This is a genomic window from Mesorhizobium erdmanii USDA 3471, from assembly GCF_000472705.1.
In the GTDB taxonomy this organism is placed as follows: Bacteria; Pseudomonadota; Alphaproteobacteria; order Rhizobiales; family Rhizobiaceae; genus Mesorhizobium; species Mesorhizobium erdmanii.
Genome location: NZ_KI421454.1, coordinates 275381 through 390723 on the forward strand (window position 1 = coordinate 275381; position 115343 = coordinate 390723).

Below are 115343 nucleotides of genomic sequence, written 5' to 3' on the forward strand. Positions count from 1 at the left end.
CTCGCGCTTTCCAGCGCTCAGGCTGAGGTGCGTGACTACATCCGGTCCTTTCTGGTCCTTTCGACCGCAGACTTGGGACCCTCATGCCCGCTGTCGATTGCCCTTGCACGAAGTACTGGGGAGCTGTGGCCGCTCAAGGATCAGTAAACTTGACCTTCGATCGGAGCTCCCTCACCGCGGAATTCAATGCCGCTCCGAAGCCCACGCCGGCCCTGGAGGCATGTCAAGCAGAAGCGTCGCGATCGCGTAAGGAAGCTGAATTGCCTGGCTACAAAGGTTCATGATTCCGCATTGAAAGATTTCGCAGGAAGTCGTGCAGTGTTGACGCCTGCCACGGAGTCTCCCCGATATACCAATTTCGCGCTCGTGGCCGCGCGCAAGAGTGACGATGGAACCGGCAGCTCGGCCACGGCTTGTAGAAATGTTGGCAAGTGACCGCCTCGCTTCTTCCGATGGCCCCATCGAGATCGACGTATCGTGCATCGACCATCGTAAAATACTCGGGCTACCATCGAAATCGAGGCAAGCTTCCGACCCGCGCTCGATCCACTTCGCCGCGAAACCGGCAGCCATCGCGGCCCCCCGTTCTCGAAACGTTGTAGGAGTACGATCTGCCTAGACCAAAGCGGCCCGATCGGAATCGCGACATTTGAACTCGCCACACCGAACATTTGTTCAAGTGCAGCGGCATCTTGACCTGGCAATCGACCTGCTGGTCGCTTCGAGCACCTGGGATCGCGCTGCCCAAGCTGTCCAGAACAAAGCGTCGCGCCTCGCCAGTGGTGCCGTAATCTCCACGATTTGCGGCTCCATTTTTTTGGGAAGGAAAATTAACTGGATTTAGGTTACGGAAGCCATCGCCATCCGGCAGAGGGTTGTAACGTCGTAGACCGGCAGCCCTGTCGTGCGGCGGATCACCGGGGCTACGCACGGGAATACGGTGCATTCGAACAAGATCGTCGCGATGTCCGGATGCGCGGTGCGGACCCTCGTGACACAGTTGACGACATCTACCTCGATATCGGCGAGTTCGGTAGGCGGCGGAGGTCGCATTAATTCATTGCGGACCAATGTGCCGCCTTCGACACCCCCGATTACCACTCTAGCCCGCTCGCGCGGGTTATCTATCCCGAGCATGTCTTCGCTGAAGCTGGTCGAATCTGCCACCAAGACGGCGATCTTCGCGGGCGGCGGGAACTGACGCAGCAAAGCCGGCAGCAGGAGCAAACTTGATGTCGCCACAGGAACGTTGACGGAGGCGGCCACCGCCGCATGGTACCGGATAAAATAGCCGCAGGACGAACTGATTGCGACGGCACCTCGCTCGACCAGGCGCTGTGCAGCCGCCACAAGCGCCGGCTCGAGCGCCGGGTCGCCGCGGTAGACCCGGTCCACCCAACCACCCTCCACGGTTTCCTCGATCACCGGGAAGTCGAATGTCGCCGGATTCACCAAATACCCGGGGGGAAGCATCCACGGCGGCGAGCCTGGCGGCAACCCGCGTTCTGTTCGCAGGACTCCGAGTGGACGTGGCGTTTTCAATGTCATGGAAGGCATCTGATCAAAGCTCGAACAGCTTGCGTGGTGTTTGCGTCAATACCTCGGCGCCGGTCTCGGTCACACGGAACGTCTCGCTGATGATATAGCCGAAATCCTCATCGACCCAGTTGCCCAGCATCAGGTGAAACGTCATGTTCGGCTTCAGCTCTGTCGTGTCAGTATTTTGAAGGCTCGCCGTCTGCTCGACCCAATCGATGCCAATAGCGTAGCCACAGCGCGACTCCTTTTTGAAACCCATTGTCTCGATCGCGCGATAGAAGGCGCTGGAAACGTCGCCGCAGGTACGTCCGGGTCGCACTGTCCCAAGCGCGACCTCGAGACCGGCCACCTCGGCTTCATGTAAACGGCGTAAGCGGTCGGAGGCCGCCCCAATCGTGAAAGTTCGCATGATGGCAGCAACGTAGCCATGGCGGTTGCCGCTCAGTTCTATGTTGATCTGCGAACCATCGCGCAAAACATCCTGGCTCCACAGGATGTGACAAGTGCCCGTGCGGGGTGACGAACAGATCAGGGGGGCCAATACTCCTGACGCAGGCTTGCCGTTCGGGCCACCGCGAACCTGCGCCGCCACGATCTCGGCCGCCAACTCGGCTTCGTGCACTCCGGGACGGATCACTTCAGTCGCGCGCATGATGGCCGCATCTGCGATGGCAGCGGCTTCGCGCATAATCTCGATCTCAAGGTCGGACTTTACGAGGCGCACCCAGTCCACGACCTTGCTGCAATCCACGATTCTAGCCTTCGACAGCCGCGCCCTGAACTTCTCCGCCGCGTGTGAGGAGAGGGACCCCCCTCCTCCCATCCCGCCGCCGGCAAGTTCCATTCCAATACCGCCACCTGCGAGATCGGCGTCATGAAGGAAATCGATCACTGCGTCGAAGCCGTTCTTGTCAACCTTACCGATGTAGTCATCGGAATAGCCGATCACCCTATTGCGCTCCAGAAACGTCTGATGGAGGCAGCCCGGCACATCCATGCGCCGTACGATAAGCGTTGGCTCCTCTTCCTGCATAGAAACGACAAGCGCGTGCAGGGAAAACATCCGGGTCAGATTACCGGTAAGATATGTGATGTTAGGCCAGCTGGTGACGACAAGCGCATCGACCCCGCGTCGTGCCATTTCGGATTTCACTGCGGCAAGCCTACCTAGGTATTCGATCCTCGGGAAGGCTTGAGGCCCTTTGCTGATGCTCATTTTATTCTTCCGTTCGGTTTTCGTGGCAGTTCGAGTTCGTCTGGCAGTCGGTTGAACAAGTTTCGCATGCCGTTCAGGCCCGTGCTACGTTAGTCCGACCTCGTTCTCTACGATCCCGCGAGTCGACCTAGTCCGTCCAGCAGCGCAGCTCCGGTGCGGATACCCTTGAGAAAGCAGTCGATCGTAATATTCTCGTTGGGCGCGTGATTAGCTTCATCGTAATTAGCGTAAGGAATTACGAAGGATGGCGCACCAAGAAGCTTCGTGAAGACGTAATCTGGCAGGGTAGCAGGGAGTGTTGGGTAGATAAGCGGCTCGACACCGTGTGCCGCGTACACGGCGTGCTGAACAACATCGGAAAATGGTGAATCGAGTGGCGTCTTCGACGGCAGCGTGGACTCCGTGCGAACAAACTCGACGCCGGGAGCATTTTTTTTGACATGAGCCTCCATCTTCGCGAGGATATCTTCAGGATTTTGCCGTTCTACGAGACGAGCGTCACACTTAACGAGAGCCTCATGCGGCAGAACTGTTTTCGAGCCAGCTCCACCGTAACCGCCATGGAATCCGTTAATGGTGAATGTAGGATGAAACATAAGCCTGTCCGCAACCGGACGATCAGTTGGCGCATCCAGCTCTATGAGGCCGAATTCTTGCTTAATGTGATCTGCTTCTAGTCGCAAACTTGTTGCCGCCACACGCTCAATGTCGGTTGGTGGCACAACGTCGTCATAAAAGCCGTCAATTGTAATCTCGCCATCTCGATTTTTCATAGTCGCCAGCAGATGCACCAACGTCCAAATAGGATTTGGCACGACACCGCCGAAGTTACCGGAATGGACGTCGCGATTGGCAGCACGAGCTCTCAGTTCGAATGAGGCGATACCTCTTACACCATAGGTTATAATCGGCTGCCCTGATTCGTGCCCAGGGCCATCCGCTGTTACAACCAAATCTGACTTGAGCCGATCGACGTGAGCCCGAACGAAGCCAGCGAGGTTCGGACTTCCAACCTCCTCTTCTCCCTCCAGTAGAAACAACACATTGCATGGCAAGCGGCCGTGCACAGCTAAATGCGATTCCAAGGCGAGGATCTGAGCAAAGTGCTGGCCCTTGTTATCTCCAGCGCCACGTGCGTAAACGCGCCCGTCTCGGATTCTCGGTTCGAATGGCGGACTGACCCAAGCCTCCAACGGGTCTGGAGGTTGGACGTCATAATGGCCATAGAGCAACACCGTTGGCGCTCCAGGGACGCGCTCCCAGCGCGCCATCACGACAGGGCATCCGGGCGTCTGTATCATTTGCGCTTCAAACCCCAAGTCGCTCAGCATTCTAACCAGGAGTTCGGCAACCACTTCCATCCCGATGTTTTCGACGCTGATGCTGGGATGTCGCAGATATTCTAGCAAGCGATCGACAAACAAGTCCTTATTAGAGTCAATGTGCGCAAATACCTGTGATAACTCCTTCGCACAGGGAGACTGATCGAAACTCTTGTTCATGTGTGAAATATTCTCTTTCCGTAATTACGTGCTGCAGCGTGCTTACATGTGGGATGATTAACCGTAATTTCGATCGACCTATTCTCTTTAAACTGCGGATCTTGGAGAAACACCTCGACGATGTTTGTGGCCAGCAACTCAAGTACCGGATTCGGCAGTGCTTGTCATCGCACTCGGCACCGACCGCCACGTGACCTACAGGGCAATCAACCAACTCACATCGCCCTAGCTTCTTCAGGACGAACGGCTGCCATTCCCTTTTGATCATCAGTTGTCGGGCTGCCATGCGTCAAATACAGTTTGCATATCATTGGCATCTGACAGCGAGATGGACCGCAGGGTCCCTGTCCCCAAGGCGCTAGAAGAGGAACGCAAGGTTGGCACCTTGTGTGTAAACTGTTGCATTGGGCAGCGCGCCAGTTTGGTCATCCATGACCATTATCCAAGTCGAAGGGTCGCGCTCACGCCATCATCGGAAGCCCACTTCTGAACGACACGTTGAGGCGGTCCCGCCTCCCAGCGTTTCACAGGGCAGGAGCTCGGCTTGATCCCGAACTTCTCAAACACCGAGATTTCTTTTTTTGGGGCTGCGTGCTGCTTCCAGGTCATCGTTGCGATGCTCGCGACCAGATCGCTGAACCTTTCGCCCTGCAAGCTGACATGCGTCCGCGAAAGAACTGCATTTTCAATCTCGTCCCGGAGCCACCGGCCAACATTCTCGGGCATTGGGTGCGCTATCTCCTTGCCCGTCGGGGGGGCTTGCCAGGACGCAGGATCACGGCGACCGGACGTCCGGTCGCGGCGTCATAGATGTGATCGGCAGGAAACAGCGCTCGTCATATGGGCGTTGAAGAACGAAAGCTGCTGATGGCCGTGAACGACATCAACCGTGTCATCGATCTCGAGCGTCACGCTTTTGGGCGCGGCATAGCTCGACAGCCATAGAAAGCACCAGCCGAGTCGGATGACGGTGCGCAGGTCGGCTGGGAGTACAGATCAATCCCGCTGTCGGGCAGCCGCTGCAGGCGAGCTTGAAGGCCAGGTCGGTGCGCTGTCGGTCGAGATAGTCGGCATCCTCGTAGCCGCATGCGATCGCAAAGATGCGGGGGCGCGCGAATGTCGGCCATGGCGTGTGTCACCCGCAGTGGGTCGCGCGAATCGTGGATCGCAGCGGCCAACCTGTCGGCCAATTGCAGGTGTAGCTCGCCGCGGCCAAAAGCATGACGCCACCATCCGTGGTGATGCATCCGGCCTCAAACGCAGCTGTGATCTTCTTGCGCCCAACGGCTGGAAATGAGAGCGGCAGCAACGTATCGTCGGTAATCGCGGGTGTGGCTCGCGAGATGTGGTGGCAGGGCTGGCTTAGACAACCGAAAGCTCTCGGTGCATAAGACGGGCAAGAGTGCCCTGGATGAAAAACGATCCCAAGCGCTCTAAGCATCGGCTCGAGCGCTACGAGCAGCCCAAGCGCATCATCTTCGCAGAGGACTTGCCGCGCAACACAATGGGCAAGGTCCAGAAGAATGTCTTGCGCCAACAGCACGCCGATCTATACGCGGGGGTGAAGCAGTGTTCAATTAATCGAGCCTCGATCGTCAAACAGCGCCCTAAGCCGCGCAATGCCACGGCCCTTAGAGGGAAAATTTGTCTGACGGCCCGGACGTCGAAAGCGGTGCAGGTAGTGCTGTGACGGGGCGTCAATAAGAGGTTGCCGGCGACTCAGCCGCAAATACACCTGAAGTTCGGTTGCCGCTTCGGGCAGCAGGCTTCGCTACGACGGCGTCCATGGGTTGGATATCTGTGTTCGCACAGTTTCCTCAGCCGTCAGTTAACTTTACGGTGCCTTCGCCGTCGTGTCGCGCACTTTGAGCATCGAGATCTCTGCCACCCGCAGGCCTGCGCCATAGTTACCGACAGCGCGGCCTGGTGCTTGAGGCAGGTGGTCGCGTCCAGCAAGCCGGCCACCTCGTCACGGCTCAGAATGACGGGCAGCTTGCGGGGACGGCCCACGCCAACAGCCTACATGCGAGTCCGGCCGGTCGAGCGTCTGGGTGAAGAAGAACCGTAGCGCCGACACAATGCTGTTCATGGTCGACACGGGCTCTCCGGCCTCACGCTGTTCGACCTTGAACCGACGCAGGTCGTCTGCGGACGCCTCGTCAGGTGAACGCCTCAGCCCCCGACGTCGCGGATTTAGATGCGCTGTGTCTCCGCGCGAGAAGCGCCGCTTATAGAACGCCACTCACTTGCGTTCGTACGTGAGAGCCCAACGCTGCGATCGCGTCTCGAGCTGCGCTTGTTGCATTCGCGACAATACGGCTTCGCTGACGCGAGCATGAGCTATTAAATGAGCGGCTCGACGCTCAGTTTTCGCGATTGGCACGCTGCTTGCTTGGGACATGGGTGCTAGCGAGCTCAATGGCCGCAGTTGCACGGCTTTGGTCTGGCGAAGGAACCGCGAACTTGGAGGATACCACCATGAGTGAAACGGCTTTGATCGATGGTGTCATTCCGCGTGCGGCTGTTGTTAAACGCGCGCCGCGCATTGGCGCTGAAATCAGGGATATCAAGCTGTCGGGCGATCTGCCAGACGAGATCATCGCCGCGATTAAAGGCCTGCTGCTTGACCACAAAGTTATCTTCTTCCGTGACCAGGGTCATCTCGACGACGCCGAGCACGAGCGCTTTGCTCTTCGTTTCGGGAAGCCTATGCTGTCTCCGACGTTAGATCCTGCGAAGGGAACGATGTCGATCCTCGAGATTGCGAGCGGAGGTTTTCGGACTGACGCTTGGCACATCGACTTCTCCTACCTGGATGCTTATCCTAAGACTTTGTTGCTGCGAGGCGCTATTATCCCTCCAGTCGGCGGCGACACGGTGTGGTCAAACACCGCAGCGGCATATCTCGACTTGCCGGCGCCGCTGCAACGGCTTGCCGATGATCTCTGGGCAGTTCACAGCAACGCGCACGACTTCGCCGTATTTGCCCGCCCTACCGAAGCCGAAAAAAGGGTTTATGATGAGGCCCTTACTAGAGCGAGTTTCGAGACCGAGCATCCCGTTGTACGTGTCCACGCCGAAACAGGCGAGCGGACGTTGGTGCTTGGCCTTTACGTGAAACGTTTTGTTGAAGTGCCTAAACATGACGGCCAGAGGCTATTCGATTTGTTCGAGGCTCATATCACCTCTCCTGAAAACACTGTGCGCTGGAACTGGAAGCAGGGCGATGTCGCTATCTGGGACAACCGCGCCACGATGCATTACGCGGTTAGGGATTATTGCGACCAGCCTCGCGTCGTCCGTCGCGTTGCCATCGACGGGGAGGTCCCCGTCGGTGTTAACGGCCGGTGCAGTGTAGCGCGTATCAAGATCATCAGGCAGCCGCCCGCGCCCTCATCCACGAGCTGAGTCCGTTAAAAAAAGCCCACCAAAACAACGGGGCCGCATCGGCGCACCGACGAGAGAAGATTTTAACCTGTGCTTGGCAGACCTGGCAGCGACTTACTCTCCTGCAGGCATCGTAAGGTTATCGGTCAGCGGGCACAGAGATGATTAGGGTGGTGAGACATCAAGCTGCCACGGTATGCGCGATTTCAGGGCAGGTTTCCATCTCGCGGCGCTGCGCAGACCACGATGGTCGGAAGATGATAGCGCGTGGCGGGGAAAGTGAAACACATTGGCGATCGGATCGTGGATAGAGACGAAGCGTTGAAGCTGGCGTGATGACTTGAATCGCTTCATGATCTGTTCTCGTCGTCGGATCGGCTGGCTCGACGCCGGGCATAACATTCTGCGTGGCGTGCCCATAAGTTTATCCGCGATCATGGCCCGAGGTGCACGGCCCTGCTCCTCCAGCAGCTTGCGCATCAGCCGCTTGGCAGCTCTGGCATTTCGGCCTCTGTATAAGCACGTCGAGCACGAAACCATTCTGGTCGACGGCGCGTCAGAGCCACTGCTTCTTGTCATTGATGGTGGCCCCGCATTCGTCCACATGCGACTTGTCACCAATCGCCCCGCTGATCGGCATTTTATGCCCCCAGCAAACTGTCGGTTGAATTTCTCTGCCCAGTTTCGGATGGTCTGAAGGGAGCGATGATGCCGCGTGCGGCAGCATATCTTCGAGCATGCGCAGGCTGCGCGGGAAGCGGAAATAGAGCCAGAACCACGTCGTTAGTCACTTCGGCGCGGGAAAGCGGTGGCAACGATAAGTAGATCACGGACAGACTTGCAATGCCGAAGCTGACTGACCACCTTAGTCACGTGTTGGGCGGTGCTTGTTTCGCAGTCGACCTCGACCGCCACCACGTGACGTAGAGCGCGACCAGCCACAGCACGGGTAGAAGCATCAGTAGCGACGCCACCGCGGCAATCGTAGGATCCAACTCATTTCGCATGCTCTCCCACATTCTCAATGGGAGGGTTCGAACCGCCCCACCGACGAGGGACGAAAGGACCACCTCGTCGAAGGAGTGGATGAACGCGAACAACGCGCCGCCGATGACGCCGGGGCGGATCAACGGAAGCGTGACCTTCATGAATGTCTGTAGCGGCCCGGCCGTCATGCTCTGCGCCGCCTGCTCCAGCCGCCGGTCGAAGTTCGCCAAAGTCGCCGAAACGATGACGACAACAAAGGCGATGGAACCGATGCTGTGAGCTAAGATCAAACCGGTTTTCGTGCCGATCAGCCCGAGTTTGACCAGTCCTAAATAGGTCGCAACGCCGACAACGATAGCCGGAAAGGTAATCGGCGTCAGGATCACCATGGTCAGGAGACCCCGCAGTCGCGGTACGGTGTTGCTGAGGCCGTAGGCCGCGAGCGTCCCAACGAAAGTGGACAGGATGGCGACCGCAACACCAATCTGAATGCTGGTCCAGGCGGTGCCAGACCAAGATGGATTGCTGAAGAAGGAGCGGTACCACTGTAGCGAAAGGCCCGACGGTGGGAACTCCAAAGCCGTCCCGGCACCGAATGACATGATCATGACTACGAGGCCCGGAAATAATAGGAAGAACATGACAACCGTGACGAACGCCGCGCCGACGATCTGCCACCAGCCGCCATCGTTCGCGGGCTGGTAGAGTTCTGCTATCCAGCGCTTCGATCGATAAGGAGCGAAAAGCTCCTTGATATGTTGTGCCAGTTTGCCGAGACAGGGTAGCCGGCTGGGACGTGACCCCCTCGTTGGTTGCGCCGCGAGGCCCTGCTTACCGGAAATGTCCAGTCCGAATATTGAGAGGACGACTGCGGCAATGCCTAAGAGGATGAAGGCTGAAGCAGCGATAGACTCTAGATTGAGGGCACTCTGGACCTGAGCCGCGATGACGGTCGACAGCAAGGCATCGCGCAACCCGCCCAGTGCTTGCGGAGTGATGTAGAAGCCGAGGCAAATCACAAAAACCAGCAGGACGCCACTGCGTATACCAGGAAGAGTGAGCGGAAGGAAGACGCGCCAAAAAGCGGCAAGGGGCCGCGCACCCATGCTGCGGGCCGCTGCTATCAACGAGTTGTCGATGCCAAGCATGACGCTGATCAGCGGCAGTATCATGATCGGAAGCATGATGTGAACCATGCCAATATAGAGGGCCACGCCACTGTAGATTATCGGCACAGAAGTGGATATCAACCCGAGGTCGAGCAGAAGATTGTTGATCAGGCCGCGGTCACCGAGGATAACGATCCATGCATAGGTGCGCGCCAGTAGGCTGGTCAGATAGGGAATGAAGACGAGCACGAGGAGCACGGTGCGCAGACGCTTCGAAGCGGCCACGATCAGATAGGCCGTAGGATAGCCGATAACGAGGCAGATGGCCGTGGCCACCACACTTATCTCAATGGTCTGGAAGAGCACGCGAACATTCGCCGGCCTTTCGAAAAACGCGTGGTAGTTGACAACCGAAAAGGCCGGTGCATTGAGGCTGGTCAGGAGGAGCTGAATGACCGGTACGCCGAACGCCACTAGCAGAATGGCGAAGGCCGGCACGGTCAGCGCAATGGGCATACGCCCAAGCTTCTGAAGCGTTCTCATACAGGTTCCCTCTTCCTGTCTCAAGCCGGGACGAGGCGGATGTCGGACCGCAGCCAGTCGAGCTGCACTTCATCGCCGGGTTCGAAGATCTGCTGCCCCGAGGGGACATGCTCGCGCACGATGAGTACGCTGCTTTCGACGCGCACATGATATTTCCGCAACGGACCGGCGTAGATCATGTCCTCGACCATCCCGGTGACAGATTGGCGCTGACCCGCCTGGGCGCCCTTCGGCGCCGTTTGAGCGGCGATGCAGATGCACTCCGGCCGGATCATCACTACAGTGCCTGAAGGTTGCGCTACATCGGTTTCGATCTTGAAACCGGGATTTTCGAGGATGTTTGCCTCGCCCAGAAAGGTCGCCACGAAGCTCGTGGCCGGCCGGTCGTAGAGAGCTTCCGGTGTGTCGATCTGCTCGATCCTGCCATCGCGCATGACGACGATGCGGTCTGACAGGGTGAGCGCTTCCTCCTGATCGTGAGTGACGCATATGGTGGTCTTGCCGAACTCCTTGTGCAGGCTCTTGATCTCGCCCTGCATCTGCTCTCGAAGATTGCGGTCGAGCGCGCCGAGCGGCTCGTCGAGCAGGAGGATCGGCGGATCGGCGATCAGCGCGCGGGCAAGCGCCACACGCTGCTGCTGGCCGCCACTCAGTTGCGACGGCATACGGCCGCCCAATTCCGAGAGATGCACGCGCTCGAGCATTCGGTCGACCTTCGCTGCTCTCCCTGCGGCTTTCATGCCACGCATTTCGAGCGGAAATTCCAGGTTTCGGCGCACCGTAAGATGCGGAAACAGAGCATAACTCTGAAAGACGATGCCTTGGTCGCGCCGGTAGGACGGAACTGCGGCGACTGATTTTCCGGCGATTAGGATATCGCCCTCACTGGGCGCCGCGAACCCGGCAAGTAGCATGAGCGCTGTGGTCTTACCCGAACCGCTCGGACCGAGAATGGTCAGGAATTCCCCGCGACTAACTGACAGCGACAACTCTTTAACCGCAGCGACCGTCCCATACATTTTGGTAACGCTGCAGAATTCGATCTGCGGAGGAACCGGGCTTTTCTCCAATGCGATCTCCTCTATGGGTGGCAAGAAACGGCCGGCATGTACTTTCATTGTTGAGCCTCCAGTCGAATTGAGCACCAGTCGACCATCAGCGGTGGATAGGGCTGCCGACGGCTTCGTGGTTGCCTTGCCGCACAGTCTACGGTGTTACGGACCTAAAGAAGAACCCACTCGTTCCAGCGCTGAGTTAACCGCTGAACGTTCGATAGACCGTCCGAGCCGATCTCACTATACCACTCGAAATTGAGGGGAATGCTGGTCGCCAAAAAGTCCGGTTGGCTGGCAAGTTTGCGGGCAACGTTCTCAGGAATCAGCTCATAAGCAATGCGGTTGGTCGGGCCGATAGGAAACATTTGGACGAAGGCCGCCTGGCGCTCGGCGCGTGTGGCAAATTCGATGAATTTTTGCGCATTCTGCGCATTCGGGGCACCTTTCGGGATCGCCCAATAGTCCCAGAGCAGCTTGGATTGGTTCCGATTGATCTCAAGTGGCAAGCCTTGATCGACGGACAAAACTGACCGACTATCATATGAATTGTAAAGGGCAGCCGTATTTTGTTGCATTAATTGCTGGATTTCGGCGCCGGTCGTCCACCATTTGCGGACATGCGGCTTGATCTTGTCCAGGCTAGCAAAAATGCGATCGATGTCCATCGGATAGAGCTTATCCGCAGACACACCGTCCGCCAGCAACGCTTCCTCCCAAGGACCTAGCTGTCCTGTCTGACCTGACGAGAGCACTCTGCTCCCAGGAAACTTCTCGACATTCCAGAACTCAGCCCACGAGGTCGGACGCGGCTTGTCAGGCGGAAACTTTGCGGTGTTGTAAACCATGGCAACTGAATAGATAACAGACGCGACACCGAAAGACTGCTTCCCATGGTCTACGATGGCGTCTAGCTCCTGCCTCTTATAGATTGAGTAGTCGATCTGCTCAAGATAGCCTTTCTCAAAAGCAGAAAGCGCCGCGGGTCCGACCACGCCTATCACGTCGACATAAACACTGTTCGTGGTCACCATCAGCTCAAGCTGTGCCGTGGTAGTCAAGTCGGTGATGGCCGTCACCTTGATCCCGGTTTCGGCCTCGAACGGCTTCACATAGGCCTCAATAATTGAGTTACCGTATGAACCTCCGCTACCTGTCCGAATGACCAGTTCACCTTGGGATTGCGCCAACACTCGTCCAGCAAATGGGGGCATTGCCGACGCGGCAACGGCACAAGATGTAGTCCGGAGAAAGCTTCTGCGGTTCATTCGAAAAGTCATTGATCGTTCACCTCTGGTGTTTGGACCGCCACCCGCGCAAGAACCTATTTGGCAAACCCATTTTGGGGGCCCCAAACTTCACGCTACCACCGCTGTGTCGATCAGATCAGCCCGATAGCCGATGCCATGGGGGCTGGCTTGTTTGTTCCTTCAAGGTTCGGTTACCGGCCTGCACGCATAGCACATCGTTGTCATCTGAAAGCGAGAAGGGCGACAGGGTCCCGGCCCACCGCGCGAAGAGCATCAAGGAGCGTAGCGTTTCGTGTCGGTGAGGTTCTCCTTCACCTTAGACACCGCCGACGAAGGCCGACGCCCTATGCGAGCGGTCGTTCCCCCAGATGCTTACAGCGGGGACGCGCTGACGTCGGCAGAGCGGATCGCGGACATGACGCACGGTTACGGTACAAAGGCCACCTGAACGACGATAGAGGCTCACACTAGAAGCTGGTCAAAAAGCAAAATATCGTGATGCTTTTCGCTGTCTGAAAATACTTCCAAAAGGCATCCGGCTACCGAAAATCCACATTTCTTTTCCGCGAAAGAAATAACCTCCGGCTTATCTTTGAAGACGAGCGCAAAAATGCAGTGCAGATTGAGGATAATTGCTCGATCTAGAAGAGCGTGCGCGAGAGCGGATCCGATCCCTTTACGACGACATGAATTTTGAACATAAAGAGACATTTCCGCTGTGTGCTTAACATCTTCCCTGACGCGCAACCGAGTGAGTGCTGTCCAGCCGACCACGGCGCCCTTATGCACGCACGTGTAGGACTCAAATGACGGGCGCGATTCGAACAGAAATTCCTTCATCTCCTTGACACTCCAGGGGCGCGTTCCTTGTGTTGATTCCCTTGCACGACATGCGGCGTTGTAGATCTCTGTCACGCTTGGCAGGTCACCTGTTCGCAACGGACGCACTTGGTACGACATTAAGTCCTCCAATCCCGTTTTGCATAGCGGATGGCTCGACTAGAGCTATCTCACAGTGGCGGTCTCCGGAGTTCGCGGCAACCTACCAAAGCTGGTAGCTTGTTTGGGCAGATTTGACTGTGGTTGTTCGGCATGGTTGAACGCAGGGTAACTGATATCCGCACCCAAAGTAATAAACGGCTGACTTGTCCGGAGGAAAAGCAGACGGCGAGTTGCCGGGTCACGTCGGCAGAACTCGGTGGGCGCTGAGAGCGGATGGCACCGCGTTCACGCGTTTTGAACAAGAAAGAAGCGAGGTATACCCATGTTTCGACGTGCAACTTATGCCGATGCTGACGACATGGCAAAGATCTACAATCAAGCGATGAAGCCCGATACGTTTGCCCTTAGTCAAATCGCTCCTGACACTCCCAACGAACGCGTCGCATGGCTTAGGGAACATCAAGATCCCTTTCCTGCGTTCGTCTACGAGATTGAAAATAGCAAAGTGATAGGCTGGTGCTCACTGAGTCGATTTTCCGTGCGCCCTGAATATACGGACGTCGCCGAGACATCACGCTATATTGATGAGAACCATCGAGGGAAGGGACTTGGCAAGCTGATGCTCTCGCACTTGGTTGAAGCCGCCACCAACCTTGGATTTCGACTACTAGTGTTGCGCTCATATGAAAGAAATACTCGCAGTTTAAGAAGCGCTAATCCTTTCTTCCGGCGGGTAGCGGTTCTACACGAAGCGGCATGCATTCAGGGTGAATGGCACAACGACGTATGGCTCTGGAAGAAATTGCGATGAGTCGGAATTTGCGTACGAGTGAGCCACTCCCCAATGTTTGGAGGCTTTCGGGATTTAAGCTACTCTACCCATGCCGGTCCGTTTTGGTCTTGTTCAAGTAGACCACGGCGGCGTGAGGCCGCTGATCGTTGTACGACTCAGCTACGGAGCGCCCACCGGCCAATGCGAGCTTCTTTATCCATGGCATACTTGGACAGTTTGCCAGGTCCACATTCATCAGGTGATTAGTAGAGTGACCTAGCGGTCTTCCGCTGCAGCATCTCCGGCAAGGCATCGGATCGGTGGTTGGAGGTTCCGGCGTGGCGTTCGATCGGGGCCGCCGCGCGAGCTCGATACAGCTCCGCACGTCGGCCTTCCCGCTCTTGGCGCCCTGTCGACAATGCTCTGGGAAAATGGTGGCCCATCGCAATCGCAGAAGACGGGCGCAAGCATTGGGCTCTCACGATGCAAATCGGGGAGATGTGCATGCCGCGTCAGCCCACGACAGTTCCGTTCTCGAAGCTGAACGACGCCATCGCAGTGCAGACGCCGCAATGGCAGGCGCTGGCCGCCGAGACGCGTCGACGAATGACGAACTGAGGTCAGTCAGATTCTCGATCACATCGAGGGCAACCGCTCTCCGGAACAGGAGGCGGTGCGTTATGCGCCCCCGATCGAGGCAAGCTCAGGTAAGGAACCAAGCCGCTCGTGAAAAAGACGCTAGCGCAGAAAACTCTAAATTCTGAGCAGTCCAGTTGTCTAGGGATCAGGGCACAGCCTGTCGCCGCGACACCGTCAGAACGCATAAGCTCCCACACGTTCGCGCAGCGCTCTCCGCCCCAATCCGGGCCTTCTCTTCGACCGACCACGCGCGCTGCCGACGACGGCCCATAATCACCTCTACTCGTCCGACAATCCCCGGCTTCATTCCTGGCTTCAAGCCAGCCATCAGGCCTGGCATTTTCATCTCTCCACCTTGTATCTACAGGAGAGAGATTTCGTGGGATTAAAGCGATTGAAGCCGGGCGGCCACCCTAAGGCGGTGCCCACCATCATCCACCTCTGCCGTCGGCGGCGAGTTTCACGTCGCCGGATCCGGCTCGCCGAACCTCCTTAGGTGTGGTGACTCCAGCAACATCATCGTCAAATGCCGCTCTCAGCGAAATCCTAAGTAGCTCCAGACGTCGGAAACAAGACTGTCACAGAAATTTAACTCAGCGAATGCGCGTTTTTAGGAGATCATGCATCCACTTCGTTAGGGTGCCGCTCGTGACAATTGCGGCACTCGGCGCCTTCCATTTGACCCTACTTCAATCACGAAGCGGGCATTGAGCGGTCTGTTCTTCCCGGCCTTACGTGGTTGCAGGCTCCCCACCGAGAGAGTTCGTCCCTATGAGCAAGGAGATTGCTGCTATGAACAAGAAATTCACCGATACTAACAATTCGGGCCTCGCCGTTTTTGAGCGCCTTGAATCCGAGGTGCGTGGCTACATCCGCTCGTTTCCGATCCTATTTGATCGCGCGGTTGGCACTACCCTCATAGACGCAGACGGTCGAGAATATCTTGACTTCTTCGCAGGGTCAGGGGCCCTCAATTACGGTCACAACAACCCATCCTTTAGGCAACCGTTGCTGGATTACATCGAGCGCGACGGAATCGTGCACGGGCTCGACCTTGCCACCACCGCCAAGAAGGCATTTATCGAGGCCTTTGAGCGGTATATCCTGAAGCCGCGTGGTCTGACTTACAAATTGCAGTTCACAGGTCCCACTGGTACGAATGCGGTCGAGGCGGCGCTGAAGTTGGCGCGCCTAGTAACCGGCAGGGCGAATATCGTCGCATTTACCAATGCGTTCCATGGCGTTAGCGCTGGATCGTTGGCTGCGACTGGAAACAAGAAGTACCGGAGTGCCGCAGGCCACCCCCTCGCGCACGTGACGTCGTTGCCATATGATGGTTATCTCGGCCCTTCGGTGGACACGATTGATTACTTTCAGAAGCTGCTCAACGATCCTAGTAGTGGCGTCGATAAACCTTGCGCAGTGATTCTGGAGGCAGTCCAAGGCGAAGGGGGCATCAATCCTGCCAGTTTCCAATGGCTGCAACGGCTGCGTGAGCTGACCGCAAGACACGAGATCCTGATGATCGTCGATGACATTAAGGCGGGCGTGGGTCGCACGGGAAAGTTTTTCAGTTTTGAAGAGGCTAAGATCGTACCGGACATCGTCACTCTGTCGAAGTCCTTGTCGGCGATCGGAACGCCGATGTCCCTCGTTCTTCTGAAGCCTGAACTGGATGTTTGGTCGCCTGGCGCGCACAGTGGTACGTTCAGGGGCAACAACCTTGCTTTCGTTACTGCTCGGGCCGCTCTAAAGACCTACTGGGCAGATACCAAGTTTGAGGACGAAATCGCTGGCAAGTCCACGATCTTGGCTGAAGAACTCAAGTCAATCGCAAGCGATTTCCCCAACCTCGGCCTGAGTGTACGGGGCCGCGGATTGATGTACGGGCTTGTATCACAAAAACACCATTCATTGGCGGTCCAAGTCTCTCGGGAGGCCCTGCATCGCGGCTTGGTGATCGAGACCTGTGGCGGGCGGAGCGAGGTCCTCAAGTTCCTCGTCGCACTTACCATTACCGAGGCTGACCTGCGCCGTGGTTTATCAATCGTGCGCGAGAGCATTAGTGCGGTGCAGAGCAGTATGGAAGAAGCCCGCCATGAGGGTGACAAGAACGTGTAAGAAGTCGGAAAGCGCCAGCAGCGAGCGCGCTCCCCGGAAGATCCCATGCGCGGTACAGGCAGGCTCGATCCGAACCTCGCGTGCCTGCCCCGTGAGGGGGGTGGGCGGCAGAAAGCGATGCCCGCTGAACGAGGCACCCGTAGGGCCGGAACAGAGTGGAGGATGCGAGCGAAGCGAGCGTTGCGGCACGCCGCGGCGGGCCTAGAAAGGAGCGTCGCCCACGTGGGCGCTGGAGGGCTCCGCTGGAGCTCTGCTGGCTCATCGCAGCAGCGGGCGTTCTGTTTCCTCTGGCGAGCGCCGCGAATCCGAGCCCATCCTTTGGAGGAACGCTCCAGCTGTCGCTCTCAATTTGAAGTCGAGAAGCGGCCCGATCATGGTCAAGGTCAAATATCTGATAGTGAGAAAAACGTTGAGACCTTCCTCGGCTTATGAGGTAGCGCAGGCCATGTCCACAGCCGCGTCGGGGCTTGTAATTGGACGCTCCAGCGGCTTGTTCTCCCGTGTGGCCGATACGCTCGTCCAGTTCCTTGTCTACTCCCATGAGGTGATGGTTGAGGCGAAGATAGTCGGTCCAGGTCGGCGTGCGGAATGTGCCCGTACGCATGGGCTTCTGAAGGTTGCGGCCTCAGTTGACGCTTTCGATTGAGCGGCCGACAAGCTCGGCCCGCAAACCCGATCAGTCAATCCTCCGCCATCCCCATCACTGAAGCCTGACCACCTCACATCTGGGGCAGCTCCGGCCGCGGGCCCGAATCGCGGGTGATTGTGGAAACAAACGAGGACCGTACCCGAAAGCCTGCGGCATTGGCCTGGCTGTGGCTGCGCAATCAACCGGGTTCGTCGCATACCCGCTGGTTCCACGAACGCGTAATGCGCAATCAGGGGCGGCGCCTCAAAAAGACAACCATCGTCGCCCTTGCAAGGAAGCTGCTCGTGGCGCTGTGGAAATACATGACCGCGGGTGTCCTCATCGAAGGTGCCGTCATGAAGGCTGTCTGGCGAGACCACACCGACACACTCATCCCTTGAGGTCCGATGAGCCTCGGCGGATCCGGGAGGCGAACCGAGATCGTCAGGTCGGCAGGGCAATGAGTCCAGGTTAACGTGGTTGGAGAGCTGCCATCGTCGGTATCCCAGGTTGCGAGTTTCGCGTCCCTTGACGGATTGTTTTCCGGGCATAGCGGGTGTCCTTGATAGACGAAAAACGCTCCAAGAGGCTCTTGCGGCGCGGCGTACCAACTTCGCTTGGCTTCCTCCGAATCTGCGGAAGCCTCTTTGAACCACGCTAACTAGCGACAGACCACAAATTACACGCCGTCGTTAACCTGAACTCGTCCCTAGTCAGTTCGGTCTGGATTTGTCGAAACATTCTTTCAAGCGATCTTGCTGTGACGATTCATCCTGATCGCCGCGCGGCAAGACCGCTACACGTTTGTGGCAGGCCGCCAACGGGATGACCTGCGGTCGGTTGAGTTCAATCACGGAAAGCCAAACAAGAGGGTCGCCAGCGCATAGGTGTGGGGAGACGATTCAGCATCCACTCGGGGTTCACCACGGCGCATCGCGGTGCTACCGAACGTCTCTGCGATCCCTATCGAGTTTAGCCAGTCTGCGAGCCCGGTGTGCGGACGGAGGTCGACGCAGAGAAATGCGCCGGCGTGATGCGAAAAGAGAAAGGACAACAGGGACCTCGCTTCAACGGTGCTGCGAGCGACGACCGGTCCTGCAACTTGTTGGCGCCCGTACGGTAACAGTGCCGCATAGCCCATGACTCTTCCGGAACTGCGCACTATGGCGAATCGCGCCTTGCTCCAAAGTGCGGAGATGAGTGCACGGCGATCAATCCCCGTCGCGCTGCGGTCAATTTCGGAGATCTGATGCAAATCGTCATCAGTCGCCCATTCGACGTCGTGCGGCGCCTGCACGGTCGCTACTACCCCCCGATGGGAATATATCGTCTCGATCTCCTGAAATCCAAGCTTGCGGTAGAGCGGCTGGCCAAGCGGCGAGGCGATCAGGCGGCATTCGCGTTGCCCCACCTTTTCAAGTGCGAGTTCCATGAGCTGAGCCCCGAGCCCCCGACCACGCATCTTTTCATCGACGATCAGGAGTGCGATAGTCGCGACTCCATCGAAGAGTTTCATGCACACCGCTCCGATAGCGTGACCCTCTTTAATGGCAACAAAGCCAAACCCTAAGCCCAGAAGCATTGCCCACTCGTCTCTGGAATGAGTCCATCCGGCCTGAATCGTTAGCCTCAGGGCGTCGTCGAGATACTCGGTTCCAAATTCGGCAAACTGGACTTCGGCTTTCGGCATAATCAATCCGTTCGTTGGCATGATGTAACGAGTCTTCCTTCGCATGCTCGGCGGCCCACGGGATCGGCTAGTCAGTTGGTGCGGCCCCGATCGCATCGGCTTTGCTCAAAACGATCGTTGTTGCTAGCCTTTGCACCCACAAACTCAGCCCGTTGGTGGTAACAAAGCCTTTGATCTTCGGGCATGCGGCTTTGGCGATGATAAGCGTTACTTGCCTTCTGTTGACTCGAGGCTGGCCGCTGTACCGGGGCCGAGCGTAAATCTGCATCACCTCCAGGGATGCCTTGACCTCAGGCTTGCGGTGAACATACCTTTGTCGACGACTTGCGGTTGCAAAGATTTTGTAAATGTTTTGCTGCCGAGCGAGGTTGTAGGTCAGCCTATGGCGCCGTGGCGGGCCTGTGAACGACTGGCCTCAAGCGTGCTTTATGAAGTAAGCGTCACGAGCACCGCACGACTGTTTTTGCTTGACAGAGACAGGCGTCAGATGCCGGCCGCTTTGACTCGCTTGGGCATTAAGTACGAGCCGATGGCGACGATCGCCTTTGCAACGGCGGCGACGTCCGCGTCGTCGAGACGGGAGTTCACCCCCGTCGTGTTCCGGATCGGAGCGGATGTCGCCGGTTGCGGCATGACCGCGGAGAACGGGGCGCCAGAGTCTATTGCGTAGCCGGTACCGGGAAGCACGGGGCCAACTGGAGCGTGTGGCGGCATGATCGCTCGTCGGTTAAGGGGGCCTGTCGCCGCTCGCCCGCCGCGGCGTCTTCGCCTTCGCGCCAGATGTTGGACGATGCGCTGTGTGCGCCTGGTGATCTGTCTTCGAGCCCAAGGGTCGCTGGATCCGGAACCCAGACCTCCGGTAGAAAGCCCGAGGCGTAGAGCTTCGCAAGGACAGTGGCGTCGATCGTGTCAGTCTTCACGTTCGCTTGCGCGATCATATGCACCTCTGCTTGGGATTGGCGATCACGATCCGATCCACGTAGGGTGACAGCACTTCAGCGACCGTCGCGGCATTGCCGGTCGCCTCGATCACCACATGATCATCGTGGGTGAATTCCTTCCTGGCGAACTCTTCAAGCTTGTCGCGCAGCATTTGAACGCGGGCGAGCTTAACGATTTCGCCATTAAGCAACGCCACAACCTCGGCGGCTACGCGGTGTATGTCCATGCCGATAATACGCACGGTTCCCTGCATCGTTGGTCACCAACAGGGAGCCTGCGGGCAACACGACAGATGCGGATCCGCGAGCGGCGATCGCCCAAGCTCCGACCACGAGGAGAAGCGTGTGACGCGCGGAAGATACGATCCGGAAAAGAACCGGAGCAGTTTGAGCTCAACGAATCCGATCCAAAAGGACCTAAAAGGTCTTGTAATTGAGGCCTGCGCTGAACAGCCGCCCGAAACTAATTGATCGCCCCCCGAGATCAAGCCGCAGGCCCCGCCATGCCGGCTGTATGCGTCCCAGACCAGCGATAAGGGCTTTGATGGGAGCAAGTTCCGCGATGGGCGCGCGTCCTGCCAGCTGCTACCACGCCGGGCCTCCGCTATGGGCTGCCTGGTCGACAAGGCGAGGCGACCCGCCCGTCTAAGAGGCGAAAGCGAATGGCTGAGCTACTCGACCACCACCTTGTCGATTGTCGGAAGACACAAACAAATTGTGCCATTACAAACGGACAGGATGGGAGGGGAACAGCCAATACATTGAAATAAAAGCGCTTTCAAATTGGCATACGGCTTGCACATACGGCTTGCACTTGAATCCGCACTTTACGAAAACGCTCACATGTCAAATCTGGTCTTTTCACTGGCGAGGCCTGACCATTAATCGTCTTCCGCCAACTTGATTGATTGGTCGACTTACAGATCGCGCCCCGCACCTGTCGAATGGCGCCAGGTACGACGGTGCGGTGCCGAAACAGGAGAGAGATTTCTGGAATGGGAAATGTCGATCGAATTGACCGGAAGATACTCAATGCCGTTCAGCGCAACAACCGCCTTACCACAAAAGAATTGGGCAAACTTGCTGGCCTATCAGGCACCGCTTGTCAGCGGCGCTTACAACGACTTCGTGATGTCGGAATCATCGAAGCTGACGTAGCTATAGTTTCGCCCGAAGCCGTCGGCCGGCCAATGCTCATGCTGGTATATATCAATCTCGAACGCGATCGCACAGATATCCTTGATCGTTTCAAGCAAGCCGTTCGACGAACACCCGAGATTACGTGCGCATATAACGTGACGGGTGAAACCGATTTCGTTCTTGTAATCTCCGTAAGCGGTATGGTGGAGTACGAGGCGTTGACCCGCCGCTTTTTTTTCGAGAATGCCGATATAAAGAAATTTAGCACGATGGTCGTTATGGAACGCACCAAGGTATCCTTTGCTGTGCCAATTGGCGAATAGGAGTCATGCCAATCACGCAGTTGTCTCGGATGCCAGGAGATTGTCTTCCCATTAGGCGGCATCAAATCCGGTTTGCATATTGGTCCAGTAGTGGAAGACCCGAATCAGGCAGCATTGGCGGTGCTCGTCAAGGAAGTAGCCATGGCGCTGCCGTTTGCCGACACCGCGGCCATGCAGCTTCACCTCCACGAGATCAGCCGCCATGTGCGCGAGGCGCACGCCGTGCTGCAGCTTACAAAAGCCGAGAAGGCACGCGCGAAGTATGAGCGCCAAACCAAGCTCGTTTGAAGTCCTCAACCGATAACGCTGATCAGAAAAAATCGCCGCTGCCGGCCCTAATGTTTTATACGATACGTGATGGTTGAGCCACCCTGAAAGTATCTTCGCCCAGTATTTTTTCGACAAGGCTTAACCAGTAGGACGTCCCGTAAGCAGCCGACTCGTCATTGAAGTCAAACGACGGATGATGAAGTGCAGCGCTGTCTCCGTTACCACAGAACACGAAAGTGCCGGGCCGTACCTGTGACATTGTCGCAAAGTCCTCACCCAGGAGGGTCGGAGGGGTCTCCTCGATATTGTTGCCGACGATTTCCTGGGCAGCTGTGAGTGCAACTGCCGTCTGAGCCGGGCTATTGTAGACACATCCGTGGTCTGGCTCGAATTTCACGTCAATCCTTGCTCCGCTAGCCAGGGCGACGCCGGATGCCACTTCCCGCACCCGATTCTTGATCAGTTGATGTACATCCGGGGATAAGGTGCGCAAGCTACCACGCAGCTCCACTTTTTCAGCAATGACCCTGTGGGTACCGCCGCCGTGTATTTCCTGAAACGTCATATTGGCGGCTTCGAGAGCATTTACATTCTGTGAGGTGATCTGCTGTAGCGAATTGAGAAGCTGAGCCGTCACCATAATGGCATCAATAGCCAGATGCGCCCTGCCCGGATGACCGCTGCGGCCTTCAATCCGTATTTCGATGCTGTCCGTTGCGGCCATTACAGCACCGGCCCTAATGCCGATCGTGCCAATCGGCAGTCCGGGCAATGTATGCATGCCGTAAATCTGCTCGATCTCAAACCGATCCATCAGGCGATCCTCGAGCATCGCGATAGCCCCTGCCCCAATCTCCTCAGCCGGTTGGAAGATCAACACAACAGTGCCCGCGAAATCTCTGTCCTGCGAGAGGCACTTTGCGGCGCCAAGCAACATAGCAGTATGCCCGTCATGACCACAGGCGTGCATTACGCCTTCATGCTTCGACGCGTAGGGCAGGTTGGTCGTTTCGTGGATAGGTAATGCATCCATATCCGCACGCAGACCTATGACCTTGGTCCTACCGTCGGGTACCGCGTGGTTGCCTCTGATAACAGCCACAACGCCGGTCTTGCCAACTCCGGTTGTCACTTCGTCGCAACCGAACGCGCGTAGCTGCTCTGCCACGAAAGTCGCGGTGCGGTTCTCCTCAAAGCCGAGTTCCGGATGGGCATGGAGGTCTCGGCGCCACTCCACGATGTCTTTTTGTATGGCGGCAACTCGGTCGAGAACTGGCATATTGGTCTAACCTTCTAATAGCGATCAGCTCATGTTCCCTCGACCGGCCTGGAGCGTGCCGACCAAGGGAGATGGCGGGACCTTACAAAGCTTCATACCTTTTCGCGCGCAAGCTCGTCCATGACAGAGCGGGCAGCCATTTCTGCGATCGCGACAATCTCTTCCACTTCGGCCTTCGTCGCGACCAACGGTGGTGCGAAGCCCAGAATGTCACCGTGAGGCATGGCACGCGCAATCAATCCCATCTCCCGGGCGGCTTTCGAGATCCGCGCGCCAATTTTCAGTGATGGGTCAAACCGCTTGCGGTTGTCACGGTCAGCAACGAACTCGACTGCGCCCATAAGCCCGACGCCCCTAACTTCTCCCACAATCGGAAGCTGCGCGAACCTTTCCTGCAACTGAGCCTGGAAGAAAGCGCCGACATCGCGGGCGTTGCCGGGCAAGTCTTCCTGCTCGACGATGTCGAGGACTGCATTGGCCGCGGCCGCGCCGATCGGATGTCCAGAGTAGGTATAACCATGGGAGAATGCTCCGACGCGGTCGGCGCCCTCTTCGAGCACCTTATAGACCTTTTCGCTGATGATCGCCGCGGAGAGCGGGAAGTAAGCTGAGGTTAAGCCCTTCGCTACCGTGATGAGGTCCGGCTTGATCCCGTAATGGAGGCACCCGAACATCGAGCCGGTACGGCCGAACCCGGTAATAACCTCATCGGCGATCAGCAACACATCATGCTTGCTGAGTACCGGCTGAATCGCCTGCCAGTAACCTTCTGGCGGCGGCGTAATGCCGCCGGTCCCAAGCACTGGCTCAGCAATAAAACCGCCGACGTTGTCGGGTCCGAGCCGTTCGATCAGCTGGTCAAGTTCCTCTGCACGCCGCGCAGAGAATTCAAGTTCGGTTTCGCCAGGCTGGCCGCCCCAATAGTGATGCGGTACACCCGTATGGACGATTTGAGGCAACGGAAGGTCCATGTGGTCGTGGTAGAAGCTCATGCCAGTCATCGAGCCGGAAACCACGCTGCAGCCATGGTATCCGCGCTCACGCGATATGATCTTCTTTTTGGTCGGCTTGCCTCGAAGATTGTTGTAGTACCAGACAAGCTTTGCCTGAGTTTCGTTCGCGTCCGAACCCGACATGCCATAGAAGACCTTGCTCATTTTGCCGGGCGCCATTTTAACGAGCCTGTCGGACAGGATCGCAAGCTCGTCAGTGGTATGGGCGGCGTAGGAATGATAGTACGCGAGACGGTGAGCCTGGCGTGAAATTGCATCCGCCACTTCCGTTCGGCCATAGCCGACATTGACGCAATAGAGGCCGGCAAACCCGTCGATGAGCTCGTTTCCGTGGGCGTCTTGGATCCTGATCCCCTTGCCGGTCTCCACGATTGTGGGCTCGCCCAGCTTGCCGCTCGCGAAATCCTTGAGCTGTGTAAAAGGATGCAGAACGGCGTTTCTGTCCTTGCGACCAATTTCGAGGATATCCATCTCAATTCCTTTAAATGCTACCGACGATAGACTCCCCGGATCAATTTCTCGGTAGCTATCAAGTTCTTAGAGGCTAAACTGCAGCGGCGAAGGGCGGTAGAGGTATTCTGTCGGGCTCAAGCATAATTCCTGCAAGTTTCGGCGTGTTTACGCATACCAAAGGTCCGAATGTCCGAATTTAGTCTCATGCGCGGCGTGGGGCGCAGGTGCTAGATCAGTGCGGAATTTGGTTTCCGTAGGGCCGAGGCAGCGCGCGACTTCCTGGGCTCTCCCTGATCCCTGACCTCTTGTGCCTTCAAGAGCTTGTGGTTGCCGCGGCACCGTTCGCATCGCAGCATGGGAGGCGCTGACCAGGCCGCATGCGGTCCGGCACGGTCGCCGCTCACACCATAGAAGCGTTTCTGGGAGCGAGCGTGGGCTTCGCCACCACATGTTGTCGAGCCCGAAAGCTGCTCGGGCTAAGGCCCCTCCGATGGCGCTCCCTAGCTTCTCAATGGCCGGAACCGAGGGGCCAGTCCACTCCAACGTGCTCGCCTAGGGGAGCAGTGCCTGGTATCGACCGCGATGTTGTTGAGTTCGCTGAACCCGTTTCTTCGCGGACTGGCAGCTGATGATCCGGTGAGTTCAGTCGGACGGTGATACCTATCAGAACGTAGGCTAAAACGATGACTCCCATCGCGGTTAGTCCGCTGATGTATTGCTTTGCAGAAGGTTTGGCCATAATTAGCAGTCCTTCGCGAGTTCAAGGTAAGCCCGCTGTCAAGCCGACAACAACTTTGCGCGCGCCGATTTTACCCGGCTGATGCGCCGGCCTCCCGGCCGGAATTGCAATCCTTTGGTACGGCGATAGTGTGGCCGCCTTCCTACTGCATTGTGTTTCTGGGGGCGTGGGCGTAACGCATATGGGAGTTTTTCTCTTCATCGAGCAGTTGCAATTTGCTGCCGCGAGGTTGAAGCAGATTACCGCGTCTGTCGGCTGAGCACTGCTTCCAAGCTATCAGATCCCGCCTATGCGGAGGTATTGCATCTCGAGGTAGCCCACTAGGCTTGGACCTCGCGAGGAGCATCCTGCCGGTGGAGAGGGAACTCTCCGGTAGGCGCGCCGTCGCGGTTTCCTTTACCACGAGCACTTTACGCTGCAGCCGCCGGTGCGTTTGTGTCAGATTCCTAGACGCCGAACACAAGCTGTGCATGATCAGTGGCGTGGAAAATAAGGCGTCGATTGCTCGGGCTTGCGAGTATGGCCTGTGGAACGCTCGATCAAAAGCGTCTTCTGAGGTGGAAATTCGCCAATGTGCAAGTCCAGAAAACGCTTGTCCAATTCCTGATCCGCTGTCGTGAGGCGATGGTTCAGACGAAGGTAGTCTGTCCAGGTCGGCGTGCTAAATGTTTCTGTCCATTGCACGGGTCTCTGGAGGTTGCGTTGCAGAGTCCAATGCCTTGCGCCGACGCGGGTCTGCACGTGCCGACGCTCGCGCATGAGCTCCAGGAAGGCCCCGACGTTCTCTTCAGGGATCAAGTATTCTACCTTGACGACGATGGGACCGCTTCTCGGCTTAAGATGATGCGAGATTGCCGGTGCGTCGAATTCATTCAGTGGATCGGGCTCGGGCCCGCCGCGTTCGCGTAAAGGAAACAGGACGCCCGATGCAGCGACGAGCAACAGAGCACCTGCGGAACCCTCCAGCCCCAAGGTGAGGGAATGGTTCTGCGCCACCATACCCCACACCCAGCTGCCGGCGGCCATGCCACCATCTGCCAAGGCATAGTAGATCGAGATGGTGCGCCCCACGACCCAGCGCGGGCTCGCCAGTTGCACACTCACGTCAAGCCCGGACCAAGCAGTGACCCAACCCGCGCCGCCCAAGGCGAGCGCAATTCCGGCCGCTGCACTCGAAGAGGTCAACGCAAGGGAAAGGGAGCACGCCGCGCAGGCGACGCACGACATTCCCATCAGGCGTTCATGTGACAAGTTCCGTCTCAACAGGCTATTTGAGATGCCCGCTATGACGGCGCCCGTCCCGAAGCCGGCCATTAGAGTGCCATAGGCGAGCGGTCCGCCTCCAAGCTGATCGCGGACAACCAGGGGCAGCAGTGCGAGTATGGCGACGCTCGCCAGGCCAAAGAGGGTTCCGCGGGCGATCGCCGCCTTGATCTCCGACGACATGGCCGTGAAGCGGAGCCCGTCATAGATCGCCGTCCTCATCGACTCACGCGGTAGAGGCGAAGAGCTAACCTTCCACTTGCAGTGCCATACCGTGCCTAGAGGTACCAGGTAGCTAAGTGTGGTTACGGCGAAAGCTGTCAGGAGGCCAAAAGAGGCAACCACGACGCCGCCGAGTGCCGGGCCAACGGTCCGGACAGCGTTAAAACCTACGGAGAGGAGGGTAACGGCAGCGGGAACCTCGCGTCGGCTCACAATATCGCCAACCGAGGCTAGCCAGGCGGGATCATTGAGAGCACCGCCGCACGCGATCAAGAAGGTCAAGCCGAGGATCATCCACGGACTGACAAAGCCCAGCGCCACAGCAGCGGTCAGCATCGCAGAGGCTATTACCATCAGGCAGCGGCCAGCGAACATCACCCGGCGACGGCTGAAATTGTCGGCGATGGCCCCGGCGAATACGGACAGAACGAAGGCTGGCAACGTCGATGACGCCGTAACCAGCGCTACCATCAAATCGGAAGTCGAGACCGTTGCCATCAGCCAGCTGATGGCAAGAATCTGCATCAACCAGCCGAGACTAGAAACCTGGGTGGCGAGCCAGATAGAACGAAAGGTTCGATTTTTGAGCGGCGCAAGGGTCGTTGGATCCGCGTCTCGGCCCGCGAAACTGCTCATTCAATCTGCCCTTTGCTCATGTCACATTTGTCACATCGCTCTACAGCGAGGAGTTGCCGCCACTGCATCAAACCAGCCCGACAGGAGACCAAGCTCGCTGCCGGGCTGGCACGCCTTGGGAGGTGGCGTAAGTCGCGTCCTTTTGCACATAAAGTCCCGGTTGCTTCTTGATCCTTGTCCCCCGCAACTACTCGTGCGAAACATCATTTTCGCCCCAACCGAATTTCGGGCGTACGGTCGTGACGGTTCCATAATCAGACCTTGGATCGCAACTTGCCGACATCTGCGACGCCTCAAATCCGCTTGCAATGCTCAACACGGTGGGTTCCAGCGCGCGTAGCCGCGCATGACTATCAGTCCACCTGGGTGTGCGGGCGCCCGCTTGGCGAAGATAGCAGCGTCGAACGAGCAGTTCGCGCGAATCTTTCGGGATAGGCGCGGATATTCGGCGTTCGCCAGCTGTCTACGCAGAAAATCGGCATCTTCTTCGCCAAGCTTAAATTAGAGCAACCGAACACGTGGTTCAGCCCTCTACTGCGCGAACCTAACCAATGTTGCTCCTTTAGGGTGAGGCCACGCAAGCTCGTATAAGGCGGTGCGGGTCGTACTCGATCCTCCATTCTTCGACGATACGGCCTGCGGTGGCCGCGGAACAGATATCGAGGCATCCCCTCACGAAGCGGCCGTCAGGTCTCCACGAGGCGTTCTGGGCGAATTGCCTCGCACGATGTACTCCCGGTTTTCGCCGCGATTGCACGATAGCTTAGGACTGTAGCTCTGTGTCCGCCATCAGCAGCCTGGTCTTCCGGTCGGCGAGGCATCGGGCTCCCGCGCTACCCGCATGCTGATCGCGATGTGTCCCAGCACCAGGCGCTCGCAAGTGAAGTCAATCTGCTGCTGCTAAAAAACGGAACCGGCGGCCAGCACTTCCGACACGAACTCCACCCAGCGCCGGTTCGGTTTCTGCAGAGAGCCATTGGAGCCGCATGGTGTTTGTCATGTCTGGCGCAAGATCGCATCCGCCATCTTTTCCGCGACCATGATTGTGGGAATGTTCGTGTTCGCTCGCGGACAGAAGGGCATGACGGAAGCGTCGGCGACGCGGAGGGAATCAATGGAGTGGACACGGCCATCGGGGCTCGTGACGCTGCTCGGATCATCGCTGGCGCCCATGCGGCAGGTGGATGTTGGGTGCCAGTTGCCGGTTACGTTACTTAGGATGTAGTTCTCCAGCGCACGATCGTCCGCGACCAAGTCGACAAGCCGCTGTCCCTGCGTGATGAAACTGTCAATCAGGCCGCGGCGCAGAAAGGCGGGGCCGTCAATCAAGGCTGCAGCTGCGGCGGTGATACAATAGTTCAGGCGCGAAATCTTGCTGATTTGCTTGGTGCGTGCATTCCAGCCTGAAGGGAAAGGGTCGATAGCAACATCACGCAGCGGTTCTGAAGCAAGGATGCGCACCAGAAAATGCATGCCACTCTTCAGCCGCGCCATATCCCGCTCATCGCTGAACCAGTTGAAAGACACTTCCGGCTCGATCTCAGGTCGGTGATCCTTTAGCCTGACCGAGCCCGAAGAGTAGCTCCGATTGACCCAAAGCCAAAGAGAACCCAGGCGCTTGCCTAAAGGATGCCAAGCGGACTTCGCCACTGCCGAAATAGCCATGTCAGTCGAGGGGCAACCAGGATGACCCGAAGAATAACGCGCATGAACCTGGATGTGACCAGAAACCTTAGGTGACATTCGGTTTTCCGGCCTAAGATAGGCCGAAACTGCAACGGCGGGATGCTCCTGCAAGCCGCTGCCGATCCCCTTCACGTCCGCCACGACGGCGATGCCGAGGTCGCGCAGACGCTGCGCTGGACCGACCCCCGAGCGCATCAGGATCGAGGGGGAGTGAATGGCTCCAGCACAGAGGATGATCTCCCTTCCGATAAAATGCGATTGGCCGCCGGCATTGCGGGTGCGGACTCCGGTGGCCTTCCGCCCATCGAATACAATGCTCAGAACGCTGGTATCCGGCAAAACCGTCAGATTTGGTCGTGTACGCACTTGAGCAGTCAGATAGGCCATGGCAGCCGAGACACGCTGGCCGCTCCTGTTGGTCAAGGGGACAGTAGAAAAGCCGTCGCCGTATGCTCCGTTGAAATCCGGCCTAAACTCAAGCCCCGCATTCTCGTACGATCGGCATAGGGAACGAATGAAACCGGACCACTCGGCTCGCTTTACGCGGTTGATTGGCAACGGTCCTTCGTTCCCATGGAGCTTCCCGCCAAAGTCGCCATCGCTCTCGAGCTTGCGGAAGTAGGGCAGCACATCCTGCCATGACCAGCCGGCCGCTCCGGCCGCGTCCCATTCATCGTAGTCTGCTGGAGCGCCTCGGTTGGCGACCTGGGCATTGATGCTCGACCCGCCGCCTATTACCCGCGCCTGCTCATAGTGAGCCGGTGCGGCTCCCGCCACAGGCACGGCGTTCAGGCCTGCCCATTGATATCTGGGATTGAAGTAGGCTCTGGTCGGATTACCATCAAGAATATCGTCTGGAATTGCGCCTGGGGGCGTGTCTGGTCCGGCTTCGATGACCAATACCCGCGCGTCACCGGCAGAAAGGCGATTCGCGAGGACACAGCCGGACGAACCCCCGCCAACAATGATGTAGTCGTAGTGCAAAATTCGCTCTGCGGATCTCATTTGAACCCTAGATCGGGAGAAGTAGAAGGGCTATCTAGATGGGAAGTTCGGTGCGCAGAGCACGCTTGGAGAAGCAGGGAAGCAGCATTGCTTAGCGGCTCAGTCCTCCCGACAAGCTGTCGCGACACCATTAACCGATATGCGGTATTCAGTGATCATTATTCTTCAACCGGACTAGCCGCGTCATGTCGGCTTCGATTTCTGGGGGTCGGACGGTGAGACCCCATTTCGTGAATGTAGCAAACATGACTGGGGCGCTTTGCGCGAATTATTCGGACTGGACGCAGGAAATCAGCGTCTTCTTAAAGTCTACGCAGGTCGTCGACCGACGCGGTTAACAAGAAAAAACGGACGCGCTCTAAGACCACGGCTATCGTGACCTCGGCGCGTGAATAACGCAACTCCAGCTCATGCGTCGAATGAAACGCCCAAGCGTGCGATTGTGGCGGAGGATTTGGCGCCGTCATCCTTGCCGTCCGTCATCGATCGCCATGACCCAAAGCAACCGAAACAGCAATACTGACGTAGTCGAGCTGCCCCATTCCGACCAAGGATTCCTTGCTGTGTGGGTGATGCGTTCAAAATGACTATTGTGGAGCGAGGAATCTGCTACCCACCCGTAAAACGTCGGCCTATATGCGAAAGAGCGATACAACGCCTGTTTCCTGCGTTCAGACGGAATAATTCGCGCAGACCAGTCCATTTAAGCTGCTACCATGCCGTGTCTCACTTAGTGGGCCAAGAAGGCAGCATCGAGGGCATTTTCGAAACCACCTGGTCCGACCTACAAAATGCAATTCACTGGTCCACAGTTACGAACACTTGAAGTTAGAAGCCGTCCTGTTGCCGATCCCGGTCTCGGAGGCCGGAACGCGTCCTGCCATTTCTTGGGCTCGACTTTCCGCAGCTGCTTTATGACCGGGTCGAATACATGCCAGCCTAGCCTGTGGTCAGAGCGTTGCGATTTGGCTCACCGACAGCGTCAACCCTGTCACGATCCACGACTGAGGGATGACGCAATGCTCAGGGTCACGTTTAGTGCCACGGGCTCATCGGAAATGGCGAGACAGCACCAAAGCTATACCAACCGCAAGAAAGGGAAACTCCATGCCCATCGTCAGTCGCATCGCCGACCTTCTCCCGGAGATCGTGGCCTGGCGTCGCGACATCCACGCACATCCCGAAATGGGCTTTGACGTGTACCGCACTTCGGCCTTCGTAGCCGAGCGCCTGCGCGAATTTGGCTGCGATGAGATCGTGACCCGAGTTGGCAAGACCGGCGTCGTCGGCGTGATCAGGGGCAAGGGGTCCCTGAGCAACGGCAACCTCAAGGTCATCGGTTTGCGCGCTGACATGGATGCGCTGCCGATCGAGGAATCAACCGATCTGCCCTATGCCTCCAAGAATAAGGGCATCATGCATGCCTGCGGTCATGACGGCCACACCGCGATGCTGTTGGGCGCTGCGCGCTACCTTGCCGAAACCCGGAATATCGCCGGCGCGGCAGTCCTGATCTTCCAACCTGCGGAAGAGGTCGGTACGGGCGCGGTTGCGATGATCGAGGACGGCCTGATGGAGCGCTTCGGAATCGAACAGGTCTATGGCATGCACACTCTTCCCGGCTTGCCAGTTGGTACATTTGGTATACGACAAGGGCCCGTGATGGCTGCAACGGATGGCATCGAGATTAGAATCGAAGGCCGGGGCGGCCATCCCGGGACGCCTCATAAATGCGTGGACTCGATCTTAGTTGCCTCGCAACTTATCATGGCTCTGCAACAAATTTTGGCTCAGAACGTCGATCCCTTGGAATCGGCGGGGATTTCGTTCCACGAATTCCATTCCGGCACCACGCAGAGAGTAATTGCGCAGACAGCAGAACTGCGAGGCAGCATTCGCACGCTGAGTCCGGAGGTGCGTCAGCTTGTTAAAAAGCGGATGCGCGAGGTAGTCGCCGGCATCGCCCAGGTAACCGGCGCCAAGATCGACCTTACTATCCAGACCAGCGATGCCGTCGTGTTCAATCATGCTATGCAGACCGCACTTGCGATCAGAGCGGCGAAGGACGTGGCCGGTGAAGACAGCGTGCTTGAGACCCCGCCCATTTTGGGTGGGGAAGACTTCTCTTACATGGCGGAGGCGCGACCCGGTGCCTTCGTCTGGTGCGGAAACGGCGACAGCGCAGGCTTGCATCACGCCGCCTATGATTTTAATGACCAAGCGATTCTGTACGGGTCATCATTCTGGATCAAGCTCGTAGAGAACACTCTCGTGGCTTAGGTGTGCCAGGCAGGTAGTTCACAATTTGCGTTGATCAGCGCAGAATGCAACCCCTCGCCCGTTAATCGTCGGTTTGATTCGAATGCAGCCAGAATACGCCGATTTCCTGCGTTCAGAGGTATTGGTTCGCGCAAAGCGGCCGATTTGGGCTGCTACCTTTATAAAGCGGCCACCTGAAAGGTCGGCATCAAAAATGAGCTGGCAGGCCCAAGGATAGAGGTGCCTTTGAACCCCGCTGGGACTGCTGCATCGTGATTCATGTGAACGCGTAGATAACCTGAACGCAGCCTCGCAGATTTTTGGTGGGACTAGTGTGAAACAAAAGTGAGCCGGGAGGAACTTTAGATGGATAAGTGGAAACATGGGCCGCAGAGACGCGCAATCCAGAGTGGAATTGCCGCGCTCGTAGTCGCAGTGATGGTGCTCGCCTCATTAGCCGGTTCGGCTTCGGCGCAGTCGCTGCTGGAGAAGATCAAGAACGGAGAGACGATCCGAGTCGGCTTCTCCAACGAGGTTCCCTGGGCCTATCCCGGCGAGAACAACCAGCCGCTCGGCTTCGTCAATGCGATGACGACCGACATGCTGAAGAAGCTGGGCACGACCAAGGTCGAGCCGGTGGTGACCGAATGGGGCTCGCTCATTCCGGGCCTGCAGGCGGGTCGCTTCGACATCATCACGGGCGGCATGTACATCCTGCCGGAGCGCTGCCGCAACGTGCTGTTCACGGACCCGATCGTCAAGGCCACTGACGCGCTTATTGTTCCGGCTGGCAATCCGGAAAACCTTCACTCCTATCAGGATGTACACGACAAGAGCCTCACCTTCGCCACCGGCGCGGGCTACAGCGAAATCGCGCTCATGCGCAAGCTCGGCGTCCCCGACGACAAGATCATGCAGGTCGCCGGCCCGGCGGAAATCCTCCAAGCGGTGAAGTCCGGCCGTGCCGCCGCCGGTTCGGGCGCCTACTTCACCATGAAGGAGTTCACTGACAAAGACGATAGTGTCGCGCTGGTCCCGGTTGGTAACAACTATTATTCGGGCCTCGCGTTCCTGCCGAACCAGCAGGCGGAGGTAGATGCCTTCAACGCCGTACTGAAAGACTATATCGGTTCGGACGAGATGATGGTGTCAGTCGGCAAATACGGCTATACTAAAGCCAACCTGCCGGATGGCAAGACGACTGCCGAGCTCTGCGAGCATTGATGCCAGGCCAGGAATTGCCATCCATACGCCACACCGCCTTCCCGGGCCTGGCCGGGGGCGCTCAGCGAGGGGAAGGACATGATGAACGAGTTAGCGCTCGGCTTCAGCGTTGCAGCGCTCGCCAAGGGCGTCATAATCACCCTCGTAGTGACCCTCGCGTCATCGCTGGTGGCGATCGTCCTTGGGCTGATCGTTGGCCTGATCCGGATCTCGCTCCTTTGGCCGCTGCGCTGGTTTGGCGTCGCCTATATCGAATTCTTCCGTGGGACATCGATGCTGGTGCAGGTCTACTGGTGGTTCTTTGTGTTGCCTATCTTCGGGGTCGCGTTATCACCCTGGACCGTCGCGATCTTCGGTATCGGCATGAACGTGTCCGGTTACGGTGCCGAGCTGGTCCGCGCTGCCATCCAGGGTGTCGACCGCGGCCAGTATGAAGCCAGCATCGCGCTCAACTTGCCGCGGCTCACCGCGATGCGGCGTATCTTCTTGCCCCAGGCGATCCGCGCCATGCTGCCTGCCTGGGGCAACCTGCTCATCGATCTGCTCAAGAGTACCTCGCTTATCTTCTTCATCACCATTACAGAGCTCACCACCGCCTCCAAGCTTGCTGCCGACGCCACCGGTAACTACCTGCTGTTCTTCGCGGTGGCCCTGTTCGGCTATTACGTCATCGCGCGCGCGCTCATCACGCCCTTGGTGCGTTGGCTGGAACGCCGCTTCTCGCGGGGCTTTGTGCGGGAGGCACAGGCGTGAGCCTTTGGGACTGGTCCTATGTCTGGCAGGCGTTCCCATATCTCTATCGGGGCGCGATTGTCACAGTTGAGGCCACGCTGCTCGGCTTCGCGATCGCGCTGGTGCTGGGCTTGGTCTTCGCGCTGATCCGCCAGTCGCCGAACCGCTACATCTCCACAGCGATGGCGGAGATCGTGGAGTTCATCCGCTCCACGCCGCTGCTGTTGCAGGTGTTCTTCGTTTATTTCGTTGGACCTCAGTTCGGCATCGTCATCCCTGCCTGGACAGTTGGCATCGGCGTGCTCGGTATACATTATGCCGCCTATTGCTCGGAGTGCTACCGCGGCGGGATAGAGAATGTGGAAGGGGGCCAATGGGAGGCCTGCACAGCGCTCAACCTGTCGCCGGCGCGGAGCTGGCGCGCCATCATCCTTCCGCAGGCGATCCCGCCCATCGTGCCGGGCCTCGGCAACTACTTCATCGGCATGTTCAAGGACACACCGATCCTGGCCGCCATCGCAATCCTCGAGATGCTGCAACAGGCGAAGAATTTCGGAAGTGACAATTATCGCTACGTCGAGGCGATCACCATGGCCGGCTTGTTCTACCTCGTGTTCAGTTTGGCCGCTTCCGCAATCATCCAGTCGGTGAGCTTCTGGCTCAACCGTCGCTACCATCTCCAGTAGGAGGTCCGCCATGAGCGAAACCATAGTCGGCTTGGAGAACCTCACTAAGCGCTGTAGCGTGCTGGAGGAACTCAAATTAGGCATCGCGCGCACCGAGAAAGTCATGAGCGAACCTATGGTCCGTTTTGAGAACGTCGCAAAGCGCTACGGCACGCTTAGCGTGCTGGATGAACTCAATCTCGACATTGCCCGCAACGAGAAGGTGTGCATCATCGGTCCCTCCGGTTCGGGCAAAACCACCGTGCTGCGGATGCTGATGACGCTGGAGCGCATTAATGAGGGGGTGATTTGGGTAGACGGGGAGCCGCTCACGCACATGCGGAAGAACGGCCAGATGGTGCCGGCGAATGAGCGTCATTTGCGGCGTGTGCGCGGCAAAATTGGCATGGTGTTCCAGCACTTCAACCTGTTCCCGCACATGACCGCCCTGCAGAACTGCGTGGAGGCGCCGATCTCGGTGCTCGGGCTGTCCAGACAGGAGGCTGAGACCCGAGCGGCGGAGCTGCTCGATATGGTCGGGCTCAGCGACAAGAAGAACCATTTCCCGATCCAGCTCTCCGGCGGCCAAAAGCAGCGCGTGGCGATCGCTCGGGCGCTGGCAATGCGACCCAAGGTGATGCTGTTCGACGAGGTTACATCGGCGCTTGATCCAGAGCTCGTCGGAGAGGTGCTCAACGTCATCCGTAAGCTCGGCACAGAGCATGACCTCACAATGCTGATGGTCACGCACCAGATGGCCTTTGCCAAGGAGTTCTCCGACCGCGTCTGCTTCTTTTACGGCGGCAAGATTGCCGAACAAGGCCCGCCCGACCAGCTCTTCGGCGATCCGCAGCACGAGCGGACCCGACAATTTCTCAGCGCTGTGCTTGAGGCCAGGTAGGAAAGGATGCGTGGTTGAAGGTAGCCGCGATCTGGCAGGACTTGCGCATGTTCTCAATTGGCTCGCTGCAAGAGCCACCTACCAAAAGGATATCGCCGGATCCTCGGCGCATACTGGCAGAGATTGCCTCCGCCAGGTGCGGCGGTCGTCGTGATGCTATCGAACGTAGAGCTTCCGTTCGTAGTTGGTGATCATCTCGCAGCCTGTCTCGGTAACGCGCACCGTTTCGCTGGTGCCGACATCGGCGAAGCCGAACGCCTTGACCATCGACGGAATGTGGAAGGTCATATTGGCTTGCAACAGCCGGGTCTCTCCGCGCTTGAAGGACAGAATGTGTCCTTCGCCCCAATCCGGTGGATAGTTGATACCTATCGAATATCCGGTACGCTTGAAGCGACCTTCGTACCCCCCCGCGTTGACCGTGTCAGACCAAATGCTCCAGACCTCGCCGAGCGGACGATCCGGTCGGATGCCATCGATCATGTTTTCCAGCGCGCGGCGGGAAACATCTTCCATTTTTTCCAGTTCACGGTTTGACGGACTGACTACCGAGGCGCGCATGAGCGCCGCGCTGTAGCGCCTCACGGTTCCGGACAGCTCGAGGAACACCGGGTCGCCTTCTCGGAGAACGCGCCCCGACCAGGTGCCGTGCGCATAGCTTGTTCGAACACCCGAAGTCACGAACGGCGGATAGCCGGGGTATTCACTACCTTTCAGCGTGACTTCTCGCTGGATCTCAGCGGCGATATCATTTTCATTGGCTCCTGCACGGATCTGACCGATGCCAGCTTTCATGCCAGCCTCCGCGATCCTCGCTGCTTGGCGGATGTACTGCAGCTCGGCGTCTGATTTGACTACACGGATCGCTTCGACGATCATTGATCCGTCTTCGAACTGGGCGTCTGGAAGTAGCGACTTGAGATTTTCATAATCCGCGATGGTGAAGAACCACGACTTTTTTTCGAACCCGATCCGTGATTTCGCATAACCCAGGTCACGGAGCGTCTGTGCAAGTAGTTCGAGCGGGACTTCGTGGTCCATGTAGCTCGCGCTTCTGTCGATCCAGGAAAAGGCACGGACGTTAACCTCTTCGATGCCTCGGGTCAGGTGAAGCGGCTCATCGTCAATCGGGATGAGCAGGTATTGCGCCGAAGCGTAACCCAGCGTGGTGTATCCGCTCAAGTACAGCATATTTTCGGGGACCGTCACCACGAGCAGGTCAAGGTTTCGGCTCAAAATACCTTCACGAACTGCCTTCAGGCGAGTTTGGTACTCAGTTACCGCGAACGCGAGGTCCTTCTCGACCCTAACGCTGTCAATGCCGGAGACTTTCATGGATGCCTTTGTGGGATCAATTGTTGAATTTGTAGTCAGAACAGTACCATCGGCGCCGACGCCGTCTTCAGTAAGATCGCCATATTCTCGCAGAAAAGCTGCGTTTCAGGCTATTTTTACGCATCAATGCTTAACTCTTGCCGCGATATACCGGGAACGCATGGTGGCCGGCAGCTCTCTCCATTACTTCCCAGGCGTGCGATCCGCTGAGAAAGACGATGATCAATCTTGTATTCCGCTGGATTAATCCGGCTGACTGGCCCGCGTTGGCCAACGGGCTAAGTTCTGTAGAGTGGTCGGTCGCGGCCAATGCTTCAGGGAGGGGCAGAGCTGCTGAGGTGCGAAATGGGCGCGGCCCCGCGCTTTTCAGGCTGCAGCCCCTGCTCTCCTTGATAGCAAGACATCACTAAAGACGCGCGACCTCCACGGCGCATATCGACTATGACCTAACGAACAACCGCACATCGAATCAAGGCATATTCCAAAGAGGCCCGCGCTCGCCCGCGGTCGCGAGGAAGCACCGGCGTCACCTCGCTTCGCCGCAAGGCGTTAGGTAAGGTGACCTATTCTCGAGAAAAGGCCCCGCTTGATAGCTGCTACGGTAACTCTAGCCATCTATCGGAATGGCCAGAGAGGTCTTAGTTCGGTCCATGACCACCATCGTGCTGAAACCTTTCACATCGCTGTTCTCGTAGAAAAACCGACGCGAGAAGGACTCGTACTCTGCTAAGTCGCGGACGGAAACGAGCAACACAAAGTCCGCGTTTCCAGTGACGAAATAGGCACTGACAATCTCAGGTGTCCTTCGTATCGCCTGCTTGAACCGGTCGATAATATCGTAGCGGTCGCGCTCGAGGTCGATCGACACCAGCAACATTAGTGGCCGGCCTACAGCATCTGGAGATATCACTGAGACGTCCGCCTGGATCACTCCTTCGTCACGAAGGCGCTTCAACCGCCTTTGGCAGGCGGTTGCCGACACCCCTGCGAGACTGCCTAACTCTTCTGTCGTGAGCCGATTATTTTGCTGAACAGCGACGAGGAGTTTACGATCAATCCGGTCCAGTTCCACCCCGAAACCTCACTTATCACGACTGACACGCAGGTTTACTGCATGAGGGGAATTCTTACCGCTAGCTGTCTATTGGCGAAAGCCGAATCTGGGATGCGCCGCGGATTTCTTCTGAAAATATCAAAGGTGGCATTTTAGTCACCGTCAACCGGAAAGGCATGGCTTTAATTCTATTAGCCGGCGCTCCAACTCATCGTATCGAGCTAAAGACTCGCCAACCACATTCTCCAAAAGCCTTGAGATGTCGTTATCGTACTCATTGAATGGGAGACTTCCGCAGAACAGGATCGAGCCCGTCGAAAAGACAAAATTCCCCAGCGGCTTGGGAACGATGCACAGATCTGCTCGTACCTGGGCCGACTGCCACTCCGCCGTATGGATTTCCGGCCAGAACGCCTTCTCCGGTGCGCAGAAATATTCCCCCGGAATACCTTCAGTGGTAGCAAGCACTACCGTCTCGGGGGGCGTGCCGAGGCTTGCGTCGACGACATCTACCTCAAAACCTGCAGCGCCACCTCCCGAGTACCCGAAGCCGCCGAATTCTTTGCTTTGGATGCCTTCAAAAAACCTTGCGAACCGCTCATCGTACGACGCCGGGGTCCGGACGAAGTGCGTACCAAGGAAGTCGCCATGCGCCGACATTCCTATTCCGAATATCCTTTGCGGAGGTCTGTCGTTCTTCAACCACAGCCCACCATTCTGGCCGTCAAATGCGTGGAAATACTCCCCCGGCTCACACTCCCAGCCCCTTGCTCCAGCCTCTGCCCGTCGGATTTCAATGGCACCAGGAAACAGCTCGTTGGTTGCGATGCGCCAGTAAAAGCCATTACCTCCCAAATATCCGAAGCCTCCACCGCTGGAGATATAACTTTCGATAGCGTCGAGAGTCCTCTTCGTGTGGTATTCCGGATGCGTAACCGTGAGTACCAGCGAGTAGCCCGCTAACGCGGCCGTCCCTTCATCCTGCAAATCATGGTCCGTGACAATATCAACAGAAATGCCCTTGGCGCGGCACCAAGAAACTAGGTGCATATCAGCCGGGAAATGCCGAAGCCCAGAGCCATAATGGTCTACATAGGCGAAATATCCGGGACGCATGTTGAGTTGCGGTCGAAGTATAGAACTGAACATAATACCAGTGCCATCGGCATGCAGATCATAAAGGGACCGACCGTATTGAGGATATTCCGCTGGATGGTAGGGGTATGATTTCCATTCGTCTCGGCGTTTGACATATTCGGCGCCGAAATTCGAACGGGGGTGATTTGCATAGGCAACATAGGTGAAAGTCGAAAAAAGTATGGCAATCCTTGCCCTGCAAGACTGTTTGGACGGCCGCACAAAGAATGGAATGATATCCTCGGCACCGCCGCATCTCAGTCGGATGCCGTAAACACCACTGGGCAGGTCTGGCGCTGTATCAAAGGTGAAATCTGTGTCCCACTTCGCATCATAGAGATCGGTTTCATGGAAATGGACCGCCGCATACTCGTCGGGCGCGTGGCGCCAGCACATCTCCGTGCCCGACCAGTGCGAGCCGCGTACGGCTCTAGTGGGCAAGTTGAAAAGTTGTCCATCAAGCCTCAACGGGCCAGTGTCACGGATTGTCGACGTCGACATTTCCAGACCAAAATTCCAACACGCGAGCATCGTGTCAGGCATTGGCTGTGTGCCGTCGAGTCTTTGCGGCAATTGAGTCCCACGAAGGAGAGTAGGTGCTTCAAGCCGACCGTTGAAAAAAAATTCGAGCATCGAGCAGTCAGCATCGCGCGGCGTCGCAGCCAGTACCACCTTTTCATTTGCGCTTTTCTGATTGTATCCGAAGACTTGGTGTCCGACGATTTGTAATCCGTCAGCTACATTGTACCCGACGACATCCAACGCATGGCCATGCACTGCAATGCGCAGTTCGTACCACTGGCCAATTCTTAAGCTGAGTTCCTTGAAACTCACTTGGGCTGGCGTGCGACAGACGAGCTGGGTATCTGTGATGGCGATGGAAACAGATATGCCCTCCAAGTCGGCGAAGGAGAACAAGGTCTGCGGAGACGAACGTAGCAGCCGAGGCTGAAACCGGATGGAGAACGTATTTTCCCTCAGATCTGCGCCTTGCAGAGGGATGACTCCATAAGAACCCAGCTGTATTTGCTTGGAGACCGAAGGATATGCCCCCTCAAAAGGCGAGGCAACCGGCCTTAGGTCCAAACCGGGTCCCTTTGGGTTAGGGTCTGCTGAGAAAATCCTCACTAGGTCTGCAGCGTAGTCCTGCGTAAAGCTGCTGGAAACTTTGACCTCGATGCTTTCACCCGCACGGACCGAGAGGCGGTTGGTATATCCAATCAGACAAGCGGTTTGGATATCTCCCGCGCGAGGTGAAATCGACGCATTCATCGAATGGGTACCTGAGCCTTGCTGTGTCAACCGTACGTGCATGACAAGCGTTCTGAGTACGGTGTCTCTTCGTTCTTCAGATGTCACATTACCCAGAAATGGGTAGAACTTCGTCGGCTCTCCCGCTTTTCCAATCGGACCGCTCGAAGGCCATGATCAGCTCGTCGCAAAGCTTTCCGCGAAAAATAGAGCACCCGCGCGCCACGCTTTCAAGCTTGAAACCGATCGCCTCGTAACTTCTCCTCGCGTTCAGATTTTCGGGAAAACAACCAAGCCGAAGGCGGTCCACCAAAGATTCGGCAAATACAGTTTCGATTAGCGCAGACATCATGGCGCGACCGTACCCCCCCCCTTGTTTCGTCACGGCGAGCCGCTTAACGAAAATCGAAGTTTCCGCTGCTCGCCAACCATTCGAGATCGCGAAGCCCACAGGGATGCCGTCAGATTCCGCCAGAAAATATCGATAGTCCGGATCAGCGATGGCGGTCAGATGCTGAGACTCGTTCCATTGGTCGATAAAATCCCTATACGCTGGGATCTGCTCTGTTCGGATAATGAACGAAATGTCGGTGGGCAAAGCCCGCCTGAGAAAAACGCACGGCCGCCTGTCCGCCATAGTACCCAAAGTTCCTCACCAATAGGCATCTGCGGGGTACGCAGGCTGCACCAGACGCAAGTTAGCGCCCGGTGCAACCCGCCCCTATTGAGCTGTTACAACAATGGAGCGATTTCCTGTTCCCACCGCTTTTGCCAAACGGCTTCCTGTTCAGACAGGTAGGCCCAGTCAGGGATGTAAGCATGAAGATTCATTTCCTCGCTATTGAGCGAGAATGGTTTTAACTCTTCAGAGACCACCGATTTGACGTTGGCGGGCAACCCAGCTCCTGAGATCTGGTTGAAGGTGGCGTCATTCTCCGGACTGATCGCAAAGTTGGCGAAATCGAAAGCAGCCTTCGTGTTGCCACCCTTAAGCACCGTCCATCCTTCCTGGTAGATGAACGTTCGGAAACCTGACGCCGTGTCCATCTTGTTCAAATAGTGGAGTTGGAAGTTCCTGGCGAGATCCTTAATGACAAACGCGGCTGCGAAGGCCATACTTGTTTCGCCGGTGCTTATCGAACTTGTCATGTCCTGATCGGAATTGGCGACGCGGCCGATATTACCGCTGCGCGCGAGCTCTTTCACGAAATCCCATGCGGGCTCCAAGTTTCGTTCGTCGCCGCCTTTGTGAAGGGCCAGCATGACCATCTGAAGGTTTGAGCCGAGCGAGGGCACATTCCAGCAGATTTTGCCCTTCAGCCGCGGGTCTAGAAGATCTTCGACCTTCGTAATCTCAAAAGGGATGGTGTCCTTGCGGTAAATCCAGAACGTGGACGCAACGGTTCGCGGGATGTTGACGATATTGCCACCCCCATCCTTCACGAGCAACTTAGGCGGGATGTCGGCGAGGTTGGGAACTTGTTCCAGCGTAACTGGTTCAGCCCATCCTTCTTTCGCGACCATCTGCCAAGATGGGTCCCATCCTGAAAGCAGATCGATTCCTGGCTTTGGCCATGTGGATTTGATCTTTGACATAATGACCATGGCGCCGCCCGCGTGACGCTGCCAGTTAACGTCCACATGCGTCTGCTTAGCTGCTATCGCTTGGCTGGCATCAAGATAGGCCCCCCCCCACTCTACAGCAGTGATCTTTTCTGCAGCCAAGGCTCGGCCCAGAGACAGCGGTCCTGCTGTAGACAATACAGCCGCCGATGAAGCCAGTTTGGTGAATTGACGCCGTGTCATTCTATTCATTTCAGGTTCCCTTTTTTATAGTTGATACATATTCGTAAGCGTCGATATGCTCGTCGCCTCAATGTCTTTAGGCGTATTACTGCCTCTCCTCTGCAACGAAGCAAAGTTTACGCTATCGTGTTTTAGACACGCGATCTGTCCTCCCTGCATCAATTTACTTACCGATTGCCGCTAGCATCATTCTGCAGAGCAAAGTGAGGTCGTATACCGGGAGGTTTGTGAGGCGGCGAATAGCCGGAGAAACAGCGGGGAAAACCGCACATTCGAACAAAATAGCCGCAATTTCCGGGTGCTCTTCCCGCAACTTCATCACACGCTCAGAGACGACTTTCTCCAGACCCACGACGTCAAACGGAGGCGCCGGCATCTTCAGCTCGTCGTGCCAAAACTGGCTACCCTCAATACCGCCGACAACAACCCTCGCCCGGTCTTGCGGGTCGCTCAAGCCGATCATATCTTCGCTTACGTAGTTTGAGTCGTACGTGAGAACGGCAATCTTCGCCGGCGCCGGCAGCTGCTTCAATAGCATCGGCAGCAGAAGCATGCTGGACATCGCCACCGGAACTTGGACTGAAGAGGCCACCGCACCTTGCAATCGTATTGTGAAACCACAATTTGAACTGATGGCCACAGCGCCTTGCTCCACCAAGCGTCGCGCCGCTGCGATGTAGGAGGGCTCCAAAGCTGGGTCACCGCGCAAAACGCGCTCTCCAAAAGAACCTTCAGGCACCTCGGTGATCGTGGGGAAATCGATCGAGGCCGGGTTTTGGATAGAGCCGACTTCGTTTTCCCTGGCGGGATCGCGCGGTCCCTGGTCAAGCGCCAATACGCCAAGCGAAGGTGTGAGCTTAGATTCCATTGGTGATTAGATCCTAATCGTCGCAGTCGCCTGCCGCGATGGAGCAGCGGGGTACTGAGTATTCACGTTGGAACGATAGCAGTGGCAGTTTACGGGCAATAGACAATTTTGACCGCTTTCTGCAGGAAACCTGCATTCTCAAGCCAGCCATGAGCGTTTTCATGCATCGAAAAGCCTACACGCAGTTTCGGGCATTATGAGCCGGAGGGTCGTCCAGCCCCAGTTGCGATAAGTGCTGAGCAAGACAACCTTGCGCGATCCCGTCACAACGGCTTTTGGCTAGGAAGTCTCCTGCGGGTTTCGACCAGCGCGTGCCAGATTGATTGTGCAAAGCTGCGTGGTGTCAAAACACTGATTCCGCCTGGTCGGCACCATAGAACCACACCGATCCCATGCAGTGGCGTCAATGCGACGCTGTCGACCGGAAAATGCTGCGGCACGAGATTCACACTCACAAACTGGTTCAGCAGTTGGGAGGCTATAGAGCTGTCGACCTGTATCGTGTGCCAGGCATGGGATAAATCCTGGACGCAGCCAATATCAGGCGGAAGGTCGGGTTTGACGTCCGGTGCGAGATCTCCGCCAACCAACCAAAGGCGTTGTGGGTGGACGCGCAGCAGGGATGCGTAGGCACCGCATACGGCCTTTCCCGGTGTTGGCGAAGTGGAAAGCTTGTACTGGGCCGCCAAAGTCCCAGCCATCTCAACATAACGTTGCGGCCAAGCATGGTATTGGACCACAGTTGTTGAAGGCTGGTAGGTGACCTCGGAAACTGTCGCCAAGCCCTCTGTTGGGTAAATGCGCTTAGCCATGGAGCCGTTTTCCTTCAGGGTCTATGAAGTGAGGCGAAACGACCTTCACGAGATAACGGACGCCGCGGATCGGATTGTCAGCCAGGAGCGTTCTACCTTCCCATTTGGAGAGGCCGCCATTCAGCATACCAATCCCGATCCAATGACCGAGAGAGGGACTTTCGATTGCAGAAGTCACCCAACCCAATCCATGGCCACTGAGGTCCTGCTGCTGGCAGAGGATGGAGCCCACTTCAAACGTTTCACCATCCGTCACAGGCACCAATCCCACCAATTGAGCCCGGTTATCGTTGCATAGTTCGGGTCTGCGGCGCATGACGGATCCGACAAAGGGCTTTTTGCCGGATGCCATGCGCCCCAAGCCCAAGTCGTCCAGTGTTGAACGACCGTCCAGTTCGCCACCTACTATATGACCTTTTTCAATTGCCAGTGCGTCCAGAGTCTCAGTTCCGTACGGGCCTCCACCAAGACCTTTCACGCCAGTAAGCAGCAGGTTCCAGGTATTTTCCCCAAAATCCGCTGGCACGTAGACCTCATACCCGAGCTCACCCGAAAAGCTTATCCGAGCAACACGGCAGTCGACACCGTCGATTTTTCCTTCGCGGACCCCCATGAAAGGAAAGGCGTCGTTATCCAATTTCATGCCGGTGATTATCGGTTCCAACAATTCGCGCGATCGTGGCCCGGCGATAGATATGGCCGCCCACTGCTCGGTGACCGAAGTTGCGGAGGCTCGCAGGTCCGGCCATCGCGTCTCCAACAATTCTTCTAACCAAGACAAGACCTTGCCCGCGCAGGCGGTTGTGGTTGTCACAAGGTAGTCGAACTCACCAACGCGCCAGCAGGTCCCGTCGTCCATTGCCAAGCCGTCGTCTCGCAGCATGACACCATAACGTGCCTTGCCCACCGGCAATGATTTGAAGGCGTTGACATACACCCGGTTCAGAAATTCTCCCGCATCCGGGCCTTGGACCGATATTTTGCCGAAAGATGACACGTCGCAGATGCCAACGGACCTTCGGACCATTCGCATCTCCCGCTGGTAACCCGCCTCAAGGCTTTCGGCGCCTTGTGGAAAGTATTGTGAGCGCAGCCAGAAACCTGACTCTATCATGTTCGCGCCCTGGCTTATCGACGCATTGTGCACGGGAGAACGACGCGTGGGATAAAGACGTTGACCTGGGTCAGAACCCGCTAATACACCGATTGAAACCGGCGCAAACGGCGGCCTGAATGTCGTCGTTCCCACTTCACTGATCTGCCGCCCCCGCATTTTTGCGATCAGGGCTAAGGCATTGACGGCAGACGTTCGTCCTTGGTCTGTTCCCATACCCAGTGTCGTATAGCGCTTCAGCAGCTCCGGAGCGTCGTAACCCTCCGATGTGCTTAGGATAATGTCGCCCAGCGTTACGTCATTTTGGACGTCGACAAATGCTTTCCCCTTAATCGAATTCAACACATGTTGGCGAATGGGGTTATCCCATCCGCCTGCTGGCGGGAAACCTGGCTTTACGATCGTTTTGCCTAGCGCAATCGCCGCCTCCGCTCCGCCAGCGCGCCCAGAATCGCGGCATTCGTCATTTCCCCATACACCAGAAGCCGCGCCGACGCACCGGATAGGCTCTCGGGTCTCGCCGGGCAGAAAAGCAGCAAGCTCATCGCTCCACACGGGCCGGACGCCTCGCTGGCTAAGCAGATGTTGGGTAGGCGACCATCCGCCGGACATCCCGATAGCATCACAGCGAATGATCTCTGCATGGCCTCCGTTGGGGTCACCTATCTGTAACCCTGTGACGCCATTACGGCCTTTAGCCCTCAGCGGTACACGTCCAAAACGGACCTCGACGTCCGCGGCCAAGGCCGCATCGACCATGGAGCCGGACGCTTTCTCGCGAGCATCAACGAGGATAGTGAAAATGCCCGCCTTGGCCAGATCGCGCGCTGCAATGTATGCGCTGTCATTATTCGTGACGATGACGGCGCTTTTGCCCGCAGCCACTGCCCACCGATTTGCATAGCTTCGCATCGACGAGGCCAGCATGACGCCGGGCCGGTCGTTGTTGCCGAAGATGAGGGGACGCTCGATGGCACCGGCTGCCACGACGACTCGCTTGGCCCGAATGGTCCACAGCCGTTCCCTGGCGGTATTGTCCAATTCTCCGGGGGAACGCTGCAGACGTTCAACTAAGCCGACGACCCCATGGTCATAAATACCAAAAGCAGTCGTACGCGTGAGGATACGAATATTGGGGGACGCTCGCAGATCTCGTTCTCTTGACGCCAGCCAAGCCGACGCAGTCACATCTTCAATCGGGACGGTCTCCTGCAAGAGGTTTCCGCCCAGTTGAAAGTCGCGCTCCACCAATATCACATTGAGTCCGGCCCCAGACGCGACGCGTGCCGCTTCAAGACCCGCAGGACCAGCTCCGACAACGAGAAGGTCGCAAAAGCCTTCAACATTTTCATATCTGTCCGGATCAGGTTCGCGAGAGGCGCGTCCCAACCCGGCGGCCCTGCGAATGAAACGCTCGTAAAACATCCAGCTTCGCGACGTTTTGCCGGGGCCCATAAAGGTCTTATAATAAAATCCCGCGCCGAGAAACGGCGTGAACAGCTGGTTGAGGACGCCGATGTCGAAGCGAAGCGAGGGCCAGCAATGCTGGCTGTAGGCTTCCAAGCCTTGGCAAAGCTCCTCCGTGGTAGCGAGAGTGTTCGGGGTAGCGCTTGCCCCCCTTCCTACAGTCAGCAGCGCAGACGTTTCCTCAAGGCCTGCACTCATGATTCCACGTGGCCGATGATACTTGAAGCTACGGCCTACCAAGCACTCACCGTTTGCCAACAGAGCCGACGCCAATGTGTCACCCGTATAACCCTGGAGGCGGCGCCCATTGAACGAGAATTCGACCGGGCGATCCCGATCCAGCGCACCCCCAACTTCAAAGCGGAAGGCGGTCATTTCACGAGCTCCGAAATGGTGAGGCGCACCGGCTCGACCTGGGAAATGGAGTGGGTCAAGGTATCGCGTTCGAGGACCAGCCAAATCCGGCAGCCACCAGAGTGCTGCCACTTTTCGCGAAGCACACCTTTGGGATTTGACCTTATATAGACCGCGTCATTCCACTCCTCGAGTGACGCATCAAGTTCGGGAAACGTCACGCTAGCGTCGCCACCATACGTGAATTCACTGTGGTCGCGTTCGCCACAGAAAGGACAGCTGATGCGCATTAGTGAAGCCTTGGAATGGGGCCGGTGCCGGCCTCGTCGATAGTTGCGCCTCGCGCGAATCTATCGAGTGAAAATGGTGCTGACAGGCGATCATTCTCACCTCGAGCAATTAGGTGAGAAAAACACCAGCCTGACGCCGGCGTTGCCTTGAATCCGCTATAACCCCATCCACCGCTAAGATAGAGACCTTCGAGCGGTGTCTTTGAAATGATGGGCGAGCCATCCATGGTCATATCATTGATGCCACCCCAGTGCCGCACCAGACGGACCCTGCCTAGGCACGGCATTAGTGAAACCGCTAGAGAAGCTACGTCACGAACAGCCGGCAAATTGCCTCGTTGAGCGTATGAGTTGTACATGTCGAGATCGCCGCCGAATACCATCCCACCCTTATCTGATTGGCTGATGTAGAATTGACCGTGTGACACGAAGTCGATCACGTGGTCGAGAAGTGGCTTCAATGGTTCAGATACAAAGGCTTGCAGGAGATGGCTCTCTATAGGAAGCCGCAGACCGGCCATTTCGCCAAGCTGCGAGGTATGACCCGCCACCGCCATTGCCGTTTTCTTGGACAGGACGCGACCCCTGGTTGTTTCCACACCGGTAATGCGGCCGCCATCTCGGAGGAAACCGGTAACCTCACAGTTCTGAATTATGTCGACTCCGAGCTGTGATGCAGCGCGGGCGTATCCCCAGACGACCGCATCATGGCGGGCAGTCCCCCCGCTCGGTTGAAGCAACCCTCCCCAGATCGGAAAGCGTGCTGTCGGCCGATAATCCAGGTGCGGTACTAATTTCTGCATTGCCGCGCGGTCTAGCAAACGCGCCTCAATGCCGTGGCGAAGCATTATGTTGCTACGCCTCACTGCCCCATCCACGTCCTCTGATGAATTCAGCAGAAGGATCTGCCCGCGCGGACTGAACATGACGTTGAAGTTCAGTTCGCTCGAAAGCGTATCCCAGAGCTTTTGAGAATGCCCATAAAACTCGGTCGAACCCGCCAGCAGGTAATTTGCCAGAATGATAGTTGTGTTCCGACCGGCATTGCCGGACCCGATGTGAGATTTTTCGAGAACTGCAACGTTACGAATACCGAATTCCTTGGCCAGGTAGTAGGCGGTGGCAAGTCCATGTCCGCCGCCGCCCACTATCACCACGTCATACTGCGACTTTGGTTCAGGATTGCGCCAAGCGCGGGACCATGGCCGACCCGAGACAGCGTGCCTTAATAATTCAAACGCAGAATAGTTTGTCATACAGCCTCAACTTGCCGCGAGCCAGCAGGCCACATACCAAGCGCACAATTGCGATGTTGTTGTCCCTGCCATCCTAACAAGGCTTAGGACGTAAAACTCGGGATTTCACCGTCTATTATGTTGAAGTCCGGCATATTTCGAGCGCTCTGCGCATGAAAGCCGCGAAGCCAAAGATTTTTCGGGTTCTTTTGCACCGAAACGGTTATGTTGGGCGGGGGCGGAGAGGACGGCGAGCTTACAACACAACTTGGTGGCGCCTAGCTGCGTCTGTGAACACCGCCGGGCGATGATTACAAAAGATCAGCAGCGTCCCTTCGCTACATTGGCCTACGGCGCAGAAATTATGCGGCTCGCCGGCTCTCAAAGCTGCAAGACGGACAGGTGGGACGTGTAACCTGCTGGGGCCGCCCACGATGGCGTCTGGTTTGCTCAACTTTGGATTACGATCTTGAATCAAACAGTTGCGACTGAAAGCCCCCCCTCGTTTCTTGACGCCATCCGCAAAGATTTCCCGGCGACCAGTGAGTTTATCTACATGGATGTTGCGAACCAGGGCCTCATATCGCGGGCAGTCCGCGATTCCATCAATGAGCACCTTAACAACCGGCTCGTCGGCATCAATGACGAACTGCACCAGTTGGCTAAGGTAGAGGAGACCCGCGAGCTTTTCGCCCGCTTTATCGGCGCTCAGACAAATGAGATCGCCCTGACGAAAAACGCTTCGGAGGGGATTAACATCATTGCCAATGCATTCGCTTGGAAAGAGGGCGACAACATAATTCTCTGCCCGAAACTCGAACACGCCAACAACATTCTCCCATGGCTGCAATTAAAGGCTCGTCAGGGGGTTGAAGTCCGGACGATCGAGCCACTCAACGGACAGATTGACGTCGAAGCTTTGGGTAAAGCCATCGACAGCCGAACCCGCGTTGTTACGATCGCCACGGTGACGATGGTGCCCGGCTTCCGGACCGAGGTCTCGGCAATTGCCAGGCTTTGCAACCAAAAGGGGGTCTTCCTCCTAGCAGACGCCACGCAATCAGTAGGCATTCTTGCCACGGATGTGCGCGATCTGGGCATCGATGGGCTGGCTGTCTCGACAGTCAAGGGCCTTATGGGTCTTTACGGATCCGGCTTTTTGTATTGCCGGCGGCAATGGGCCGACCGGCTTCTGCCGGCCTATCTTGCGAGATTCAGCGTAGATCTCGGCGAGGCTTTGGAATCTGCTCCGGTATCCGACACGTTTACTCTCCGCCCTGGCGCAACCCGCTTTGACATCGGGCACTATAACTTCCCGGGTCTAATCGCGGTAACAGCATCCATCCGGCAGCTGAGTGCCGTCGGAATGGAAAGGATCGAGCGCCACGTAACCGGTCTGGCGGCCCGTCTCGCAACCGGTCTTCATGGTCTGGGCATGCCTGTATGCGGGGGACTGCTTCGACCAGGCTCCAGCAGTATTGTGGCGGTAGGCGACATGTCACTGCTCGGCGGTCAATCATCACACCAGTTAGATGTGGCATCGTTGCGGGATCATCTGGCGCAGCACAAGATCATCGCATCCGCCCGCCGTGGGGTGCTGCGGTTTTCACTTCATCTCTACAATACGGCCGATGAGGTCGATCAAGTTATTGACATAGCCAAGGGCTGGTTGACCCGCCCCGCCTGATCGCATTCTACCCCAGAAGAGGTCCATCATGCCTTCGCCCGATCCACAGCTGGTATCGCTCCTACAGGACTTGACGCGCATTGAGAGCGTCAACCCCTCTCTGTCCAAGACCGGGAGCGGTGAACGGGCTATGGCTCTTTACCTGCAGAAATATTGCGAGGAACGCGGGTTAGCTTGTGAGCTTCAGGAAGTGAAGGACGGGCGCCCGAATTTGGTGGTTTTGGTGCCTGGAACGGATCCCGACCGGCGCATCCTATTCATTGCCCACACGGATACCGTGCCGGTCGACAAATGGGAGGATAATCCGTTTTCGGGAGATATCCGAGACGGGCTTCTCCACGGCCGGGGCAGCTGTGATACCAAAGGCTCCCTCGCAGCAATGCTAAGGGCACTGTGCACGCTTGGAGCACGAAAACCGAAAGCCACGGTAGTCCTGGTGGCCAGTATTGACGAGGAATACCGCAAAATCGGCGCTCGCGCCGTAGCAGATTCCGGTGTTGCCTACGAAGCCGCCGTCGTCGGCGAGCCAACAAGCTTGGAATTGGTAGTAGCCCACAAAGGGTCAGTCCGCTGGCAGGTCGAAGTCGAAGGTATACCGGTTCATTCTTCGAGACCGCACCTGGGCGTCAACGCGATCACCGGGATGGCTCGGATCATATTAGCGCTCGAGGAGCTGAACAGGAACCTAAGCTTGCGCGAAAATGCGCTCGTCGGCCCCCCTGCCCTGACCGTAAGCCTGATTGAAGGTGGGATAGAACTGACAACCGTTCCCCCGGCCTGCCGGATCTGGATCGACCGTCGACTAACTCCTGGAGAGTCTCCACAGGGAGCCATTCAAGAGGTCGAGGATATTCTCAAACACTTCCGTGAAAGCGAATACAAGATTGTCGCCCGCTCACTCCTTCCGGCGCTGGAGGACCCCGCCCCCTTGAGTGCCGAAGGCAGCAGAATTGCGGAGGTGGCGTCCCAGATATGCAAGGATGTGGCAGGAACCGGCACGTTTACGGGTGCGCCTTGGGGAACGGATGCTAGCCAGCTCACCGGGATCCCCTGTGTAGTGATTGGCCCCGGTAGCATGGCTCAAGCCCATACCAGCAACGAGTACATTACTTTGGATCAGCTCGATTATGCCGTCCAAATCTACCAACGCATAATGTTGGAATATTGAGCTTCCGCCGGCAAAGGCGATATCGGTGGTTTTTTTCGCAGGATCCCAATTTTCGCACGAGAATAAATAGGACAAGCCGATTTTTGCAGAATTTCGGCGGGGAAGACCGGAATTTAGCGACGATCGGTGATGCTGCCTTGTTAGGTTCAACCAAGGGCAGCGCCTGACGTTAAGCGCCAGCGCCCTGTGTCCCCGGCCTTCCTTGTCTTGGGCCGGCCGTCAAAACGAGGATTCGCTATGAACAAGCCACTTACTCCCCCCAGTGACACTAGCATCGAGATATTTAATCGGCTCGAATCTGAAGTCCGCAGCTATGTCCGATCCTTTCCCGTTTTGTTCGACCACGCGTCCAACACAAAGCTGGTGGGCGCAGACGGTCGTGAGTTCATCGATTTCTTCGGTGGTGCGGGCGCTCTCAATTACGGGCATAACAATCCCGCGTTCAAACAGGCTCTGCTGGATTACATCGAGCGCGACGGCATCGTCCACAGTCTGGATCTCGCAACGACGGCGAAAAGGGCTTTCATGGAGGCCTTTGAGAAGCATATCCTCCTGCCCCGTGGGCTTAACTACAAGCTGCAGTTCCCGGGACCCACGGGCACAAATGCCGTTGAAGCAGCCCTGAAGCTCGCTCGCCTTGCGACAGGTAGATCAAACGTAGTGGCTTTCACCAACGGGTTTCACGGCGTCAGTGTCGGCGCCCTTGCGGCGACCGGTTACAAGGAGTTCCGCACGGCGGCCGGTATCTCACTCGCGAACGTCACGATGCTGCCGTACGATGGATACCTCGGCGAAGGTATCGACACCCTAGATTATTTCGAAAAGCTTCTCCTTGATCCGAACAGCGGCTTAGACAAACCCGCTGCTGTCATTCTGGAAGCAGTTCAGGGCGAAGGTGGCATTAACATCGCCAGCACGCCTTGGCTGAAGCGGCTGCGCGAACTGACAACCCAGCATGGCATCTTGCTCATCTGCGATGAAATTCAGGCCGGTATAGGCCGCACGGGCAAGTTCTTCGCCTTTGAGACCTCCGGGATCATCCCCGACATTGTAACTCTGTCAAAGTCGCTGTCGGCTTATGGCACACCAATGTCTCTTATCCTGATGAAGCCGGAGGTCGACGTGTGGGCCCCGGCGGCACACACCGGCACGTTCCGGGGCAACAATCTGGCCTTCATCACCGCGCGCAGGGCAATTGAAGTTTACTGGTCAGACAACAAGTTTGAAAAGCAAATTGCCGAGAAATCAGCCGTATTGGCTGAATCTCTCAAAGCGATCGCCGAAGAATTTTCGGCCCTCGGACTCACCGTCCGCGGTCGTGGACTGATGTTTGGTCTTGTTTGCCAAAAACATCGCCACTTCGCATCCGCAGTGTCGAAGGAAGCTCTAAGCCGTGGCTTGGTGATTGAAACGGCGGGATCGTACGGAGAAGTGGTAAAGTTCATGACAGCGCTCACGATCACTGAAGAAGATCTCCGCCGCGGCCTTTCGGTCATTCGCGATAGTGTCGAAACCGTGAGCAAAACCCTCAACTAGGTCTTGCGTGAGGAAAACCCGTCATTTGGGCGCAAAAACGCGTTGGGGGCACGGTATGGCGTGCTCCCAATCGCAATCCCGCCGGACCTGACGGCCAACCATTAATGCGCATCGGCGACTGCCGAGACAATCCAAACATACAACGAAGGGATCGGATACATGGCCGGCAGCGAGGTTCTTAAGAACTACATCGATGGAGAATGGCGAGACTCCTCCACCGGAGGCCGCATCGAGGTCGACGACCCCTCCACTGGGGAAGTTTTTGCAGTCGTTGCCGATGCAGGCCGTGACGAGGTCGAACTCGCCGTGAAAGCGGCCCAGCGTGTGTTCCGCGAACGGATTCTGATCGATATGCACCCCTATGATCGGGGAAGGATGCTTTTCCGCATCGCTGAACAGATTGAAAGCCGAAGTGCACAACTGGCGGAAATGCTCTGCGACGATACGGGGAAGGCCCTGAACGTAGCCGTATCGGAAGTCCAGACCACTGTAAGATATCTTCGCTATTACGGCGGCCTGGCGGACAAGCATGAAGGCCGGTCGATCCCGCGTGGCGCTAATCTTGTCGATTACACAATTCCCAGCCCGTTTGGGGTTTCAGGCCATATTGTTCCGTGGAACTTTCCACTGGAACTGACCGCAAGGTCCCTTGCCTGCGCCTTGGCTACGGGCAACTCGGTGGTCGTGAAATCGCCGGAACTTGCCCCCCTCTCGGGTGTCGCCATGGCTGTGGCCTGTGAGGCTGCGGGTGTGCCGGCCGGGGCGGTAAATGTTCTGAGCGGCTATGGGCACACTGCGGGCCAGTCATTGATCGATCATCCAGAAGTTCGGCACCTGGTCTTTACAGGTTCGATGGCCACTGGACAGAGGGTCTTGCGCGCTGCAGCAGAGCGTATCGTACCATGCATCATGGAGCTAGGCGGCAAATCAGCGGCGATTGTCCACGCCGATGCTGACCTCAATGCAGTATTGGCATCCATCCGGATCGGCACCTTCATGAACGCTGGACAGAATTGCAACGGCCTTACCCGACTATTGGTTGATCGCTCCATTGCCCAGGAACTCATCGAAAGGCTCAAGGATCGCGTTGAATCCTTGTCGGTCGGCCGAGGCCGCGACGATTGCGACATCACACCGCTGATCTCACGGAAACAACAGACTAGTGTTGCGCGAGCCTGCCAGACTGCCCAGCAACAGGGTGCTCGCACGGTTACCGGCGGAGCTGCCCTGTCGGACCGCAGCGGGTATTACGTGGGAGCCACAGTGTTCGCCGACGTCCGACCTGAAAGCGACCTCTTCCAAAAGGAGACCTTCGGTCCTGTGCTGGCGATCACAACTTTCGACGGTGCCGAAGAGGCAGTTAATTTGTCCAACGGGACTGACCAGGGACTGGCAGCAGGCGTTTTCACGCGAGATTTAGACAAGGCTCTCTGGACTGCAGAGCGGCTGTGGGCAGGGCACGTCTACGTTAATGGCTGGTACGTAAGCGGTGTGGAAACGCCCTTTGGCGGGATCAACAAATCAGGCTACGGCCGGGAAAAGGGCGTGGAAGCACTCGACGGTTACGTGCAGACCCGGAATGTGGGGATACAGGTTTCGAACCCCAATATCGTCGCCTGAGTTATCACCGGTATGAGAGGGCAGCGATCCCAGGAGCCAAATCCTCGGTCCGCTGCCCCCAATTTAACCGTCTTGAGCTCAACGTCCAACGGGTTATCGGGTGGTCAGAAGATCGCCGTCCAATTTTGACGCCCCTTATGTAATGCGCGGCGGTCAGCGTTCGCTCGGGTGGAGCTTAGGCTGAGCCGATCTGGACCGAGGACCCGTCGTTGCCTGCGCGGCGTCAAGCTCGTCGTCTCCGATGCGCACGAAAGCCTCAAGGCCGCCGCCACCAAGCTGCTGTCGACGACATGGACTGCCAGCAAGAGCGGCCGCAGGGTCGTCTCAGCCTTCATCGCCACCGCTCTCGCCCAGGAGACGCGCGAGGCCGCGTCCGTACAATGGCGCGCCGTCGCCGACCAGCTCCGGCCGAAGGTGCCGAAGCTGGCGACAATCACGGACGACGCCATGCCCGACGTGCTGGCCTATATGACCTTCCCGAAGGAAGATTGCGCTAAGCTTCACTCGACGAATCCGAACCGACCACCGCGATGGGAACCTCCATGCAAATTTTGCAGGGCCGTTAGATGCGGAGAGTATATACCGTTCCTTTGCCGGCACCAGCTGGTCACGTTTTCGCATGTGTGTGAGAGGTTCGCCCTCGACCCAGATTCACACCGCCAGGGTTTCCAAAGTCATCAACGTGCGAAGGACGGTAGTCTTGTCTGAGCCGGAGGGACCGATAACCGAGACCTTCTCGCCGCGCACCATTTAGGCGTCCTGCTTGGAGATAACCCCGGCGAGGCCGACAATCAGATGCAGCAACCTGCTTGAGACAAACTGAACAGTCCCGCCTTTAGCGCGGTGGCCATTGTCCAACTGACTAGGGCCACCGCCTTAGTCTACGATTTGCACAGATCCGCTGTTTTTGTGCCATCTGGCAGATTGATTTTGGTGTAGCCGTACTTGCTGACCGCCTTCATCATCTGTTCCGTGCCCATATAGGCTTTCAGCGCGGCATTGAAAGCGTCCACGTCAGCCTGCTGGCTGGGGAGCAACGCCAGACCCGGATAGGCCCGACCGCCCGGTGCTTCGAAAGGTTCGGCGAGCTCGAGTGCAGGATCCATGTCGACTGACTCCTTGAGCGTAAAGTAGGAGCCGCTACCGGCTGAAGCGCGGCCCGACTTGACGGCCTGGACGACCTCGGGATTGCCGGCTACCTGCATCGTCCTGTCATCGGGTATGCCAGCATCTATCGCCTGCTTAACGAAGACTGATCCCGTGGCTATGACCAAGGTCAGACCCTTGTCGAGAATGTCCTTATAGGAGTGCAAGCCCTCAGGATTGCCCTTTGGCACCACCAGTGCATCAGAGAAGGTCCCGAGTGGTTCGGTGAACAGAACGTTGCGGCATCGCTCCGGGGTGATGTACATGCCGCCCGTAATCACATCAAAACGTCCGGCTTGGAGACCAGGAACGAGGGAGCCCCACTCAGTCAGGATGGGCTCCACCTTGGCCGTACCGAGCTTCTTCAGAACATCGATCGTAATGGCGTTCATAAAGCCGAGCGGCTCACCATTCTTCCCCGGGTACGCCCAAGGCAACTCGTTGGAAAATCCTATCCTGACCGGCTCGCCTTTCTTGATCTTTTCCAAAAGCGACTGCGCAGACGCCGGAAAAGCGTTTGCGACGACAGCCGCAGCCGCAATACCGGCCGCGACAAGAGTTTTGAAAAAGATGCCAGCAGCCGAGCGGGGCGACGATGTTCGCGAGCATTTTGCAGATTCCATTAATACCTCCTATTGAGTGAGCCATGAACCAAAGCGATTTAGCCTCCACACCGATGGTATGGGCCGTTCCCCTCATTGCAGCGCCTACACTGGGCAGGGAGGAGTATCTGTGTGCCGGGGACCAGAATGCCACCCCTATCGGTCCTTTAGCAGCGAACCTCAACGTTCAAACGCATGTTTCCTGCGTACTTTCTTGCAAATGGCCGGAAATCCGATTTTGCGGAATTCCTCTCGTCTGGGCGAGGGAAATTAAGTCATTGCATTTGACAGGCAAGATGTCAGGGTGTCCGAGGCCTGCCGTGTTGCTGCGGGGGAAATTTCATTAGAAGCTTGCCTATCGCCAGCTTTCGCAGGCATTTTTCCCGAAATTCGCCGCAAACCTGCATGGATGTGCAAATTACGAGCTTTTTCCTCAGTCGCTCCCTGTTACCATCTCTAGAATTAGCGAGCCATTCCGAATGCGGGCCCAGGCTTCATCGGCCGGCACGTACCAACTTCAATCTGAAAGGTAGAAGGGCTAGGCTTACGTAAAAAAACCGTCGTTTGCTGCGAATGGGGCAGCAAGCAACCTTACGTCATTGTCATAAAAACAAACGGGAACCAAAAATGATCAACGCCGCATTCTTTTTTTGGCGAAGGCCGCAGGCTACCTGCTTACTGGCCGCCGGTGACGGGACAGACACAGCCGCGATGCCGTAAGCAAGGTTGCCGTAAGCAAGTTCTTGATCTTGCTCGCACCTTTGTCTCTGATGACATAGCGTCTACGCGCAGTCTTTTTCACAACCTGATTGAGTCCTATGAAAGCCGACAAAAACCAAGGTATATTGCTTCTGCCAGCAGGGGCCCTGTTCATCTTCCTACTCGCGCTGCCCCTGGTTCTGGCAGGTGTCGAAAGCTTTCGTGAATTTACGCCTGGCCGCATCGGTTCGGTGGGTGGTGCGCCGTTGACACTTGCGAGCTATGCCGAGCTTTTGCATCCGGTTTACATCCAATATTTTGCGTTGACGTATGCACTCTCCTTTATTTCCTCCATTGTCGCCATTCTCGTCGCGTTTCCCATTGCCTACTACATAAGCCGCCGCAGCACGCCGACAGTCAGAAAAGGCGTAATCTTCATCACTGTGGGCCTGCTGTTCCTCAGTCATCTCGTTCGAATCTATGCGATTGAGCTGACGTTCGGATCGACCGGAATGTTCGCGCCACTTCTCACCGCCTTGGGAATTAGCATGAATAGCCGCGAGTACATCTACTTTATGATTGTAGCCGGTCTGCTGCAGTACTCCATACCTATGTCAATGCTCATCCTGATCGGTACCATTCAGAATCTCAATCCGCGCCTACTGGAGGCATCTCAGTCCCTAGGCACTTCCGCCTTTCGATCCCATGTCAACATCACAATACCGTTATGCGTTCGAGGCATTGTGTCTGTATTTCTAGTGTCTATGACTATGGGTATAAGCGCGTTTGCAATACCTTGGATACTCGGTCGCGGTCGCGTCCTATTCGTTTCAAACCTTATATACAGCCGATTCAATGAGGTTGCGAATTTCCCGAGCGGCGCAGCAATCTCCGTGATTATGATTATACTTTGCGTGGTTATGATCTACATTGTCTCACGTGTCGCAACACTAGCAGATCGGTCGTAATCCCATGTCACGGAAACAACTGGCTGATCGTTTGATGACGCTGGTGGTTGGACTAATTTTCCTCCTCACCGCGGTTTTCCTGATACTTCCCGTAGTGACGACGGTTCTAATGGCCTTCGACTCTCGTGATTATCTGGGTCCGTTTCCTCCTCAAGGCCTCTCGCTCCAGTGGTTCGACAAGCTATGGGATGAACAATACCTCTGGGCCGGGTTCTACACCAGCTTGATCGTGGCCTCGGCTGCGACGCTGATTTCTTCAATCGTCGGGACTCTTGCCGCCGTCGCAATGAGTAGGATGACCGGTGCAGCCCGGGACGTCTTGTCGTCCCTGTTCCTGTCGCCGCTCATCGTTCCCGGCGTGATTATCGGTTTCGCATTGCTGATGCTGTTTTCAGCACTTGGTATCGGTTCCCCCCTCACCCGACTGATCGCAGGCCACCTTGTAATCACCATTCCCTACAGCATTCGGATGGCGTTAATAGGCCTCCTCGGTGTCAAGAGCTCGTTGCGCGAAGCCGCGTTGAGCTTGGGAGCCAATGAAATTCAGGCATTTCTTACGATTAACTTTCCATTGGCCAAAAGCAGCATTGCGGCCGGAGCGGTGTTTGCGTTCGCTTTCTCCTTGGATGATCTCGCGATCAGCTTGTTTCTCAGCGATTTCAATACCTTCACCCTCCCCGTCGCACTCGTTGGGCTTTTGCGGTCGAGTTTTGATCTTACCATTGCTGCGGCTGCAGTGGGTTTGATGGGCGTAACTCTCATTTTGCTGCTGGTTCTCGACCGGACCGTCGGTCTCGACCGTGTTGTCGGCCTCAGCGTTGATAAGGCGTAAATTCATGAATGTTCTTGAGCTGAAGCGGGTATCCAAGTCATACGGGAGTTTTCTGGCGGTCGATGATGTATCCCTCACTATCGAAAAGGGGGCGATACTATCGCTTCTCGGCCCCAGTGGCTGTGGAAAAACCACGACCTTGCGGATGATTGCTGGCTTTACAGCCCCTAATTCAGGTTCAGTCATCATCAACGGGTCTGATGTCGGTCATCTGAAGCCTTACGATCGCAACGTGGGTCTGGTTTTCCAGGACTACGCACTTTTCCCTCATATGACCGTGTTCCAGAACGTTGCCTATGGGATGAAGTACAGGGGGATCGCTGCCTCCGAGATTCCTGCTCGTGTTGCCAGGATGCTCGGGCTCGTAAGGCTCGGGAGCATGGAAGGGCGATATCCTCGCGAGTTGAGTGGAGGTCAACAGCAACGCGTCGCGCTGGCACGTGCCTTAGCCACTGATCCCCAGGTCGTACTACTAGATGAGCCATTGTCCGCCCTGGATGCCAAGCTGCGTTTGGAACTTCGCCTCGAATTGAAGGAAATTCTGAGGTCGGTGGAGGCAACTACAATCGTGGTGACCCACGATCAGGAAGAAGCGCTCAGTCTGGGAGACGAGGTCGTTGTCATGCGGGATGGACGAATTGCACAACGCGGATCCCCCACGGCGATTTACAACGACCCTGCGGATCGATTTGTCGCTGAGTTCGTCGGCAGATCAAATTGGTTTAACGCAGGCAACTGGCGCGACGCAGCTAATGGCTTTGTTAATTACGAAAGCGTCGCGGGCATCTCGATATGCGGCCAAGCCAAGCCAAACACATCCGGCAAGGTTGACCTTTGCATCAGGCCTGAAAACATCGACGTACTGGCCGCCGGGGAGCCGGCGACTATGGACGAAAACACCATGCCCGGTACCGTGGTCGACGTCGCTCCGTTGGGCGCCGATGTCCATATCGTCATCGATATTGACCACGGCCCAAGAGTCCTCGCCATTCAAAAGAGCGGCAGCCAACGGACAAGTTTCGGAGTGGGCCAATCCGTTAGGATCGGTTTCTCACCAGCCGATGTGCTGGTTTTCTGAACAGAGGCTGGATCTTGCGCCTGGCGAACTCCAGCCTGCCAGAAAGACTAAAATGCGGTTTTCCTGCGCATTTGATTGAATCTGCGGGATTTTTGCCCGGAGTGCTTTGCTAAAATCAGCGAGGGATCCCGCATACGCGGGCTTCCGGCCGGAAGCACGGGAGCAATGTGAATGCCTGCACAACAACTGAGTTTTGAGCTAAGTGAGTACCAGAGCCGGTTAGCGAAGACCCGTTCTGCAATGCAGAAACGGGGAATTGATACACTTCTGGTCAGCGAGCCGGCAAATATGGCTTGGTTGACCGGTTATGATGCTTGGTCCTTCTACAACCACCAAATCGTCGTTGTCCCGTCCGAAGGTGACCCCATCTGGTGGGGCCGGTGTTCCGATGAGAATGGTGCTAACCGGACTGTGTTCTTTTCGGAACAGAATGTGGTCAGCTACGTGGACGAATTCAACCAGACCCCTGACATGCATCCGATGGAAGATCTGTGCAGGGTTCTGGGTGAGCGAAAACTCGACCGCGGGGCGATCGGCGTCGAAAAAGACAACTATTATTTCTCGGCTCTTGCCTTCGAGGTACTCCAAGCTCGGCTGCCGAACGCGAAGTTCGTTGATGCGACGGTCTTGGTAAACTGGCAGAGGGCTGTGAAAAGCCCCAGGGAATTGGACTACATGCGCCACGCGGGACGGATCGTTACCCGCATGCACGAACGAATACTGGATAAAATGGAACCTGGCTTGCGAAAGTGTGACCTGGTTGCGGACATCTATGATGCCGCGATTCGGGGCACTCCGGAAGCGGGAGGCGACTACCCGTCCATCGTTCCGATAACTCCATCTGGCGCCGATCTCTCCTCGTGCCATTTTACGTGGGATGAAAGGCCGCTGCTCAACAACGAGGTCACCTATTTCGAGATTGCCGGCGTGCACAAGCGTTACCACGTCCCGACATGCCGGACGTATTGCCTTGGCGAAGTACCTCAACATTTCATCGAAGCGGAGAAGGCCACGCTAGAAGGAATGGAGGCCGGTCTGCAGGTTGCAAAGCCAGGGGCGACCTGTGAGGATTGGTCCGAGGCGTTCTTCAAGGTTCTTAATAAGCATGGCCTGCACAAAACCACCCGCGCAGGCTACCCGGTTGGTCTGTCATATCCGCCGGACTGGGGCGAGCACACCATGAGCCTGCGGCCAGGTGACAAGACTGTCCTTGAACCGGGCATGGCATTCCATTTCATGACCGGATTCTGGTATGGCGACTGGGGATTTGAGATCACGGAAACCGTTCTCATAACTCCCGAGGGCAACGAATGCCTAGCCTCGGTGCCGAGAAAGCTTTTCGTGAAGCCTTAAATCTGTTCACACGAAACAACAAAGCCTTCCGCTGCACGTGGGAGGCTTTGTGTTTTGAGCGGCGTTTTCGTCAACTCCGGGTGACTGTCAGAAATAAATTTCGGATGGGAAAGCCGAAGTGAGCGGCCTCGACCACGGCGAACGGCTTGCGCCGTGGGCACCCTCGCACTTCGCTGCGCCGGCCGAGGCTCTAATCGCCACTGAATCAAGGTTCAGTGGCAGGTCAACTGCTCGCAAAATGAGGCGGCAAATCTCGCCAGTGCATTGCCCTCCGGCAAGATGGGGTGCTCGTGACGCTCACGGTTGATTCGCCCCTGCAAAACTATTCAGAGTTGCGGGCGCTTGTTGGCCCATGGCCTTAGCGTTTCGAAGGCTGCAGAGGCCTGTAAGACACCAAGATCATCGAAGCGCTTGCCAACGATCTGGAGACCGACAGGAAGCTCACTCTGGGTAAATCCGCATGGCACGCTTGCGGCCGGGTTCCAGGACATGTTGAACGGATAGCTGAACTCCGCCCACATAATCCAGTCCCATGGATGCGTAGGCCAGTGATCTGGCATCAGCTTCTCGGCGGGAAAGGCGGCGACCGAAACCGATGGCGTCAGCAGGAAGTCCCAGTCCTGGAACCACCGATGTATCTTCTCAACGTAGCGCATCTTCCGCTCACGCATTTCTTGATATTGCGAGATGGAGACATCCTTGGACTGCTTGATACAGGCGACTAGTCCGGGGTCCATATCGGCCTCCCATTGCGGAAGGTACCGGGCGAGGCCAGTTTGATGAGCAGACCAGAAGAAACGGATCAGCTCCGGCCCATCCTTCGCCCAAGGAGTGGCTACTTCCTCGACGATTGCGCCAAGCTCTTCAAAACGCGCGGCGGCGGCCTTCACGAGCGACGCGACTTCAGGATCGACGCGGGCGACGCCTAAATTCGGGCTGTAGGCAATCCGCCTGCCATTTACGCCGTCGTGCAGTCGCGCGAGATAGTTGGCAGGTCCCGCCTCAAGCGTCGTATGGTCCAGGAAGTGCGGACCGGCTATCACCTGAAGCATGAGAGCGCTGTCTGCAACGGTGCGCGTTATCGGTCCGACATGGGCACTGAAATCATCGACGCCGAGTGGAGAGTAGGGCACACGCCCGAAGCTGGGTTTTAGTCCAAACACCCCACAGAAGTGTGCAGGCATGCGGATTGACCCCGCTCCGTCACCGCCTTGGTGCAACGGCCCGAAACCTGCCGCCGCCGCAGCGCCAGCGCCAGCCGAGGAGGCGCCGGCATTGTACCCGAGCTTCCAAGGGTTGCTCGTAATCCCGGTGAGCGGACTACGCGAAACGCCCGTCCAGCCGAACTCTGGTACTGTGGTCTTGCCGAGAATGATCGCACCCTCGTCCCGCAGGCGCGACACCACCTGTGTATCCTCGGCCGGCTGATGGCCGGCGAAGATCTTGCTGCCGTGCTGTGTCGGCATGTCCTTGGTGATGGAGTGATCTTTGATCGTGGCAGGCACACCGTGTAGCAGGCCGATCCTCGCGCCACTCGTCAAGGCGGCTTCAGCCTTTTTCGCGTCGTCCATTGCGCGATCTGCATCAAGATAGGCGAAGGCGTTCACCTTAGGCTCCAGCTCAGCGATACGAGCTAGCAGGGCGCTCATGTACTCTACCGGAGAAATCTTCCTGGTACGGATCAACTGGGCCAATTCGGCCGCTGGCATAAAGCCGATGCTCTTAGAGTCCATGCGTTCAGTCCTTTGCTTTGTTTGTTACTTAGAAGCGCGGTTCGCCGTGTCCGCCATGTTCACAAAGCACAAGCCTTCGCGCCTTTGGTATGGTCGCCTTCAAATGCGCCGTTGGCCTGCGATCACCCCATAGCTGCGCCCGCAATCTGGTTGGGTCCTCAAAGCGCCTCTTCACATCCCGAAACTTGCAAACGATACACATGCACCTCTTCCTCAGTTCTTCCCAAGCTTCCTCCACAATTGCGCAATAGGACCTCATGCGTGAGGAAGTGCCGAGGCTCCGGGTGCACTATCATCAACTGTTCCAAGTATATGACGAATCGAGGCGGCATAGCCTTCGTCTTCTGTGTCGAGCTTCCAAAGATAATCTCTTTGGATTGGGTCGCCGGTGCGTCTAATCGTGACCGCTCCGAATGACGGCTCGTAAAAACCAGAAGGGTGCGTTTGGAGACGCTATACCTTAACGAAGAGGTTCCGAGGTACTTTCGATAGGCACTCATTACCATTGGGGGTGATGAGAACGGTTTCAGTGATTTCGAAACCAAAGTTGTCGTGCCAGAAACCAGTCATGAAGTGAAAGATCATGCCTGGCTTGAGTACTGTCCGGTCCCCTCGCCGCAAACTCATCGTGTGTTCACCCCAATCTGGAGGGTAAGATAGACCGACTGGATAACCGGCTCGTGTAATTTTATCCACGCCATGCTTCTCAAGGACATTGAAGAATGCCACCGCCCAGTCCTCGCAAGTTGCACCTGGCTTGGCCGCCTCGAGACCTGCGTCCATTCCCTCTAGAGTGACCTTCTCTGCATCCAAGAAATGCTGTGACACTTCGCCAAGGCAATACGTCCGACAGAGCGGAACATGATAGCGCTTGTAGACACCAGCCACTTCAAAATAGATTCCTTCGTTGTTGCGAAGAGGTTGATCGTCCCACGTGAAATGACACGCCGACAGATTGGTGCCCGATGGAAGCATCGGCACGATGGACGGGTAATCACCTCCAAAGTCGCGCGTCCCGCGAATCGCAGCATCGTAAATGTCGGCAACAAGGTCGCATTTGCGCATACCAGGTTCAATCTTCTCCAAGATGCGCTCATGCATCAGGGTCACGATCTGTCCCGCACTACGCACGTACTCTAGTTCGCGGGGGCTCTTGATTGCTCGCAGCCAATTAACAAGCACCGTTGCATCAGCGAATTTGGCGTTGGGCATACGCGAAACCAACGTCTCAAATGCCGTTGCAGATAAATAGTAGTTATCCTTCTCGACACCGATAACGCCCTTGTCCAGCTTGCGATCGGCAAGAACTTTGCAAAGATCTTCCATCGGATGACAAACGGGAGTTTGAACGTATTTATCGGCATAGCTGAGGACATTGTCATCCGAAAAATAGACCGTGCGCCTAGCGCCGAATTCATCCGAACAACGAACCCATACGATTGGATCGCCCTCCGGGGGAACGATGACCGCTTGGTGATTGTAAAAAGACCAGCCATCATACCCGGTCAGCCAAGCCATATTCGCAGGCTCGCTAAGGATAAGAATATCAATACCGCGCCTTTGCATTTCCGACCGAGTTTTACCAAGTCGCGTTCGATATTCTTCCAAACTGAAATTCAATTTTTTGTCGGCCACTTTTTAACTCCCCTATGAGACGCCCAGGGATGTCGATGCGGATCTTATAGAGTAAGGTGAGTGTCAGTGATGCTGTCCATCATCAGATGAGTCAGCTGCAGCCAAGTGACCCTCGCCAAACCCGAAAGATCCCGAAGTACGAAGCGTCTTCAACAATTCGTCTCGCGTCAACCAAACGAGCCATTCATCATCGTTTATCCCCTGCGCCGGTAAGTGCAGAATAGATCCGTGCGGCTCTCGATGCACATAGCCATAGCGATCGACTATGCCTTTTTCGATGTTCCAGCCCGCAACCAGCGCGTAAATGAAGTCTGGCGACCATTTGGCCCATGCCAATCCGAATGCAATGCGACCTATAAAGGTAGCGAGCCCGCGGCCTCTAAAGTCCTCGCGCAACCAAATGTCCCCATGATAAGCAACCAGCCCAGTGATGCTGGGAGCGGTCGGTGCGTGGCAGCGAGACGAGGAACCGGGCATGGCTTTGAGCTTGGGATCCGCGAAACAGGCTCTGAGCGATCTAAGGTGCTCAGCAAGGTTTGTGTTGGATAGATGGTCAAAACGCATTGCCTGGACATGCGCTACTCTTCCTTCCGGATCCCGTCCGATGATCCAAAACGCCTTTCCAGGTGGAAGAAAAGAACAGTCGGGGCGGAAGTTTGGATAGGTTGGCGCCTTCCCGGGGAGCCTGTCGGTAATCCCAACATACTGCTCAAAATCGTCGCCCATTGTAATATGAAGGCCGGACCTGCGCCCCAGCTCCTCTGCTGCACAGATATACTTCGAAATGTGTAGCGTCGTCACGTCGCCTTGCATGCCGAGGCACCTCTTAATACGCTGGACCCATCCAGCTTCTAGGGTGTTCGGGCAAGCATCGATACTGCGCCATCTGGTAGTTGACGACCTCCGCTCGTGACCATAAGTGGCGCCCTGGCAGCCAATGAGACGCGGCAGTTGATGTCGTCGAGGAGCGCATGTCCCGACCGTCACCGCACGTAGGTTGAGCGAGAGCAGCAGCAGGATCGCACGGTCGCGGATGCCCCGCGGCGTCGTGATATCGCACCATGCAATCACCTGTCGGGTGAGAAAGCCCGCCTGGTAGGCTAAAATACTGTAACAGGAGGAAGGAATCGCTCGAGCCGCTGCTCAGTATTATCCTGCGCTCCACATGATTTCGGTGGTACTAACCCGCTACGCGATCTCGGAGCGGCAAGGAGGGTGTGTGTCGACAGCGTGGTCTTGATCGAGTCTTCTGTCGCGCTGGTCATGTGTCCAACCAAGCTCCGAGTACGTCAGCATGGAGTGGCTACTTGCAGCCCATTCCATCCGACAAAGGAGCTTGTCGTGACCCAACTTCGCCAGCGCATTAGCGAGGACATGGAGGTGCGCAACTTCGCGCTCAACACCCAGCTGTTGTATCTGCAACAGGTGTCGCTTTTCGCCCGCTATTTAGCAAGTCGCCGGACTTGCTCGGGCGCGAGGACATTCGGACCTATCCGGTCTATCGACCAACGAGAAGAAGCTGGCGCCCGACTCGATCCACAATAAGCGGTGTTTCGGGAACACCTTTCGGGAGTGGTCGCGATCAGTGAGGTTGCCGGTTCTGCATTGGGATCGGAGATCGGCTTGTGTCTGGACTTGACCTTACGTTTGACCCGGAGCGGCAGCTTGGGCGTTTCGAGGTGATCAACGGTGCTGGCGGTCGGCGGCAGTGGTCGATGGATGACAAAGCGCGGATCATCGCGGAGACGCTGGAGCCGAATGCGATCATTTCCGAGGTCGCCCGCCCGTTATGGTCTCAGGCCGCAGCAGGTCTTCGCCTGGCGCCGCGAAGCGCGCAAACAGGTTGCTTCGGTGCAGCAAGATTCTCCTGCCTTCGTGCCGGCGGTTGTGGCGGCGCCGGAACCTGTAGCCAGGCATCCATCGAAGCAGCGGAAACGGCAAGCCACCCGAGACAGAGCGTCTGGAGCGCGCCAGGAAGTGCCGGACGAACCGCGGCGCGTTGCCACCCCATCTGCCGCGGGTGGAAATGATCATCGACATTGAGCACCATGCCTGCGCATGCTGCCGCAATGGCCTGCATCCGATCGGCGAGGACGTGAGCGAGCGGCTCGACATCGTTACGGCGCAGCTGCGTGGCCCAAGCAAGCGTCGACAGGCTGAGCGGCACGCCTTCGGGGGCATGGCGTTCAGCCTGGCGGTTGAGCGGCTGATGCTGGCCGAACTTCTCGAACAAGATCATCGCCAGCAAGCCGGGACCGGCCCAGCCTCGCGGGGTGGCGTGGAACGGCGCCGGAGCCTGGCTGATCGCCTCGCAGGCGGCGGCAGGTGAGCTTCTCCCGCACGTGCTGGATCACCTTCCATTGCCGCGGCACCACCTCCAGCGTCTCGGTGATATCCTTACCCCAGCTTGCGCAGCCGATTGACCGCCGCAGCAATGGCAAGCGGTCGGCCCGGCTCGACCATACGTTCGCGCGGCAGATGCTCAGGACATGGTTGGCGCGCCGGTCGTTTGCGGACATAAGGCGCCACCTCGGTGGTCCGGGCCGCAGCCTGTTCGGCGGCGATCTCGTCTTCCGTCGCGGTGCTCTCCAGTTCCTCGAAGGTGAGCTCCATCTGGTCGTGCAGGCGGGCTGAGCGTTCAGAACTCTGACCATGCAGCGCCCGCTGCAGCTTCCGGATCGTCAGATGCTGATATGCTATCGGTGGCAACCATGCTCTGGAGTGCATCATAAAACGCCTCCGCTGACTCGCCGAAAATGACGCAAACAAAGCGTCTGACGGGCATTCCTGCCGTGGTCCAGCCTCCGCCCATGCGCAGGGTATACATTGACGCGCCGCGCCGATCAGGTGAGGCGTGCCTTCCCCGGGGAGCGACGGCCCACACGAGGCCGACAAGTTCGCGGACGATCGCCGTGTAGACGACGGTTGTCCGTTGTGCCCCGGGCGCTCAGCATGCGGTAGCGGGCCGTGAGGTGGACCTGACCCTTCCATGCGATCTCACGGACGTTCGGTGGTGCCTGCGTGCCTGCTCCAACCGGTACGGCTTCGCCTTACCGATCCGAGGCTGATGTCATAGGTCAATAGGTCCGGGCGCTCTCGACAAGTATGTGGCGAACGCGGCCATTGCCCGCCTTGGTAATGCCGCCACGCCTGATTATTGTCTCTCCAGTCGACCGCTCGCCGGAAACGAGGCCGAGGCAGCCATGAGCTGGCGAGGGCTTTCAAAACGGCTCACTTCGACGACCTCGGCAGCGCGGTCACGGCGACGATCAGATTGACCCCACGCAATGTCTGGAGCGCTCGCACGATCGGGCGCCAGCGACTGTTGGGGATCTTCATTGCGAACCCAGACCACCGTCAATTCGCCGGTGCACCGCAGCCTTGCCAATGAAAGCATCCCGGCGGTTCGTCTTCACCCGATCCGTCAACAAGTCGGCTCTGACTGGATCGGCCCCCATCAAAAAGCTCGAAAGTTGGGGCAACAAAGGCGGACTACAGCGTCGCTCGGCTGTAAACTGAGATATGACGTTTCGACCCCGCAGTGAAAGCGCCTCTCATCCAATCCCCCCAACGCTCAGCTAGCACCAGCCCTACGCATTCCGCCATTGTATCGACCTCCTGATGATAGACGTAACGAACGCGTTCTGGAAAACGTCTGACCGACGTACCGGAGAACCAGAGGACGCTTAGAAACAAGTTCTGGTTTACTGCATCGTGGATTTCCGTATTGACGAAGGTATTTTCGTTATCGACAAGCGCAGTAGTAATTTTCTGGCCGTTGACGAATCCCTCCAGGTCTGGCACACGCACCTCTAGCACCAACACTCCGCGCTCATTTAGCACCTCGGCCGCACATCGCAGGCAAGCTATTTGCTCATCGCGGCTTAAGAGCAACATGAACGTGTCATAGACACAATAGACAAGATCGTAACGTCGCTCTGAACTAAAATCGGCAATGTTCCCCTTCGATGCCTTGACCATATCCGTCCGCATGGCGAGCAGTTTTAACATTTTTTCCGAGTTATCTATACCTTGGACCTTGACGCCGCGTTCACTCAACGGAATCGCGACACGCCCGTTGCCGATGCCAAGTTCAAGAGCACTCCCGCCGCGGGAATAGCGCTCAAGAAAGGTGGCGGTGGCAGCAGCCTCAGATACTCTGCCTAACTTTTCCGTATATTCTTGATATATTTGAGCAAATTCATCGTAGTATGCAACGTCATTTGCCATTTTTAATGTTCCTTCCGGCGTCGAGGTACATACCCGTTGCCCGGTCGAAAGGCCCCCAGCTTTGGTTATGCATTCTCGCGGGGTAGGACCTCTTTCTTAGATTGGCCAAAGGTCACGCAGCATTGCTGGAGTGGCAGCCTTTGCATCGTCAATCTTTGCTGCAGTCATACGGTCCGCAAATTGGGCTAGTATCGAGCGGGTAACCTCTTCCGGATCTAGTGCAGGGTCACTGTGGTCGCCAACGTGGATCCGCTCTAGAAATGAGTTCCGGCTTCTAATTATAGTTCGTCGGGCGGGATGCCAGCCCTCGTAATAAAAGCCGCGGAGTAAGGCTGGCAGCTGCGCGCCCAGGGAAACGGCCTGGTCGCGATCCACGCAATCGCGCAAGGCGTGCAGGGTCGCAATCAGGACTTGGTACACCTGCTCGCGATCATGCCAGCGAAGTCTCCACGCTAGATCGCTGATCCAATTATGGGCTCCTTGCAATGCGTTGTTGAGATCACGGCTCACGCACATGAGCATTCTCCTGTTCTCAAAGGTCTGTAAGGACCAACCTACTCTCCCTTGAGTTAGATGACTCATGGAACCAGCGCTGCAACCAATAACGAAAACGCTGGTCTCGTCCTTTCCGGCTTAAAGGCGCTTTGAAGATATGATCCCGCTGGTGTGACGTCATTGCCTCGTACGGGAGTTTGCTGGCATAACGCCGAATACCTACTGCAACTCCCGCGCGCGTCCGGCACCATTGCCCTTTTCCCATATGGATTCGTAGTTGCGCAGCATCATTTCTGCCACACTGAACGTGTTCTTGCCTTGGTGCGAAGTCAGGCGAACGTCAGTATCGGGGTAGATAAAGAAGGGAAGAGAAATGCGTTCGGCCGGACCACGGTGTACGACCTGATGTGGCGTACTCTTGAACCGGTCATCGCTCAAAGCCTGAAGCATGTCGCCCAGATTGACCACAAGACTGTCAGGGAGGCTCGGTGCCGGTATCCAACGCCCGCCGAACCATACCTGCAAAGAGCGCGTTGGGAGTTCCTCCTGCAGCAGCAACGTGAAGAAGCCGTTGTCTGTATGCTTGGCGGCCGCGCCGCCAGTAGACGGATACCGGATCACGCGTTGCAGCACCGTCGGCGGGCTGAAATGGCGTCGAAACCAGTCCTTTTCCATACCGAGTAGGTCGGCCAGCGCCATCCCGAGCTGCGGCACAACCCCGTCGAGCACGGTAGCCTGCAAAGTAAGTAGGCTTCGAGCGAAACCAGGAGCCAACTCGTCATCCGGAAGGCGGGTGCGCCCGGCAAACGGACGCCGGTCGCCTTCACTGTCGATTCCGAGGTCGAACATTTCCTTTGGATCTGGGCCGAACTCAGGATGTAACATTTCGCCGTGCAACGGACTATACCCTCGGGCGGTAGCGGGGTACACATCTTGAAAGGCGTGACCGTAACGTTCCTTGGTAGCCTGGGGTAATGCGAAGAACCGGCGGGAGGCGTCGATGGCCTGCGCAATCTGTTCTTTCGGAATCCCGTGCTCGATAAGGTAGAAGAACCCGTACTCCTCGCAGGCCAAAAGTAACCGGCGTTGCTCCTCGTGTCGCGTTTCATCAGAGGCCAGCTTCGCCAGTGATATTTGCGGTAGCGTGGTCATAATCTCTTCTCCCGTTCTTGCTTTGCCTTGATAGGGCTGCTGGAAAATTTGGTAATGTGCATTGTCTTCCCGACCTATCTGTTGTGGTCTTGACCGCTTGCTGGCGAGGGCACCGCCTTGAGTATGACCGAACCAGCTCGAGCACCCAATCTGGCCGGGCATGCCTAGGCGTGACCGCCGCAGGTCGTGATGTAATAATTGTCCATGGATCCCGCAGCGGCGGCTTTCACCAGTTTGCAAACCTCACATTCGGACTTTTTCGCAACTGGCCCATTGGTGAGAATGCCTGAATCACTTTCAAATTCCTCACCAACACGTATAATATTCTCTAGCCCAGTGGACAATATATGATGTATTAATTATATGCGAACTATTGTTATGTAGCATACGACGCTGTTTAATGTTGTTCGCCGAAATCTTTTGACGCATCTGCCTTAAGGCGACCCGGAGCTCGGTCAAAATGTCACCTGAGAGTGCGACCTGAACGTCACAGCAGTATGGCTGCGATTTTTCCTTTTTTGGTTGGGCAGGGGAATCGAGGCCCGGAAGCAATAGCGGCTCTCGGGCTAGGACAGTCGTGTAAGCTATCGATGTCCATCCGCCTGCCCGTGGAGTCCCCAGCGTGATAAGAAACTACGGTCATGCCCTTCAGCGGCAGCGCGCCAGTGAGGGTGGTGGCTTCCCGCGGATATACCCTCCTCCAATGCTTTCATACCCACAATCAAAGATCGTCGCTCAATGACCTTCAAATCTTCGGCTCATCAAAGTGGATGATGGACTACAGTCCCAAACCGTCGTCCCATCACAATGCATCCGTCGATCGCAAGCGGCTCTAACCTCTCCGGTTTTCTTCTAAAACCACATCAGCCATCTTTTCAGCCACCATGATCGTTGGAATATTTGTGTTGGCTCGGGGGCAGAATGGCATCACCGATGCGTCGGCAACCCTCAAACCGAAAACGCCACGAACGCGGCCGGACGGATCAGTCACGGCTGCCGGGTCAGAGGCCGCCCCCATCCTGCAGCTCGATGTCGGATGCCAATTGCCGGTCACGTTCTGACGGACAAACCGATCCAGTTGCCCCTCGTCATCAATCAGTTCTGAAATGGTATGTCCATCGGTTATCAAGTGTCTGATGAGGCCACGGCGCAGCCGTGGCGAGCAGTCCATGAGCAGCGCCAACACCGATGTAAGCGCGTAATTAATGCAATTGACCTTGCTGACCTGCTTGGCTCGTGCGTTCCAAGCTGATGGGAAGGGGTTGAGTGCCACGGCCGACAGTGAATCTTGCTTCAGCAGGCGGGCGATAAAACGGAATCCCTGCTTCAATCGCGCGGCGTCCCGTACGTCGCTCAACCAGTTGAAATCGACGTCCGGTGCAACTGCGTGTGAGCGATCCTTCAGGACGATAGTTCCTGTCGAATAGGTGCGGTTGACCCAAAAATAGAGGGAGCCCAGGCGCTTGCCAAGCGGGTGCCAGGCCGACTTGGCAACCGCCGATATTGCCATATCTGTGGAAGGGCACCCGGTGTAGCCAGACGAGTAACGAGCATGCATCTGGATGTGGCCACTCACATTGGGTGCCATGCGATCGCTTAGTTTCAAGTACGACGAAACGGCGATCCCTGGGTGTTCCTGAAGGCTGCGGCCGACACCCTTCAACTCTGTAACCACTGGAATTCCGAGCTTTGCCAGTTGCTCGGCCGGGCCGATCCCGGAGCGCATTAATATAGCGGGAGAATGGATGGCTCCGGCGCAGAGGATCACAACCGAAGCGCTATATGACTGCCGACCGCAGCTGTTCTCCGTTTCGACGCCCTTTATGGCGCGTCCCGAAAAGATGAGCCGCACAACCGTCGTCTCCGACAAGATTGTCAAATTGGGCCGTGAGCGGACACTTTCGGACAAGTAGGCCATCGCAGCAGAAACCCGCTGACCGTTGCGGTTGGTCAAGGGAACAACCGAGTATCCGTCACCAAATTCACCATTGAAGTCTGGCCTGAAATGAATACCCTCATTCTCATACGCTTTGGATACCGCTCGGATAAAGCCGGACCAGTCTGATTGCCGCACACGTGTTATAGGTAGTGGGCCAGTCTTGCCGTGGAATTCGCCCTCGAAATCAAGATCGCATTCGAGGCGGCGAAAGTAGGGTAGAACCTCCTCCCAACTCCAGCCCGCTGCACCGCTCGAAGCCCAGTCGTTGTAGTCTTCGGGACCACCGCGGTTAGCCACCTGAGCATTGATGCTGGAGCCGCCGCCCATCACCCTCGCCTGCTCGTAATGAATTGTCTTGCGGCCATCCCGGACCGTGGTCGCGTCGAGTGAAGGCCATTGATAATCAGGATTGAAGTAAGCACGTGTTGGATTGCCTTCCAGGATGTCATCAGGGACGGCATTCGGGGGCGTATCAGGACCCGCTTCGATGAGCAGTACGCGATCTCCATCGGCGGAGAGCCTGCTCGCCATGACGGATCCAGAGGAACCGCCGCCGATCACGATATAATCGAAAACCAAACAAGCCTCCCAACATCCCCATGATGCTCAGACGAGGATAAACAGGCCCCATTAGGCACCCACAGCAGAGGATCTCTCGTCAGGCAGAAAAATACCTGATGGTGTCGCGGGAAATCCACACTACACCCTAGTAGTTGGTGACAGACCGAGAATCAGCTAGGATGGACAGCGGGATGAATGCCGAGATGGCCGTGTGATGGGCGAGTCACGTAGGGACTCCTTTCTGAGATGGTAATTTGCATTAAACTCCTCAGATAGGGAAATTGCCGAAGGGCTGAGGCGAGCCCTCAACGCCGACGCACATCAAGAACGCAGCGGTTTCGCAACTGTTGTCTACGACGCAGCGATTTCGTCAAGTTTAGCCGCTACTTCCAGCTCGCGGCGACACGTTGCGCCACCCTTGGCGAGGCCGTGTGCGCCCCGCCTTCACGGCGTGACGCTCGGACAAGGGACGATCCCGGAGCGGATGTTCCGTGCGCGTGCTGTCCCTCATGCTAAAAGTCTCTCCCGCCTATAACCGGACGCGTCCACTACCAGATGCCGTAGTATCGCTTTCCCGCAACCTCTAGAAGCCATGGTGTGTTCAGCGCACTGAGATGCATCGATATGCAAAGCAACGTTACAACCCTAGCAGGCTGTTTAAAAAGGCCTCGCGACAGTCTCAGGTTCGTGATTCACTCTGACCGCGAAGATGTGGGAGTGAACCGTGGCAGTGACGGACAGACGGGCGAACTGTTCAGCTACGTGGACTTGAGGCTCGGGTTCGGCGCGATCATCTGTTGCGCCGTATTCGGGCAATTGTGAACGAGACGCTTTCGGCGCTGGAGCGGGAGTTTGCCGCGCTATCCTCGCCGATCGGGCGGCCGTCGTCCCGCCAGAGACGCTGCTATAGGCGTTCTATTCGATCCGCTCGGCGCGGCTGTTGATGGAGCGGCTGGAATACGACCTCTTGTTCCGCTAGTTCGTCGGGATCGCCGTCGACGATGCGGCCTGGGATCATTGGATGTGCTCCAACAACCGCGACCGGCTGCTGGAGGGTGACATCGCTACAAAGTTCCTGAGCGCAGTGCTGGCGCAGCCCAAACCGGGAACTGAGGTTTGATTTTATGTGGAAAGGCCAAGAAGACCTCGGACGCGACATACTCGGACTGCGGGCCCGCCAGTTCGAGCGACGAGGAAAAAGTGGGAAGGATTGCCCGCGAGATGTTCGTCCTCCCGTCGGATTGGCGCGCGGACCATGAGCCAAGCCCATCTTACAACTGGATCGAACCGACTTTCGAGAAATCCTATTCACAATTATCAAGATCTAATATGTTTCACCATTTTTTGAAATTGTGTAATAAATGAATAGTAATTTCACGTTCAGATAACTCTCCTAAGGGCAACTCCGTGCTAAAGCTTTAACACCGACCTGCCAAGGACGCCGCGCCGAGCCTTAGCCGCAGCTTTGTGCGCCGTTCTGAATATTCGGTGCAAACGGTTGCGGAGAAGAAACTATGGATCACCCCCCGATCGAAGAAGTTCCCGTGCTTTCCGCAAGGGAGATAGAGTGCATACTCTGGTCAGCTAGAGGGAAATCGTCTTGGGAGATAGGACGAATACTTGGCAGGTCGGAAAACACCGTGAATTTTCATATAAAAAACATAATGCGCAAGTTGGACACGGGCAGCAGAACGGTCGCTGTTATCAAGGCGGTACGCCTCGGGATTATCGAACTGGAGGAAGCCCTCTGAACTGTCCTCCGGCGATGGTTAGAGAAGTTAACGAAGGCGCTTGCGCCATTAATTCCGTTGTGGTTGCCGGGGGCTCATAGTTGAGCCATGAATGCGGCCTCGCAGTGTTGAACAATACAACGAAACAACGCCGAGAGGACGTGGGGAACGCGAGTTTTTGGTCATGGCATCCTCGGGCTGGGCTTGTGTTCACATTCGCGAGGTGATCGAGACAGCCGGCCGGAAGGTTTTCCGCTGCAGGCGCGGTCTGAACGGCATGGCGCAACTGCCCCCAGTACGTTGGCGTCTTGGTGACGCTGCTACAGGACGCAACGGCCAAATACGATTCGGGCTCAGCATCAGAGCCTACCACGCGTATCGGGGGTCTATGCCGCGCCAGCCCACGCCATATCAGTTCGATCTCAAACTGCACGATGCGAATACCGCGCAGATATCGCCATCGCAGGCGCTGCCCGAAGAGACGCGCCTGATGCGGACAAAGCTACCGGTGCGCCTGAACCTCGACCACGTTGGCGCAAGGCGATCCTTTATGTGCGCATCGGCGTCCGCAATCGTGAGCGGCCGCCCCCCCGTTCAACGGTGGTGGCGCGCCCTGATCGACGAGAAGATTCCGGGCCCAACCAACTGGAGCGCCCTGCAGTATGCAATGCGCCGTCACCTAGTGGCGCTCGGCTGGTTTTGCATCGAGACGGTCGATGACGATCTCGCCGCTCTGCTCCAGGCGGAATCGCGCGAGCGCATTGCCCGCAACTGTCGCAGTTGGCAACAGCTCATCGAGATGTGCCGTCGATACCATACTGATCGACGGGTCTACGCTGCGACATCCAACTTCAAGTCCACCAGAGAACAAGATCTGGTCGCGCAAATCCGAAAAAGCTGTTCAGCAGTACGCGACGCTTTCCGTTGCCTGATTGACCGGTAACCCCATGAACGAAACCGCCGTCAAGTAGCGCGATATCCCCGGCCTTGAGCTGGATTTCGCGACTAGGCACGGCCTCGAGATAAGCTGCGGAGTAGGGATATCCCGTGGTCTCCACACCCTGCGACTTTCGATCTGCGACTGTCGGCTTGTGACTCCATAGCCTCAAGTTTCCACCTTCCTCAGGCATGCTGGGATAAAAGTTGAGTGCTGCGACGGTGTTGTGCGCCACCGCAGAAAGCTCGTAATCGTTCCCAGCGCGTAACACTTGAGCGACATCGTCGTGGGGATCCAAGGAAAATGTGCCGCTTCCGGTCCAACTGAGAGCCCGACAAACGTTAGCCTGACCGTGTTCTGAACGGGCCAGCCGCAATTCAATACCTTGGTTGTGAAGCTCGCGCTTCAACGCGTCGAATAAGGCTCGGACCGGGTCAACTAAACTGCCAAAAAGAGCGTCAACGTGCGGCCGCGCAGTTTCTGCCTCCGCGAAATAGGTGGCTGCATCCTTCCTGTAGTGGGATGCGCCCACATATTGTCCGGGGACGCCGTCTTTACGCTCCCTGAGACCGGGACTGCTAAAAAACTTCGCGGTGATCTCCTCGGCTATTTCGGTGCTGAAAGCTTGGCTGATGTGCAGAGCCGTGATCTCACCTTTTAGGACCGAGATGATCTCCGCAGTGCTGATCGAGCCGGTTCGTTCCTCGATCGTAAGAGGCGAGATGGCCGGCGTTTGAGGTGCTTGGTTAGTCGCCATTTGTTTTCTCCTGTAGTGCCTGATCGAGGATGGCAATGCCGTGATCAAGTTCGTCATCTGAGATTGTTATCGGCGGAAGGACTTTGATGACGTCGCGATTTGGCCCGGAGGATTCGATCAGCAGGCCGTTTTCGAACGCGACATCGTGCACACGGCCAACAACGGCCTGTGACCGGCACTTGAGGCCGGCCATCAGACCACGGCCGCGCTTTTGTTCGATGCACTTGGGGAATTTCGCAACGAGGCGATCAAGGTGTTCTTGCAGTTTGACGGCCGTCCCCTCGACGGCTTTAGTAAACTGCCTATCGGACCACATTGTGCACATGGCCGAGGAGGTCACAAAGGCGAGATTATTGCCTCTAAAGGTCCCGCTATGTTCTCCCGGATTCCATATGTCCATGTCAGGACGAATCAGAACTATGGACAACGGACTACCTGAACCGCTTAGCGATTTCGAAAGACACACGATGTCGGGCTCGATTTTCGCGAACTCAAATGAGAAGAAATCGCCCGTTCGTCCCGAACCTGCCTGAATGTCATCGACGATGAAAACAACGTCGTGCTTACGGCAAATGCGCTGAATTTCTGAGAGCCAAGGTGCGGATGCGGTGTTCATGCCGCCTTCTGCCTGGATGGGCTCCAGGATGATTGCGGCCGGCTTTTCTATCCCGCTGCCTGGGTCGCCCAACACGTAATCAATGTAACTCGCGGAATCGAAAGTTTGGTTCGGATAGTTCTCGTAAGGGACACGGATCACATCGTGGCGAGCCACGCCGCCAAGCTGTCTGGTTGACGCTGATCCCGACACCGCCAAGGAGCCGAGCGACATGCCATGGTACGAATTTGTGAAGGCCATGACACTCGAGCGGCCGGTATATTTTCGCGCCAGCGCCAACGCCGCTTCGTTAGCGTTTGTCCCGGTCGGCCCAGGAAACTGTATCTTGTAAGAAAGGCCCCGGGGCTTCAGGATCGACTCGACAAACACTTCTATGAAGTCACGCTTTGCAGCTGTATACATATCAAGCGACAAGACAATATTTTGATCGGCGAGATATTGAATTGCCGGCGCAATGATATCCGGGTTGTTATGACCGTAGTTGAGCGCGCCGGACCCTACAAGGAAATCAATATATGGCTTTCCGGACTCGTCCCAGATTGTCGCCCCAAGTGACTTTTTAAAGACTGTTGGAAATGATCGTCCATAGCGACGAACGTTAGACTCATAAGCTTCGAAAATGCCGATATCCATTAAAGGGCCTCTCTGTATGCGGCTTGCGATCAACGCTGCAGGTTCTATGTTCACGCATTCCAAACCGTTGAGTTAGACGATTAGCTACGGCCAATCTCGGACTTAAAGCGAACGTATCATGGTCAGCGACTTGCATTCGCAAAGAGTCTGTAAACTTGTTTGACGAATCTGTTGCATCGCTTTGGATAGCGATAGCGTGACAGTCAGTACCCGCCTTTGCAGCAACGCCATCGGCGGCGTTGTTGGCGGGGGCGACTGACACAACCGCACCGGTTTTTCCAGCATGACTGCAAGCACGATGCTTTGGTATTTGTCTACGTCGGCCGTGACGGGATCCTTGCCGACGAGTAGCTGTGGCAGATAGCGATGTCTCACTTCGATGTGACGGCGAGACCGGTGCTCGCTCGGGTTTCGTTTGAAACGCGAACGAGCCGGACCGCGAATTGGCGGCAGAACTGGAACTGACCGCAGCCTCTAATTGTGGCCGTGGCCACCGTGGCGGTGATTGCGCTGTTTCCTGGGCGGCGCGCTGGCCCACCTCCTGGCTTCACGCCATATACAATGCCTCGGCCCCTCGCGAGGTGGCTTCCGCACCGCAGGCCACGGGCCGAGCACGCGAGTGGTGTTCGGCACCCACGAGCTGACGCAGACGCGCCTGCTTCGAGAAGACGCGATCGAAGCGGTATCGACAACCCCGGTGTTCGCCACCGGACTGTGTGGTGACGACGGCGCCGCTTTTGGAGCGCAGCACGACTAAGAGTTCCCACCCGGTCCACATTCATATGATCGAAAACGCTGGCTTAGGCGACGACACTGGCGATTTGTCCGATTCCGCTTTTTGTACGCAAAGCTTCACTCTGTTCGACATCCGACAATTGTTGGATGTGAGAGAGGGCGCCAAATCCGCTAACCCGGTGTTTCAATCCAATTTTCCTCTCTGGCACGTTCTGTGCAGCCTGGCTTGCGAACGCATCAGCAAGAAAATAGTCCGATGATCACACTCACTGAAAACGCCGTCGCCGCCGTCAAGGCCGCGCTTTCCCGGGCCGACGAACCGGCGGAAGGCTTTCGCATCAAGGTCGAGGCGGGCGGCTGCGCGGGCCTCAAATACCTGATGGGTCTGGAAAGCGTCTCGCGGGAGGGCGATGCCATCATGGAGACGGACGGGTTCAAGGTGTTCGTCGACGCAAACTCTCAGCCCCATCTCGCCGGCATGACCGTTGACTTCGTCACGGACCTGGAGTCCTCGGGCTTTGTTTTCGACAATCCCAACGCGCGGGACAAATGCGCCTGCGGCAAGTCCTTCGGCTAGCCGCCATCACGACAAGGATCGGCGCCGTGTGGGATAATACCGACAACGTCTACCTCTTCAACGACAAGCTCTATTTCATCAACCCGCACAATGTCGGCGCTTTGGACACCCCCAATGCGGCCGGCGAGGTCGGCGCCGTCGCCTGCGGCGACGGGCTTAAATTGATAATGGGTTTCGACCCCAAGACCGAGACGATTACTGCCGCAACGTTCCAGACCTTCGGCCGCGGCTCGGCCATAACCGCTTCCTCGACATTTACCGAATTCATCGTCGGCAAGACCATCGATGAAGCCCTTCAGATCACCGATCAGGACATGGCGGTTTTTCTCCGCGCCCTGCCGCCGCACACGACCTACTCATCGCTCGACCGCCTCATCCTGGAGCGCGGCTTGCGTCTGATGAGCGAGTTCTTCCGGGCTGTAAGGAAGGCTTTCGAGGAGACCCCAGGATTCTCACGCCTCGTCCTCGTCAAGGCACCATCGCCATGAGCGACGTGATCGAAGCGTTTCTCGTGGTGATAAGCTTCGAGGAGCCAGAGGCCCTTCCCCGCAGCCTCCGCTCGCTGAACCCTAATTCTGCGTGGAGTTCGAGCGAGTGGGTTTTCGGTAACGAGCCTCGACGGTGGAACGCGCTACAAAACGTGCAGTGGGACATTTCCCACCTTTTGCCGCGTCTCGTAAGCCAGCAGAGATGCTCCCTTGCTCACTCGAAGGCCGCTTAAGCAATGTCATATGCGGTCAAGGAAATCTTCTACACCCTTCAAGGTGAAGGACGAAATGCCGGGCGGGCCGCCGTATTTTGTCGTTTCGCCGGCTGTAACCTTTGGTCGGGACGTGAAGGCGACCGGGCAAAAGCATTCTGCGGATTTTGCGACACCGATTTCGTTGGGGTCGATGGCCCCGGTGGCCGACATTTTGACACCGCACGGCAGCTTGCGTTGGCGATCGAGCAAGCCTGGCGCGGGACGCGTACTGGGCGGCGTCTTGTCGTGCTCACCGGAGGGGAACCCCTCTGCCAGATCGATGAAGAACTCCTGGAAGCGCTGCATTGCTTGGCGTTTGAAATTGCCGTGGAGACCAACGGTACCATTCCCACACCCGCCGGCATCGACTGGCTGTGCGTCAGTCCGAAATGCAATGCACGCCTCGTGGTCATGGCAGGGGACGAGCTAAAGCTTGTATATCCTCAGATTGGCGCGGAGCCCGAACATTTCGAAGTTCTCGCGTTTGAGCACCTTTTGCTTCAGCCGATGGATGGGCCCGAGCGCGAGGCGAATACGACCGCCGCAGTGGCCTATTGTCTTGCCAACCCACGTTGGCGCCTGAGCCTGCAAACCCACAAGTTTCTCGGGATCCCATGAAAATTACGCAAGCTTTCACCTTCGAGGCAGCGCACTGTCTTCCGCGGGTGCCAGAAACCCACCGCTGTCACCGCATACATGGCCATTCCTACCGTGTGGAACTGCGTCTGGAGGGGCCCGTCGATCCAGATACGGGCTTTGTCATCGATTTCTTCGATGTCGAGGCTGTGTTCGGACCGCTTCTGCAACGTCTCGACCATCAGTATCTGAATGAGATTGAAGGTCTCGACAATCCGACCGCGGAAAACATTGCGGTCTGGATCTGGAACCAAACCAAGCCGCTTCTTGGCCAAATGTGCTCGGTAACAGTCTACGAGACACCGCTGTGCTGGGCTGAATACGAGGGTTGACCCGATGCAACGAGATCCGGGAACCGCACTCGTCCTTTTCTCCGGCGGCCAGGATTCCACAACCTGTCTGGCCTGGGCGCTGGAGAACTTCGACCGCGTCGAGACAATCGGCTTCGACTATGGGCAGCGGCATCGGATCGAGCTCGATGTGCGGCCCTACCTGCTCGCGCGCATTCGAAAAGACTTTCCGGCCTGGCGTGGGCGATTGGGCGAGGACCACATGATTGACATGGCCGTGCTCGGCCAAATCAGTGATACCGCGCTCACGCGCGACGTCGAGGTCGCACTGAACGCGAACGGTCTAACAAATACCTTCGTGCCTGGCCGCAACCTTCTGTTCCTCGGCTTTGCGGCCGCGATAGCTTACCGGATGGGCGCGAAACACCTCGTGATCGGCGTTTCCGAGACGGATCGTTTCAGCTACCCGGATTGTCGGGATGACGCAGTCAAAGCGATGCAACTTGCCCTGAACCTTGGAATGGAGACGCGTTTCATCATTCACACACCCCTCATGCAGCGCGACAAGGCGCAGACCTGGGCGCTGGCGGATTGTCTGGGCGGTGAGGCGCTGGTGAAGCTCATCTGCGAGGGAAGCCACACCTGCTATAGCGGAGACCGTGAGCATAGACATAGCTGGGGTTTCGGTTGCGGGACCTGCATAGAGTGTCATCTTCGCGCAGCGGGATGGGAGCAATTCCGGTCCTGCAAAGAGGCACCCCTGGCCGCCCATGAAATGACGTGAGCGCCCAGATCCAGGCCGACGGCGGCAATCTGTTCCATAGATCGTTTCCCTTTCTTTGTGGTGTTCAGCACGACCAGGGTGGGCGCCTTCGATGCCGTTTCGAAGGGCTGTTCCATGCCATCGACCTTGATGATCTTTGCCGTTCGCGTGGTGCTGTTTGGTAGGGGAGTTCAGCACCATGGCGAGCAGGCTGCGGTTGTTATCCTTGGTCCCGGTCGGATTGATCGTGGAGCGTACCGCCAAGAAAAAGGGGAGGTCTGGTTTCGACGAGAGGCGGTTGATGCCCGAGCCTGCCCTTATCCTGGAGGATCGTCCATGCAGGTCCATAACCCGCATGGCCGCACCATTGGCATCATTGAAGCGACGAATGACGACCTCATCGGCAATCGATGCCGGCGCCTGCGTAAGCCGGCACGGGCGCAGGCGCCTGCGGCGACGCGATGTTGCGGATATCCCTCCCCTGGCCTACCTCGGCCCAATCATAGGATTCCTGATAAGCGCCTTCGATCTCGCAATGCTCCTGCGTCCAGTGAATGCGCGTGCCGTCTTGATGGCGATCGTCACAGCCTCAGTGTCGAAGTTGACGAAATGATCTGCACAATCGCCGGAGACAATCGAGCAGGTAATTCAGCAAAGTCGATCTCATGTACCGTCGAATTGAAAAGGCCGCTGCCGTCATGAAGGATGCGCGCGACCGCATCAAGCGCCGGGGCAAAGCCATCCCTATGCATCAGAATGGCGAAAGTGTTGTCGAGGTCCAGAAAGCACTGTCCGTTGACGTCAGCCAGGCGCCTTCGCGTTGCAGCGCGCCGCCTTCGGATCGCACAGCCGCAGCGCGCGTGGTGCCATCGGGAAAAATGGGGGCCGCGGGCGAACAATCTTGCCGATTGGCGTCAGGCGGCGCGGAGATTTCATCCAACATGTCAGGCCTCTCCTCGAAGGATCTGGAGAGCTACGCGTCTTCCGCTGACATGGCCTTTGCACTTGGTAGACGTCATTCACGAATGGGAGGCGGCTGATGAACAGGCCAACGATCGCCGATCTGGCGAAAGCCGCGGGCGTAAGTGTTTCCACGGTCAATAGGCTCTTGCACGGAACTGGCACACTGCGACCGCAGACGGCCGACCTCATCTTGAGCGCAGCGCAGCAGATCGGCTTCCGCAGTTCGGGGCCGCTGCACGAACGCAGGCGGGACAATCTCCCGCATCGGCACTTGAGCTTTCTCATGCAGCAATCGCACTGGCCGCTCTGCCGGATCTGGGCCGAGGCGCTTCTAGGTGCCTGCGCGCGACGCACAGATGCGGTTATTGAGCCAGACGTGCTCTTCCAGGGCGACCCTTCCCCAGAAGCGGTCGCTGCCAATCTGCTCAAGAAAGGCGGAAGCGCCGATGCAATCGCGGTGATCTCGGCCGATCACCCGCTCGTCGGCCAGGCGATTGACGAGTTGCGCGTCAAAGGCGTTCCGGTGATCGCCTACGTCACCGACCTGTCCGCCGCCAGCCGGGCCGGCTTTGTGGGGACCGACAACTGGAAGGCCGGCCGCACCGCCGCATGGTTTATCAGCCAGACGTCCGGTCGGCCCGGCAACGTCTTTCCTCTCATCGGCAGCAACCGTTATCAGTTCCGAGACATCTCGGATGCGAGCTTTCGCTCTACATGCGCGAGCACGCGCCCGAGTTCCACGTCAGCGAAACGCTCCTGACCCATGAGCGCCGAGGAACGCCTATGCAATCGTTCGCAGGCTGATAGCGGAGGAGCCGGAGCTCCGCGGCATCTTCGTCAATGGCGGCGGCATTTCCGGCGTTCTGCGTGCCATGCGCGAGCTCGCTGTGGAGCATTGTAAAATCCGGGTCGTCTGCCGCGACATCGGGCCCGAGACACGCAAGGGATTGAGCGAAGGCTTGATTACTGCTTCCTTGTGCCATCCCATCGACAGGATGCATGAAGAACTCATCGACGTGATGCTGCGAATGATGAACGCACGGACACACGGCTAATCGAACAGCGGCTTGTTCCGTTCGAGATCCTCACGCCAGAGAGCATTTGGACTTAAGAATCGGAAGAGGCATCGTCGTCCGGATACGGTCATCCGTGCGGCTGCGAAGCGACCCGCTTCGTGGAGTAAAACTGGGGCGCAAAGGGCAGCTCGGCACTCATGATCCTCGCAGCAACCGAAATAGGCCAGGAGAGGACGAGGAGATGGAAATCTCCGAGGAAGCCGACCTTGTCGAGAGCTGGCCCCCAAGCTTGCGCCAATGATTAGGCTGCATCGGTCGTCGGCGCCGATTTGCGCGGCTTGTGGCGCACCACAACGTCCACCTTATAAGCGCCTCGATCGAGGCAGCGCACCGGGCGATCTATAGAGAACTTGCCTGTTCGCCCATGACTACGGCGGATATGTCGAGCTGTTTCATGGCAAGCAATGGAGCTGATTTGGCTTGAGTGAGGCGCCGACGGTTAATGACGGCGCGGATCTCACGGGCGAGCTTGGCTTTCCGCAATTCCTCTTCGGAATTGTCAAAGCCCAAATCCGCAAACACGTTGCCGCTGGTCATTTCGCCGGTGATTCTTCAGTCATGACTTTGCTCCTTCCCATAGTTTTCGCGATCGTGCGTCTCAGCCACCTTCAATCGCTGTAACGAGATCGACTTCGCACTTGGGCGTGTCCCTGCCCTTCTTCTGGAACCAAAGATGCAGATCACACCAGCGAAGCGACGGCACGGACGGGCGCTAAGTATCACTGTCTAAGTCGTCGACCACCGCAAGGATTCGGCCGCCAAATCCCTTGAGGGCATTGACCGCCAGATGCTGCACGCCATTTTGGGCATCGTTGATTGCAACACCCATCACGCTGCAGACATCGACCAATCTGACTCCGCTCAGCCACTGAAAAGAAAAGATTCGGGTCAAACAGCCGTTTTTGCCAAGTGATCATATTTTCCTATGAACGCATTTTGGCCTGCACGGACCGTTCCAGCTCGGCGCAAGTCAATCACGCTCTGCAATCCACCCAGTAGAGCAATGGCGGTGCTACATCGATAATGAGCCCAGTTTTGCTTTTTTGAGAAGGTGTCTGTCTTGCTTGGCCGCAGCGAATATCCCGGTAAAGTTGGCTGCAGCGCATCGCGCTTAGCGCTCGCCGGGCGGAGCTGGTCCGGGATTGCGAAGCCCGGCGAGCGCGGATCGTCTTGGGCGATGTGGTGATCAGGCGTGGTTCTTGAAGCGCCAGGATTCATGTCCGATTTCGATGATCTCGCAACGATGTGTGAGATGATCGAGCAGTGCGGTCGTTGTTCCGTCGAAGTAGCGGCCGCGCCCGCTGTCGCGGATGAGCGCCCGGGCGATGGCAATGGCCAGATGCGACTTCCCGTTCCGGGCCACCAATCAACACGCCATTGGACAAATGCCATCAAGGGCATCTCACCGCCGGGCGGCGGCGAACAAGAAGGAGAGGAAATGATGGAACGCAGGCTTGATGACGTGATCGCAGCCCTCCCTGAGGAGCGTCGGGGGCGTGTCGACGCACGTTTCCAAGAGCTAAGGAGGGAGGTCGAGAGCTTCGGCGAGCTGCGCCGTGCGGCTGGGCAAGGCCCAGGCAGAGATTGCCTTGACCCTCAAGATCAAGCAGCCCTCGGTCTCGAAGATCGAGAAGCAGGCCGATATGTATCTGTCGACTCCTAGAGCTATGTAGAGGCGATCGGGGGACAACTCGACCTCATCGTCGCCTCCTCGCGCGCGCCCCTTCGTTTAGAGCGGCTCGGCGACGCCCTAGCCCCCTGCGCACGTGGTGCTAAAAGAGCGCCAGGTGGACGAACCCGCCCGAAGGCAACGCGGCGGCTGAACGCGCTCCGTTTCGGTCAAAATTGCCGAAGGGACGACGGTCTCGTCGACGCTCGCAAAAGGTATGAGCAAGGCCTCGTTAAGCCGGATACCGACCTGCCCCGCTGTCACGCTCGCGGGGGACGCCTCTTCCCTCGCCCGTGCTGGCCCAGTTCACCGCCGCGCTGGGGGTGTGCGGCGATGTGCTCGCCGACGACGACCAGCTCGAGCACGCTTGGTCACAGCTTCCACACCTGATCAAGTAGATACCTCCGCACCTGCGCGACATCTTCGGTGGCTTACAATTTATCAAATTTACGGCGATTATCGCCGCAACGCAAAATGACAAAAAAGTCAAACGGCCATGTCTTCTCTCTTCTTATGCGGCTCCAGGACACATTGAGCATAGGCAAATGCTGCCAAGCATGCCAGCACCACGACCCCACGTCGTGGCGGCAGTTAACAGCTGCCCGCTGAAGTTTGCCAACGGGCCTTCGGTCAAACTTGGCGCAGCGCTGTTACGGCAGGCACAGCACGTGGAGATCTGTCGAGCATCAGCCATTGCGAAAGGTGTAGCCATAACCGTTGATGGCCGGCGCGCCGCCGAGATGCGCGTAGAGTATCCTCGAGCCCTCTGGAAAAAAGCCTTTTTGGACGAGGTCGATCAGCCCTTGCATCGATTTGCCCTCATAGACGGGATCGGTAATCATACCCTCGAGCCGCGCACACAGACGGATCGCCTCCTTGGTTTCCTCGGATGGAATGCCGTACCGCGGGTGCGCGTAGTCCTCGATCAACACCACGTCATCCTCGGCAAGTTCCGATCCGAGCTCGACGAGGGTCGCTGTATGTCGGGCAATGCTAAGCACCTGCGCCTTGGTCTTGGCCGGGGTAGCAGAGGCATCGATACCGATCACGTTGCGCTGTCGACCGTCCTTGGCGAATCCGACGAGCATGCCGGCGTGCGTTGAACCGGTGACCGTGCAAACGACCATGTAGTCGAAGGCAAACCCAAGCTGTTCCTCCTGGGCGCGCACTTCCTCCGTGAACCCGACATAGCCGAGACCTCCATTCGGGTGAACAGACGCCCCGGCCGGTATCGCATAGGGCCTGCCGCCCCTTGCCTTGACCTCATAGAGCGCTTTTTCCCAACTGTGCCGGATGCCGATGTCAAAGCCTTCGTCGACCAGGCGCACGTCTGCGCCCAAGATGCGGCTCAAGAGAATGTTGCCGACCCGGTCGTAGACGGCATCCTCATGGGGGACCCAACTCTCCTGAACCAGGAGACATTTCATGCCGATCTTGGCGGCAACGGCGGCGACCATGCGCGTGTGGTTGGACTGCACGCCGCCGATGGTGACGAGGGTATCGGCATCCGACGCGATCGCGTCAGGGATGATGTATTCGAGCTTGCGCAGCTTGTTGCCGCCGAACGCCAGACCGGAGTTGCAGTCCTCGCGTTTGGCGTAGATCTCCACCTTGCCGCCCAGATGCTTGCCGAGCCGGTCGAGCTTCTCGATGGGTGTGGGTCCAAAGGTGAGCGGGTAACGCTCGAATTTTTTCAGCATATTCTCTCCGCGATGATCATTCAGCTGAAATAGCCACGCAAAACTCGTTCCATAAGCGCTGCTTGGATTGGTCGGCCGCGCTCTTCGACCTCCCATCAGGGCCTTGGGGATTTCCAGCGCTTTCCTTGCGATTGAAACGAAGCGATCCACATGCCGGCATGCTGCGATGAGGCGACCATCCCTAGGACCAAAGACGACACGCGGTCGGCATCTGCGTTTTTGCCAGCTTTGCGAGCGCAGCCAGACACCCGAAGCAACATGCTTCGAGTTGCGCGCGGCAACTTTGCCTCGCCGGCGCCAAGTTGACAGTACCCATTCCGCTATAGTTCATCCATAGCGTGGATGGTGCCATCGAACAAATCAATTTTACCCCTCTTCCGGAATACTCCATCAGGGCTGCATGGGAGGTTCGTGATGGCTCCCACCTTGGCGCGCTCACAGCGTCCTCAATAGTTGATCCGTCCGCCCCTCCGGGGCCGGCCGTAAACAGTGCGGCCTCTCGGCTGGCGGACCTAACAAGGAGATAGGCATGGCTACGATTAATGGCGCAGACCTTGGCGAGATCTTGCGCACGACATTTGGATCGGACGTGATCTTCGGCAATTACGATCTCGACCGTCATGCCGGTGGAGATGCCGTCGTCCCCCAGTTGGTCACGGGAGGCGGCCCTGATCCCGAGACCGACCCTGAACGATTTGTTGGTCCCGGGGACCCTAAACTTGTTCTTGGCCCTGACCTTTCCGGGGGCGCTGATCCCGACCCTGACCCTGACCCTGATCCCGACATCGACCCTGGACATGAACCCCAACCCGGGATGGTTAAGACGGGCGGAAAAGGGGACGACGTCCTGACAGGCGGCGCCCAGGACGATGTGCTCACCGGCGCCGGGGGGAACGACAGCCTGTTTGGCGACGGCGGACAAGATAATCTCTTTGGCGGCCAAGGGAACGACATCCTGCTGGGGGGCGGCGGAGACGATGCGCTCTCTGGCGCGGACGGGGACGACTTGCTGCTGGGCGGCGCCGGAGTCGATAAGCTCAATGGCGGTTTGGGCCACGACAAGTTCATATTCCTGAGCGGCAGCGGCAAAGAAGATGAAGTTCAGGACTTCAAGCCTGGCGAGGACATCCTCAAGGTCAACAAGGGGATCAACGGCACCAACATCAAGACGCTCGCCGACCTCGCTCACGCCAGTCACGACGACCACGGCGACACGGTTGTCGACCTCGGCAATGACAACTCGATCCGGCTCTTCGATGTCAAGGCTGAGGACGTTCACGACCACCCAGAACTTTATTTCTTGCTCTTCTGACGGCGCAAGGAGGAGGCTCCGGCCTCCGGGCCCAGTCGTCCATCGTGGACGGACCTGCGTCGGGAGGCCATGCCTTTGCCATGGCGACTCTCGAGGGGTTGCCACGAGGCTCGCATCAACGAAAGGTTTCGCGTTGGCGCGAGCCATAGGTCCCAGATCGATCAGGGGCTGCCGGGGCAGTGCAACCCTGATCTGGATGCTGCGCAGCCCCGTGGCCGGAGCTGTCGGTCCCCACGCGCTGGAGCTGCAGGTTCATCTGAGTCAGCGCCATCTGCTGGGCTGGAGGGTAATGTCAAGGGGATTTCCCTCAGCGCCGCACTCCTTCTCCAGCGTCGACGGATACCATTAATGCCGAACAAGCATGCAACCGGTTCGCAGCTTCGCGAAGCTATCGCCGCCTGTCGTTGGGCATTGGCAGGTACTGCGGCGATGAGCGGAGTCATCAGCTTGCTGCACTTGACCGGCGCGTTTTTCATGCTCGAGGTTTATGACCGGGTTCTGCCAAGTCGTAGCGTGCCAACGCTTGTTGGTCTCGTAATTCTTGCTGGCGGTCTTTTCCTTTTCCAAGGCTGGCTGGATGTGGTCCGCGCACGCCTGTTTACGCGCGTCGGCCGACTTCTTGACGAGAGGTTGAGTGGGAGGGTGCACGAGACGCTGATTGGCCTGCCGCTCGTGAACGGCGAGACGGGAGATGGTCTTCAGCCTCTTCGTGACCTGGATCAAATACGCGGCTTTCTTTCCGGTGGGGGACCGGGAGCTTTATTCGATTTGCCTTGGTTGCCGCTCTACGTTGGCATCTGCTTTATGTTTCATGCGTGGATAGGCAGCGCGGTCCTGGTCGGGGCTCTGCTTCTGGTGTTTGTCACGCTTATGACCGAGCGGCTCACCCGAGAGCCGTCGCGCAAGACAGCCGAATTCGGAACCATCAGAAATTCCATTGCAGGAGCAAACAGGCGCAACGCTGAAGTCGTTCGCGCGATGGGAATGGCCAAGCGCGTAGGAAGCCGTTGGAGCGCTGCAAATGAAAGCTATATGGATTTCCAGCAGCGCGCCTCTGATGTTGCGACAGGGTTAGGGGGGCTGTCGAAATCTCTTAGGATGATGCTGCAGTCGGGCGTGCTTGCTTTGGGCGCCTACCTGGTCGTCAATAGCCAAGCAAGTGTTGGAATAATAACTGCCGCATCAATCCTGAGCGCCCGAGCACTTGCTCCCGTCGAACGTGCAATCGCAAATTGGAAAGGTTTCGTCGGGGCTCGGCAAGGCTGGCAGCGTCTCTCCCACCTCTTGCAGGCTCTTCCCCTGAAACCTCAGCCCACCCGGTTACCGAAACCTGTGACGGCTTTGTCGGTAGAAAAGATTTCTGTGGCGCCTCCTGGAGCCAGTAGACTAGCAGTCCAGGAAGCTAGTTTCGAACTACGAGCGGGCCAAGGGTTGGGCATCATCGGCCCTAGCGCTTCGGGCAAGTCCTCACTGGCTCGGGCGATTGTGGGTGTATGGCGTCCGATGCGCGGGGATATTCGTCTTGATGGAGCAGCACTTGACCAGTGGTCACCAGAGGCGCTGGGGCAGCATATTGGCTACCTTCCGCAGGAGGTTGAACTATTTGCGGGCACGATTGCCGAGAACATCTCGCGGTTCGCTGAAAGCTCCGATGATGAGGCAATCATTTCAGCAGCACGGGCCGCGGGCGTGCACAATTTGATCCTTCGCCTGGGGGATGGCTACCAAACCATTATAGGAGTTGCGGGGATCGGCCTATCTGCCGGACAGAGGCAGCGGATTGGTCTCGCCCGCGCTCTATATGGCGATCCATTTTTGGTGGTTTTAGATGAGCCGAACTCAAACCTTGATGCCGAGGGTGACGAGGCTCTTACCAAGGCCATTCTGAAGATTAAAGAACGAGGCGGCATAGCTATCGTCGTAGCTCACAGGCCGAGCGCCTTGGCTGGTGTGGACCACGTGTTAATAATGATGGAAGGTCGACAACACGCATTCGGGCTCACAAGCGATGTTCTGGGTGCGCCTGCTGGTGACCCGGCGGCGGTACCGACCCGAGGGCGGTATTAGAGTGGTCGCAGAGAGTGGGGCCCATTGATGGTCAGGCCATGGAGCAAAACCTCGCAATCGATCAAGCGACATCTAATTGCTGGGTTCTCGGCGATCGTGCTGCTTTTGGGCGGCGTGGGTGGATGGGCCTCTACTACAGAGTTCTCGGGGGCCGTAATCGCCGTGGGAGTTCTCGTTGTGGATAGCAGTATAAAGAAAGTTCAGCATCCCGCTGGCGGAGTGATTGGCGAGATACGTGTGCGAGACGGCGACAGGGTAGAAGCGGGTGACATCGTAATACGCCTTGATGGGACGCAGGCACGGGGAAATCTGGCGATTATTAATAACCAGCTTGACGAACTTGCAGCTCGGCGAGCTCGATTGGAAGCCGAACTGGCGGGCCAAAAAGAGATTGTCATACCTGCTGACCTCCGCGTACGAGTATCAGAACCAGAGGTGAAGGCGTTCCTATCAGGAGAGCTGAAGCTCTTCGAAACCCGCACGAATGGCGATAAGGGCATGAAGGCTCAGCTCTTCGAGCAGGAGTTGCAGATGCAACAGCAGATACAAGGGCTGAAAGAGCGAGCCTCTGCCAGCAAAAAACAAATTAACTACTTGGAGAAGCAGCTTGAAAGCAAGCATAAGCTTTTCGACCAGAAGCTGACGACTGTTCAGGAGATGGTTCCTCTGGAGCGTGAAAAGGCGCGTCTGGAAGGCGAAACCGCATCCATTATCGCTGACATAGCGCGCACCAGGGGCGCCATTGCCGAAACCGAGCTAAAAATTTCTCAAGTGGACCATGAAGCTCGGACACAAGCAGCGCGAGAGCTTGCTGAGGTTCGCTCGAAAGTCGCCGAACTTTTGGAAGCACGCATTGCAGCCGAAGATCAACTCCGCAGAATTGACATAAGGGCTCCCCAAGCAGGGTACGTCCACGAGCTTGCGGTTCACACGGTCGATGGTGTCGCCGGCCCGGGCGAAACGCTGATGCAGATCGTTCCGGATGCTGATGACTTGGTGGTGGAAGTACGGTTGCTTCCCCAAGACATTGATCAAATCCATGTAGGGCAAGAGGCGCATTTAAGGTTTTCTGCTTTCAATCAACGTACGACGCCCGAATTGCGGGGAGTTGTCTCCCGAATCTCTGCAGACCTGATTGCCGAGCCTCGAACTGGTCAGGGCTATTACATTGCGAGGATTTCGCTCGCCGATGGCGAAAGCGGAAATCTGGAACAAAAATTAATCCCTGGCATGCCCGTGGAAGCGTTCATCCAAACAGGAGACCGAACGGTATTGAGCTATCTTACGAAGCCACTGGTGGATCAGATCGAGCGCGCATTTCGTGACGAATGATCTGGGTTTCGATGAACCCAGCTGCCAGACCCAGCAATCTTGGGCAAGGCTCGATACTGTCACCTTGGCGACGGCGAGGCAAAGCTGCCGCGGGAGAAGCCGTCACGCGAGTACACATCAGCCCACGAGGGCAACACCAGTCGCATCGCGCCAGGTGAGGTAGGCGCGATCACGAGCAGCTCGGTACTCACAGGCCGAGAGACGATGATGGCAGAGCTGGAAGTAGTTGTGGATCGGAGTGTGAGTGGCGAGGAACTACTGCGCATGTCCGGCTGATTTGAACCGCCTCATGTGGCGTTCCCGCCGCCGGGTCGGTTGGTGCGATACCTCACAGCGATTGTTGACAAACCGGCTCTGCCGATGTTCCTCGCCCGGCAGGATCTCACGTTTCGCGGCACCATAGGACCCGAGTTTATCTGTCACGATCACTCTGGGCGCGTAGCACAAACTCTTCAGCAGCTTGCGAAAGAAGCGCTTGGCCGCCCCGGTGTTACGGCGACTTTGGACCAAGACGTCGAGCACGTTGCCATGCTGATCGTCGCGCTATAGCTCGCCAGAGATAATGCAGTTTGCGTCGGATGCGAACGAAGGGACTGTCAGGAATTCTGTGCGCGAGGCCGATCTCGTCATTGGCTGACGAACCTTTCGCCGAAGACGACCGCGAACTGGGTCTTGGCCTCGAACTGTCAATGCCGCTCGAATTTTCCCCAAAAGCGTCAAATATTGACCCCTCTTGCATAGGCGCGACGAGGAGCGCTCGCCGGACGGAGCTGGTCGGGGTTGCGCAGCCGGGCGAGTGCAGATTGTTTGGCGGTGGGGGCGCGTCAGGCGGGGTCTTGAAGCGCGAAGACTCATTTCCGGTCTCGATCTCGTAGTGATAGGGTGGGCCAGTCGAGCAGCGCCGTCGTCCTCTATGCGTCGCTGGCAAGGATCTTGCGCACTGCGATAGATCAAGGTCCCAGCAAATCCGTTTGACCGACCACCCCGGAACATAAAAAGCGCGCCGAATACGGGCAATCGTATCCACCAATTCATCCCCCTCCATCCGCTCGCCGAGACAAGCGGATGGTCGCAGATCTCCAACCGGGAGTCAAAATTGGACTCCAAAAGTGACGAATCTGAGCTCTGATCTTGTCACGGCGCCTCAAGGGAGGAGCAGCGATATGCCCAGCGTTAGATTGCGCTGTGGCACATCTTGAGTTTCATTCCAATGCTCATCGTCGCTCGACTGGTACCGAACTTCCTGGGACCTATCGACAAGTTCAGCTTCTTGCCCGGCTTTGCCAGCGCAGCTGGATCGCCAAATCAGAAAGAGCACACTTGCGAAATAGCCCAGCTGAAGAAGTAGCGAACAGCCCAGCGTCGTGACGACTGCTAGACGGAACGAATGCGAGGCGAAGTAAACCGTCACAGCGTTGCCGCACAGGACCAGCCCGAGGAGCCGACAAAAGATGATGAAGCGCATGCCGTTCTCCTGATTTTGTCTCGTCAAATCATGCAGCTCATGCTGCGATCTGGTCGGCCGCGACATGGGTCTGGCAGTTCTTTGGGCAGACGCGGCCGCAGGCTCCGCAGCCAATGCAGCGGCCGGCATGGTCGACAACCATGATCATACGATTGAGCTCACCGTCGAAATCGTCGTCATCGGCGTCGCAGGCGCCGAGGATTTCACCCGCGTCATCGACGCCGTAAAGATGCATGACCTCGCGCGAGCAGACTTTGAAGCAGCGGCCGCAGCCGATACAGATCTTGCCATCGATAGCGATCAGATATTCCGGCACCCATATGGAGCCGTCGCGGCTGATGAATTTGCTCCTCATCGCAAAGTCTTCATTTTGGCAAGCTCTCTCCTGGCACCATCCAACTCGGCATAAACGGCATGCGTTTTCTCGGCGACTTCCTCTATCTCAATCCATTTGACCGGGAGACCCTCGGCAAGGTCGCGCAAGTTCGTCTTGGCAATTGCCGCGCGCAGTTGAAGCTTTCGGACTTTCTTCGCCATCTCATCCAGGTTTGACATGATCCTTCCTCGAAAATGGGTTTCTTCACGCCCGCGCCACTTCAGGATAGGCAATAGCTGCAGTCACATCGCCGACCAGTTTCGCGCCGGTATCCGCGAGTTTCCGGAGAGTCTCGAAGCCGAATCGGTAGACGTCTCGACAGACGTTTGATTTCTGTTGTTGACAATGTCATCACGCCTGAGCGCTCCTCGATCGCCAGCTCCGACATGTCGAGCCTCCACAGCACGTCCGGAGCCGGATTGCCAATGAGTGGATATTCCGGCGCAGTTCCTCGGTGATAGTAAAATCGGCCGGCAGCCCGGTGTCCGATTTCCGTTGGCATGAGCCGTGAAAATCCTGAGCACGGATCAGCCGCAGGAGGCATTTGACGAACGGGCGGGAAAAGGGCCTCGCCATCCTTGTTGACGGCAGGGCCAAGCGTTGCGTGAGACATTTCGTTTCCTCAATTTCAGATCTCGTCCTCAACGGAGGATTTCTGCTTTCGGTTACGCTGACTTCGGGCCCGCTTACGCAGCCGCCAGGCCGATTCCACGTAAATGCTGCCCCTATGGCCGACCTTGAACAGGTCCTGGACTGTGACGTCTTCAACGACGGGCCAAATTCGCGTCGAATATCGCCGCCGCGGCTATTCGGTTGGAAGTCTAAGGTCCGAGCCCTGACCTGGAGCAGACCGTCGACCCTGTGCTCCATGAACACAGTTACTGCGAGCGCGCCGCAGAAAATGCGCGAATTGATCAGGGCTCCATTCCACTTGTCATCCCGACACCTTGCCGGGCTGAAAGTTCGTGAGAGGTTAGCCACGCAGCCAGTCGTCCACTTTGATCAGAAGAGCCGGGGACTCTCTACGCAACATGTTGTTCTCCATTCCACACCTTTCCTGACGTTTATGCGCGAGCTGGTTCTCTCAGAACGGAACACACCGGTTAGGAGACCATCAAAGTCTTGCGTGTTCTCATGCGATCAGCCCTCACTCAGTATTGCCGATCTCAACCAGCAAACGTCATGCCAGCGCGTTGCCCGCAGTAAATGCATGATTCTGCCTCGAAACCTTACAAGCCCAAGATGGCCGGTTGTTTTGAACCCGACATGTTTTCTGCTGTCAGCTTTTGGACACGCATCATGCGTCCAGACGCTTGAGGGCGAGAGCGGCTTGGCTGTCTGCCCTGCGGTAATGTTGGCGTCGGCTCATCTAGCATCATTCGCCGCCGCGAAGCGCGGGCGCGCACAGCTAGGCCACCCAGCGCCCCGAACCGCATGACCTTCTTGATCGGCTGGCTATAGGTTGGAAATTCCGCGATTCCGAAAAAGTTGGTCAGCGCAGTGCAGCCCGCTCGGCATTTGGCGCACGAATGGCAAGCGCTCGAAAGCTGTCAACCGAGCGATCCTCCAGGGCGCGGGCCGGCGTCTCGACGATATGTTGGTTAAGCCCGGCCAGTGTTTGTGCCTATGGTCTGGGAGTGGCCTTCGGGCAGCCAGTGGTAGCGAGTAAAGCTTCGGCATCCTCGGCTTTGATTGCCGCCCAAATCTGGTCGAAATCACGATAGGCTATTATGCCTCCTCCTCATTGAGAACAGGAAGCTCTGCTCTGGTGTAGAAGCCTAGCACGGGTCCGAGATCAAAGGTCGTTCCTGGCGCAAGGCGCCGGACGGACGTGGGCCATGTTTCGGTCGAGACGCCATCGATAGCTCGCGCCAGCGTGCTGGCGAATCGGGGCATCAGCGGTGCGAGTGTCTGCGCCAGGATCGCAGCGGCCGTCGTCTGAAGGGCGAGCGAAGTCCGGGTGCGGGCGGGATAGAGACGTCGCGCCGCTGTATAGTCTTGCGCCTGTCGGTAGACTACACAATCGCTCACAAAATCGCAGGCCTGCGCGGCCGCGCGCCGGACCGAGAAGCCATCGTCCGAATAGGCGCGTTCCATCGCCGCGCGATGGATCTCTATCCGAGCAAAGAAAGCGCGATCGGCGGGAGCCCAGTCGCCTGCATCGGGCACACAGCCGCCAAAGTCCTGCTTGATTTCCCGGTGCAGCGCATCAAGCCAATTCAGCCAGATCCCTTGGAACACCTCGTTCTCGGTGCGGCGTAGCGTGTCCAGCGTGAAGTTCGTTCGCTCACCTTCCGGGCGTGTCAGGCCCAAATGAAGACGGACGACATCGACTGTCTTTGGGCCCAGAACCTCTTTGCCCCAGACCGCATGACCGCGGCTGGTCGAGAACTTCTGGCCGTCGAGCAGGTAGAACTCGTTCACATGATACCGGATGCGCGGGGTCCAGTGGGAGAAGACCTCAGCATAAAGCGCCGGATAAAGCAGGGCGTGATAGAAGGAATTATCGAAGCCGAAGAAATGGACAATCTGCCAGTCATTGCTGGGCAGGGCCGCATTCCAGTCTCGACCGAGCGATGTAGCTAACGCCTGGATGTTGTAAAGAAAACCAAACGCCATCTCTGGCCAGACCCAGATCACCTGCCCCGGGAGCCCCTCGGCTGGCAGGCCCCAGTCCGAGGGGTGGGTGATGGGCACGGAAAAGTCGCCACGTTGGCGTAGACGCGCGAAGAGGTCCATGATCCGAACGGGGGCGCCCGACGCCCTTAAATGCCGGTCGATATTGTCGTAGCACCGTTCCAGCGCAAGTTCGGGACGGCGCACGGAGCCGACCACCGGCGCCTCGGCCGAGTGCCGCGACCGGACTGCATCTAGGTCGTGGCATAGGTTCGGTGCGCCGCATTCCTCGCAGATGTTGCCACCAGCGGAGCTGCCGCAATCGGGGCAGAGGCCGCTTATATCCGGCTCGTAAAGGTAGTCGCCTGTCACAGCATCGAAGAGCGCAGGGCTCTGGCGCAGATCTACCGCCGTGCTGCTCAGAAGACTACGGAAACACGCGGCTTGAAACTCTGCATAAGCGCTATCGCCCAAAGTCGGGAGGAAGCTGTGGACCTCACAGTCGAGAAGCGCAAGCGTGGCTCGAATCTCATGGGCGTAGTGGCGCGCCACCTTTGCGGGCGTCGATTGCTCGGCATCGGCTCGCGTGGCCACGTAGCTCTGGCAATCGTCGCTTCCAGTCAGGTGATAGGCTTCGACCCCTTTCATGCGCAGGAAACGCGTGTAGACATCGGCGCCAAGATAAGGGCCAGAAAGATGCCCCAGATGCAGATCGCCATTAGGCGTCGGCGGCGTGGAGAAGACGAAGATCGGCCCGCGGGGAATCGCGACCTGTGCAGCAGCTGCGAGGGCGGCCTTGCCGTCGCGCCAGTAGACATCGACGAAGTTTAGGTTTTCGACCCCATCGTTGTGCAGCACATGCGCTTCAAAAGGATGGAACAGAACGACATCGCCGGTTGCGACCGAGCTTTCCCCAAGGTCGGTCCTGACCTTGCCCGCTCCAGACAGGACCACGAAGGCCTCGATTTCGTCGTGCCGATGGGGCTCGGATGTGACGCCTGGTGCCACCTTGCCAAATGAAAACCCGGTGCCCGCGCTTCCCGTCCCAAGCGTAGCCATGTCGATGCCGAACGCCCGCGACAGCTCCGTTCGAGAAAACGTGGATTTGCGCATGACGAACCTCAGCTGTTGAAGCAGTGGTATCTTCGGCTGCCAACGCAACAGGCTCTGCTGCAAGTTGCGAAGAGAGGCGGTAGCCCGACACGTTGGCCGGCTCCGTCAGAATAATCCGGCTCTGGGGCCCAGGCGGGCGACGACGAGCGCCAGTGGGGCTCTAGGCGTTACAGAAGACCCCCGGCGACACCTGCACAATCGACATACCGAAGTGTTGTAACGGACTGCGGGCGGGGTCCAGTAGCCGGCAATCAGAACGTCCTGCTCTGCGCGCATTTTTTAGCGGTCGATCAGTATCGTGTGGACGCCTCGCCTGGTTCCGTCAGCTCAATCCCGATAGAAAATGCCGTTTGGGGGCTTGAGGTTGTCGAGATCGGCCACTTTGCCCTCTGGCGGATTAAGGGCGCGCTTAAGCACGTTATATTCAGCGCGGGTCGGTCCACCGGTTGAAGCACGCTGGAACACCAAGTAGAGTGTCCGCCGAGAACGATTGCTTTTGTTCGGTTGTGAGTAGTGCGGTGCGTAATCGTCGAAGATGAAGACGTCTCCAGCCTTCCATACTATGGGCTCCCAGGAAAACCTTTCGGCAACTTCAGGATCGATCACCCCGCCGGCATCCATGGGAAATACCCCCTTCTTGTGGTTGCCGGGACTGAAGAAAAGGCCGCCGTTGTCCGGGTCGGAGTCGTCAATGGCTATGGCAACGACCGCATGAACCATCCGGTCGGGCAGCCTGTGTGGAATGTGATAAATGTCCTGATGCGGGCGATAGCCGCCGGTATCGGGATAGTGGAAAATCAGCAATTCCTTGAGCCTGCGCGAATCTTCGCCAAGCAAATCCTCGACCGCAGACTTGATGCGCTGATCTTCTAGGAGGAGACGACGCAATGGGTCATGGAAGTCGAGAAAATTCTCGACCTTGGAGATGATCTTCCGATTGTCCGTCGTTTTCTCGAACCACATGAGCCATTTATCGTCGCTGACATCCCAGCGTGATATGTCTTCAACAGATCTGGAAATACCTTCCAGAGTCGCGGGATCGAAGAACCTCTCGAGCCTGACGTATCCGTCTTTCTTCCACTTTTCTCTTTGTGCATCGGTCAACATGCGAAAAGCCTCCTGTTGGAAAGAGTGGTTGGTCAAACATTCCGGTTAGAGGCAGTCGGGCGCCGTCAGGGTGTGGGCCCACGGAGACGATACTCCACGGCATGCAGACGGCGACGCAAAGTGCGTTCCGCTCCGGGTGGATTGCAAGGCTTTGTTGTCCCTCCTCAATGGAGAGATCGCCCAGGCCCGTAAAGATCTATCGATCCGGTACGTCTGCATAGTAGTCACGGCCGAGCATGCTGTTGATGGTGCGACTGCCCGATAAGACGACCTTTCGTGCAGCCTGACGCAACGCAAGTCGTGCGCCGCGAAAATTTTTGCGACAAGTTCCCGTTCCGGTCGGGCGATCAGGGAGGCACGTCGCTGGCATCGGGTCCATCGATGCTCCAAAAACGAGTATTGTCCGCACAAGTTCGGCGCTAGACTGCCCATCCGAGGCCAAGCCGGGTCCTCGGGTTCCCTAAGCTGGTCCCGATCAATTACCTTACCCGGTCCAGCCACCACACGCATCGCTACGGGCGGGAGGCCTCCGCTAACGGCCGACGCAGCCATGGCCGCTAGGGCCACTGGGCACTTTCGAGTGAGCGACCTTGTACGGTTTCGACGACCGTGGGGCAAATTCTCGCCCGCAGAATTAAGCGATGCGCCCATAGGTCCAAGGGCATGTTCAGTCACGATGAGTTCGGAGCGGGCTCCGGACTGCGCCGCAGCGGAGGCGGACATCATTCCTTGGATGCCACCGCCGATGATCAGTAGTCGCTGAGTCATATCCCGCTGCCCATTTCTTCGGCTACCGGGTCGGGCCAGCTCTCGACGGTGGTACGGCTGATAAAGCCAAGATGCTCAGGGTTCGCGCACGGCGCGCGCTGTAGAAGGCTGTCAAGAATGCGGCGAGCTCGCCAGGCCAGCAGGCTTAGGTTCGGATCGGCCAGCCCGCGCTGCCCGGGATTGGCGTTCTGTACGAAGATGCGTCTGTCACGCGGTCCGTCCCAGCACACCGAAAAATCCGCGTTGATGACCAACTCATTGTCGGTCTGTTGCAGCCGATCCGCCATCGGTTCCAAAAAGCTTGGCACGGCGTTCTCGTAACCGGTGGCCAGGATGACGATGTCGGCCGTGACTTCTTCGACGTCGCCCAAGCCGCGCTGCAGCGTCAAGTTGTGACCCGCGCCGGCGTTGATGCAGCGCGAAACGTTGCAACCCGGCCGCAGTGCGATGTCACATAGGTCTGGCTCAAGAAATTCGTGGCGATACAGCGCCTGGTAGACGGCGCGCAAAGTGCGATCCGAAATACCATCCGAGGCGAGCACGAAACGCCGCAGGAACAGCTTGCGCTGCGGCTCGCTCATTGCCGCGAAACGATCCGAAAAACAGGGCATGAACAACTCGTTTGTGAACGGGCTGTTGTCGAGGGGCAGGTAGTTTTCGCGCTGCGAGACCCAGGTGATCGAGGCAGGCCGCCGTTCTCTTGGCCCACCGACCAAATGCAACAGCACCTCGGCTCCCGACTGGCCTCCACCAACGACGCAAACATGTTTTTGCCGCACCTCAGGATGGATGTGCAGCAAATCGGATGAATGGAACAGGTTGCGTCCGATCCAGCCCTGAAATTGAGGTGGAATCCACGCTTGCTTGCCGATGCCGACCACCAGGTCTCTGGCACTAAGCACCGCGTCGTCCGTCCGCACCCGAAACTCGCCATCATAGCGTATTTCGCGGACGGTCTCGCCGCCGCGCACAAGTGGGTTCCTGCGGAACGCCCAGTTCAGGTATTGCTCGAACTCAGCCCTGAGCACAGCATCGAACTGTGCATTCAGGAAGTGGTACAGACGCCCGTTCTCGTGCAGGTAGTTTATGAAAGTGTAGGCGGATCGCGGATTCACCAGCGTTACCAGATCCTTGACGTGGCTGACCTGGAGTTCTGAAGAGTCGAATGCGCTGCCTGGATGCCAGCGGAAGTCAACTTGCCGATCCAAGAACAATGCCCCGTGCCCGATTTGCTCGTGTATCTGACACGCAAGGCTCAAATTGGACGGGCCAGCACCGATCCCAATGCAAGAGAGATCCAGTTGTCCTGCTCCTGCTGACGCCTCCCAATCAGGCGCTATATGCGGCGAATGTCGGCCATGGCCGCTGGGCTTGCCCTTCCCGCACGCATCGTCGACACCGCAGGACTTGCAACAGTTTGTCCGCGCGTTCGTAGTATCGGGTGTGACGCCCGCGGATGCCGGCTCCGTGATGAGATCGGCACTCATGCCGGCGGTATGTTGCGCGTGGCTGGCATCGAGAATCCCGCCTCGATGCCCCCCGCGTGGTCAGTGACATGCTTTCGCAGCCTATCCCTCATTGCAATTGGGCTCAGTTGCCCGCCTCGACCGTGATGAGCCGACCTTCGGCCTGCTTGGCGACCAGCGAGGGCGCGGTCATGAGTGCGGCGACAGCATTTTCCCGTGGGTTTGATCATAGAAGACATCCGCTGCTGCATTCGGGAGGGTCCCTGCATCGAACGTGCCAGAGCAAAACATGAGCAAAGCAACGGAAGCAGGTTTGCGATCCTGTCGAGTATCCGACATTGAGGCCGAAACCTTGCACCGGCTGCGCAAAGCCACGTGCAGTCTCCCTCGGGACCGGGAATACACCGCCAATGCCGATACGCTCGGCACGCTGCTGCTGCCGAGCGATCCGCATTCTTCGTCTCGAGAAAGAACCGCGGTTCTACCAGGCGTCAACTTCCGAACTCTTTGGTTCGGTCCAGGGCATCCCGCAGCAGGAGAGCACTCCGTTTTATCCACGCTCGATCTATGCGGTGGCGAAGGTCTACGCCTACTGGATCACCATGAACTACCGCGAGGTATACGGGCTCTATGGCATCCTGTTCAATCACGAAGGGCCGACGCGCAGCGAAACTTTCATCACGCGCAAGGTGACGCGTGCGGTGGCTCGATCATGGCCGGCAAACGGGACGTCTCTATCTCGGAAACCTGGAAGCAAAGCGCGACTGGGGCTCGGCGCGCGCCTATGTCGAGGGCATGTGGCGCATCTTGCAGCATCAACGTGACGATTTCGTGCTGGCAACCGGCGAGACACACACGGTCCGCACCTTTGTCGTGGCTTGCCTTCAGGCGAGTCGAAAAAGAGATCGCCTGGGAGGGCGAAGGCGTTGACGAGGTGGGCCGTGAACGCATGAGTAATGAAGCGCTGATCCGGATCGACAAACGCTGTTTCGGGCCAATCGAGGTTGACCTGCTGATCGGCGATGCCTCCAAGGCAGCCGTCAAAACTCGGTTGGAAGCCGAAGAACACTTTCGATGAGTTCGTCTCGGAAATGGTCGAGGCTGACTGCCGCGCCTACGGGATCGGGTTAGCGTGACGTGAAAACACGATGACTTCGCGGGCATGTGCATCTTGCCGTTTCAGGGACGTCGGCATTTCACGCCCGCCGCGGTCAGCCGGCGTCAGTCAGTTCCTATCGTTTGGATCGGCAAATTCACACATCCTGCAAAGCAGAAAACCAGCCGCTCCATTCATGCGATCGACGATTTCGCAAAAAACTGGGCTTTTAAAGAGATCGCCATATTCGTCGCATAGAAGGTTGCCCAATACGTGACGCCGCTCAAAATCCATGGAGCAGAGAGTAACCTCGCCGTTTGGAAGGAGTACATTCCGATACTGCCGTTCGTCCACGCATATCAGCGCTCCGACGACTGGCTGCCGTGGTTCTACAATCTTAGGGTCTACGCTTCCACCCCTGCTGCTCACCGGTCGCGCGCGAACTAGGGCTTGGGCAGGGATAATGTCGGCGATATCGGGATGGGGCTCACCCAAAACCAAGAATCGGATCGAAGGGATGTCGGCGTCGACGAGTTGACCAACCAAATCGCGATACTTGTCTCCGACAAGGCGGCTATTCATGTGGGCGCCATCATCAAAAACATGAACCACGAATACCCCCAACCGCAGCGCCTGCAACCGCTGTAGATCCTGCCCCTTCATTCCCACAAGCGTCGTGAAAATCCTGATGCCGTGGCCTTTGGCGGAAGCGTGCTCGACCATTTCGGTGCAATCCGGATTGAGCCATGGCTCAGAATACCCGGCAAAACTAATGTCGACGGAGGCTGGTACGCGCGCCAGACAGCGCTTGAAATCTCCAAGACTAAGATGCTTCGTATCAGATACTTTTCTTTGCCGGTCAGCGAACTTGTCCTGCGGACAATATGAACATCCCACGATGCATCCTGTGGTCGTCGTTATCTCCAAAACTCTGCCGGCTGGGATAGCAGAGCGCAGCTCCGGTAAAATCATTCGTTGTGACTCCCACTCGTCTTGGTCATGCATAACGTCCAGCATGGTGTCTTTGGCTTCATGACACCGACGGTCAAGACAGTCCGAATGAGCCCAGCCATCTCCGCCTTGGCAGCAGTCAACAGCCGGTTTCCTCAATCGGCCGAGCGGACTATCAACGAACTTTGGGCGCATCGGCGCGGCAGGGCGGCGCAACCGCAAAGTCGCCCGTCAGCCATTGCCAAGGTGTAGCCGTGACCGTTGAGCGGGCGCGCCGCCGAGATGGCGCAGCAGACCATCAATCGTCTCGCGTTCTTATGCGGTCAGCCACTCAATATTGCAGCATCTCCAGCAAAGGCCGTGCCAGCGCGCTTAGCCGCAGCAACTGCACGAGTAGGCTTCGAGAAACCTCACGCCCAAGGCGGCCGGTGGTTTTGGACCAGACATGTTTTTGTCGCTGTCAGCTTTTGGACATGCATTTCAGACGCTTGAGGACAGACTTGGCTGTCTCCCCTGCGGTAATGTTGGCGTCGGCTCATCATCTAGCATCATTTCGGCGCCGGCTGTGTGCGCGGAAGATCTACACGACCTGACCGCCGCGTGCAGCGACTGCCTGCCGGCTCATAGCTGATCTTTTCTCCTGAAGCCGGCGATGGGCCAGGCCGTCGAGTGCGTGCTGCCGGATGCTGCGTATGCTGTTTGGCTAGACGGCGGATACCGCGTCACCTCCATATTTTCGCGACAGAGGTTTGGTGGCGCCGCAGGCCTTCTTGCTACATCACCGCAGTGCTCGGGAATTCGTATCTGATCCGCGTGAGGCGAAGACCTTCTCTCTCGACTGGCTCGCCGAGGCCGTCTGTCCTGCGGGCACCGAACGATTTCTCATTTGGCATGGCGCATGCGCGTCGATCCGCAAACCCCCGTCATGAGGACAAATCGGAGCTGGCCGCCACTCCACCTCCTCCTACCACGAGGGCAGACGGGAAGCAGCGCCTTCAAATGAGGAACAAAATCACTTTACCTCGAATCTTGCCTCTCGATCACATCCGGAGCCATGGAACCGCGTCCGCGACCATCGCCTCGCGCTCCAAGGCAATTGCCAGCGCAAATGGCTACGCGCGATTACGCCATGCATCCCTTGCGAGGCTACGACAGCACCTCGGAGAGCCTCGCCGCCATCATGCAGACCGATCTAAGCCCACCTGATCCAGCACAAAGGAATTTCAAACATGCACCAAGATACCGTCCGTGGGAAAGCTTTCGCCATGCACAGCCCGGCCTACCCGGCCGGCCCATATCGCTTCCGCAACCGGGAGTATCTGATCATCACATATCGCACCGATCCGCAGAAACTGCGCGACCTTGTGCCGGAGCCGCTTCAGGTGTGCGAGCCTATGGTCAAGTTCGAGTTCATTCGCATGCCGGACTCGACGGGCTTCGGCGACTACACGGAAGGCGGACAGGTCATCCCTGTCTCCTTCTGTGGCCGCAGGGGGAGCTATACCCACTGCATGTTTCTCGACGACCATCCGCCGATAGCGGGCGGACGCGAGTTGTGGGGCTTTCCCAAGAAGCTCGCTAGCCCAACGCTCCGAACGGAGACGGATACCCTTGTTGGCACGCTGGACTACGGGCCGGTCCGCGTCGCGACGGGTACCATGGGCTACAAGCACCGAGCCGCCGACCTCGCGAGCGTGAGGGCCTCGCTCGCTGAACCGAATTTCCTCCTCAAAATTATCCCGCATGTCGACGGCACGCCGCGCATCTGTGAGCTCGTGGAATATCATCTAGAGGACGTCCATTTGAGGGGCGCCTGGACCGGCCCGGCAGCCCTGAACCTCTGGTCGCATGCGCTTGCCCCCGTCGCCGAACTGCCGGTGCTGGAAGTAGTCTCGGCAGTACACCTCGTCGCAGATCTCACGCTCGCGCTCGGGAAGGTCGTCCACGACTATCTCGCGGAAGCCTAGCCTCGCCATCGGAAAGGGAGAACCATGAACTTTTACTGTGATATCTCATTGAACCAACGCGATGGGGAGCTGGTGGACGGCTTCTCGACAAGGAACGCCACTGACAATCTCATACAACGTCTTTCCAGCTACCTAGGCTTAGAGGACATTCCGCCGCTTTGCAGCGAGTGCAGGCGCCTCGCGAGTAAGAGCGATTGCCCTTGCCCATCCTCCCTGCTTTTGGTGCAACATATGCTCGCTGCCGTTTACCAGCGGCTTGACGCCATTGACTGCCTCTCAGAGCAAGGCGCCATAAGACTGAAGGCTTTTACCGATTATCTGGCGGCGGTCGTTCGAATAGCTTCAGAGAGCGGCGACGCGGCACCCTGGATCGATCTAGCAACCCGGTTTAGCGCTCTTTTCGATCCCGACGAGGTTGCCCATTGATCTCGTGCTTATCGCTTTTTCGTGGAACGAGCAGCCTCGTCGGCAGATGCGTCATCGATCGCCAGCGGCGTGCCGGCGCATATGCGAGCGTAAAAGCGCCGAGCAGCCGGTGATGTATCTCGAACGTGACGACGCCGATTGGCGCGATGCGCGTTGGCTGGGGGCTCTCGTGCCCAAGCATGGGGGTGCGTTCCCATTCCGCGGCATCGTACTCGCGATCCCGGTCTGTGCCGTGCTCAAGCAAACGAGCGAGCCGCCCCAGGTTGCGGATTTAGACAATCGTTGATGGAGTTGGCTGGCGAATTGGCGCGTTCGGCCATCGGTTGGAAGACCGGCTTGAGGGGGGCCAACGAAACGGAATTGGCGAAGCCACGCTGGAGTATGCCTTCACTGGGGTCGCGTCCCTGCACGGGCTGTAGCGCAGCGTTCGCGAAGCCGCTCGCGAGCGCGCCCTCATAGCGCTGAGCGGGTGAGCGGCTTCGGGGCGGGCGCAGAGGCTGGGTAGACGGGCCGGACTCACCTCACCCGGTCCAGCCACGACATGCATCGCCAAAGGCAACGACCCCGCTGACCGCGCCCGCAAGGGGGGAGATTGGCCGTCATCGCTGCCTTCGCCAATCTCCAAGGCTAGAAGTTTGGAGCCGCCAGGGAAGCTGCCGCTCCCCCCTTGCGGGGGAGATGGCCGGCAGGCCAGAGAGGGGGGCTGTCCCGCCAGCGTTAGATCACATTCAATTCCCTGAACGCCCGCCCTTCAGCGACACGGCTGTACCCAAACGCCGAGCAGTCCACCGTGCGGTAGCCGCCGTGCACGATCAGCTCGGCCAGCGCCTTGCCGACCGCCGGCGCCTGCTGCAGGCCGTGGCCGGAAAAACCATTGGCGAAGAGGAAATTCTTAACCTGCGGATGCGGGCCGATCACCGCGTTCTGGTCGAGCGTGTTGTAGTCGTAATGGCCGGCCCAGGCGCGTGTGGGGTTGATCGCCTCGAAGGCGGGAATGCGGGTCGCCAGCACCGGCCAGATCACCTCTTCGAACAGCGGCCAGTCGACCTCGAAATCGGTGGGGTCGGCCGGGCCGTCGCCTTCTTCCGGTTCGGCGCCGCCAGTGAGATAGACCGAGCCTTCCGGCCTGACATAGATGCCGGAGGGATCAACCAGAAGCGGCATGTCGGCATATTTCTCGCGCGCCTCGAAGACGAAGACGTTGCGCTTGCGCGGCTCGACCGGAAACACCAGCCCCGCCATGGCAGCCACCGTGCCGGCATTCGGCCCGGCTGAGATGACGACGATGCCGACTTCCAGCCTGTCGCCATTGTCGAGGCTGACACTGGTCACGCTCTGGCCGTTCCACCTCCGCCTTGCGCATGACTGGAGAGATTTCCGGAGGGCGTCGCCTCCCGAGCAATGCTTTTCATGTTCGTTTCTCTTCGTAAGATCGATTATTTCGATGGAGCCCATCTACGTATGAATGCAGGCGTCACAGTAGAGTTTGAACAGCATCGGTGCGGGTCCGCAACCGTCATCGAGCCAAAAACAGGGGCAATGTCGGCTTTTCAAAGATCCATCTGGTCACACCGCCAAAGAGCCGCTCACGCAGCCGGCGGCTGCCATAGGCGCCCATGACTATCATGTCGGCAGAAATGTCGATTGCGTGCTGCGCAAGCACCGTGGCCGCCGATTTGCCGGCACTTGGCAGGAGGTCAACCGACACCCGAGCACCGTGCCGAGTGAGATAGGCAGCGATGTCGGCTCCAGGCTCCGCGCCGTTCCCGTTGTAGTTGGCCTTCGGATCGACCAGGGCGACACGAACTTCCTCAGCAACGCATAGGAGGCCCAGCGCTTCTCGAACCGCACGGGACGCCTCGACTCGCGAATCCCAACCGACCAGGACGCGCCGTGGCCACAGCGTCGCCTCAGCCCCCTTCGGCACAACGAGCACCGGCTTTCCCGTATCGAACAAGCAGCCATTGACCACAGGAGGTCCGAGATTCTCGTCGTTGAGGAGCCCTGGTCCAACAATCGTGAGGTCGGCGCAGAGCGCCCGCTGTCGTGCCACTTCACCGAGGCTGGCCGGATCGTAATAGTCGGTGTCAACGTCATAGGCGAGCGACATAGCTTCCAGCAGTTTCTGGATATCTCTGGAGTGTTTTTCCAGTCTGACCGCGTCCTGTGTAAATCGATCGATTTGCCGAAACCGATCGTTCAATCTGGCAATTGCCTGTCCACGTCCTGCCGGCCACTCGGGGACACCATCTCCGATCCGCCGATGCGACATAAGGAGCATCGGAGCGGGTATAATCAGTACGGAAAGGTGTGCGCCGATTTCCGCACACAAGCCGGCAGCAGTTCTGACGTCCTGATCGGAATGGTCAGCGCCGGTCAAACAGAGTACCGTTTTAAAGCCCATTTTCCTGTTTCTTCCTGAGTATCCGTTGAGGGCGTTTCAGGCCGCAAGACCGGCTCACAGCGCGAGGAAAGGGAGTGGCACCACACTCGGCACTCAATTCAGCCGTCCAGCTTCTCGAGCGAGTAGCCGGCCGACCTGACGGTACGGATGACGATACCCGTCGAGGCCGCCTCCAGAGCCCTTCTGAGCCGACTGATGTGGACGTCGACTGTGCGTACACCGACATGGATATTGGCCGGCCAGGCCCCGCCGATCAGCTCGTCCCTACTGAAGACCTTGCCGGGCGCCTCGAGCAAATGCCGCAGCACGTTGAACTCGATCGGTCCGAGATGGATGTCATGGCCATTGCCGCAAACCCGGTGGGCATCGAGCTTCATCTCAAGGCTGCCATAGGAAAGCCAGCTGTTGTTTTCAATCGCGTTTGAACCCGGCTTCGGCAGCGCCAGCCTCGTCCGCAGACAATCGAGCAGCTTGGCCGGCGCCACAGGCCGCACAAAGCTCTCGTCAATGCCGGCCTTCAACAGATCGAGGTGCTGGTTCTCGGCGCCGGGCGCGATCAGGGCAATGATGGGCAGGCCGCCGGTTCGGGGCTCCCGCTTGAGCCGGGCGCAGATTGCGGACCCGGTAAGGCTCGTTGAACCGCAGTCCAGCACCACGGCCTGGAAGTCGCGATCGTCGGCCATTGCAAGTGCTTCCTTCGCGCCGCCTGCCGGCTCACTGACGAACCCGTCCACCTCCAGTATGTGGCTGAGGAACAGATAGAACTCCGCATCTTGCGAACAGATCAGGACGCGTGGCTTCATCAGCGCTACCCCGAGAACCAAATTGGCCTCGACCGCATCGGCCGCGTGGGCTGGCCATCGCGGCTCCTCAAGGCCTGACATGATCCTCTTGCTCGAAAATCGGTTTCATGCCCGTGCCACCTCGGGATAGGCGTCGATGGCTGCGATGGCATCGTCGACCAGTTTCGTACCGGCCGCGGCGAGTTTGCAGAACGTCTCGAAGCCGAATCGATGGACGTCGCGCACGGTCTTGGACAGAACGACCAGCCGCCCGGCGGTGAAAAGCACGCGCCCGAACCCCTCATGGCTCATTTCGATCATCGGCGATGCCATCAGGCCGGAGCGCTCCTCGATCGCAAGGGCGACGGCAGTGTAAAACTTGTCGAGCCTCCACAGCACGTCCGGATCGGGATCGCCGATGATCGGAATCGTACGCCGCTGTTCCTTGCTGACGATGAAGTCCGCCAGCAACTCGGCGTCCGCTTTGCCGTCCCAGGACCCGTGGGAATCTTGAGCAAGGATCAGCCGCACGAGGCACTTGACGAACGGGCTGGCAAGGGCCGCCTCGTCATCGTTGACAGCATGGCTGATCGCGACTTCAAACATTTTGCTCTTTCCTCGTTTCAGTCCTCGTCCTCGAAGGAGGGTTTCTTTTCGGCGACACCGGCTTCGGCCAGCACCTTGCGCAGCCAGGGCGGAGGACAGGTTCTCAGCATCATCTGCGTGCGCAACAGCACCTCTTGGATGGTTTGTGGCTGCGGCACCTTGATTGGATGGATTTTTGCCGAAATAACCTTGGCTGCCGAAGGCCCGCCAATGGCCAGACAAAACAGCAGGTGGCATCCCTTCAGCGCCTCCACCTTCGGCGTGATGCGGTCATCGCCCTCGGTCCGACGCTTCCCGCTCTCATCGGAAACGTCATCGAAGGCCAGGGCTTCCACGAGATGCCACTCCTCGCGCGTCACGTCGTAGACAGCAAAGCGCTTGGCCGACCCGAAATGGGCATTGAGACCCTTCATGTCTTGCGTGGCGATGGCTACGCGCAATGCGCCTGCTCGTCGTTCAGGCATCGGTGCGTGAACCTCGTCAGTGACGAGTGAGAGGCGACGAACGGAGCTCATCTGGCATTTCTCGATTACGGAATGGGTCAAGCGCCTCAGGTGTCGGCGCGCGCTGGTTGGCCTGGAAGATATTGGCAACATCGAAGATCAGGTCGCGGGTCCCCCGGTACAGGATTGTGAGCTTATGCTGGCTGCCCAGCCGGTCAAAGATTGGGAAGCCGACGCGCATGAGCGGAATCCCAAGGCGTTGCGACGCCTGGCGACCGTGGGAATGTGCTACGAGAAGATCCGCGCCCGCTGCATGAGCTTCCAAATCGCCGAGATCGCCGATCTGAACCCACTCCGCCGGTACTTTTTGCAGAATCTTCGACATATCGGTCGTCGTGACCGCCGCCGCGATGTCGCAGCCCATGTCGGTGAAGAAGGTTGCGAGTTGATAGAGTTGGTCTGGTTCAGCCGCGATCGCAATTTTCTTGCCTCCGAAATGGAAATGTCCGTCGAGCAACGCATCCTGCAATTGCGCCCGATGACGGCGCACCCGGGCCGGCACCGCCGCGCCCGAAACCGCCGATAGCAGCGAGACGAACCGGTCAACAGCCCTCAATCCGGTCAGCGACTGGAACACCGCGTAAGGCACGCCGGTCAACCCGTGCAGCGTTTTCGCCGGGTGGCGCATGTGCTCGCCGATGACGATGCATTGCGCCGCCGTGCCAAGCTCGCGGATTTCCTCGACGCTGGTGCCGCCATAGGTAGTGGTTACCCAGCGGTCAGGAACCGTGCCATCGAGTGAGCCGGAGACGTCCGGCAGGATAACCGGCTTGAGCCCAAAACTTTCAACCATGTCACGCAAATGCTCGACGTCAGCGACAGTGAGGTTGCATCCGGGCAGGATCGCGATCTTCTTCGGCTGCCGGGTCCGTGCGCCCGACCGTGTAATCCCTTCGATCATCGCCGCGACAGCCTTGGCCCAGCCTTCTTCGATAGCGCCGCCGAAATCAGGCGTGTTGGCCAGCACAACCTCCGTACCCGCGAGCTCTTCCGCATGCTTCAGCTTGACGTTGGCGATATCACTCGCGCAGTCTTCGCCACGGGTCTCCACCAGCGCGGTCGTGCTCACTCCTATCAGCTTTGGCTTAGTGCGGGTTTTGAGGTTGAGGATCGCCTCTTCCAGATGGTCCGCTCCGCCGAGTATGGTTGCCACCTCATCCATCGCCGTTGTCTGCAAGGGGATCGCTTCCTTGAAATGCCGCACGAAGAGCACGAGCGCGAAGCTGGTGCAGCCTTGGCCGCCGTGGAACAGGGGCATCGCACCCTCGACTCCAAGAAAAGCGAAGGCGGCACCCAGCGGCTGCGACGACTTCAGCGGGTTGACCGCCGCTGATTTGATTTTGCGAAGGATGCGGACCATCGGATTTCCTCAACGGTTGCCGAAGCGGTGAGCCGTCGCGCCAGCGAATTCATTGAAGGCGTTCACAGTCGCGGTCCCGTTCTTCGTGCTCGCCAGATCGTCCTCCCCGGCAGGCTGGCGATCCCACGGCGCCGGCTCCCGCACCTGGTCCCAGATCGGGTTATGAATGGCGAGGTCGATCTGCCGGACAAGTTCCACCATGCCGTCATAGCCGGCATAAGGATGTTGGCGCTCCTGGTTGATATCGAGCCAGGGCGTCTTGGCCTTCAGGGCGATGAATTGCGTGCGCCCGCCCGACAGCATGATGTCGGCCTGGTGTTTTGAGAGCATGACGTAAAGATCGCGCGCTGCCATCTGCTCGAACATGTGGTTTTCGTCCTTGAGGATCCGTTTGATCCGCTCCTTGTCTTCGACTGTGGATTTCTTGACCGAGGTGCCGACGATCTCCATGCCGATCTCCATCAGCGCGTGGACGACTGACCAGGACTTCACACCGCCTGTATTGAGAAGCACGCGCTTGCCTTGAAGCCGCCGGCGGTAGGCCTCGAGCTTCTTCCACGCAATCGCCTCCTGCTCGGCAATCAGCGTCTCTGTGCGATCGAGGATCTCCGCATCGGCGCCCTTCTTCACCAGCAGCTCAGCAATGTTGCGAAGTGCTTCGGAGGTATCGGTTATGCCGTAGAAGGAGCCCTCGAAGAACGGGATGTCCCAGCGCTCCTCCATCTTGCGGGCCAGATTGATGAGTGCGCTCGAGCACACCAGCATAGCCGCCCGGGCGCGGTGCGCGGATGCAACGTCGATGTAACGCGCATCGCCCGGAATGCAGGCGCGCACCCGGATGCCAAGCCGATCAAGCAGCGGCTTCACCAGCCAGAATTCGCCGGAGAGGTTGAATTCGCCAAGGACGTTGATGTCGTAGGGCCCGGCCTCGTCGGGTTCCACCGTGCCGATGACATGATCGAGCAACGCTTCGGCGGCGAGTTTGTTGCCGAGGTTCTTGGAGCCGGCCAAGCCCGGCGCATTGATCGGCACCACGGCCAAGCCGAATTTTTCGGCCGCGCGTTTGCACACGGCCTCGATGTCGTCGCCGATCAGCGCCGTCACGCAGGTCGAATAGACGAAGACTGCCGGCGGCGCATATGTTTCCTTGATCTCGCGGATCGCCCTGAACAGCTTCCGCTCGCCCTGCCCCATCACGACGTCGAGTTCGGTGAGATCGGTTGTAAAGCTTGTCCGCCACAGGGTTGGCCCGGACGAAGCTGCGCCTCTGTTGTCCCAGGAATTGCCCTCGCAGGCGAGCGGCGCATGGACCAGGTGCGCAACGTCGGTGATTGGCTGCAGGACGATCTTGGCGCCGTCAAAGGCGCAGCCGCCGGCTGCCGCCCCGGGGGTCAGCGGCTTCGAGCAGCCCTGCTTGCGCGCCTTGGCATCCTTGCCGCGGTTGTTATCGCAGGCGGGCTCGTCGAAAACGTCCTGGATCTTGGCACTGAGCGAGGTCATTGCGTCAGTCTCCGAAGTCGATTGGGCAATGGACGGCCTCGACGAAAAGCCGGCACGGGCTTAGCGGGTGAGGTCATAGGAATAGTCCGTCACGCCCGTTTCGCTCGTCTCGCGATCGAGCTTGTCGAATATCTTGTCGAGGATCGTCGTCAGCACGCGTAATCCACCCTGGTAGCCCATGAGGGGAAAGCGATGGTGATGGTGCCGGTCGAAGATTGGAAACATCAGCCGGATCAGCGGCGTGCCGGTGTCGCGCTCCAGATACTTGCCATAGGAATTGCCGATCAGCAGGTCCACCGGCTCTGTAAACAGCAGCGAACGCATCGCCCAGAGATCCTTGCCCGCCCAGATCTGGGCATCCTGGCCAAAGGACGAGGATGCAAGCAATTCCTTCATCTCGGCCTCCCAGGCCGATGTGCCGTTGGTCGCGAGGCAATGTGTCGGCTCGCCGCCGGTCTCCATGACGAAGCGGGTTATGCCGTAGACGAAGTCCGGATCCCCATAGATTGCGTACTTCTTGCCGTGCAGCCATGACTGGCTGTCCGCCATGGCGTCAACCAGTCGGCCGCGCTCCATCCGAATTGTCTCGGGGATCTCCTGGCCGGAAATCGCCGAGACCTTCATCAGGAATTCGTCGGTCGCCTGGACACCCAGCGGATAGTGGAAGGATGCCGTCGCCTGCCCGACCTCGTTGCAATATTCCAGCGTCTTGCGGGTGTTGTAATGCTGCAGCGACAGTGTCGCCTCCGCGTTGAGCGCCCCTTTCACGTCTTCGATCTTCGTGCCACCGTCATACATGCGGTATTCGCCGTCCGACGGCGTGTCGAACTGGTCAGAGGCGTCCTGAATGACGGTATAGGTGACACCCATCAGGTCGAGGAGGCGCTTGAGTTCCCGGTTGTTTCCGACGCAGAATCCGTCGAAGCCTGGAATGATGTTGATGGTCCCAGCGGCTTGCGAGCGCTCGCTGCCCTTCCAGAAATGCTCCAGCACGCCCTTCACCATGCCGTCATAGCCATCGACATGGCTGCCGACGAAGGCAGGCGTATGAGCAAAAGGCACGTGGAAGTCGCTCGGGACCGAGCCTTCGTTCTTGGCGTTCTCGATGAAGCTCCGCAGGTCGTCGCCAATGACTTCGGCCATGCAGGTGGTCGAGACGGCGATCATCTTGGGGTCGTAGAGCTTGTAGGTATTGGCGAGCCCGTCGACCATGTTCTTCAGGCCGCCAAACACTGCCGCGTCCTCGGTCATCGAGGAGGAAACCGCTGACGAAGGCTCCTTGAAATGTCGCGACAGATGCGAGCGATAGTAGGCAACGCAGCCCTGGCTACCGTGAACGAAAGACATGGTCCGCTCGAAGCCCGCGGCCGCGAACACCGCGCCGAGCGGCTGGCAGGCCTTGGCGGGGTTTATGACAAGCGCCTCGCGAGCGAGGTTCTTTTCGCGGTATTCCCAAGTCTTGGTCAATTCGCGTTGATCGGTGACGATCTGATCAGGGTGCGGACATTCGAAACTCAGCTTCTTCTCGGCAAGCATTTGTCTATATTCCGGCTCGCGGAACAATGGAGCATGGTCGAGAACTTTTTCGGCCGATTGCGGCATGGTGGTCACCTTTTCCATCTGGCCGCGGCAAGCGGCAGCACAGGGACATCGAAACTTGAAGGGCCTCTCGCGGATCGAGTGCCCCCGAGCATTTATCGGCCTCCCTGCCTGGCAGGGAGGCCAGTCCTCATTCGGCGGCGACGGCCCTCAGCGGTGCGTCCTTCATCTTCTTCCACGGCGCGCGGTAGAGACCCCAGACCGGGTTGTTGATGGCCAGATCCATGTCGCGGGCGAAAATGGCGAAGCCGTCATAGCCGTGATACGGGCCGGAATAGTCCCAGGAGTGCATCTGGCGGAACGGGATGCCCATCTTCTGCACCGGGTACTTCTCCTTGATACCGGAGCCAACGAGATCAGGGCGGATGCCTTCGATGAACTTCTCCAGCTCGTAACCGGTGACATCGTCATAGATGAGCGTGCCATTTTTCACGTAATGGCCGGTGCGCTGATAGTCGTCGTTGTGGGCGAACTCATAGCCGGTGCCGACGATCACCATAGCGAGGTCCTCGTAAGCAGTGATGACGTGACGAGGACGTAGCCCGCCGACATAGAGCATCACCGTCCTGCCTTCGAGGCGCGGTTGGTACTTGGCGATGACGGCATCGACCAAGGGCCGGTATTTGGCGATGACCTTTTCGGTCTTCTCCTCGATTTCCGGGCCGAAATGCTTGGCGATGTTGCGCAGAGAGGCCTCGATCTGGGAGGGGCCGAAGAAATTGTATTCCATCCAGGCGATGCCGTACTTTTCCTCCATGTGCCGGCAGATGTAATTCATCGACCGGTAGCAGTGGATCAGGTTGAGCTTGGCCTTGGGAGCGCGCTCTATTTCGGCGAGTGTGGCGTCGCCCGACCAGTTGCCGACCACCCGAAGCCCAATCTCTTCGAGCAGGATTCGCGAGGCCCAGGCATCGCCGCCAATGTTGTAGTCGCCGACGACGTTGACGTCGTATGGGCCGGACTCGAACGCGACATCGTCCTTGTCGAAGACCCAATCGCGGATCGCATCATTGGCAATGTGGTGGCCGAGCGATTGTGAAACGCCGCGGAAACCTTCGCAGCGCACCGGTACAATCGTCTTTTCGTGCTCCTTGGCTTTCTTGCGCGACACGGCCTCGATATCGTCCCCGATCAGGCCGATCGGGCATTCGGACTGCACCGAGATGCCGCCACTGAGCGGAAACAGGTCCTCGATCTCGTCGATGATCTTTTCCAGCTTTTTGTCACCGCCGAAAACGATGTCCTTCTCCTGGAAGTCGGAGGTGAACTGCATTGTCACGAATGTGTCGATGCCTGTCGTGCCGACGTAATAGTTGCGGCGTTGCGACCAGGAATATTGCCCACAACCGACTGGCCCGTGCGAGATGTGGACCATATCCTTGACCGGACCCCACACCACGCCCTTGGAGCCGGCATAG

General features: G+C 57.7%; 83 protein-coding genes and 17 pseudogenes (1 of these 100 cut by a window edge). 38 read left to right on the top strand and 62 right to left on the bottom strand.

Annotated features, from left to right (window positions below):
* Window positions 1-840 precede the first annotated feature (840 nt).
* From A3AU_RS1000000140035 to A3AU_RS1000000138585, 5 genes and pseudogenes are all read right to left on the bottom strand, one after another.
* Window positions 841-1452, bottom strand: coding sequence for an aspartate/glutamate racemase family protein (locus A3AU_RS1000000140035; protein WP_335337267.1), 612 nt, complete (start codon window positions 1450-1452; stop codon window positions 841-843).
* Window positions 1453-1561: 109 nt separating this feature from the next.
* On the bottom strand, window positions 1562-2755 hold the full coding sequence (locus A3AU_RS0131730; protein ID WP_027056449.1) for a M24 family metallopeptidase: 1194 nt from the start codon (window positions 2753-2755) through the stop codon (window positions 1562-1564).
* 107 nt (window positions 2756-2862) lie between these two features.
* Complete coding sequence (locus A3AU_RS01000000136565; RefSeq protein WP_032918502.1) at window positions 2863-4257, bottom strand: M20/M25/M40 family metallo-hydrolase; 1395 nt, start codon at window positions 4255-4257, stop codon at window positions 2863-2865.
* Between the two features lie 624 nt (window positions 4258-4881).
* Window positions 4882-4983, bottom strand: a pseudogene (locus tag A3AU_RS1000000141055) (GntR family transcriptional regulator); the annotation flags it as partial.
* A 26-nt stretch (window positions 4984-5009) separates the two neighbouring features.
* Window positions 5010-5581: pseudogene (locus tag A3AU_RS1000000138585) on the bottom strand (transposase); the annotation flags it as partial.
* 87 nt (window positions 5582-5668) lie between these two features.
* Between A3AU_RS1000000138585 and A3AU_RS1000000140040 the strand changes: the two are divergent.
* On the top strand, window positions 5669-5947 hold the full coding sequence (locus A3AU_RS1000000140040) for a hypothetical protein (protein ID WP_027056451.1): 279 nt from the start codon (window positions 5669-5671) through the stop codon (window positions 5945-5947).
* 788 nt (window positions 5948-6735) lie between these two features.
* Entirely contained in the window at window positions 6736-7665 is a 930-nt protein-coding gene (locus A3AU_RS0131755; protein ID WP_027056452.1) for a TauD/TfdA dioxygenase family protein, read from the top strand.
* Between the two features lie 144 nt (window positions 7666-7809).
* Here the strand turns inward: A3AU_RS0131755 and A3AU_RS1000000138595 are convergent.
* The 5 genes and pseudogenes from A3AU_RS1000000138595 to A3AU_RS01000000136575 all read right to left on the bottom strand — a co-directional run.
* Window positions 7810-8416 (bottom strand): annotated as a pseudogene (locus A3AU_RS1000000138595) (IS6 family transposase); the annotation flags it as partial.
* 97 nt (window positions 8417-8513) lie between these two features.
* Complete coding sequence (locus A3AU_RS0131765; protein ID WP_027056453.1) at window positions 8514-10283, bottom strand: ABC transporter permease subunit; 1770 nt, start codon at window positions 10281-10283, stop codon at window positions 8514-8516.
* Window positions 10284-10303: 20 nt separating this feature from the next.
* Complete coding sequence (locus A3AU_RS0131770) at window positions 10304-11401, bottom strand: ABC transporter ATP-binding protein (RefSeq protein ID WP_027056454.1); 1098 nt, start codon at window positions 11399-11401, stop codon at window positions 10304-10306.
* Window positions 11402-11505: 104 nt separating this feature from the next.
* Window positions 11506-12528, bottom strand: a complete 1023-nt coding sequence (locus A3AU_RS0131775) for an ABC transporter substrate-binding protein (protein ID WP_335337270.1) — start codon at window positions 12526-12528, stop codon at window positions 11506-11508.
* A gap of 519 nt (window positions 12529-13047) precedes the next feature.
* Window positions 13048-13545 carry a GNAT family N-acetyltransferase gene (locus A3AU_RS01000000136575; protein WP_027056456.1) on the bottom strand — a complete coding sequence of 166 codons (498 nt, stop codon included), beginning with the start codon at window positions 13543-13545 and terminating at the stop codon, window positions 13048-13050.
* Between the two features lie 304 nt (window positions 13546-13849).
* On the opposite strand from A3AU_RS01000000136575, the gene A3AU_RS1000000138600 reads away from it, so the two are divergent.
* The 3 genes and pseudogenes from A3AU_RS1000000138600 to A3AU_RS01000000136585 all read left to right on the top strand — a co-directional run.
* On the top strand, window positions 13850-14338 hold the full coding sequence (locus A3AU_RS1000000138600; RefSeq protein WP_081709745.1) for a GNAT family N-acetyltransferase: 489 nt from the start codon (window positions 13850-13852) through the stop codon (window positions 14336-14338).
* A gap of 1392 nt (window positions 14339-15730) precedes the next feature.
* The gene (gene ectB, locus A3AU_RS01000000136580) at window positions 15731-17059 is read left to right on the top strand and encodes a diaminobutyrate--2-oxoglutarate transaminase (RefSeq protein ID WP_032918565.1); all 1329 of its coding nucleotides are present in this window, start codon (window positions 15731-15733) and stop codon (window positions 17057-17059) included.
* Window positions 17060-17863: 804 nt separating this feature from the next.
* Window positions 17864-18088: pseudogene (locus A3AU_RS01000000136585) on the top strand (hypothetical protein); the annotation flags it as partial.
* 449 nt (window positions 18089-18537) lie between these two features.
* Here the strand turns inward: A3AU_RS01000000136585 and A3AU_RS0131805 are convergent.
* Window positions 18538-19398: a GNAT family N-acetyltransferase gene (locus A3AU_RS0131805; protein WP_161633559.1), complete on the bottom strand. Its 861-nt coding sequence runs from the start codon at window positions 19396-19398 to the stop codon at window positions 18538-18540.
* Window positions 19399-20064: 666 nt separating this feature from the next.
* Window positions 20065-20560 (bottom strand): annotated as a pseudogene (locus A3AU_RS1000000140650) (IS110 family transposase); the annotation flags it as partial.
* Between the two features lie 753 nt (window positions 20561-21313).
* On the opposite strand from A3AU_RS1000000140650, the gene A3AU_RS01000000136590 reads away from it, so the two are divergent.
* Together A3AU_RS01000000136590 and A3AU_RS1000000141060 are read left to right on the top strand one after the other, a co-directional pair.
* Window positions 21314-21781: an Lrp/AsnC family transcriptional regulator gene (locus A3AU_RS01000000136590; RefSeq protein WP_032918509.1), complete on the top strand. Its 468-nt coding sequence runs from the start codon at window positions 21314-21316 to the stop codon at window positions 21779-21781.
* Between the two features lie 141 nt (window positions 21782-21922).
* Window positions 21923-22069, top strand: a complete 147-nt coding sequence (locus tag A3AU_RS1000000141060; protein WP_154674710.1) for a hypothetical protein — start codon at window positions 21923-21925, stop codon at window positions 22067-22069.
* A 55-nt stretch (window positions 22070-22124) separates the two neighbouring features.
* Here A3AU_RS1000000141060 and A3AU_RS01000000136595 read toward each other — a convergent pair whose 3' ends face one another.
* From A3AU_RS01000000136595 to A3AU_RS0131860, 4 genes are all read right to left on the bottom strand, one after another.
* Window positions 22125-23330 (bottom strand): amidohydrolase, encoded by a 1206-nt coding sequence (locus tag A3AU_RS01000000136595; RefSeq protein WP_051355523.1) that lies wholly within the window; start codon window positions 23328-23330, stop codon window positions 22125-22127.
* Window positions 23331-23422: 92 nt separating this feature from the next.
* Window positions 23423-24814: an aspartate aminotransferase family protein gene (locus tag A3AU_RS0131845; protein ID WP_418001089.1), complete on the bottom strand. Its 1392-nt coding sequence runs from the start codon at window positions 24812-24814 to the stop codon at window positions 23423-23425.
* A gap of 1195 nt (window positions 24815-26009) precedes the next feature.
* Window positions 26010-27656 carry an MFS transporter gene (locus A3AU_RS0131855; RefSeq protein WP_027056463.1) on the bottom strand — a complete coding sequence of 549 codons (1647 nt, stop codon included), beginning with the start codon at window positions 27654-27656 and terminating at the stop codon, window positions 26010-26012.
* 996 nt (window positions 27657-28652) lie between these two features.
* Complete coding sequence (locus A3AU_RS0131860; protein ID WP_027056464.1) at window positions 28653-30326, bottom strand: GMC family oxidoreductase; 1674 nt, start codon at window positions 30324-30326, stop codon at window positions 28653-28655.
* A 1128-nt stretch (window positions 30327-31454) separates the two neighbouring features.
* On the opposite strand from A3AU_RS0131860, the gene A3AU_RS0131865 reads away from it, so the two are divergent.
* The 5 genes from A3AU_RS0131865 (at window position 31455) to ehuA (ending at window position 36128) form a co-directional block, all read left to right on the top strand.
* Entirely contained in the window at window positions 31455-32627 is a 1173-nt protein-coding gene (locus A3AU_RS0131865; RefSeq protein WP_027056465.1) for a M20 aminoacylase family protein, read from the top strand.
* 345 nt (window positions 32628-32972) lie between these two features.
* Window positions 32973-33830 carry an ectoine/hydroxyectoine ABC transporter substrate-binding protein EhuB gene (gene ehuB / locus A3AU_RS0131870; protein WP_027056466.1) on the top strand — a complete coding sequence of 286 codons (858 nt, stop codon included), beginning with the start codon at window positions 32973-32975 and terminating at the stop codon, window positions 33828-33830.
* 78 nt (window positions 33831-33908) lie between these two features.
* Window positions 33909-34583: an ectoine/hydroxyectoine ABC transporter permease subunit EhuC gene (gene ehuC, locus A3AU_RS0131875; RefSeq protein ID WP_245235622.1), complete on the top strand. Its 675-nt coding sequence runs from the start codon at window positions 33909-33911 to the stop codon at window positions 34581-34583.
* On the top strand, window positions 34580-35248 hold the full coding sequence (ehuD, locus tag A3AU_RS0131880) for an ectoine/hydroxyectoine ABC transporter permease subunit EhuD (protein ID WP_027056468.1): 669 nt from the start codon (window positions 34580-34582) through the stop codon (window positions 35246-35248). Before ehuC ends, ehuD begins: the two co-directional genes overlap by 4 nt.
* Before the next feature lie 103 nt (window positions 35249-35351).
* Entirely contained in the window at window positions 35352-36128 is a 777-nt protein-coding gene (gene ehuA / locus A3AU_RS0131885) for an ectoine/hydroxyectoine ABC transporter ATP-binding protein EhuA (RefSeq protein WP_032918570.1), read from the top strand.
* A gap of 156 nt (window positions 36129-36284) precedes the next feature.
* On the opposite strand, the gene A3AU_RS0131890 is transcribed toward ehuA, so the two are convergent.
* The 10 genes from A3AU_RS0131890 to A3AU_RS0131930 all read right to left on the bottom strand — a co-directional run bounded on the left by A3AU_RS0131890 (window position 36285) and on the right by A3AU_RS0131930 (window position 48872).
* The gene (locus A3AU_RS0131890) at window positions 36285-37463 is read right to left on the bottom strand and encodes a M24 family metallopeptidase (RefSeq protein WP_027056470.1); all 1179 of its coding nucleotides are present in this window, start codon (window positions 37461-37463) and stop codon (window positions 36285-36287) included.
* A gap of 607 nt (window positions 37464-38070) precedes the next feature.
* Entirely contained in the window at window positions 38071-38535 is a 465-nt protein-coding gene (locus A3AU_RS0131895; RefSeq protein ID WP_027056471.1) for an Lrp/AsnC family transcriptional regulator, read from the bottom strand.
* A gap of 144 nt (window positions 38536-38679) precedes the next feature.
* Entirely contained in the window at window positions 38680-40926 is a 2247-nt protein-coding gene (locus A3AU_RS01000000136600) for a N,N-dimethylformamidase beta subunit family domain-containing protein (RefSeq protein ID WP_051355524.1), read from the bottom strand.
* A gap of 88 nt (window positions 40927-41014) precedes the next feature.
* Window positions 41015-41503: a GNAT family N-acetyltransferase gene (locus tag A3AU_RS01000000136605; RefSeq protein ID WP_209444689.1), complete on the bottom strand. Its 489-nt coding sequence runs from the start codon at window positions 41501-41503 to the stop codon at window positions 41015-41017.
* Window positions 41504-41637: 134 nt separating this feature from the next.
* The gene (locus tag A3AU_RS0131910) at window positions 41638-42720 is read right to left on the bottom strand and encodes an ABC transporter substrate-binding protein (RefSeq protein ID WP_027056472.1); all 1083 of its coding nucleotides are present in this window, start codon (window positions 42718-42720) and stop codon (window positions 41638-41640) included.
* A 154-nt stretch (window positions 42721-42874) separates the two neighbouring features.
* On the bottom strand, window positions 42875-43579 hold the full coding sequence (locus A3AU_RS1000000140660) for an aspartate/glutamate racemase family protein (protein WP_027056473.1): 705 nt from the start codon (window positions 43577-43579) through the stop codon (window positions 42875-42877).
* A 263-nt stretch (window positions 43580-43842) separates the two neighbouring features.
* On the bottom strand, window positions 43843-44391 hold the full coding sequence (locus tag A3AU_RS1000000138605; RefSeq protein WP_081709747.1) for an aminomethyltransferase family protein: 549 nt from the start codon (window positions 44389-44391) through the stop codon (window positions 43843-43845).
* Entirely contained in the window at window positions 44384-47347 is a 2964-nt protein-coding gene (locus tag A3AU_RS0131920; protein WP_027056474.1) for a sarcosine oxidase subunit alpha family protein, read from the bottom strand. Before A3AU_RS0131920 ends, A3AU_RS1000000138605 begins: the two co-directional genes overlap by 8 nt.
* Complete coding sequence (locus A3AU_RS0131925) at window positions 47344-47616, bottom strand: sarcosine oxidase subunit delta (RefSeq protein WP_027056475.1); 273 nt, start codon at window positions 47614-47616, stop codon at window positions 47344-47346. The genes A3AU_RS0131920 and A3AU_RS0131925 overlap by 4 nt, the downstream gene beginning before the upstream one ends.
* Window positions 47616-48872, bottom strand: a complete 1257-nt coding sequence (locus tag A3AU_RS0131930) for a sarcosine oxidase subunit beta family protein (protein WP_027056476.1) — start codon at window positions 48870-48872, stop codon at window positions 47616-47618. The genes A3AU_RS0131925 and A3AU_RS0131930 overlap by 1 nt, the downstream gene beginning before the upstream one ends.
* A gap of 448 nt (window positions 48873-49320) precedes the next feature.
* Between A3AU_RS0131930 and A3AU_RS0131935 the strand changes: the two genes are divergently transcribed.
* The 5 genes and pseudogenes from A3AU_RS0131935 to A3AU_RS1000000138610 all read left to right on the top strand — a co-directional run.
* Window positions 49321-50538 carry an aminotransferase class V-fold PLP-dependent enzyme gene (locus A3AU_RS0131935; RefSeq protein ID WP_027056477.1) on the top strand — a complete coding sequence of 406 codons (1218 nt, stop codon included), beginning with the start codon at window positions 49321-49323 and terminating at the stop codon, window positions 50536-50538.
* 28 nt (window positions 50539-50566) lie between these two features.
* Window positions 50567-51706 carry a M20 family metallopeptidase gene (locus A3AU_RS0131940; protein ID WP_027056478.1) on the top strand — a complete coding sequence of 380 codons (1140 nt, stop codon included), beginning with the start codon at window positions 50567-50569 and terminating at the stop codon, window positions 51704-51706.
* Between the two features lie 237 nt (window positions 51707-51943).
* Complete coding sequence (gene ectB / locus A3AU_RS01000000136615) at window positions 51944-53242, top strand: diaminobutyrate--2-oxoglutarate transaminase (protein ID WP_051355527.1); 1299 nt, start codon at window positions 51944-51946, stop codon at window positions 53240-53242.
* A 159-nt stretch (window positions 53243-53401) separates the two neighbouring features.
* The gene (locus A3AU_RS0131950; RefSeq protein ID WP_027056479.1) at window positions 53402-54862 is read left to right on the top strand and encodes an aldehyde dehydrogenase family protein; all 1461 of its coding nucleotides are present in this window, start codon (window positions 53402-53404) and stop codon (window positions 54860-54862) included.
* Window positions 54863-55066: 204 nt separating this feature from the next.
* Window positions 55067-55378, top strand: a pseudogene (locus tag A3AU_RS1000000138610) (transposase); the annotation flags it as partial.
* A gap of 365 nt (window positions 55379-55743) precedes the next feature.
* Here A3AU_RS1000000138610 and ehuB (A3AU_RS0131960) read toward each other — a convergent pair.
* Window positions 55744-56631: an ectoine/hydroxyectoine ABC transporter substrate-binding protein EhuB gene (gene ehuB / locus A3AU_RS0131960; protein ID WP_081709749.1), complete on the bottom strand. Its 888-nt coding sequence runs from the start codon at window positions 56629-56631 to the stop codon at window positions 55744-55746.
* Window positions 56632-57428: 797 nt separating this feature from the next.
* Between ehuB (A3AU_RS0131960) and A3AU_RS0131965 the strand changes: the two genes are divergently transcribed.
* From A3AU_RS0131965 to doeA (A3AU_RS0131980), 4 genes are all read left to right on the top strand, one after another.
* Window positions 57429-58277, top strand: coding sequence for an ABC transporter permease (locus A3AU_RS0131965; RefSeq protein WP_027056482.1), 849 nt, complete (start codon window positions 57429-57431; stop codon window positions 58275-58277).
* 34 nt (window positions 58278-58311) lie between these two features.
* A complete protein-coding gene (locus A3AU_RS0131970) occupies window positions 58312-59109 on the top strand; it encodes an ABC transporter permease (protein ID WP_245235623.1) in 798 nt (265 codons plus the stop codon).
* Between the two features lie 4 nt (window positions 59110-59113).
* Window positions 59114-60187 carry an ABC transporter ATP-binding protein gene (locus tag A3AU_RS0131975; RefSeq protein WP_027056484.1) on the top strand — a complete coding sequence of 358 codons (1074 nt, stop codon included), beginning with the start codon at window positions 59114-59116 and terminating at the stop codon, window positions 60185-60187.
* A 171-nt stretch (window positions 60188-60358) separates the two neighbouring features.
* A complete protein-coding gene (doeA, locus tag A3AU_RS0131980) occupies window positions 60359-61540 on the top strand; it encodes an ectoine hydrolase DoeA (protein ID WP_027056485.1) in 1182 nt (393 codons plus the stop codon).
* 326 nt (window positions 61541-61866) lie between these two features.
* Here doeA (A3AU_RS0131980) and A3AU_RS0131985 read toward each other — a convergent pair whose 3' ends face one another.
* The 3 genes from A3AU_RS0131985 to A3AU_RS01000000136620 all read right to left on the bottom strand — a co-directional run bounded on the left by A3AU_RS0131985 (window position 61867) and on the right by A3AU_RS01000000136620 (window position 65721).
* Window positions 61867-63273: an amidase family protein gene (locus A3AU_RS0131985; protein ID WP_027056486.1), complete on the bottom strand. Its 1407-nt coding sequence runs from the start codon at window positions 63271-63273 to the stop codon at window positions 61867-61869.
* A 453-nt stretch (window positions 63274-63726) separates the two neighbouring features.
* A complete protein-coding gene (gene doeA, locus A3AU_RS0131990; RefSeq protein ID WP_027056487.1) occupies window positions 63727-64908 on the bottom strand; it encodes an ectoine hydrolase DoeA in 1182 nt (393 codons plus the stop codon).
* Window positions 64909-64971: 63 nt separating this feature from the next.
* Window positions 64972-65721: a hypothetical protein gene (locus A3AU_RS01000000136620; RefSeq protein WP_209444690.1), complete on the bottom strand. Its 750-nt coding sequence runs from the start codon at window positions 65719-65721 to the stop codon at window positions 64972-64974.
* Window positions 65722-66249: 528 nt separating this feature from the next.
* Between A3AU_RS01000000136620 and A3AU_RS1000000140665 the strand changes: the two are divergent.
* Together A3AU_RS1000000140665 and A3AU_RS1000000139375 are read left to right on the top strand one after the other, a co-directional pair.
* A pseudogene (locus A3AU_RS1000000140665) lies at window positions 66250-66448 on the top strand (phage integrase N-terminal SAM-like domain-containing protein); the annotation flags it as partial.
* A gap of 417 nt (window positions 66449-66865) precedes the next feature.
* Window positions 66866-67042: pseudogene (locus tag A3AU_RS1000000139375) on the top strand (IS66 family transposase zinc-finger binding domain-containing protein); the annotation flags it as partial.
* Here the strand turns inward: A3AU_RS1000000139375 and A3AU_RS1000000138620 are convergent.
* From A3AU_RS1000000138620 to A3AU_RS0132035, 6 genes and pseudogenes are all read right to left on the bottom strand, one after another.
* A pseudogene (locus A3AU_RS1000000138620) lies at window positions 66995-67608 on the bottom strand (transposase domain-containing protein); the annotation flags it as partial. The pseudogenes A3AU_RS1000000139375 and A3AU_RS1000000138620 overlap by 48 nt on opposite strands.
* 151 nt (window positions 67609-67759) lie before the next feature.
* Window positions 67760-68220 (bottom strand): annotated as a pseudogene (locus A3AU_RS1000000138625) (transposase); the annotation flags it as partial.
* Between the two features lie 180 nt (window positions 68221-68400).
* On the bottom strand, window positions 68401-69138 hold the full coding sequence (locus tag A3AU_RS0132020) for a class I SAM-dependent DNA methyltransferase (RefSeq protein WP_027056491.1): 738 nt from the start codon (window positions 69136-69138) through the stop codon (window positions 68401-68403).
* Window positions 69139-69234: 96 nt separating this feature from the next.
* On the bottom strand, window positions 69235-69720 hold the full coding sequence (locus A3AU_RS0132025; RefSeq protein ID WP_335337268.1) for a DUF2267 domain-containing protein: 486 nt from the start codon (window positions 69718-69720) through the stop codon (window positions 69235-69237).
* A gap of 132 nt (window positions 69721-69852) precedes the next feature.
* Window positions 69853-70785, bottom strand: coding sequence for an isopenicillin N synthase family dioxygenase (locus tag A3AU_RS0132030; RefSeq protein ID WP_027056493.1), 933 nt, complete (start codon window positions 70783-70785; stop codon window positions 69853-69855).
* A gap of 832 nt (window positions 70786-71617) precedes the next feature.
* Window positions 71618-73303 carry a GMC family oxidoreductase gene (locus tag A3AU_RS0132035; protein ID WP_027056494.1) on the bottom strand — a complete coding sequence of 562 codons (1686 nt, stop codon included), beginning with the start codon at window positions 73301-73303 and terminating at the stop codon, window positions 71618-71620.
* Between the two features lie 699 nt (window positions 73304-74002).
* Between A3AU_RS0132035 and A3AU_RS1000000138630 the strand changes: the two are divergent.
* The 3 genes and pseudogenes from A3AU_RS1000000138630 to A3AU_RS1000000140215 all read left to right on the top strand — a co-directional run.
* Window positions 74003-74387, top strand: a pseudogene (locus A3AU_RS1000000138630) (transposase); the annotation flags it as partial.
* 436 nt (window positions 74388-74823) lie between these two features.
* A pseudogene (locus A3AU_RS1000000138635) lies at window positions 74824-75036 on the top strand (helix-turn-helix domain-containing protein); the annotation flags it as partial.
* Between the two features lie 367 nt (window positions 75037-75403).
* Complete coding sequence (locus tag A3AU_RS1000000140215) at window positions 75404-75958, top strand: hypothetical protein (RefSeq protein WP_081709751.1); 555 nt, start codon at window positions 75404-75406, stop codon at window positions 75956-75958.
* On the opposite strand, the gene A3AU_RS0132055 is transcribed toward A3AU_RS1000000140215, so the two are convergent.
* Window positions 75867-76709: a 2OG-Fe(II)-dependent halogenase WelO5 family protein gene (locus tag A3AU_RS0132055; RefSeq protein ID WP_027056496.1), complete on the bottom strand. Its 843-nt coding sequence runs from the start codon at window positions 76707-76709 to the stop codon at window positions 75867-75869. The two genes, A3AU_RS1000000140215 and A3AU_RS0132055, sit on opposite strands and share 92 nt — an antisense overlap.
* Window positions 76699-77958 (bottom strand): diaminobutyrate--2-oxoglutarate transaminase, encoded by a 1260-nt coding sequence (gene ectB / locus A3AU_RS0132060; protein WP_032918518.1) that lies wholly within the window; start codon window positions 77956-77958, stop codon window positions 76699-76701. The genes A3AU_RS0132055 and ectB (A3AU_RS0132060) overlap by 11 nt, the downstream gene beginning before the upstream one ends.
* 619 nt (window positions 77959-78577) lie before the next feature.
* Between ectB (A3AU_RS0132060) and A3AU_RS1000000139385 the strand changes: the two genes are divergently transcribed.
* The 6 genes from A3AU_RS1000000139385 (at window position 78578) to queC (ending at window position 81722) form a co-directional block, all read left to right on the top strand.
* Window positions 78578-78715: a hypothetical protein gene (locus A3AU_RS1000000139385; RefSeq protein WP_154674711.1), complete on the top strand. Its 138-nt coding sequence runs from the start codon at window positions 78578-78580 to the stop codon at window positions 78713-78715.
* A gap of 234 nt (window positions 78716-78949) precedes the next feature.
* A complete protein-coding gene (locus A3AU_RS0132075; RefSeq protein ID WP_027056499.1) occupies window positions 78950-79270 on the top strand; it encodes a HesB/IscA family protein in 321 nt (106 codons plus the stop codon).
* A 26-nt stretch (window positions 79271-79296) separates the two neighbouring features.
* A complete protein-coding gene (locus A3AU_RS0132080; protein ID WP_027056500.1) occupies window positions 79297-79758 on the top strand; it encodes an iron-sulfur cluster assembly scaffold protein in 462 nt (153 codons plus the stop codon).
* 236 nt (window positions 79759-79994) lie between these two features.
* Complete coding sequence (gene queE, locus A3AU_RS0132090) at window positions 79995-80630, top strand: 7-carboxy-7-deazaguanine synthase (RefSeq protein ID WP_027056502.1); 636 nt, start codon at window positions 79995-79997, stop codon at window positions 80628-80630.
* Entirely contained in the window at window positions 80627-80980 is a 354-nt protein-coding gene (queD, locus tag A3AU_RS0132095) for a 6-carboxytetrahydropterin synthase QueD (RefSeq protein ID WP_027056503.1), read from the top strand. The genes queE and queD overlap by 4 nt, the downstream gene beginning before the upstream one ends.
* 4 nt (window positions 80981-80984) lie before the next feature.
* Complete coding sequence (queC, locus tag A3AU_RS0132100; RefSeq protein ID WP_027056504.1) at window positions 80985-81722, top strand: 7-cyano-7-deazaguanine synthase QueC; 738 nt, start codon at window positions 80985-80987, stop codon at window positions 81720-81722.
* Between the two features lie 730 nt (window positions 81723-82452).
* Here queC and A3AU_RS0132110 read toward each other — a convergent pair.
* The gene (locus A3AU_RS0132110) at window positions 82453-82644 is read right to left on the bottom strand and encodes a hypothetical protein (protein ID WP_027056506.1); all 192 of its coding nucleotides are present in this window, start codon (window positions 82642-82644) and stop codon (window positions 82453-82455) included.
* Window positions 82645-82740: 96 nt separating this feature from the next.
* Between A3AU_RS0132110 and A3AU_RS1000000137130 the strand changes: the two are divergent.
* Window positions 82741-83775: pseudogene (locus A3AU_RS1000000137130) on the top strand (LacI family DNA-binding transcriptional regulator).
* A gap of 304 nt (window positions 83776-84079) precedes the next feature.
* Here the strand turns inward: A3AU_RS1000000137130 and A3AU_RS0132125 are convergent.
* The 5 genes and pseudogenes from A3AU_RS0132125 to A3AU_RS0132150 form a co-directional block, all read right to left on the bottom strand.
* A complete protein-coding gene (locus A3AU_RS0132125) occupies window positions 84080-84277 on the bottom strand; it encodes an XRE family transcriptional regulator (protein ID WP_027056507.1) in 198 nt (65 codons plus the stop codon).
* Between the two features lie 175 nt (window positions 84278-84452).
* Window positions 84453-84590 carry a hypothetical protein gene (locus A3AU_RS1000000140670; protein WP_245235624.1) on the bottom strand — a complete coding sequence of 46 codons (138 nt, stop codon included), beginning with the start codon at window positions 84588-84590 and terminating at the stop codon, window positions 84453-84455.
* A gap of 38 nt (window positions 84591-84628) precedes the next feature.
* A complete protein-coding gene (locus A3AU_RS1000000140220; RefSeq protein WP_154674712.1) occupies window positions 84629-84958 on the bottom strand; it encodes a hypothetical protein in 330 nt (109 codons plus the stop codon).
* A pseudogene (locus tag A3AU_RS1000000140675) lies at window positions 84927-85119 on the bottom strand (ATP-binding protein); the annotation flags it as partial. The pseudogene A3AU_RS1000000140675 and the gene A3AU_RS1000000140220, both read right to left, overlap by 32 nt.
* 976 nt (window positions 85120-86095) lie before the next feature.
* Window positions 86096-87109 (bottom strand): 1-aminocyclopropane-1-carboxylate deaminase, encoded by a 1014-nt coding sequence (locus A3AU_RS0132150; protein WP_027056509.1) that lies wholly within the window; start codon window positions 87107-87109, stop codon window positions 86096-86098.
* Between the two features lie 529 nt (window positions 87110-87638).
* On the opposite strand from A3AU_RS0132150, the gene A3AU_RS1000000138645 reads away from it, so the two are divergent.
* The 3 genes from A3AU_RS1000000138645 to A3AU_RS0132165 all read left to right on the top strand — a co-directional run bounded on the left by A3AU_RS1000000138645 (window position 87639) and on the right by A3AU_RS0132165 (window position 91820).
* Complete coding sequence (locus tag A3AU_RS1000000138645; RefSeq protein WP_027056510.1) at window positions 87639-88421, top strand: calcium-binding protein; 783 nt, start codon at window positions 87639-87641, stop codon at window positions 88419-88421.
* Between the two features lie 348 nt (window positions 88422-88769).
* Complete coding sequence (locus tag A3AU_RS0132160) at window positions 88770-90488, top strand: type I secretion system permease/ATPase (RefSeq protein WP_032918520.1); 1719 nt, start codon at window positions 88770-88772, stop codon at window positions 90486-90488.
* Between the two features lie 27 nt (window positions 90489-90515).
* A complete protein-coding gene (locus A3AU_RS0132165) occupies window positions 90516-91820 on the top strand; it encodes an HlyD family type I secretion periplasmic adaptor subunit (RefSeq protein ID WP_032918521.1) in 1305 nt (434 codons plus the stop codon).
* A gap of 255 nt (window positions 91821-92075) precedes the next feature.
* Here the strand turns inward: A3AU_RS0132165 and A3AU_RS1000000141065 are convergent, their stop codons facing one another.
* From A3AU_RS1000000141065 to A3AU_RS0132205, 8 genes and pseudogenes are all read right to left on the bottom strand, one after another.
* Window positions 92076-92342 (bottom strand): DDE-type integrase/transposase/recombinase, encoded by a 267-nt coding sequence (locus tag A3AU_RS1000000141065; RefSeq protein WP_418001090.1) that lies wholly within the window; start codon window positions 92340-92342, stop codon window positions 92076-92078.
* Window positions 92343-92964: 622 nt separating this feature from the next.
* Window positions 92965-93285 (bottom strand): exopolysaccharide production repressor protein, encoded by a 321-nt coding sequence (locus A3AU_RS0132180; protein ID WP_027056515.1) that lies wholly within the window; start codon window positions 93283-93285, stop codon window positions 92965-92967.
* Window positions 93286-93322: 37 nt separating this feature from the next.
* Complete coding sequence (gene fdxB / locus A3AU_RS0132185; RefSeq protein ID WP_027056516.1) at window positions 93323-93640, bottom strand: ferredoxin III, nif-specific; 318 nt, start codon at window positions 93638-93640, stop codon at window positions 93323-93325.
* The gene (locus tag A3AU_RS0132190) at window positions 93637-93840 is read right to left on the bottom strand and encodes a CCE_0567 family metalloprotein (RefSeq protein WP_027033222.1); all 204 of its coding nucleotides are present in this window, start codon (window positions 93838-93840) and stop codon (window positions 93637-93639) included. Before A3AU_RS0132190 ends, fdxB begins: the two co-directional genes overlap by 4 nt.
* A 25-nt stretch (window positions 93841-93865) precedes the next feature.
* A pseudogene (locus tag A3AU_RS1000000141070) lies at window positions 93866-93934 on the bottom strand (hypothetical protein); the annotation flags it as partial.
* Window positions 93935-95389: 1455 nt separating this feature from the next.
* Entirely contained in the window at window positions 95390-97390 is a 2001-nt protein-coding gene (locus A3AU_RS0132195; protein WP_027056517.1) for a class I tRNA ligase family protein, read from the bottom strand.
* A gap of 327 nt (window positions 97391-97717) precedes the next feature.
* Window positions 97718-98497 (bottom strand): phytanoyl-CoA dioxygenase family protein, encoded by a 780-nt coding sequence (locus A3AU_RS0132200; protein WP_006331729.1) that lies wholly within the window; start codon window positions 98495-98497, stop codon window positions 97718-97720.
* Window positions 98498-99261: 764 nt separating this feature from the next.
* A complete protein-coding gene (locus A3AU_RS0132205; RefSeq protein WP_027056518.1) occupies window positions 99262-100566 on the bottom strand; it encodes a lysine N(6)-hydroxylase/L-ornithine N(5)-oxygenase family protein in 1305 nt (434 codons plus the stop codon).
* A gap of 528 nt (window positions 100567-101094) precedes the next feature.
* Between A3AU_RS0132205 and A3AU_RS1000000138660 the strand changes: the two are divergent.
* Window positions 101095-101867, top strand: a pseudogene (locus tag A3AU_RS1000000138660) (GDP-mannose 4,6-dehydratase); the annotation flags it as partial.
* Window positions 101868-101956: 89 nt separating this feature from the next.
* Here A3AU_RS1000000138660 and A3AU_RS0132215 read toward each other — a convergent pair.
* The gene (locus A3AU_RS0132215; protein ID WP_027056520.1) at window positions 101957-102799 is read right to left on the bottom strand and encodes a radical SAM/SPASM domain-containing protein; all 843 of its coding nucleotides are present in this window, start codon (window positions 102797-102799) and stop codon (window positions 101957-101959) included.
* A 1208-nt stretch (window positions 102800-104007) separates the two neighbouring features.
* Between A3AU_RS0132215 and A3AU_RS0132220 the strand changes: the two genes are divergently transcribed.
* Window positions 104008-104745: an acetoacetate decarboxylase gene (locus A3AU_RS0132220; RefSeq protein ID WP_027056521.1), complete on the top strand. Its 738-nt coding sequence runs from the start codon at window positions 104008-104010 to the stop codon at window positions 104743-104745.
* 1143 nt (window positions 104746-105888) lie between these two features.
* Here the strand turns inward: A3AU_RS0132220 and A3AU_RS01000000136650 are convergent.
* From A3AU_RS01000000136650 to nifD, 9 genes and pseudogenes are all read right to left on the bottom strand, one after another.
* A pseudogene (locus A3AU_RS01000000136650) lies at window positions 105889-106512 on the bottom strand (NAD(P)/FAD-dependent oxidoreductase); the annotation flags it as partial.
* A gap of 175 nt (window positions 106513-106687) precedes the next feature.
* Window positions 106688-107575: a universal stress protein gene (locus tag A3AU_RS0132240; RefSeq protein WP_027056523.1), complete on the bottom strand. Its 888-nt coding sequence runs from the start codon at window positions 107573-107575 to the stop codon at window positions 106688-106690.
* A gap of 98 nt (window positions 107576-107673) precedes the next feature.
* Window positions 107674-108459, bottom strand: a complete 786-nt coding sequence (locus tag A3AU_RS0132245) for a response regulator transcription factor (protein WP_027056524.1) — start codon at window positions 108457-108459, stop codon at window positions 107674-107676.
* A 24-nt stretch (window positions 108460-108483) separates the two neighbouring features.
* Window positions 108484-108963, bottom strand: coding sequence for a NifX-associated nitrogen fixation protein (locus A3AU_RS0132250; RefSeq protein WP_027056525.1), 480 nt, complete (start codon window positions 108961-108963; stop codon window positions 108484-108486).
* Window positions 108964-108980: 17 nt separating this feature from the next.
* Complete coding sequence (nifX, locus tag A3AU_RS0132255) at window positions 108981-109478, bottom strand: nitrogen fixation protein NifX (RefSeq protein WP_027056526.1); 498 nt, start codon at window positions 109476-109478, stop codon at window positions 108981-108983.
* On the bottom strand, window positions 109444-110826 hold the full coding sequence (gene nifN / locus A3AU_RS0132260) for a nitrogenase iron-molybdenum cofactor biosynthesis protein NifN (RefSeq protein WP_027056527.1): 1383 nt from the start codon (window positions 110824-110826) through the stop codon (window positions 109444-109446). Before nifN ends, nifX begins: the two co-directional genes overlap by 35 nt.
* Before the next feature lie 9 nt (window positions 110827-110835).
* Window positions 110836-112326, bottom strand: a complete 1491-nt coding sequence (gene nifE, locus A3AU_RS0132265; RefSeq protein WP_027056528.1) for a nitrogenase iron-molybdenum cofactor biosynthesis protein NifE — start codon at window positions 112324-112326, stop codon at window positions 110836-110838.
* 60 nt (window positions 112327-112386) lie between these two features.
* On the bottom strand, window positions 112387-113928 hold the full coding sequence (nifK, locus tag A3AU_RS0132270) for a nitrogenase molybdenum-iron protein subunit beta (RefSeq protein ID WP_027056529.1): 1542 nt from the start codon (window positions 113926-113928) through the stop codon (window positions 112387-112389).
* A gap of 127 nt (window positions 113929-114055) precedes the next feature.
* On the bottom strand, window positions 114056-115343 hold the 3' portion of the coding sequence (gene nifD, locus A3AU_RS0132275; RefSeq protein WP_027056530.1) for a nitrogenase molybdenum-iron protein alpha chain. It continues 218 nt past the right edge of the window; 1288 of the gene's 1506 nt are visible here — the last part of the coding sequence; its start codon lies beyond the right edge, outside the window; its stop codon occupies window positions 114056-114058.

Coding starts and splice junctions, on each gene's coding strand:
- nifN (WP_027056527.1), bottom strand. CDS start 110,826: ATGGTCCGCATCCTTCGCAAAATCAAATCAGCGGCGGTCAACCCGCTG.
- A3AU_RS0132110 (WP_027056506.1), bottom strand. CDS start 82,644: ATGTTGGATGAAATCTCCGCGCCGCCTGACGCCAATCGGCAAGATTGT.
- ehuB (WP_027056466.1), top strand. CDS start 32,973: ATGGATAAGTGGAAACATGGGCCGCAGAGACGCGCAATCCAGAGTGGA.
- A3AU_RS0132125 (WP_027056507.1), bottom strand. CDS start 84,277: ATGACCAGCGGCAACGTGTTTGCGGATTTGGGCTTTGACAATTCCGAA.
- A3AU_RS0132020 (WP_027056491.1), bottom strand. CDS start 69,138: ATGGCAAATGACGTTGCATACTACGATGAATTTGCTCAAATATATCAA.
- A3AU_RS0131855 (WP_027056463.1), bottom strand. CDS start 27,656: ATGAGCAGTTTCGCGGGCCGAGACGCGGATCCAACGACCCTTGCGCCG.
- A3AU_RS0131920 (WP_027056474.1), bottom strand. CDS start 47,347: ATGACCGCCTTCCGCTTTGAAGTTGGGGGTGCGCTGGATCGGGATCGC.
- A3AU_RS0131845 (WP_418001089.1), bottom strand. CDS start 24,814: ATGGATATCCTCGAAATTGGTCGCAAGGACAGAAACGCCGTTCTGCAT.
- A3AU_RS01000000136565 (WP_032918502.1), bottom strand. CDS start 4,257: ATGAACAAGAGTTTCGATCAGTCTCCCTGTGCGAAGGAGTTATCACAG.
- ehuA (WP_032918570.1), top strand. CDS start 35,352: ATGAGCGAACCTATGGTCCGTTTTGAGAACGTCGCAAAGCGCTACGGC.
- A3AU_RS0132075 (WP_027056499.1), top strand. CDS start 78,950: ATGATCACACTCACTGAAAACGCCGTCGCCGCCGTCAAGGCCGCGCTT.
- nifK (WP_027056529.1), bottom strand. CDS start 113,928: ATGCCGCAATCGGCCGAAAAAGTTCTCGACCATGCTCCATTGTTCCGC.
- A3AU_RS1000000138645 (WP_027056510.1), top strand. CDS start 87,639: ATGGCTACGATTAATGGCGCAGACCTTGGCGAGATCTTGCGCACGACA.
- ehuB (WP_081709749.1), bottom strand. CDS start 56,631: ATGGAATCTGCAAAATGCTCGCGAACATCGTCGCCCCGCTCGGCTGCT.
- A3AU_RS0132165 (WP_032918521.1), top strand. CDS start 90,516: ATGGTCAGGCCATGGAGCAAAACCTCGCAATCGATCAAGCGACATCTA.
- A3AU_RS0131930 (WP_027056476.1), bottom strand. CDS start 48,872: ATGACAAACTATTCTGCGTTTGAATTATTAAGGCACGCTGTCTCGGGT.
- ectB (WP_051355527.1), top strand. CDS start 51,944: ATGAACAAGCCACTTACTCCCCCCAGTGACACTAGCATCGAGATATTT.
- A3AU_RS0131730 (WP_027056449.1), bottom strand. CDS start 2,755: ATGAGCATCAGCAAAGGGCCTCAAGCCTTCCCGAGGATCGAATACCTA.
- nifX (WP_027056526.1), bottom strand. CDS start 109,478: ATGAGCTCCGTTCGTCGCCTCTCACTCGTCACTGACGAGGTTCACGCA.
- queD (WP_027056503.1), top strand. CDS start 80,627: ATGAAAATTACGCAAGCTTTCACCTTCGAGGCAGCGCACTGTCTTCCG.
- A3AU_RS0132190 (WP_027033222.1), bottom strand. CDS start 93,840: ATGTCAAACCTGGATGAGATGGCGAAGAAAGTCCGAAAGCTTCAACTG.
- A3AU_RS0132195 (WP_027056517.1), bottom strand. CDS start 97,390: ATGCGCAAATCCACGTTTTCTCGAACGGAGCTGTCGCGGGCGTTCGGC.
- A3AU_RS1000000140220 (WP_154674712.1), bottom strand. CDS start 84,958: ATGAATCCTGGCGCTTCAAGAACCACGCCTGATCACCACATCGCCCAA.
- A3AU_RS0132250 (WP_027056525.1), bottom strand. CDS start 108,963: ATGTTTGAAGTCGCGATCAGCCATGCTGTCAACGATGACGAGGCGGCC.
- queE (WP_027056502.1), top strand. CDS start 79,995: ATGTCATATGCGGTCAAGGAAATCTTCTACACCCTTCAAGGTGAAGGA.
- A3AU_RS0132220 (WP_027056521.1), top strand. CDS start 104,008: ATGCACCAAGATACCGTCCGTGGGAAAGCTTTCGCCATGCACAGCCCG.
- A3AU_RS01000000136620 (WP_209444690.1), bottom strand. CDS start 65,721: ATGCAAGGCGACGTGACGACGCTACACATTTCGAAGTATATCTGTGCA.
- A3AU_RS1000000138605 (WP_081709747.1), bottom strand. CDS start 44,391: ATGGCTAAGCGCATTTACCCAACAGAGGGCTTGGCGACAGTTTCCGAG.
- A3AU_RS01000000136595 (WP_051355523.1), bottom strand. CDS start 23,330: ATGCCAGTTCTCGACCGAGTTGCCGCCATACAAAAAGACATCGTGGAG.
- A3AU_RS0132150 (WP_027056509.1), bottom strand. CDS start 87,109: ATGCTGAAAAAATTCGAGCGTTACCCGCTCACCTTTGGACCCACACCC.
- doeA (WP_027056485.1), top strand. CDS start 60,359: ATGCCTGCACAACAACTGAGTTTTGAGCTAAGTGAGTACCAGAGCCGG.
- A3AU_RS01000000136575 (WP_027056456.1), bottom strand. CDS start 13,545: ATGTCGTACCAAGTGCGTCCGTTGCGAACAGGTGACCTGCCAAGCGTG.
- A3AU_RS0131970 (WP_245235623.1), top strand. CDS start 58,312: ATGACGCTGGTGGTTGGACTAATTTTCCTCCTCACCGCGGTTTTCCTG.
- A3AU_RS0131755 (WP_027056452.1), top strand. CDS start 6,736: ATGAGTGAAACGGCTTTGATCGATGGTGTCATTCCGCGTGCGGCTGTT.
- A3AU_RS01000000136590 (WP_032918509.1), top strand. CDS start 21,314: ATGGGAAATGTCGATCGAATTGACCGGAAGATACTCAATGCCGTTCAG.
- A3AU_RS0132240 (WP_027056523.1), bottom strand. CDS start 107,575: ATGGGCTTTAAAACGGTACTCTGTTTGACCGGCGCTGACCATTCCGAT.
- queC (WP_027056504.1), top strand. CDS start 80,985: ATGCAACGAGATCCGGGAACCGCACTCGTCCTTTTCTCCGGCGGCCAG.
- A3AU_RS0132160 (WP_032918520.1), top strand. CDS start 88,770: ATGCCGAACAAGCATGCAACCGGTTCGCAGCTTCGCGAAGCTATCGCC.
- A3AU_RS0132025 (WP_335337268.1), bottom strand. CDS start 69,720: ATGAGTCATCTAACTCAAGGGAGAGTAGGTTGGTCCTTACAGACCTTT.
- A3AU_RS0131910 (WP_027056472.1), bottom strand. CDS start 42,720: ATGAATAGAATGACACGGCGTCAATTCACCAAACTGGCTTCATCGGCG.
- A3AU_RS1000000141060 (WP_154674710.1), top strand. CDS start 21,923: ATGGCGCTGCCGTTTGCCGACACCGCGGCCATGCAGCTTCACCTCCAC.
- A3AU_RS0131985 (WP_027056486.1), bottom strand. CDS start 63,273: ATGGACTCTAAGAGCATCGGCTTTATGCCAGCGGCCGAATTGGCCCAG.
- A3AU_RS0131805 (WP_161633559.1), bottom strand. CDS start 19,398: ATGCCAACGAACGGATTGATTATGCCGAAAGCCGAAGTCCAGTTTGCC.
- ectB (WP_032918565.1), top strand. CDS start 15,731: ATGAACAAGAAATTCACCGATACTAACAATTCGGGCCTCGCCGTTTTT.
- A3AU_RS01000000136600 (WP_051355524.1), bottom strand. CDS start 40,926: ATGAATGCGTCGATTTCACCTCGCGCGGGAGATATCCAAACCGCTTGT.
- A3AU_RS0132215 (WP_027056520.1), bottom strand. CDS start 102,799: ATGATTTTACCGGAGCTGCGCTCTGCTATCCCAGCCGGCAGAGTTTTG.
- A3AU_RS0132245 (WP_027056524.1), bottom strand. CDS start 108,459: ATGTCAGGCCTTGAGGAGCCGCGATGGCCAGCCCACGCGGCCGATGCG.
- A3AU_RS0132200 (WP_006331729.1), bottom strand. CDS start 98,497: ATGTTGACCGATGCACAAAGAGAAAAGTGGAAGAAAGACGGATACGTC.
- A3AU_RS0131765 (WP_027056453.1), bottom strand. CDS start 10,283: ATGAGAACGCTTCAGAAGCTTGGGCGTATGCCCATTGCGCTGACCGTG.
- A3AU_RS0131890 (WP_027056470.1), bottom strand. CDS start 37,463: ATGAAAGTCTCCGGCATTGACAGCGTTAGGGTCGAGAAGGACCTCGCG.
- fdxB (WP_027056516.1), bottom strand. CDS start 93,640: ATGAGGAGCAAATTCATCAGCCGCGACGGCTCCATATGGGTGCCGGAA.
- A3AU_RS1000000140215 (WP_081709751.1), top strand. CDS start 75,404: ATGCCGCGCCAGCCCACGCCATATCAGTTCGATCTCAAACTGCACGAT.
- A3AU_RS0131965 (WP_027056482.1), top strand. CDS start 57,429: ATGAAAGCCGACAAAAACCAAGGTATATTGCTTCTGCCAGCAGGGGCC.
- A3AU_RS1000000140660 (WP_027056473.1), bottom strand. CDS start 43,579: ATGGAATCTAAGCTCACACCTTCGCTTGGCGTATTGGCGCTTGACCAG.
- A3AU_RS0131975 (WP_027056484.1), top strand. CDS start 59,114: ATGAATGTTCTTGAGCTGAAGCGGGTATCCAAGTCATACGGGAGTTTT.
- nifE (WP_027056528.1), bottom strand. CDS start 112,326: ATGACCTCGCTCAGTGCCAAGATCCAGGACGTTTTCGACGAGCCCGCC.
- A3AU_RS1000000140040 (WP_027056451.1), top strand. CDS start 5,669: ATGAAAAACGATCCCAAGCGCTCTAAGCATCGGCTCGAGCGCTACGAG.
- A3AU_RS0132030 (WP_027056493.1), bottom strand. CDS start 70,785: ATGACCACGCTACCGCAAATATCACTGGCGAAGCTGGCCTCTGATGAA.
- A3AU_RS0132180 (WP_027056515.1), bottom strand. CDS start 93,285: ATGCGCTTCATCATCTTTTGTCGGCTCCTCGGGCTGGTCCTGTGCGGC.
- A3AU_RS1000000138600 (WP_081709745.1), top strand. CDS start 13,850: ATGTTTCGACGTGCAACTTATGCCGATGCTGACGACATGGCAAAGATC.
- A3AU_RS0131865 (WP_027056465.1), top strand. CDS start 31,455: ATGCCCATCGTCAGTCGCATCGCCGACCTTCTCCCGGAGATCGTGGCC.
- A3AU_RS0131950 (WP_027056479.1), top strand. CDS start 53,402: ATGGCCGGCAGCGAGGTTCTTAAGAACTACATCGATGGAGAATGGCGA.
- A3AU_RS0131940 (WP_027056478.1), top strand. CDS start 50,567: ATGCCTTCGCCCGATCCACAGCTGGTATCGCTCCTACAGGACTTGACG.
- A3AU_RS0132055 (WP_027056496.1), bottom strand. CDS start 76,709: ATGGCGACTAACCAAGCACCTCAAACGCCGGCCATCTCGCCTCTTACG.
- A3AU_RS0131925 (WP_027056475.1), bottom strand. CDS start 47,616: ATGCGCATCAGCTGTCCTTTCTGTGGCGAACGCGACCACAGTGAATTC.
- A3AU_RS0131770 (WP_027056454.1), bottom strand. CDS start 11,401: ATGAAAGTACATGCCGGCCGTTTCTTGCCACCCATAGAGGAGATCGCA.
- ectB (WP_032918518.1), bottom strand. CDS start 77,958: ATGGATATCGGCATTTTCGAAGCTTATGAGTCTAACGTTCGTCGCTAT.
- ehuC (WP_245235622.1), top strand. CDS start 33,909: ATGATGAACGAGTTAGCGCTCGGCTTCAGCGTTGCAGCGCTCGCCAAG.